The 115343-nt window shown below is 66.3% G+C and carries 80 protein-coding genes, 4 pseudogenes and 1 riboswitch (2 of these 85 only partly in view); of the genes and pseudogenes, 41 read left to right on the forward strand and 43 right to left on the reverse strand.

Going from position 1 to position 115343, the window contains the following annotated elements:
• On the forward strand, positions 1-37 hold the final stretch of the coding sequence (locus tag F6B93_RS00720; RefSeq protein WP_246540951.1) for a threonine/serine exporter family protein. It extends 1310 nt beyond the left edge of the window; 37 of the gene's 1347 nt are visible here — the last part of the coding sequence; its start codon lies off the left edge, out of view; the stop codon is at positions 35-37.
• Positions 38-39: 2 nt separating this feature from the next.
• On the opposite strand, the gene F6B93_RS00725 is transcribed toward F6B93_RS00720, so the two are convergent.
• Positions 40-1035, reverse strand: coding sequence for a GlxA family transcriptional regulator (locus tag F6B93_RS00725; RefSeq protein WP_211697197.1), 996 nt, complete (start codon positions 1033-1035; stop codon positions 40-42).
• A 178-nt stretch (positions 1036-1213) separates the two neighbouring features.
• Between F6B93_RS00725 and F6B93_RS00730 the strand changes: the two genes are divergently transcribed.
• On the forward strand, positions 1214-1636 hold the full coding sequence (locus F6B93_RS00730) for a hypothetical protein (RefSeq protein WP_211697198.1): 423 nt from the start codon (positions 1214-1216) through the stop codon (positions 1634-1636).
• 463 nt (positions 1637-2099) lie between these two features.
• Here F6B93_RS00730 and F6B93_RS00735 read toward each other — a convergent pair whose 3' ends face one another.
• The 9 genes and pseudogenes from F6B93_RS00735 to F6B93_RS00760 form a co-directional block, all read right to left on the reverse strand.
• Complete coding sequence (locus F6B93_RS00735; protein ID WP_211699192.1) at positions 2100-2405, reverse strand: HNH endonuclease; 306 nt, start codon at positions 2403-2405, stop codon at positions 2100-2102.
• Positions 2406-2529: 124 nt separating this feature from the next.
• A complete protein-coding gene (locus F6B93_RS00740; RefSeq protein WP_211697199.1) occupies positions 2530-3741 on the reverse strand; it encodes a thiolase family protein in 1212 nt (403 codons plus the stop codon).
• Between the two features lie 37 nt (positions 3742-3778).
• Positions 3779-4177: a Zn-ribbon domain-containing OB-fold protein gene (locus F6B93_RS00745; protein ID WP_211697200.1), complete on the reverse strand. Its 399-nt coding sequence runs from the start codon at positions 4175-4177 to the stop codon at positions 3779-3781.
• Positions 4178-5210: 1033 nt separating this feature from the next.
• Positions 5211-11180, reverse strand: a complete 5970-nt coding sequence (locus F6B93_RS23650; RefSeq protein WP_246541184.1) for a hypothetical protein — start codon at positions 11178-11180, stop codon at positions 5211-5213.
• Positions 11104-12361 (reverse strand): annotated as a pseudogene (locus F6B93_RS23655) (hypothetical protein); the annotation flags it as partial. The gene F6B93_RS23650 and the pseudogene F6B93_RS23655, both read right to left, overlap by 77 nt.
• Positions 12293-16203, reverse strand: a pseudogene (locus F6B93_RS23660) (hypothetical protein); the annotation flags it as partial. The pseudogenes F6B93_RS23660 and F6B93_RS23655, both read right to left, overlap by 69 nt.
• Before the next feature lie 180 nt (positions 16204-16383).
• Positions 16384-19428: pseudogene (locus tag F6B93_RS23665) on the reverse strand (PE family protein); the annotation flags it as partial.
• 1348 nt (positions 19429-20776) lie between these two features.
• Positions 20777-22069: a threonine/serine exporter family protein gene (locus F6B93_RS00755; RefSeq protein WP_211697202.1), complete on the reverse strand. Its 1293-nt coding sequence runs from the start codon at positions 22067-22069 to the stop codon at positions 20777-20779.
• A gap of 80 nt (positions 22070-22149) precedes the next feature.
• On the reverse strand, positions 22150-23529 hold the full coding sequence (locus F6B93_RS00760; RefSeq protein WP_246540952.1) for an adenylate/guanylate cyclase domain-containing protein: 1380 nt from the start codon (positions 23527-23529) through the stop codon (positions 22150-22152).
• A gap of 140 nt (positions 23530-23669) precedes the next feature.
• Here F6B93_RS00760 and F6B93_RS00765 point away from each other — a divergent pair, with 140 nt between their 5' ends.
• Positions 23670-25190 carry an FAD-binding oxidoreductase gene (locus F6B93_RS00765; protein WP_211697203.1) on the forward strand — a complete coding sequence of 507 codons (1521 nt, stop codon included), beginning with the start codon at positions 23670-23672 and terminating at the stop codon, positions 25188-25190.
• Between the two features lie 52 nt (positions 25191-25242).
• Positions 25243-25568 (forward strand): annotated as a pseudogene (locus tag F6B93_RS00770) (transposase); the annotation flags it as partial.
• 151 nt (positions 25569-25719) lie between these two features.
• On the opposite strand, the gene F6B93_RS00775 reads toward F6B93_RS00770, so the two are convergent.
• From F6B93_RS00775 to F6B93_RS00785, 3 genes are all read right to left on the reverse strand, one after another.
• Complete coding sequence (locus tag F6B93_RS00775; RefSeq protein ID WP_211697204.1) at positions 25720-26115, reverse strand: type II toxin-antitoxin system VapC family toxin; 396 nt, start codon at positions 26113-26115, stop codon at positions 25720-25722.
• Positions 26112-26345 carry a type II toxin-antitoxin system Phd/YefM family antitoxin gene (locus F6B93_RS00780; protein WP_211697205.1) on the reverse strand — a complete coding sequence of 78 codons (234 nt, stop codon included), beginning with the start codon at positions 26343-26345 and terminating at the stop codon, positions 26112-26114. The genes F6B93_RS00775 and F6B93_RS00780 overlap by 4 nt, the downstream gene beginning before the upstream one ends.
• Positions 26346-26592: 247 nt before the next feature.
• On the reverse strand, positions 26593-27210 hold the full coding sequence (locus F6B93_RS00785) for a TetR/AcrR family transcriptional regulator (protein WP_211697207.1): 618 nt from the start codon (positions 27208-27210) through the stop codon (positions 26593-26595).
• Positions 27211-27310: 100 nt separating this feature from the next.
• Here F6B93_RS00785 and F6B93_RS00790 point away from each other — a divergent pair, with 100 nt between their 5' ends.
• From F6B93_RS00790 to F6B93_RS00805, 4 genes are all read left to right on the forward strand, one after another.
• Positions 27311-28060 carry a class I SAM-dependent methyltransferase gene (locus F6B93_RS00790; RefSeq protein ID WP_211697208.1) on the forward strand — a complete coding sequence of 250 codons (750 nt, stop codon included), beginning with the start codon at positions 27311-27313 and terminating at the stop codon, positions 28058-28060.
• Between the two features lie 79 nt (positions 28061-28139).
• Positions 28140-28916 carry a peroxiredoxin family protein gene (locus F6B93_RS00795; RefSeq protein ID WP_211697210.1) on the forward strand — a complete coding sequence of 259 codons (777 nt, stop codon included), beginning with the start codon at positions 28140-28142 and terminating at the stop codon, positions 28914-28916.
• Positions 28917-29006: 90 nt separating this feature from the next.
• Positions 29007-29798, forward strand: a complete 792-nt coding sequence (locus tag F6B93_RS00800) for a peroxiredoxin family protein (RefSeq protein WP_211697211.1) — start codon at positions 29007-29009, stop codon at positions 29796-29798.
• Positions 29799-29941: 143 nt separating this feature from the next.
• The gene (locus F6B93_RS00805; protein ID WP_211697212.1) at positions 29942-31081 is read left to right on the forward strand and encodes a flavin-containing monooxygenase; all 1140 of its coding nucleotides are present in this window, start codon (positions 29942-29944) and stop codon (positions 31079-31081) included.
• 24 nt (positions 31082-31105) lie between these two features.
• On the opposite strand, the gene F6B93_RS00810 is transcribed toward F6B93_RS00805, so the two are convergent.
• Positions 31106-31444, reverse strand: coding sequence for a TfoX/Sxy family protein (locus F6B93_RS00810; protein ID WP_211697214.1), 339 nt, complete (start codon positions 31442-31444; stop codon positions 31106-31108).
• Between the two features lie 911 nt (positions 31445-32355).
• On the opposite strand from F6B93_RS00810, the gene F6B93_RS00815 reads away from it, so the two are divergent.
• Both F6B93_RS00815 and F6B93_RS00820 read left to right on the forward strand, forming a co-directional pair.
• Positions 32356-33009, forward strand: coding sequence for a PadR family transcriptional regulator (locus tag F6B93_RS00815; RefSeq protein ID WP_425518578.1), 654 nt, complete (start codon positions 32356-32358; stop codon positions 33007-33009).
• A 167-nt stretch (positions 33010-33176) separates the two neighbouring features.
• Positions 33177-33791, forward strand: coding sequence for a hypothetical protein (locus tag F6B93_RS00820; protein ID WP_211697215.1), 615 nt, complete (start codon positions 33177-33179; stop codon positions 33789-33791).
• Between the two features lie 66 nt (positions 33792-33857).
• On the opposite strand, the gene F6B93_RS00825 is transcribed toward F6B93_RS00820, so the two are convergent.
• Together F6B93_RS00825 and F6B93_RS00830 are read right to left on the reverse strand one after the other, a co-directional pair.
• A complete protein-coding gene (locus tag F6B93_RS00825) occupies positions 33858-35177 on the reverse strand; it encodes a hypothetical protein (RefSeq protein WP_211697217.1) in 1320 nt (439 codons plus the stop codon).
• 136 nt (positions 35178-35313) lie between these two features.
• Positions 35314-36357: a class I SAM-dependent methyltransferase gene (locus tag F6B93_RS00830; protein ID WP_211697219.1), complete on the reverse strand. Its 1044-nt coding sequence runs from the start codon at positions 36355-36357 to the stop codon at positions 35314-35316.
• A 73-nt stretch (positions 36358-36430) separates the two neighbouring features.
• Between F6B93_RS00830 and F6B93_RS00835 the strand changes: the two genes are divergently transcribed.
• Complete coding sequence (locus F6B93_RS00835) at positions 36431-37594, forward strand: AAA family ATPase (RefSeq protein WP_211697220.1); 1164 nt, start codon at positions 36431-36433, stop codon at positions 37592-37594.
• 4 nt (positions 37595-37598) lie between these two features.
• Here F6B93_RS00835 and F6B93_RS00840 read toward each other — a convergent pair whose 3' ends face one another.
• From F6B93_RS00840 to F6B93_RS00860, 5 genes are read right to left on the reverse strand one after another with little or no spacing between them, the layout of a single operon-like run.
• Positions 37599-38492 carry an SCO6745 family protein gene (locus F6B93_RS00840; RefSeq protein ID WP_211697222.1) on the reverse strand — a complete coding sequence of 298 codons (894 nt, stop codon included), beginning with the start codon at positions 38490-38492 and terminating at the stop codon, positions 37599-37601.
• A 54-nt stretch (positions 38493-38546) separates the two neighbouring features.
• Positions 38547-39515, reverse strand: coding sequence for an NAD(P)/FAD-dependent oxidoreductase (locus F6B93_RS00845; RefSeq protein ID WP_211697223.1), 969 nt, complete (start codon positions 39513-39515; stop codon positions 38547-38549).
• A gap of 34 nt (positions 39516-39549) precedes the next feature.
• The gene (locus tag F6B93_RS00850; protein ID WP_211697225.1) at positions 39550-40761 is read right to left on the reverse strand and encodes an acyl-CoA dehydrogenase family protein; all 1212 of its coding nucleotides are present in this window, start codon (positions 40759-40761) and stop codon (positions 39550-39552) included.
• A 35-nt stretch (positions 40762-40796) separates the two neighbouring features.
• On the reverse strand, positions 40797-41408 hold the full coding sequence (locus F6B93_RS00855) for a TetR/AcrR family transcriptional regulator (protein WP_211697227.1): 612 nt from the start codon (positions 41406-41408) through the stop codon (positions 40797-40799).
• A 59-nt stretch (positions 41409-41467) separates the two neighbouring features.
• A complete protein-coding gene (locus tag F6B93_RS00860) occupies positions 41468-42823 on the reverse strand; it encodes an 8-oxoguanine deaminase (protein WP_211697228.1) in 1356 nt (451 codons plus the stop codon).
• 463 nt (positions 42824-43286) lie between these two features.
• Here F6B93_RS00860 and F6B93_RS00865 point away from each other — a divergent pair, with 463 nt between their 5' ends.
• Positions 43287-46244 carry a UPF0182 family protein gene (locus F6B93_RS00865; protein ID WP_211697230.1) on the forward strand — a complete coding sequence of 986 codons (2958 nt, stop codon included), beginning with the start codon at positions 43287-43289 and terminating at the stop codon, positions 46242-46244.
• Here F6B93_RS00865 and F6B93_RS00870 read toward each other — a convergent pair.
• On the reverse strand, positions 46241-46801 hold the full coding sequence (locus tag F6B93_RS00870; protein ID WP_211697232.1) for a PadR family transcriptional regulator: 561 nt from the start codon (positions 46799-46801) through the stop codon (positions 46241-46243). The genes F6B93_RS00865 and F6B93_RS00870 overlap by 4 nt on opposite strands.
• Positions 46802-46916: 115 nt before the next feature.
• Here F6B93_RS00870 and F6B93_RS00875 point away from each other — a divergent pair, with 115 nt between their 5' ends.
• Positions 46917-47327, forward strand: a complete 411-nt coding sequence (locus F6B93_RS00875; protein WP_211697234.1) for a nuclear transport factor 2 family protein — start codon at positions 46917-46919, stop codon at positions 47325-47327.
• A gap of 48 nt (positions 47328-47375) precedes the next feature.
• Positions 47376-48416 carry an LLM class F420-dependent oxidoreductase gene (locus tag F6B93_RS00880; RefSeq protein WP_211697235.1) on the forward strand — a complete coding sequence of 347 codons (1041 nt, stop codon included), beginning with the start codon at positions 47376-47378 and terminating at the stop codon, positions 48414-48416.
• Between the two features lie 43 nt (positions 48417-48459).
• Here the strand turns inward: F6B93_RS00880 and F6B93_RS00885 are convergent, their stop codons facing one another.
• The 3 genes from F6B93_RS00885 to F6B93_RS00895 all read right to left on the reverse strand — a co-directional run bounded on the left by F6B93_RS00885 (position 48460) and on the right by F6B93_RS00895 (position 52892).
• On the reverse strand, positions 48460-49797 hold the full coding sequence (locus tag F6B93_RS00885) for a Rieske 2Fe-2S domain-containing protein (protein ID WP_211697237.1): 1338 nt from the start codon (positions 49795-49797) through the stop codon (positions 48460-48462).
• Positions 49798-49960: 163 nt separating this feature from the next.
• On the reverse strand, positions 49961-52198 hold the full coding sequence (locus tag F6B93_RS00890) for an NADP-dependent isocitrate dehydrogenase (RefSeq protein WP_211697239.1): 2238 nt from the start codon (positions 52196-52198) through the stop codon (positions 49961-49963).
• 127 nt (positions 52199-52325) lie between these two features.
• Positions 52326-52892, reverse strand: a complete 567-nt coding sequence (locus F6B93_RS00895; RefSeq protein ID WP_211697241.1) for a TetR/AcrR family transcriptional regulator — start codon at positions 52890-52892, stop codon at positions 52326-52328.
• A gap of 109 nt (positions 52893-53001) precedes the next feature.
• On the opposite strand from F6B93_RS00895, the gene F6B93_RS00900 reads away from it, so the two are divergent.
• Positions 53002-53913, forward strand: a complete 912-nt coding sequence (locus tag F6B93_RS00900) for an SDR family NAD(P)-dependent oxidoreductase (protein ID WP_211697243.1) — start codon at positions 53002-53004, stop codon at positions 53911-53913.
• Between the two features lie 31 nt (positions 53914-53944).
• Here the strand turns inward: F6B93_RS00900 and F6B93_RS00905 are convergent, their stop codons facing one another.
• The 6 genes from F6B93_RS00905 to F6B93_RS00930 all read right to left on the reverse strand — a co-directional run bounded on the left by F6B93_RS00905 (position 53945) and on the right by F6B93_RS00930 (position 62672).
• Positions 53945-55555, reverse strand: coding sequence for an FAD-binding protein (locus tag F6B93_RS00905; protein ID WP_211697245.1), 1611 nt, complete (start codon positions 55553-55555; stop codon positions 53945-53947).
• A 100-nt stretch (positions 55556-55655) separates the two neighbouring features.
• Entirely contained in the window at positions 55656-57041 is a 1386-nt protein-coding gene (locus F6B93_RS00910) for an L-serine ammonia-lyase (protein ID WP_211697246.1), read from the reverse strand.
• Positions 57038-58315, reverse strand: coding sequence for a serine hydroxymethyltransferase (glyA, locus tag F6B93_RS00915; RefSeq protein WP_211697247.1), 1278 nt, complete (start codon positions 58313-58315; stop codon positions 57038-57040). The genes F6B93_RS00910 and glyA overlap by 4 nt, the downstream gene beginning before the upstream one ends.
• A 363-nt stretch (positions 58316-58678) precedes the next feature.
• A riboswitch (glycine riboswitch) is annotated at positions 58679-58768 on the reverse strand.
• A 116-nt stretch (positions 58769-58884) separates the two neighbouring features.
• A complete protein-coding gene (locus F6B93_RS00920; RefSeq protein WP_211697249.1) occupies positions 58885-60228 on the reverse strand; it encodes an aromatic ring-hydroxylating oxygenase subunit alpha in 1344 nt (447 codons plus the stop codon).
• 10 nt (positions 60229-60238) lie between these two features.
• Complete coding sequence (locus tag F6B93_RS00925) at positions 60239-62011, reverse strand: N-acyl-D-amino-acid deacylase family protein (protein WP_211699195.1); 1773 nt, start codon at positions 62009-62011, stop codon at positions 60239-60241.
• 232 nt (positions 62012-62243) lie between these two features.
• Positions 62244-62672 carry a pyridoxamine 5'-phosphate oxidase family protein gene (locus F6B93_RS00930; protein WP_211697250.1) on the reverse strand — a complete coding sequence of 143 codons (429 nt, stop codon included), beginning with the start codon at positions 62670-62672 and terminating at the stop codon, positions 62244-62246.
• Positions 62673-62911: 239 nt separating this feature from the next.
• Between F6B93_RS00930 and F6B93_RS00935 the strand changes: the two genes are divergently transcribed.
• From F6B93_RS00935 to F6B93_RS00945, 3 genes are read left to right on the forward strand one after another with little or no spacing between them, the layout of a single operon-like run.
• The gene (locus F6B93_RS00935) at positions 62912-63961 is read left to right on the forward strand and encodes an ABC transporter permease (RefSeq protein WP_211697252.1); all 1050 of its coding nucleotides are present in this window, start codon (positions 62912-62914) and stop codon (positions 63959-63961) included.
• 3 nt (positions 63962-63964) lie between these two features.
• Positions 63965-64957, forward strand: a complete 993-nt coding sequence (locus F6B93_RS00940; protein WP_211697253.1) for an ATP-binding cassette domain-containing protein — start codon at positions 63965-63967, stop codon at positions 64955-64957.
• Between the two features lie 12 nt (positions 64958-64969).
• Positions 64970-66445: a cobyric acid synthase gene (locus tag F6B93_RS00945; protein ID WP_211697255.1), complete on the forward strand. Its 1476-nt coding sequence runs from the start codon at positions 64970-64972 to the stop codon at positions 66443-66445.
• A 46-nt stretch (positions 66446-66491) separates the two neighbouring features.
• Here the strand turns inward: F6B93_RS00945 and F6B93_RS00950 are convergent, their stop codons facing one another.
• Positions 66492-67436, reverse strand: a complete 945-nt coding sequence (locus F6B93_RS00950; RefSeq protein ID WP_211697257.1) for an antibiotic biosynthesis monooxygenase — start codon at positions 67434-67436, stop codon at positions 66492-66494.
• A 48-nt stretch (positions 67437-67484) separates the two neighbouring features.
• Positions 67485-67880: a RidA family protein gene (locus F6B93_RS00955; protein WP_211697259.1), complete on the reverse strand. Its 396-nt coding sequence runs from the start codon at positions 67878-67880 to the stop codon at positions 67485-67487.
• A 228-nt stretch (positions 67881-68108) separates the two neighbouring features.
• Here F6B93_RS00955 and F6B93_RS00960 point away from each other — a divergent pair, with 228 nt between their 5' ends.
• Together F6B93_RS00960 and F6B93_RS00965 are read left to right on the forward strand one after the other, a co-directional pair.
• Positions 68109-69347, forward strand: coding sequence for a Tm-1-like ATP-binding domain-containing protein (locus tag F6B93_RS00960; protein WP_211697260.1), 1239 nt, complete (start codon positions 68109-68111; stop codon positions 69345-69347).
• A complete protein-coding gene (locus tag F6B93_RS00965; RefSeq protein WP_211697262.1) occupies positions 69344-70174 on the forward strand; it encodes a phosphoenolpyruvate hydrolase family protein in 831 nt (276 codons plus the stop codon). Before F6B93_RS00960 ends, F6B93_RS00965 begins: the two co-directional genes overlap by 4 nt.
• Before the next feature lie 62 nt (positions 70175-70236).
• Here the strand turns inward: F6B93_RS00965 and F6B93_RS00970 are convergent, their stop codons facing one another.
• Together F6B93_RS00970 and F6B93_RS00975 are read right to left on the reverse strand one after the other, a co-directional pair.
• The gene (locus F6B93_RS00970) at positions 70237-70551 is read right to left on the reverse strand and encodes a hypothetical protein (protein ID WP_211699196.1); all 315 of its coding nucleotides are present in this window, start codon (positions 70549-70551) and stop codon (positions 70237-70239) included.
• A gap of 126 nt (positions 70552-70677) precedes the next feature.
• Positions 70678-71508 carry an alpha/beta fold hydrolase gene (locus F6B93_RS00975; RefSeq protein WP_211697264.1) on the reverse strand — a complete coding sequence of 277 codons (831 nt, stop codon included), beginning with the start codon at positions 71506-71508 and terminating at the stop codon, positions 70678-70680.
• Positions 71509-71569: 61 nt separating this feature from the next.
• On the opposite strand from F6B93_RS00975, the gene F6B93_RS00980 reads away from it, so the two are divergent.
• Positions 71570-72178 carry a TetR/AcrR family transcriptional regulator gene (locus F6B93_RS00980; RefSeq protein WP_211699197.1) on the forward strand — a complete coding sequence of 203 codons (609 nt, stop codon included), beginning with the start codon at positions 71570-71572 and terminating at the stop codon, positions 72176-72178.
• A gap of 430 nt (positions 72179-72608) precedes the next feature.
• On the forward strand, positions 72609-73217 hold the full coding sequence (locus F6B93_RS00985; RefSeq protein WP_211697266.1) for a TetR/AcrR family transcriptional regulator: 609 nt from the start codon (positions 72609-72611) through the stop codon (positions 73215-73217).
• A gap of 162 nt (positions 73218-73379) precedes the next feature.
• Here F6B93_RS00985 and F6B93_RS00990 read toward each other — a convergent pair whose 3' ends face one another.
• Positions 73380-74162: a PaaX family transcriptional regulator C-terminal domain-containing protein gene (locus tag F6B93_RS00990; RefSeq protein WP_246540954.1), complete on the reverse strand. Its 783-nt coding sequence runs from the start codon at positions 74160-74162 to the stop codon at positions 73380-73382.
• Between the two features lie 97 nt (positions 74163-74259).
• On the opposite strand from F6B93_RS00990, the gene F6B93_RS00995 reads away from it, so the two are divergent.
• Complete coding sequence (locus F6B93_RS00995; protein ID WP_211699199.1) at positions 74260-75450, forward strand: aromatic ring-hydroxylating oxygenase subunit alpha; 1191 nt, start codon at positions 74260-74262, stop codon at positions 75448-75450.
• 65 nt (positions 75451-75515) lie between these two features.
• Here the strand turns inward: F6B93_RS00995 and F6B93_RS01000 are convergent, their stop codons facing one another.
• On the reverse strand, positions 75516-78764 hold the full coding sequence (locus F6B93_RS01000; protein WP_246540955.1) for a helix-turn-helix transcriptional regulator: 3249 nt from the start codon (positions 78762-78764) through the stop codon (positions 75516-75518).
• A 390-nt stretch (positions 78765-79154) separates the two neighbouring features.
• On the opposite strand from F6B93_RS01000, the gene F6B93_RS01005 reads away from it, so the two are divergent.
• The gene (locus tag F6B93_RS01005) at positions 79155-81776 is read left to right on the forward strand and encodes a PE family protein (RefSeq protein WP_211697268.1); all 2622 of its coding nucleotides are present in this window, start codon (positions 79155-79157) and stop codon (positions 81774-81776) included.
• A gap of 671 nt (positions 81777-82447) precedes the next feature.
• Entirely contained in the window at positions 82448-82918 is a 471-nt protein-coding gene (locus tag F6B93_RS01010) for an SRPBCC family protein (protein ID WP_211697269.1), read from the forward strand.
• Here the strand turns inward: F6B93_RS01010 and F6B93_RS01015 are convergent.
• Positions 82915-83934, reverse strand: a complete 1020-nt coding sequence (locus F6B93_RS01015; protein ID WP_211697270.1) for an LLM class flavin-dependent oxidoreductase — start codon at positions 83932-83934, stop codon at positions 82915-82917. The genes F6B93_RS01010 and F6B93_RS01015 overlap by 4 nt on opposite strands.
• Before the next feature lie 374 nt (positions 83935-84308).
• Here F6B93_RS01015 and F6B93_RS01020 point away from each other — a divergent pair, with 374 nt between their 5' ends.
• From F6B93_RS01020 to F6B93_RS01030, 3 genes are all read left to right on the forward strand, one after another.
• On the forward strand, positions 84309-84941 hold the full coding sequence (locus tag F6B93_RS01020; protein ID WP_211697271.1) for a TetR/AcrR family transcriptional regulator: 633 nt from the start codon (positions 84309-84311) through the stop codon (positions 84939-84941).
• Between the two features lie 102 nt (positions 84942-85043).
• Positions 85044-86843 carry a flavin-containing monooxygenase gene (locus F6B93_RS01025; protein WP_211697272.1) on the forward strand — a complete coding sequence of 600 codons (1800 nt, stop codon included), beginning with the start codon at positions 85044-85046 and terminating at the stop codon, positions 86841-86843.
• Entirely contained in the window at positions 86840-88450 is a 1611-nt protein-coding gene (locus F6B93_RS01030) for a flavin-containing monooxygenase (RefSeq protein ID WP_211697274.1), read from the forward strand. Before F6B93_RS01025 ends, F6B93_RS01030 begins: the two co-directional genes overlap by 4 nt.
• Here the strand turns inward: F6B93_RS01030 and F6B93_RS01035 are convergent.
• Positions 88400-89557, reverse strand: a complete 1158-nt coding sequence (locus F6B93_RS01035) for a Zn-dependent alcohol dehydrogenase (RefSeq protein ID WP_211697276.1) — start codon at positions 89555-89557, stop codon at positions 88400-88402. The genes F6B93_RS01030 and F6B93_RS01035 overlap by 51 nt on opposite strands.
• Before the next feature lie 256 nt (positions 89558-89813).
• On the opposite strand from F6B93_RS01035, the gene F6B93_RS01040 reads away from it, so the two are divergent.
• Both F6B93_RS01040 and F6B93_RS01045 read left to right on the forward strand, forming a co-directional pair.
• The gene (locus F6B93_RS01040; RefSeq protein ID WP_211697278.1) at positions 89814-90677 is read left to right on the forward strand and encodes an SDR family oxidoreductase; all 864 of its coding nucleotides are present in this window, start codon (positions 89814-89816) and stop codon (positions 90675-90677) included.
• A 55-nt stretch (positions 90678-90732) separates the two neighbouring features.
• The gene (locus F6B93_RS01045; RefSeq protein WP_211697280.1) at positions 90733-91488 is read left to right on the forward strand and encodes a 5'-methylthioadenosine/adenosylhomocysteine nucleosidase; all 756 of its coding nucleotides are present in this window, start codon (positions 90733-90735) and stop codon (positions 91486-91488) included.
• Here F6B93_RS01045 and F6B93_RS01050 read toward each other — a convergent pair.
• On the reverse strand, positions 91447-92970 hold the full coding sequence (locus F6B93_RS01050; protein WP_211697282.1) for a PPE family protein: 1524 nt from the start codon (positions 92968-92970) through the stop codon (positions 91447-91449). The two genes, F6B93_RS01045 and F6B93_RS01050, sit on opposite strands and share 42 nt — an antisense overlap.
• A 291-nt stretch (positions 92971-93261) precedes the next feature.
• Between F6B93_RS01050 and F6B93_RS01055 the strand changes: the two genes are divergently transcribed.
• The 8 genes from F6B93_RS01055 to F6B93_RS01085 all read left to right on the forward strand — a co-directional run bounded on the left by F6B93_RS01055 (position 93262) and on the right by F6B93_RS01085 (position 107068).
• Positions 93262-94020, forward strand: coding sequence for a MerR family transcriptional regulator (locus F6B93_RS01055; protein ID WP_211697283.1), 759 nt, complete (start codon positions 93262-93264; stop codon positions 94018-94020).
• 133 nt (positions 94021-94153) lie between these two features.
• Entirely contained in the window at positions 94154-94288 is a 135-nt protein-coding gene (locus tag F6B93_RS23355; RefSeq protein WP_281426121.1) for a hypothetical protein, read from the forward strand.
• A gap of 184 nt (positions 94289-94472) precedes the next feature.
• Entirely contained in the window at positions 94473-95921 is a 1449-nt protein-coding gene (locus F6B93_RS01060) for a PPE family protein (RefSeq protein WP_211697285.1), read from the forward strand.
• A 200-nt stretch (positions 95922-96121) separates the two neighbouring features.
• Positions 96122-96991, forward strand: a complete 870-nt coding sequence (gene scoE / locus F6B93_RS01065; RefSeq protein ID WP_211697287.1) for a (3R)-3-[(carboxymethyl)amino]fatty acid oxygenase/decarboxylase — start codon at positions 96122-96124, stop codon at positions 96989-96991.
• Positions 96988-97542: an FcoT family thioesterase gene (locus tag F6B93_RS01070; RefSeq protein WP_211697289.1), complete on the forward strand. Its 555-nt coding sequence runs from the start codon at positions 96988-96990 to the stop codon at positions 97540-97542. Before scoE ends, F6B93_RS01070 begins: the two co-directional genes overlap by 4 nt.
• Positions 97543-97570: 28 nt before the next feature.
• The gene (gene fadD10 / locus F6B93_RS01075; RefSeq protein ID WP_211697291.1) at positions 97571-99166 is read left to right on the forward strand and encodes a fatty acid--CoA ligase FadD10; all 1596 of its coding nucleotides are present in this window, start codon (positions 97571-97573) and stop codon (positions 99164-99166) included.
• Positions 99159-99410, forward strand: coding sequence for an acyl carrier protein (locus F6B93_RS01080; RefSeq protein ID WP_211697293.1), 252 nt, complete (start codon positions 99159-99161; stop codon positions 99408-99410). Before fadD10 ends, F6B93_RS01080 begins: the two co-directional genes overlap by 8 nt.
• A complete protein-coding gene (locus F6B93_RS01085; RefSeq protein WP_211697295.1) occupies positions 99407-107068 on the forward strand; it encodes a non-ribosomal peptide synthetase in 7662 nt (2553 codons plus the stop codon). The genes F6B93_RS01080 and F6B93_RS01085 overlap by 4 nt, the downstream gene beginning before the upstream one ends.
• 17 nt (positions 107069-107085) lie before the next feature.
• On the opposite strand, the gene F6B93_RS01090 is transcribed toward F6B93_RS01085, so the two are convergent.
• Positions 107086-107712, reverse strand: a complete 627-nt coding sequence (locus tag F6B93_RS01090) for a DUF5134 domain-containing protein (RefSeq protein WP_211697297.1) — start codon at positions 107710-107712, stop codon at positions 107086-107088.
• Positions 107713-107864: 152 nt separating this feature from the next.
• On the opposite strand from F6B93_RS01090, the gene F6B93_RS01095 reads away from it, so the two are divergent.
• Positions 107865-109820, forward strand: coding sequence for a cytochrome c oxidase assembly protein (locus tag F6B93_RS01095; RefSeq protein ID WP_211697299.1), 1956 nt, complete (start codon positions 107865-107867; stop codon positions 109818-109820).
• 48 nt (positions 109821-109868) lie between these two features.
• On the opposite strand, the gene F6B93_RS01100 is transcribed toward F6B93_RS01095, so the two are convergent.
• Entirely contained in the window at positions 109869-112145 is a 2277-nt protein-coding gene (locus F6B93_RS01100; RefSeq protein WP_211697300.1) for a heavy metal translocating P-type ATPase, read from the reverse strand.
• A 209-nt stretch (positions 112146-112354) separates the two neighbouring features.
• Complete coding sequence (locus F6B93_RS01105; RefSeq protein ID WP_211697302.1) at positions 112355-112804, reverse strand: hypothetical protein; 450 nt, start codon at positions 112802-112804, stop codon at positions 112355-112357.
• 293 nt (positions 112805-113097) lie between these two features.
• Between F6B93_RS01105 and F6B93_RS01110 the strand changes: the two genes are divergently transcribed.
• Entirely contained in the window at positions 113098-113952 is an 855-nt protein-coding gene (locus F6B93_RS01110) for an SDR family NAD(P)-dependent oxidoreductase (RefSeq protein ID WP_211697304.1), read from the forward strand.
• On the forward strand, positions 113949-115343 hold the 5' portion of the coding sequence (locus tag F6B93_RS01115) for an AMP-binding protein (RefSeq protein WP_211697306.1). Its footprint extends 261 nt past the window's final position; the window shows 1395 of its 1656 coding nt (coding positions 1-1395); it begins with the start codon at positions 113949-113951; its stop codon lies beyond the right edge, outside the window. The genes F6B93_RS01110 and F6B93_RS01115 overlap by 4 nt, the downstream gene beginning before the upstream one ends.

Genomic DNA, 115343 nt, shown 5'->3' on the forward strand with positions numbered 1-115343 from the left:
GACCCAGGGTGCGGTCGCCCTCGGGAACGCCGTCTAGCACTATGACGTCGGCAGCTGGCCGGCCGCGTAGGTGTTGCGGTATTGGCGCGGCGATATTCCGGCGGCTTGCCGGAAGGCGCGTCGAAAGGCTGCAGGGTCCAGGTATCCGGTGGCGGCCCGGATGTGCTCGATCGGCTTGTCGGTGGTCTCCAGGAGTTTCTTCGCCAAGAGGATTCTGGCTTGCTGCACATAGCTGGTCACGCTGCTGTTTGTGGCGGCGTGGAACCGCCTGGCCAGGGTGCGTGGGCTGACGCCGAACATGCGGGCGAGCAGGTCGGATCGAATGGGTGACGCCAGGTGGGTGTCGATGTAGTGCTGCACCGCCAACACGAGTTCGTCGCCGTGCTCGCGCACTGGGGTGAACGCCAGATAGGGCAGTTGACTGACCCGCCCGCCGTCGATGAGCAGCACCTTGCGTGCCAGCGCGGCGCGCTCATGGCCTCCGAAACGTTCGACGAGATAGATCACCAGAGACAGGAAGGTGGTGGCACCACCGCAGGTGATCACATCGCCGGCGTCGACGATCAGTCGGTCGCTACTGACCTTGACTGCCGGATATCGCGATCGCAGCATGTCGGCGAACATCCAGTGTGTGGTGGCCGGTCGCCCGTCGAGTAGGCCAGCCTCCGCGAGCAGGAATGCGCCGATGCACGAGGACGCCACCCGGGCTCCGTCGGCGTGCCATTTCCTAAGCCAGGACGCCCAATCCTGGTTACTGGCAAGTGAATCCAGCAGATGCTCATCGTCGAAGGCGGGCACCACGACAAGTTGGGGTGAAGCGAGATCGCGCGCCGGGCAGTGGGGTTGCAGCACGATTCCGTCGCGGCAGCGCACCGGCGTGGAGTCCAACCCGACTAGGGTGATGTCGAATAGCGGCGTCCAATCTTGGCCCGCGGCCAGTCGCCAGGCGCGGTCGGCTTTGGCCAGCACGTCCATGAATCCGGCCGGCCCGATGGAGGCTCCGCCGGACAGCGCCAGGACAGCGACCGACAACACGCTGCGAGCGTATGCCAAAGCGAAGTGGCCGGTCGTGCGCTGGCCGAATCGGCACGGAAGTTGTCCGATCCGCCCCTCATGGTGTCTGGCTCGTCAAAGCTAGCTTTGCCTTTGCCCCCAAGGCCGCCCCGGCCCTCAGCCGTAAGGTGGCTCCGCGGCAACGAAGGAAGGAAGACTCATGGCATCGACGCAACAGGCTGAGACGGTGGAAGTCGGGCGCAACCCGTGGAGCGTGGTTGTGCATCATCCGCGGTGGCGGACGCTGGAGTTGCGTTGGCTGCCCGGTGGCATGACGGATGCCGACTTCAAGGAGACTCTTGAGTTGTTCGCAACACTCGGTGAACAGCACACGCCACAATTCATGATCATCGACGCCATCGAGTTCCGCCACGAATTCGGCCCGGGGGTGGCGGAATGGCGCGACGAGAAGATCATCCCCCGCTACAACACGGCCGGGGTCGAGAAGTTCGCCTTCCTGGTCGGCGAGGGCTTTCCCGGGACGGTTGAATCCGGAGGACAACCCGGTGTGGAGGGCCCGGCGAGCTTTCCGACCGGTTGGTTTGCCACCCGCGAACGCGCCTATCAATGGCTAGCCGGATAGCCACCGCGACATGCGCCACTAGCGCCCCGCGGTGCGGTCCCACGTTCAGCTAGGCCGCCCACACCGGCCAGGCTTACTTTGAAGTTCTCGACTTGCCGATCGCCGGCCTCGCCGCTGAGCTGGTACCAGACTTCCCAGATGGTGCTGGATTGCTCGATGACGATTGGGATTTCCGAATCGACCCGCGGCGAGAACGCCAGACGCCAGCTGGTCCCGCAGGGCAACATACCCACGACGATGTCGTGGTCGCTCGACGGCTACGGTGACGATCGCCAAGGATTCCGCGGCCTTCGCAGTTCGCGGCCGCGAGGTCGGTCTACGGTGTTAAGGCTGCGGTATGTCCGCGATCGCAGGAATGTATGAAATGTCAGGAACCGGCGGCACTGCGGGGACTTCGGGCAACGCTGGGGGCGTTGATTCCTTTGCGGCGCTTGGGTTCTAGTGTGTCCATACGGGGTCAGTTTCAGTCGTCGCCGACAGCGGTGACGGCAATTGCCGACTTGATGCGCATGTACCGTTTCAGGAAGGTGCTCTCGTCGAGTCCTTTGCGCCTCAGCCAGCCGGTGACTTCGTAATGGCATTTGCTGGCATTGCATGAACGGCACACAGGCACAACGTTTTCCAGCGTATAGCGCCCACCTCGGGAGACCGGCAGCACGCAGTCGCGCTGCAGTGGCTCGCCTGTCGAGCCGCAGTAGGCACAGCCACCCCACGCAGCTTTGAGTGCGGCCCAATGCTCACCGCTGAGGTCGTGTTCCACACGCTGCATCCGGCGTTTGCGTCTGCGCGCATGTCTGGCCCGACGACCGCTCTTGACCACGACCCCAGGTTATTGCACGCGGCCCAAAGCGGGGCGCTCCCGGGCGGTGAGTGGCGTGCGCCGTCCCGGCGAGCTAGGCAGCCGATTTTTCGAGGATGTGGACGCCGCACGCCGAGCCCAAACCGATGACATGGGCCAGACCGACTTTGGCGTTCTCGATCTGCCGATCGCCGGCTTCCCCGCGGAGGTGGTGGCAGATCTCCCAGACGTTGGCGATGCCGGTGGCCGCGATCGGGTGGCCCTTGGACTGCAGCCCGCCCGACACGTTGACGGGCGTCGAGCCGTCGCGCCACGGGGCGCCCGAGTTGAAGAAGTCGGCGGCGCCGCCCTCGTCGCACAGCATCAGATTGTCGTAGTGCACCAGCTCGGCGGTGGCGAAGCAGTCGTGCAGCTCGACCAGGTTCAGCTCGCTCGGCCCGACGCCAGCCTGTTCGTAGGCGGTCGCGGCGGCGTTGCGGGTCAACGTGTTGACATTCGGCAGCACCTGGCAGCCAGACTCGTACGGATCGGTTGTCAGCACCGACGCGGACACTTTCACCGCGCGTCGACGCTGTTCCAGCGAGAGCGTCTGCAACGTCGCGCCGTTGCAAACGATCGCGGCCGCCGCGCCGTCGCAGTTGGCCGAGCACATGGGCCTAGTGTTCGGGTAGGCGATCATCACGTCACTCATGATCTGCTCCAGCGTGAACTTCTTCTGGTAGGCCGCCAGCGGATTTAGCGTCGAGTGAGCGTGGTTTTTCTCGCTGATCTTGGCGAATAGCTCGAAGCTGGTGCCGCCGTACTTGTGGCCGTACTCGGCGCCGATCTGAGCGAACACACCGGGCATGGTTTCGGTGCCGATCCGTCCGTCGACCGGTGCGACTGCGCCGTAGCGGCCTGCAGGTTCCCAGACCTCGGCGTCTTTCTTCTTCCGCCCGCCGGCGCCCAGCAGCCCAGCGCCCGACAGTTTCTCAACGCCAACGGCCATGGCGTACTCGACCTCGCCCGCCTTGACGGCCAGGATGGCGGTCCGCAGCGCTGTGGCGCCGGTGGCGCAGGCGTTTGCGACGTTGTAGACGGGGATGCCGGTCTGGCCGATCTGCTTTTGAAGCTGTTGACCGAGACCGGCATTCGCGGCCATCAGGTTGCCGGCCGCCAACGCGCCGATGTCGGCCATGGTCAGGCCCGCGTCGGAGAGCGCTCCCATCGCAGCCTCGGCGGCCAGGTCAACGGTGTCGAGATCGGGGTGCTTGCCGAACTTGGTCATCCGGATGCCAAGGATCCAGATTTCGTCGCTGGCGCTCATCGTCGCTACTCCTTACAGGTGATCCGGTGGTGGTTGCTCAAGCCGCGGGCTCGAAGCCGAAGCCGATCGCCTCGGTGCCCTCGGAATCCGTGCCGATCGGGTAGGTCGTGAGCCGCACCTTCATGCCGTCGCGGATGTGCTCCGGATCGGGCTCAACGTTGACCAGGTTGGCGCGGACCGGGGTGCCATCGCAGTCGACCACGGATGCCACGAACGGGGTGGGGATCCCCGGTGCGGCGAAGCTGACGATCGTGAACGTGCGCACCGTGCCTTCGGTCGCGACCCGGACCGGCGTGAAGTCGGTCGAGAAGCAGCTGGCGCACGCGTTGCGCCGGTCGAAGAACCGGGCGCCGCAGTTGATGCACTCCCGCGCCATAAGGTGCGGTTCGCCGTCGTCAAGTATCAGATAGTCGACCAATGGGATCTGCCCCGCCATGGAAACCTCCGTCATTCGTCCTACTGACCGTAGCGAGCGCTGGCGGGCTACGACAGATGCACCGCTCGCTATGACTCACGCTACCGGCCAACTGCTCACCGCGTCCCACACTCGGGCTGGCCGAGGATCGCGGATGGGGCGAGACAGATGGAGCCCATGGCCTTGTCGCCCCGACAGTGGTGCTCGAAGCTGCCCGGGCGGGGGAGGGAACGACCGGTGCTTACGGCGATGGCTTGGAGGATCGGCGAGCCACCTGAGCGACGGTCCTGACGTCTGACCGCGCCGGTAGCCGTCGCTCGGACGTTCCGCCGCAGCGCCACATCGCAGACATCGTCACTAGGGGGTTTGGTAGCAGAAACGTACGCGGCTCAACATCGAGACTAAGTGGCCGGTTCGGTACTGCTAGACCCAACGGTAATGCCCATCGAATCACGCATTGCCATTCAGCTAATCGTGAGTCTTAGCTGGGGTTTGGTGATGGCCGGCGCACTCGTGCCGGAGTTGGGTTTCTTCCGTACTCGCTTGGGCGGAGCGTCATACGAGACGGATCGAACTATCGCATCGGAAAAAAATCCGCGCGCGATATACAGACCGCGCGACTACCCACAGCGTCTTTCGTCGAGGTTCCGGTACTGGTCGTTGTGTCGCGACTGCGCCCCGGCGCGGAATTATTGTTGAGCGAATTGACGCGGCTCACCGCCCAGACGTCGTCCTGACCGCATCCTCGATCTCCTCGCCGAGCAACCAGTCACATTGACGACCAGCCAGGGTCAGTCGCCCGGCTCAAGGCGACCAAACACCCCCTAGGCAGAGACCGATCGGATCATTCTCGAGCCTCCAGCGATGCCAATGTCACGCTCGATCGGCCGGCGGGCTCGCTGTTCTAGATCCGCTGCCGATTGGTCCGCCGTCCCGACAGAGGGACACCAATCCATGACGGTCATCGGACCAGTCGCGCCGATGGTGCAGCAACGGTTGGCAATCCGACTCGGCCCGCTATCGACACCATCGTGGCGCCGTATGCCTCCAATGATCAGGCGATGCCGCCCGTGCCGCCCGCGCCGGCGGTGCCGCCCGTGCCGCCACTGCCGCCGGTGCCGCCGACGGGAGGATCGCCGGGATCGCCCGGGCCTCCCGTACCGCCGGTCCCGCCGGGGTTGCTGCCGCCGATGCCGCCGTCGCCACCGTTGCCGCCGTCGCCGCCGGTTCCCCCGGTGCCGCCGCTGCCGGTACCGGAACCGCTGCCTCCGCTGCCACCTGAGGCGCCTACGGCACCGTTTCCGCCGTCGCCGCCGTCTCCGGGGTTTCCACTCTGCTGGGCGTCGCCACCGTCGCCGCCGGCGCCGCCGGTGCCGCCCTTGCCGCCGTCGCCGCCGTCCCCGTCGCCGCCAGCGCCGGCGTCGCCGCCTTTGCCGCCGACGCCGGCCGCACCGCCGGCGCCTCCGGTACCGCCGGCCTCGCCGGGGGTGGCGCCGGAGCCGCGACCGTCACCCGCGCCGCCCGTGCCGCCGGTGCCGCCGATTCCGCCGGTTCCGCCGTCGCCGCCGCCGCTCCCGCCGGTCCCGCCCTCGCCACCGGCGCCAGCCGCGCCGCCCATCCCGCCGGTGCCGCCGTTCTGGCCGCCCTCGCCGCCGGTGCCGCCGGTGCCGCCGATACCGCCGGTTCCGCCGGTGCCGCCGTCGGTGCCGCCGGTCCCGCCGATCCCACCGGCTCCGCCAGCACCGCCTTGGCCGCCGGGGCCTTCACTTGAGCCGGAGCCGCCGAAGGGCCCGTCGCCGCCGACACCGCCGATACCTCCGGCACCGCCGGTACCGCCAGTGCCCGCGCCGGCGCCGCCGGTACCGCCGGCGCCGCCAGTGCCGCCAATGCCGCCATTGCCAGACGGGACGCCGGGGAGTGAGCCGGAAGCGGGTCGGCTGCCGGCGCCGCCAGCGCCGGCAGCGCCGCCTTGGCCGCCGGTTCCCCCACCGATTCCGCCAATGCCGTCGCCGCCAGCGCCGCCGGCTCCGCCGTCGCCGCCCGCTCCACCGTCTGTTCCGGGTGTGCTCGTTCCGCTTACGGTGCCGCCGTTGGCGCCTTGGCCGCCGGCGCCGCCGATTCCGCCGGTCCCGCCGGTGCCATTGACGCTGCCGGCGCCAGCGGTGCCACCCGCACCGCCCGTACCGCCGTCGCCGGCGTCGCCGCCGTCTTGATTGGTGCCGCCGGTGCCGCCGTCGCCGCCTTGGCCGCCGATTCCGCCGGTTCCGCCGTCGCCGCCGGCGCCTTGGATGCCACCGGTACCGGCGCCCGCCAAACCGCCGTCGCCGCCAGTCCCGCCGGCGCCGCCGCTGGCGCCCTGGCCGCCGGTGCCGCCGCCGGCGGCACCGGCCGTACCGGCTGCGCCGGCGCCGCCGGTTCCGCCCTTGCCGCCTTGGCCGCCGTCACCGGAGCTGCCGTCGGCGCCCGCGGTCGATCCGGACCCGCCCGTACCGGCCGTGCCGCCGGCCCCGCCGGCCCCGCCGATGCCGCCCACTCCGCCGGCTACGTCCGGTGTGGTGCTGAAGCTGCCGGTGCCGCCGGTGCCGCCTTGGCCGCCGGTGCCGGCATCGCCGCCTGCACCGCCGCTGCCGGTACCGGTGCCGGTGCCGCCGGTGCCGCCGGTGCCGCCGGTGCCGCCTTGGCCGCCCGCGCCACCGGTGCCACTGCCAACGCCAGTCTCACCTTGCTCGGCGTCACCACCGTCGCCCCCGAGGCCGCCGGTGCCGCCGTCGCCGCCTTTGCCGCCGTCGCCGTTGCCGCCGGCGCCGGCGTCGCCGCCCTTGCCTCCGGCGCCGGCCGCCCCGCCGGCGCCTCCGGCGCCGCCGGGGTCGCCGGGTTGGGCGACGACGCCCATTCGATCGTCGCCTCGGCCGCCGGTTCCGCCGGTTCCGCCCGTTCCGCCGTCGCCACCGTCACCGCCGCCGCTTCCGCCGGTCCCGCCGTCGCCGCCGGTGCCGGCCGCACCGCCTATCCCGCCGTCTCCGCCGAACGTTCCGGCGATGCCGCCGGCGCCGCCGTCACCGCCGATGCCGCCAGTGCCGCCGGCGCCGCCGTCGGTGCCGCCGGTCCCGCCGGCGCCGCCGTCGCCGCCAGCACCGCCTTGGCCGCCGGGGCCGTCACCGTTGTCCAGGCCAGTAGGACCGTTACCGCCGATACCTCCAATACCGCCGGCACCGCCGTTACCGCCGGTACCGGCACCAGCGCCACCGGTACCGCCGGCGCCGCCGGTTCCGCCGCTGCCGCCAGTGCCGGCTAGGACGCCAGCGGACGAGCCGGGGGCGGGTTGGCCGCCGTTGCCGCCGTCACCGGCAGCGCCGCCTTGGCCGCCGGTTCCCCCACCGATGCCGCCGATGCCGTCGCCGCCGGCGCCGCCGGCTCCACCGGCGCCGCCGGCTCCACCGTCTGTTCCGGGTGTGCTCGTTCCTGTTGCGGCTCCGCCGTTGGCGCCTTGGCCGCCGGTGCCGCCGTCGCCGCCGTCGCCGCCGGTGCCGTTAACGCTGCCGGCGGCGGCGGCGCCACCCCCACCGCCGGTCCCTCCGGCGCCGCCGTCGCCACCGTCTTGATTGACGCCCCCGAGTCCGCCTTGGCCGCCGCCGCCGCCAGCACCGCCGGCGCCGCCATCGCCGCCGGCACCGCTAACGCTGCCGGTACCGGCGGTGCCACCCGCACCGCCGTCGCCGCCAGATCCGCCGATTCCGCCATTCTGGGCGGTGCTGCCGTTTCCGCCGGTTCCGCCGGTTCCGCCGGTCCCGCCGATTCCGCCGTCGCCTCCGATGCCGTTAACGCTGCCGGCACCGGCGTTACCGCCCGCACCGCCGTCGCCGCCGGTTCCGCCGCTACCGCCATTTTGGCCGGTGGTGCCGTTTCCGCCCGCACCGCCGGTTCCGCCGGTTCCGCCGGCGCCGCCGTCGCCGCCGGCGCCTTGGATGCCACCGATACCGGCGCCCGCCAGACCGCCGGCCCCGCCGTTTCCGCCGGTTCCGCCGGTGGCGCCTTGGCCGCCGGTACCCCCTGCGGTGCCGCTGCCGCCGGCACCGCCGGCGCCGCCGGTTCCGCCGGTTCCGCCGTCGCCGGAGGAGCCGTCAGCTCCGGTGGTGGATCCGGTTCCGCCGAGGCCGGCGTCGCCACCGGTGCCGCCGATGCCGCCCTGACCCCCGCTACCTCCTGCGGTATTCGCGTTGGCGCTGTTGTCGGTTCCCGCGCCGCCGTCACCACCTTGGCCGCCGGTGCCGCCGTCACCGCCTTGGCCGCCGGCGCCTTGGATGCCGCCGGTACCGGCGCCGGCCGCGCCGCCGGTGCCGCCGGCTCCGCCGCTGCCGCCGGTGGCACCCTGGCCGCCGGTGCCGCCGCCGACCGCTCCAACTGCACCTTCGCCGCCGTCGCCGCCGTGGCCGCCGGCTCCACCGGAGCCGCCGTCACCCGAGGAGCCGGCGGCTCCGGTGGTGGATCCGGTGCCGCCTATGCCGGCGTCACCACCCACGCCGCCGTTGCCGCCTATACCGCCAGCGCCGCCGTTGCCGCTGCCGCTGCTGCCGTCGCCGCCGGTGCCGCCTTGGCCGCCGGTTCCGCCATCGCCGCCTTGGCCGCCGGCGCCTTGGCTGCCGCCGGTGCCGGTACCGGACGCGCCGCCGGCGCCGCCGGCTCCGCCAGCGCCGCCAGCGCCGCCAGTATCGCCGGCTCCGCCAGCGCCGCCACCGGTCGTCCCGGCGGTGCCGATGCCGCCGGCCCCGCCGTCGCCGCCGATACCACCTTGACCACCGTCGCCGGCGGACCCGTCGGCGCCCGCGGTGGAGCCGGTGCCGCCTTGGCCGGCGTCGCCGCCGGTGCCGCCGACGCCGCCTTTACCACCGGCCCCGCCGTCGGTGCCCGGGGTGGCGCTGTTGTCGGTGCCCGCACCACCTTGGCCACCAGCACCGCCGGTGCCGCCGTCGCCGCCTTGACCGCCGGCGCCTTGGGTGCCGCCGGCACCGAGGCCTGTCGCGCCCCCGGCTCCGCCGGTGCCGCCGGCACCGCCGGTGGCGCCTTGGCCGCCGTCGCCGCCACCACTGGTGCCGGCCGTGCCCGCACCACCGGCACCGCCGGTGCCACCGGTGCCGCCGACGCCGCCATCGCCGGCGTTGCCGTCAGTGCCCGCGGTGGAGCCGGTGCCGCCTTGGCCGGCGTCGCCGCCGGTGCCGCCGACGCCGCCTTTACCGCCCACACCGCCGGCGGTGCCCGGGGTGGCGCTGTTGTCGGTGCCCGTTCCGCCGGTGCCACCTTGACCGCCGGTGCCGCCGTCGCCACCCGCACCGCCGGCGCCCTGGGTGCCGCCGGCACCGAGGCCGGTCGCCCCACCAGCACCGCCGGCCCCGCCAGCGCCGCCGGCCGCGCCCTGGCCGCCGTCGCCGCCATCGGCAGCCCCGACCGTGCCGGCTCCGCCCGCGCCGCCGGTGCCACCGGTGCCGCCGACGCCGCCATCACCCGCGGAGCCGTCAGTGCCCGCGGTGGAGCCGGTGCCGCCGAGGCCGGCGTCGCCGCCGGTGCCGCCGGTGCCGCCTTTACCGCCCACACCGCCGGCGGTGCCGTCGTTGGCGCTGTTATCGGTGCCGGCACCACCAGCACCACCGATCCCGCCGGTGCCGCCGTCGCCACCCGCACCGCCCGCACCCTGGGTGCCGCCGGCACCGAGGCCGGTCGCCCCACCAGCACCGCCGGCCCCGCCAGCGCCGCCGGCCGCGCCCTGGCCGCCGTCGCCGCCATCGGCAGCCCCGACCGTGCCGGCTCCGCCCGCGCCGCCGGTGCCACCGGTGCCGCCGACGCCGCCATCACCGGCGGTACCCGCCGCGCCCGCGACCGAGCCGGTGCCGCCTTGGCCGGCGTCGCCGCCGGTGCCGCCGGTGCCGCCTTTACCGCCCACACCGCCGGCGGTGCCGTCGTTGGCGCTGTTATCGGTGCCGGCACCACCAGCACCACCGATCCCGCCGGTGCCGCCGTCGCCACCCGCACCGCCGGCGCCCTGGGTGCCGCCGGCACCGAGGCCGGTCGCGCCCCCGGCTCCGCCGGTGCCGCCGGCCCCGCCGGTCGCGCCTTGGCCGCCGGTACCGCCGCCGGTCGTGCCGGTGGTGCCGATGCCGCCGGTGCCGCCGGTGCCGCCCTGGCCGCCGGTGCCGCCGTCGCCGGCGTTGCCGTCGGTGCCGGCGGTGGAGCCGGTGCCGCCTTGGCCGGCGTCGCCGCCGGTGCCGCCGACGCCGCCTTTGCCGCCGGCGCCGCCGTTGGTGCCCGGGGTGGCGCTGTTGTCGGTGCCGGCACCCCCGGTGCCACCTTGGCCGCCGGTGCCGCCGTCGCCACCCGCGCCGCCGGCGCCTTGGGTGCCGCCGGCACCGAGGCCGGTCGCCCCACCGGCACCGCCGGTGCCGCCGGCCCCGCCGGTCGCGCCTTGGCCGCCGGTACCGCCGCCGGTCGTGCCGGTGGTGCCGATGCCGCCGGTGCCGCCGGTGCCGCCCTGGCCGCCGGTGCCGCCGTCGCCGGCGTTGCCGTCGGTGCCGGCGGTGGAGCCGGTGCCGCCTTGGCCGGCGTCGCCGCCGGTGCCGCCGATGCCGCCTTTGCCGCCGGCGCCGCCGTTGGTGCCCGGGGTGGCGCTGTTGTCGGTCCCGGCACCACCAGCACCGCCGATGCCGCCGGTGCCGCCGTCGCCACCCGCGCCGCCGGCGCCCTGGGTGCCGCCGGCACCGAGGCCGGTCGCCCCACCGGCACCGCCGGTGCCCGCCGTCGCCGCCGGTCGCGCCTTGGCCGCCGGTACCGCCGCCGGTCGTGCCGGTGGTGCCGATGCCGCCGGTGCCGCCGGTGCCGCCCTGGCCGCCGGTGCCGCCGTCGCCGGCGTTGCCGTCAGTGCCGGCGGTGGAGCCGGTGCCGCCTTGGCCGGCGTCGCCGCCGGTGCCGCCGATGCCGCCTTTGCCGCCGGCGCCGCCGTTGGTGCCCGGGGTGGCGCTGTTGTCGGTGCCGGCACCACCGGCACCGCCGATGCCGCCGGTGCCGCCGTCGCCACCCGCACCGCCGGCGCCCTGGGTGCCGCCGGCACCGAGGCCGGTCGCCCCACCGGCACCCCCGGCCCGCCGTCGCCGCCGGCCGCGCCTTGGCCGCCGGTCCGCCATCGCGCGCCCACGGTGCCGGCACCGCCAGCCCGCCGGTGCCACCGTGCCGCCGACACCGCCATCACCCGCGGACCCGTCAGCACCCGCCGCGGAGCCGGCGCCACCGGTGCCGGCCGCCCCACCGGTGCCGCCGATGCCGCCGACACCGCCGGCCCCGCCCGCGGTCCCGTCGTTGGCGCTGTTATCGGTCCCGGCACCACCTTGGCCACCAGCACCGCCGGTGCCGCCGTCGCCACCCGCACCGCCGGCGCCCTGGGTGCCGCCGGCACCGGTACCGGTCGCGCCGCCGGCACCCCCGGCACCGCCGTCGCCGCCGGCCGCGCCTTGGCCGCCGGTACCGCCATCGGCCGCGCCCACGGTGCCGGCACCACCGCACCGCCGGTGCCACCGTACCGCCGACACCGCCATCACCCGCGGACCCGTCAGCACCCGCCGCGGAGCCGGCGCCACCGGTGCCGGCCGCCCCACCGGTGCCGCCGATGCCGCCGACACCGCCGGCCCCGCCCGCGGTCCCGTCGTTGGCGCTGTTATCGGTCCCGGCACCACCTTGGCCACCAGCACCGCCGGTGCCGCCGTCGCCACCCGCACCGCCGGCACCCTGGGTGCCGCCGGCACCGGTACCGGTCGCGCCGCCGGCACCCCCGGCACCGCCGTCGCCGCCGGCCGCGCCTTGGCCGCCGGTACCGCCATCGGCCGCGCCCATGGTGCCGGCACCACCGGCACCGCCGGTGCCACCGATACCGCCGACACCGCCATCACCCGCGGACCCGTCAGCACCCGCCGCGGAGCCGGCGCCACCGGTGCCGGCCGCCCCACCGGTGCCGCCGATGCCGCCGACACCGCCGGCCCCGCCCGCGGTCCCGTCGTTGGCGCTGTTATCGGTCCCGGCACCACCTTGGCCACCAGCACCGCCGGTGCCGCCGTCGCCACCCGCACCGCCGGCGCCCTGGGTGCCGCCGGCACCGGTACCGGTCGCGCCGCCGGCACCCCCGGCACCGCCGTCGCCGCCGGCCGCGCCTTGGCCGCCGGTACCGCCATCGGCCGCGCCCATGGTGCCGGCACCACCAGCACCGCCGGTGCCACCGATACCGCCGACACCGCCATCACCCGCGGACCCGTCAGCACCCGCCGCGGAGCCGGCGCCACCGGTGCCGGCCGCCCCACCGGTGCCGCCGATGCCGCCGGTGCCGCCGGCCCCGCCCGCGGTCCCGTCGTTGGCGCTGTTATCGGTGCCGGCACCCCCGGTGCCACCTTGGCCGCCGGTGCCGCCGTCGCCACCCGCACCGCCGGCGCCCTGGGTGCCGCCGGCACCGGTACCGGTCGCGCCGCCGGCACCCCCGGCACCGCCGTCGCCGCCGGCCGCGCCTTGGCCGCCGGTACCGCCATCGGCCGCGCCCACGGTGCCCGCACCACCGGCACCGCCGGTGCCACCGATACCGCCGACACCGCCATCACCCGCGGACCCGTCAGCACCCGCCGCGGAGCCGGCGCCACCGGTGCCGGCCGCCCCACCGGTGCCGCCGATGCCGCCGACACCGCCGGCCCCGCCCGCGGTCCCGTCGTTGGCGCTGTTATCGGTCCCGGCACCACCTTGGCCACCAGCACCGCCGGTGCCGCCGTCGCCACCCGCACCGCCGGCACCCTGGGTGCCGCCGGCACCGGTACCGGTCGCGCCGCCGGCACCCCCGGCACCGCCGTCGCCGCCGGCCGCGCCTTGGCCGCCGGTACCGCCATCGGCCGCGCCCACGGTGCCCGCACCACCAGCACCGCCGGTGCCACCGTACCGCCGACACCGCCATCACCCGCGGACCCGTCAGCACCCGCCGCGGAGCCGGCGCCACCGGTGCCGGCCGCCCCACCGGTGCCGCCGATGCCGCCGACACCGCCGGCCCCGCCCGCGGTCCCGTCGTTGGCGCTGTTATCGGTCCCGGCACCACCTTGGCCACCAGCACCGCCGGTGCCGCCGTCGCCACCCGCACCGCCGGCACCCTGGGTGCCGCCGGCACCGGTACCGGTCGCCCCACCGGCACCCCCGGCACCGCCGTCGCCGCCGGCCGCGCCTTGGCCGCCGGTACCGCCATCAGCCGCACCCACGGTGCCCGCACCACCAGCACCGCCGGTGCCACCGATACCGCCGACACCGCCATCACCCGCGGACCCGTCAGCACCCGCCGCGGAGCCGGCGCCACCGGTGCCGGCCGCCCCACCGGTGCCGCCGATGCCGCCGACACCGCCGGCCCCGCCCGCGGTCCCGTCGTTGGCGCTGTTATCGGTCCCGGCACCACCTTGGCCACCAGCACCGCCGGTGCCGCCGTCGCCACCCGCACCGCCGGCACCCTGGGTGCCGCCGGCACCGGTACCGGTCGCGCCGCCGGCACCCCCGGCACCGCCGTCGCCGCCGGCCGCGCCTTGGCCGCCGGTACCGCCATCGGCCGCGCCCACGGTGCCCGCACCACCAGCACCGCCGGTGCCACCGATACCGCCGACACCGCCATCACCCGCGGACCCGTCAGCACCCGCCGCGGAGCCGGCGCCACCGGTGCCGGCCGCCCCACCGGTGCCGCCGATGCCGCCGACACCGCCGGCCCCGCCCGCGGTCCCGTCGTTGGCGCTGTTATCGGTCCCGGCACCACCTTGGCCACCAGCACCGCCGGTGCCGCCGTCGCCACCCGCACCGCCGGCACCCTGGGTGCCGCCGGCACCGGTACCGGTCGCGCCGCCGGCACCCCCGGCACCGCCGTCGCCGCCGGCCGCGCCTTGGCCGCCGGTACCGCCATCGGCCGCGCCCACGGTGCCCGCACCACCAGCACCGCCGGTGCCACCGTCACCGCCGACACCGCCATCACCCGCGGACCCGTCAGCACCCGCCGCGGAGCCGGCGCCACCGGTGCCGGCCGCCCCACCGGTGCCGCCGATGCCGCCGACACCGCCGGCCCCGCCCGCGGTCCCGTCGTTGGCGCTGTTATCGGTCCCGGCACCACCTTGGCCACCAGCACCGCCGGTGCCGCCGTCGCCACCCGCACCGCCGGCACCCTGGGTGCCGCCGGCACCGGTACCGGTCGCGCCGCCGGCACCCCCGGCACCGCCGTCGCCGCCGGCCGCGCCTTGGCCGCCGGTACCGCCATCGGCCGCGCCCACGGTGCCCGCACCACCAGCACCGCCGGTGCCACCGTCACCGCCGACACCGCCATCACCCGCGGACCCGTCAGCACCCGCCGCGGAGCCGGCGCCACCGGTGCCGGCCGCCCCACCGGTGCCGCCGATGCCGCCGACACCGCCGGCCCCGCCCGCGGTCCCGTCGTTGGCGCTGTTATCGGTCCCGGCACCACCTTGGCCACCAGCACCGCCGGTGCCGCCGTCGCCACCCGCACCGCCGGCACCCTGGGTGCCGCCGGCACCGGTACCGGTCGCGCCGCCGGCACCCCCGGCACCGCCGTCGCCGCCGGCCGCGCCTTGGCCGCCGGTACCGCCATCGGCCGCGCCCACGGTGCCCGCACCACCAGCACCGCCGGTGCCACCGTCACCGCCGACACCGCCATCACCCGCGGACCCGTCAGCACCCGCCGCGGAGCCGGCGCCACCGGTGCCGGCCGCCCCACCGGTGCCGCCGATGCCGCCGACACCGCCGGCCCCGCCCGCGGTCCCGTCGTTGGCGCTGTTATCGGTCCCGGCACCACCTTGGCCACCAGCACCGCCGGTGCCGCCGTCGCCACCCGCACCGCCGGCACCCTGGGTGCCGCCGGCACCGGTACCGGTCGCGCCGCCGGCACCCCCGGCACCGCCGTCGCCGCCGGCCGCGCCTTGGCCGCCGGTACCGCCATCGGCCGCGCCCACGGTGCCCGCACCACCAGCACCGCCGGTGCCACCGATACCGCCGACACCGCCATCACCCGCGGACCCGTCAGCACCCGCCGCGGAGCCGGCGCCACCGGTGCCGGCCGCCCCACCGGTGCCGCCGATGCCGCCGACACCGCCGGCCCCGCCCGCGGTCCCGTCGTTGGCGCTGTTATCGGTCCCGGCACCACCTTGGCCACCAGCACCGCCGGTGCCGCCGTCGCCACCCGCACCGCCGGCACCCTGGGTGCCGCCGGCACCGGTACCGGTCGCGCCGCCGGCACCCCCGGCACCGCCGTCGCCGCCGGCCGCGCCTTGGCCGCCGGTACCGCCATCGGCCGCGCCCACGGTGCCCGCACCACCAGCACCGCCGGTGCCACCGATACCGCCGACACCGCCATCACCCGCGGACCCGTCAGCACCCGCCGCGGAGCCGGCGCCACCGGTGCCGGCCGCCCCACCGGTGCCGCCGATGCCGCCGACACCGCCGGCCCCGCCCGCGGTCCCGTCGTTGGCGCTGTTATCGGTCCCGGCACCACCTTGGCCACCAGCACCGCCGGTGCCGCCGTCGCCACCCGCACCGCCGGCACCCTGGGTGCCGCCGGCACCGGTACCGGTCGCGCCGCCGGCACCCCCGGCACCGCCGTCGCCGCCGGCCGCGCCTTGGCCGCCGGTACCGCCATCGGCCGCGCCCACGGTGCCCGCACCACCAGCACCGCCGGTGCCACCGATACCGCCGACACCGCCATCACCCGCGGACCCGTCAGCACCCGCCGCGGAGCCGGCGCCACCGGTGCCGGCCGCCCCACCGGTGCCGCCGATGCCGCCGACACCGCCGGCCCCGCCCGCGGTCCCGTCGTTGGCGCTGTTATCGGTCCCGGCACCACCTTGGCCACCAGCACCGCCGGTGCCGCCGTCGCCACCCGCACCGCCGGCACCCTGGGTGCCGCCGGCACCGGTACCGGTCGCGCCGCCGGCACCCCCGGCACCGCCGTCGCCGCCGGCCGCGCCTTGGCCGCCGGTACCGCCATCGGCCGCGCCCACGGTGCCCGCACCACCAGCACCGCCGGTGCCACCGATACCGCCGACACCGCCATCACCCGCGGACCCGTCAGCACCCGCCGCGGAGCCGGCGCCACCGGTGCCGGCCGCCCCACCGGTGCCGCCGATGCCGCCGACACCGCCGGCCCCGCCCGCGGTCCCGTCGTTGGCGCTGTTATCGGTCCCGGCACCACCTTGGCCACCAGCACCGCCGGTGCCGCCGTCGCCACCCGCACCGCCGGCACCCTGGGTGCCGCCGGCACCGGTACCGGTCGCGCCGCCGGCACCCCCGGCACCGCCGTCGCCGCCGGCCGCGCCTTGGCCGCCGGTACCGCCATCGGCCGCGCCCACGGTGCCCGCACCACCAGCACCGCCGGTGCCACCGATACCGCCGACACCGCCATCACCCGCGGACCCGTCAGCACCCGCCGCGGAGCCGGCGCCACCGGTGCCGGCCGCCCCACCGGTGCCGCCGATGCCGCCGACACCGCCGGCCCCGCCCGCGGTCCCGTCGTTGGCGCTGTTATCGGTCCCGGCACCACCTTGGCCACCAGCACCGCCGGTGCCGCCGTCGCCACCCGCACCGCCGGCACCCTGGGTGCCGCCGGCACCGGTACCGGTCGCGCCGCCGGCACCCCCGGCACCGCCGTCGCCGCCGGCCGCGCCTTGGCCGCCGGTACCGCCATCGGCCGCGCCCACGGTGCCCGCACCACCAGCACCGCCGGTGCCACCGTCACCGCCGACACCGCCATCACCCGCGGACCCGTCAGCACCCATCACCCAGCCGGTGCCGCCTTGGCCGGCGTCGCCGCCGGTGCCGCCGACGCCGCCTTTACCACCGGCCCCACCGGTGGTGCCCGGGGTGGCGCTGTTATCGGTGCCCGCACCACCAGCACCGCCGATGCCGCCGGTGCCGCCATCCCCACCGGCGCCACCGGCACCCTGGAAGGCACCGGTGCCGCCGCCGGTGCCGCCGTCACCACCGGACCCACCAGCGAACCCGGTATCGCCGGTGGCGCCGGGAGCGGCGGCGTCGGCGCCGCCGGCGCCGGTACCGCCATGGCCACCGGCACCGCCATCACCACCAAAACCAGCAGTACCCGCATCGCCGGGTTGGCTGAAGATATGGCGGGCGCCGCTGGCACCGGCCTGGCCGGCCGCCCCACCGAGACCACCGTCACCGCCGTCACCACCGACACCGGTGATGCCCTCAGCCCCGGCGCCCCCGGCCCCACCGGTGCCGCCGATCCCGCCGGCTCCACCGGCTCCACCGGGTCCGAACAGCAGCGCGGCGCGGCCCCCGGCCCCGCCATCACCGCCGAGCCCGCCGGCGCCACCGTCACCACCGGCGGCGCCGTCGCCGACGCCGTCGGCACCGGCCTTGCCCGCACCCCCGGCCCCGCCGGCCCCGCCGTCACCACCACGCATGAATAACCCGCCGCGCGCGCCGGCGCCTCCGGAACCGCCGTCACCGCCGACGCTGCCGGTCGTGGCTGCCATGCCTCCGGCACCCCCGGCGCCACCGGCACCACCGACGCCGAACAGCCACCCCGGATTGCCGCCGTGACCACCATCGCCGCCGGCGATACCGGCATCGCCGATCCCGCCGGCCCCACCGGTGCCGCCAGAACCGAACAGCTGCGCGGCCTGGCCCCCGCTACCGCCAGTCCCGCCGCCAATACCACCGGCGCCGCCGTGACCGCCAGCACCGATGAACAGACCGCTGTTGCCGCCCGCACCGCCAGACCCACCACCGATACCGCCAAATCCGCCGGCACCGCCATCACCGATCAACAGACCGCCGGTGCCGCCCGCCCCACCGGCCCCACCATCAGTGCCGCCGAATCCGCCCACGCCACCATCACCGAACAACCACCCGCTATTACCCCCGTCGCCGCCGCCGGAGCCACCGGACCCGCCGGCGCCACCGGCACCACCATTGCCGAACAACAAGCCACCGCTACCACCGTCACCACCGCCGACACCGCCGATGCCGCCATCGCCGAACACCAGGCCCCCACGCCCACCAGCGCCACCGGCGAACCCACCACTGTCACCACCGGCGCCGCCGTCACCGCCACGGCCCCACAACCCCGCGTTGCCACCGGCCCCACCGGCCTGCCCGGAGCCGCCGGCCCCGCCAGCGCCACCGCTGCCGAAGATCAATCCACTATCACCGCCGACGCCGCCGGCCCCCCGACCGCTACCGCCCGCACCGCCATCGCCGAACAGCCACCCGCCGTTACCGCCGTCACCGCCACCAAAACCACCGCCGAAGCCACCGGCGCCGCCATCGCCGAACACCCAGCCGCCGTTACCGCCGTCACCGCCGCCGAAGCCACCGGCGCCGCCATCGCCGAACACCACGCCTCCGCGGCCGCCGGCGCCGCCGACGAACCGGCCGCCGTCGCCACCGGCGCCGCCGTCCCCGCCACGGCCCCACAACCCCGCGTTCCCGCCGGCCCCACCGGTCTGACCAGAGCCGCCGGCCCCGCCAGCACCACCACTGCCGAAGAACACGCCACTGTGCCCGCCCGCACCACCGGTGCCACCGCCGGCACCCCCGGTGCCCCCGGCGCCACCGATACCGCCGTTACCGATTAGCCAGGCACGTCCGCCCGCACCACCGGTGCCGCCACCGATCCCGCCGGACCCGCCGTTACCGCCACTGCCATACAGCCACCCACCAGAGCCACCGGCGCCACCGTTAGCGCCGATACCGCCCGCACCGCCGTTGCCGCCGTTGCCCAACAACCCGGCCGACCCGCCGGCCCCGCCGGCCTGCCCCGGTGCCCCGGCGGCGCCGCTGCCGCCGCTACCTAACAGCAGCCCACCATCACCACCGGCGCCACCTGGAGTGGTCGCATTCGCGCCATCGCCGATCAGGGGGCGGCCCAACAAGGCCAGGGTGGGGCCGTTGATCAGGTTGAGCAGGGTCTGCTCGACGTTGGTGGCCTCCGCGGCCGCATACGACGCCGCGCCGCCCTGCAGCGTCTGCAGGAACTGTTCGTGATAGGCGGCGACTTGGGCGCTGATCGCCTGGTACTCCTGGCCGTACATGCCGAACATGGCCGCGATACGCGCCGAGACCTCATCGGCACCGGCGGCCAATACCTCGGTGGTGGCCGCGGCCGCCGCGGAGTTCGCGGCTTCCAGGGTCGAGCCAATACTCGCCAAATCCCCGATCGAGGCGGCGAGCAGGTCGGGGGTTATCGATACAAACGACACGGGGCGGCTCCTGAGTAGTTTGCAGCAGCAGTGAACGACCGTCGTACTCACACGATTGATGCGATTGTCATTTCGAAACGTATTGCGTCGCCGTTGGCTGGTTAGGTGGTTCGGCTTCTGCCCGTGGCTGGCCCCGGTGGTATTGGCCCAAGATTTGTGGGAGTCATTCAGCCCTCTTGTGGGCGGGAGGTGGCATGACGCGAGCAGTCGTCCTCGCCGTGCTGAGAGTTGACCGGCTGCTGGTCAAAAAGGCGAAGACACCGCGTTGGCGTGCGGCGAGTCGCGTAATCGCACGATGACTCGTCACCGAGCATGTCGGGTATTTGCCGGCACGAAGACCGGGAACGCCACACGACCCAGAAATCGCCTCAGACTGGACCACACCTCGGGGTGCTCGTATTGGTCATGCATCAAACACTGTTGAGCAACGGAAATCGGCATCTCAAGACCGCTGTGCACCGGACTGCGATGAACCAGGCACGCAAACCAGTCAGTACCTGCCTTTGCTCACACAAGAGCTAGAGTCACCGCGACTTGTCTGCCACTGCGCCGCTTTAGAATTGACGACATGGCGGCGATAGGCGGTTTGGACGTCGCCGATGATCTCGGCCCGGCGCGGTGGCTGGCCGAAAGCGTGCAGGGGCGCCTGCCGCGGGTCGCGTCCGATCTCTCCCCAGAGGTGTAGCATGCGGCCGACTCAGCGACCCGTGAGGCCACGCCGCAACACCTTGCCGCGCGGGTCCTAAGCAGTTAATTCTCTTGCACACCAACGGTTTCAGTGATCGGCCGGCGTCGCCGCCGCCATCATGCCGCCGGGTCGGCCCGAAGCTGCCCGGTCCGGCCAACCGTGAGGCCGGCCTCGTCGGGCACAACTGGCGCCGAGGCGCTCACACCCAACTGACAGCCGACGGCCAGCGCCACGTCAAAATCGCTTGATATCACTGATTGGACCGGCCCTGTACACCTACGGCGGCTGTGGAACGTGACCATCGTGGGGGAACCGTGACCGCACCGACCAAACCACGCAGTGCGCCGCAAGCCGATCGAGAGATTGATCTCGACGCTATCGCGTGGCAATTCCTGTGCTCCGACTACGCCACCCCGTCGTATGTGCAATGGCCGCTGGACCGCCGACTCCAGGCCTACCTCGACCGCGATGGGTTGACCGAGATCGCTAATAACGGGAGGGCTTACGCGACGGTCTTCGACCGTGTCATGAGATCGATCGGTCTCGCTATAAACCGCGGGGTGCTACCGTCGCCACACCCAAGGCCAGCGCCGCTGACGGTACCGACCGCGTGATCGACTGACCCGGCCAGTCACCAATGTTCGGCGAGACGGTTCGCCGCTAACGGTGTCTTCGATGCCCGTTGCCCCTGAACGTGTGGAAAACACTGAAGCCGACCAGCGTTCCGAGTGCGATGGACAGGACCGCATGGACGCTTAGTCCCAGTGTCTCGACGTTCGGCGCGTGACCGGTGGCGGCCCCACCGAGCGACATGAAGCTCAACGCCCCGGGAACCAATGACCAGAAGCCAGCAAGAATTATCACGATCGCCGACGGCGATGTGCGGATACGTGACGCCAGCTCGGCGAAGGGCACAACGAGCATTGCGCCGACGGCACCGGCATAGGGCGCCGCTACGGCTAGTGCGCCGAGTTGCTGGCCGATGAGCGCGACGCCGACCGCCGCAACCAGCCAGGGCAGTGAGCTGCGGGGTGCGGACAAATAGATGTAGAGCCCGACGGCGATCACCACAATGGCCGCGTAGAGCGCCCACGGGCCCATCGCCGGCGACGGCGGTTGGGGTGGCAACCTACCCGCGATGTGGATGCCCAGCGCCACTCCGAACGCCAGAAGTGCCAGTTGGGTAAGCCCGTACACCAGCCGACTGGCGCCCGCGAGGATCTCCGAACTCGCCAGCTCCATGGCACCGATTGTCAATGCCATCCCAGGCAGCACGGCCACGAGCGCGGGGGTGATCACGCGTAACAAGCCATCGTTGGCGACTTCGGCAACGAACCACGTCGCCAAGATGGTGACAACGAATGCCGACAGCGTCGGCAGCACCGGGTTCAGCGACGGGAATGGTCGACCGAGCATGGTGATCGCGCCGACCACCAAGCCGAGGAAAAGGTAGCCGGGCAACGCCGCCCAGGTCGGGTTGATCACCATGCCGAAGCCGACGGTTGTAAGGCCGTAGCCCACGACTGTCGTCACCACACCGAAACGAGGACGCATCTTCCGGGCCACGGCGATTGCCTCGACAGCGTCGGCGGGGGTAATCGCACCGAACTCGGCGAGATCAGTGATGTCATCGATGCGTCCTGCGAGGTCGAGCTGCAGCGTGTAGGCGCTGGATACCTCCACCTCGTAGCCGATATTGCCGACCTGCACCACCAGCCCGGTCGGTAACGTCATCACCCGCACGGGCTCGTCGGTGTAGTTCGCGGCGATCCGCACCAGCCGCGCGGCGACGACCTGGGTGGGTTGTTCCACCTCGAGCAGCGCGATACCGATTTCCCGAAGCATTGCCGCGACGTCGGCGTCGCCGCGACTGCCGCCGCCCGGCAGCGCCTCGGGAACCTGTTTGCGCAGCGACCACGACCACCGCAGTACCGCATCCCAGAAATCGGACATGGCGCCATTGTTTTACGACCACCGACACTGCGCACCCTCATGCGCCCGACCAGGTATAAGTGGTCGACCGCGCCGCTCCGCTACCGCGGGAGTGGAGCCGTACGCGAGGCCGGCTCGGCCACAACCGTGTGAAGGCGCCAGCGACCGGGCACACCTTTGAGCTCGTGCTCGCCGGCCTCGGCGAACGTACGCTGCGATCCGCTAACGATCTCGCGGACCGTCGAGGACACCAACACCTCACTCGGTTTTGCCAGCGCCGCCACGCGCGCGCAGATGTGCACCGCCATGCCGGCGACATCGGCTCCGCGCATCTCGACCTCGCCGGCGTGGATGCCCACGCGCACCTCGATGCCAAGGGGGCGGACCGCGTCGAGGATGGCGTTCGCACAGTCAATCGCGACGCTGGGGCTGGTGAAGGTGGCAACGAACCCGTCGCCGGCGGTGTTGACTTCGCGACCGCGGAACCGTTCCAGTTCGTGGCGGACGATGCTGTCGTGGTTGTCGAGAAGGTCGCGCCACCGGTGATCGCCGAGCGCCGCAGCGCGCTCGGTGGAGCCGACGATATCGGTGAACGCGATCGTAGTCAGCACCCGCTCGGCCTCGAACCCGCCACGTACCCCGGTAATGAACTCCTCGATCTCGTTGAGCAACGTAGCGGTGTCGCCCGCCCAGTACAGCGTGTCTGCCCCCGGCAGCTCGAGGTAGCGCGATCCCGCGATGTGCTCAGCGAGGTAACGACCATGTCCGACCGGCAGGAAAGTCGAGCTGTCGCGATGCAGGACCAACGTCGGCGCGATGACGCTGGCGAGCCGGTCGCGCACATCGGCCCGTCCCACGATCGTGTTGACCGCCCGGGCTACGCTCGGCGACATCGCGCGGTTGCCCGCGAGATCCCACCAGGTACGAAATGCGTCGTCGGCGGCGACGCTTGGGGCAATGATCTTGAGTGTGTCGAATCCCCGTTCGAGTGCATCCGGCTCGATCGCCTCCGTGGTGAACGGACTGGTCGAGCTGATCTCGGCGCCCGCCGGATAGTCGGGTGCCCACAGCATCCGTGCCATGCCGTTGACAATCACCAGGCTGCGCACCCGGGCTGGGTAGTCGGCGGCCAGGACCAGGCCCGTCATCGCGGTGAAAACCGGCGCGAAGATCGTGGCCTGCTCGCATCCCACCGCATCCATCACCGCGATCACGTCTTCGGCCCAGAATGTCGGCCCAAGCACGTCGGTGGAAGGGGCGCGTGACGACATGCCGATTCCGCGGTGATCGAGCCGGATTACCCGGCTGAAAGACGCGAGCCGTCGATGGAAGTGGTACATCGACGGCTCGGCGTCGACTGAATCGATCGGGATCGATGGGCCCGCCAGCACCAGCAGATCGATTGGGCCATCACCAAACACCTGGTAAGCGATGTCCATGCCGCCGCACTGGGTGTAATGCGTCCGTGGAACCTGCGCCACGGTGTCAGGCTAGCTCAGGCCACCGACGAACTCGCCGAGCGCCCGACCGGCTTGTTCTCTGATGGGTTGGCATGTCAGTTCTCACGCGACACGTCATGCGTCACCGCGTTTTTTGTCGTCGCGTGGTTGACAATGCCGACATGACGCTTTCGCGCGATGGTGCCGGCCCGCAGCGCCCGGCTGCGCCGGGCGCGCGACCGGTGGGGGGCGGGAACCCGAGGACGGCGCCTGATATCTCACGTCAGACACTTCTGCGCGGTGCCGCCGGAGCTCTGGCCGCCGGAACGGTTTTCGGCTCGGTCCGGGCCGCGGCGGATCCGAATACTCCTGGCTGGGAAGGTCTTTCGGCCGCTATCGGTGGGCAAGTGTTACGACCCGACGACGGTCCCCAATTCGCAACGGCCAAACAGGTTTTCAACACCAACTACAACGGCTCGACGCCGGCGGTGATCGTTACCGCGACGTCCCAGGCGGACGTACAAAGAGCAATGGCGTTCGCGGCCGCGCACAACCTGAAAGTCGCTCCACGCAGCGGTGGGCACTCCTATGTGGGTGCGTCCACGGCGAACGGAACCATGGTGCTTGACCTGCGTCAGCTGGCCGGCGGAATTCGGTATGACGAGGCCAGCAACCGGGTCACGGTAACACCGGCGACGGGTTTGTATGCGCTGCACGAGGCACTGGCCGCGGCCGGCCGGGGTATCCCGACGGGTACCTGCCCGACGGTCGGGACTGCGGGCCACGCTCTGGGGGGTGGTCTGGGCGCCAATTCCCGGCATGCCGGCTTGCTCTGCGACGCGTTGACCTCGGCGTCGGTCGTGCTGCCGAGTGGTAAGGCGGTTACCGCGTCCGCGGGCAGTCACCCCGATCTGCTGTGGGCGTTACGCGGCGGCGGTGGCGGCAACTTCGGCGTGACAACGGCGCTGACGTTTGCCACGTTCCCGATCACCGACCTCGACGTCGTGAACCTCAATTTCCCGCCCCAGTCCTTCGCGCAGGTCCTTGTTGGTTGGCAGAAGTGGCTGCGTACCGCCGACCGAAACAGCTGGGCACTGGCCGACAGCACCGTTGATCCAATGGGTACCCATTGTCGGATCCTGGCGACCTGCCCGGCTGGATCGGGTAGCAGCGTTGCCGGTGCGATCAGTTCCGCAGTGGGAGTGCAACCGATCGGGACTGAGAACCGCACATTCAACTACATGGACCTGGTGCGGTATCTGGCCGCCGGGAACCTCAACCCAGCACCGCTGGGATATGTCGGGGGATCCGATGTGTTGCCCACCATCGACGAGGCCACCGCCGCGGGAATCGCCTCGGCCGTCGATGCCTTTCCTCGCGGCGCGGGTCGCGCGTTGGTAATCATGCATGCACTCGACGGCGCACTCGCGAGTGTGGCACCGGGGGCCTCGGCGTTTCCGTGGCGCCGGCAGTCTGCGCTGGTTCAGTGGTATGTCGAAACATCCGGTTCGCCGTCAACGGCGACCGGCTGGCTCACCACGGCGCACCGCGCGGTGGGAGCGCATTCGGTGGGCGGCTATGTCAACTATCTCGAGGTGAACCAGCCGCCGTCGCGGTACTTCGGCCCGAATCTATCCCAGCTCAGTGCCGTGCGACGCAAGTATGATCCGGGCCAGGTCATGTTCTCGGGGCTGACGATCTAGGTGACTACTAAGCCATCGCCGCTCACGTGGGCCCGCTGTAGTGGTCCAGTCTTTGTGCGACTCGAACAAGCGCTGGCGGCACACGCCGGATCAGATCATCCGCAAGCTCGCCGAAGGCAACAAGCTCCTCGCATCCGGCCAAGAGCTCAATGAGGTGTGCCGGCACCTGGAGATCGCCGAGTCGACGTGGCATCGCTGGGTGGCCCAGTAAGGCGGCATGAAGGCCAACGACGCCAAGCGGCCCAAAGAACTCGAGGCCGCAGCCGCCCGGCTCAAGAAGCTGGTCGCCAACCAGGCCCTCGACATTGACATGCTCAAGGACATCTCGGCGGGAAACTTCTGACCCCGAATCGCAAGCGCCGCTCGCAGCACTTTCTGGACTGGTCACTGGATGCGGCCGCCTTTCTCTGCGGCTGTTGCGTGCGCGATCGACCACACGAGCGGGTGGGCAAGGGGGCGCCGAGGCCTGGGAGTCGCCGGAATCGGGGGCGACTCACGTCCTTCTCTTCCGCGCTTCTCTTCCGCGCGCTTATCGGATCTTGATTACTGCGGTGAGAGCGCCGGTGGTGACGCGGTCGTCACTGGTCGCGATGGTTAAACCGCGGCGGGCCGCTTGAGCGACGATCATGCGGTCGAATGGGTCTTTGTGGTTCCAGTTGAGCTGACCGGCCAGCAGCGCATCGGCTGAGTCGATCCCCAGATCTGCGGCGTTCATGCTCGCCAGCGTTTCATCCCAGGCAGACAGGAGCGGCGCGCCGTCGAGGCGTCCGATCCGCGTCTTGATTGCCACCTCCCAGGCTGAAGCTGCGGACACGGCTAGTTCGTTGGTTTGGTCGGCAAGAGTGTCGAGTGCGGAGGTGGCGATTTTGTCCGGTGTTGAGACCAGCCACAAGAGCACATTTGTGTCCAGCAAGATTGCGGTCATGAGGCCGGTTCCCAAGCGGCCAGCTCGTCGGCGGGTAGCGGATCGTCAAATGTGTTTGGCACAACCAGGTTGGGGAACTGCCCAAAGCTGCGTGGCGCGGCCCGGGCCGGTGACAGCACCGCAACTGGCCGGCCGTGGTTGGTGATCGTGAGCGACGCGCCTGTTCGTTCCACTTCGGCCAACAAAGCATTCAGGCGCGTCTTCGCTTCCGTGCTGGAAATTGACCTCACGGTGCAATCATACACCAATAGCACTAGTCGGAATAGTCCGATCAAATTGGCTCGGGGGAGAGGATCTTGTCCAGTTGGTTGGCGGCGCCAACGGGAAGGAAGTCCGCGAGAACGGTCTTGTGGGTGTGACAATGCGTGGATCGGTGCGCGCCACATGCACTGCCCCGCAGCCGGATTGCGCTGATGCGAGTTTGGACAACGCGGGTCGCAAGCGGGCCAGTCCGACCACGCCCACCCCCTCACCGCGTTAGCTACCTCTGTGGCGCGATTGGGTGAGACTGGGCATCAGGACGTCATCAACGAGGGCTTGGACGGTGGCATCGGTCGGGGGCCGACCAGGAATCAGGGCGCGACACACGATGTAATTGGGCAGCAGGTCCCAAAGTTCGTCGCTGATCGCTTCCGCCTCGATCTCGCCCCGCTCGACTCCTTTCTGAAGGACGCGGTGGATCAGCGCTTTACGTTGGTCCACGAACGCTTGCTGAAGGGCGTCGCCAATAGCGGGATTGCGCGCAATCTCGGTCAGAACGGCCGCCATGGTGCTGGCGTGTCGGCGCGCCTGTTGACAAATCGCGAACCCCAGACGCAGGAGATCTTCGCGCAGCGAGCCGGTGTCAGGGGCGATCGCTACTTGGCGGATGCCGTCGGTCACCGCCGCGAGCACCAACTCGGCTTTCGAAGGCCAGCGCCGATACACCGTCGCCTTGCTCGCCCGTGCGGTGGCGGCGACCGCATCTACCGTCAATCGGTCATATCCGTGTTCTTGCAGCAGACGCAACGTCACTGCAAGTAGCTCGGCCTCGCGCTCCGACCGCGGCGACGATGCCGTGGGCTCGGCAGGACGATCCGAGGCGGTCTGGGTCACAACCTCTACCTTAGAACACTTGCGATAGTACGGTACCGTACCGTACTATCTCGTTATTGCCAGATGTCCCACAGGTGGACGGAGACGAGGAGTGTGAACGATGTCCAGTGCGGTACAACCAGACTTTGATGCCATCTACCGGGGCGGGTCCGAGCCCGGAATAGCAACATTGGCGCCATGGGACATTGGCGGTCCGCAGCCGGTGGTGCAGGAGCTGGTTGCCCACGGCGCGGTGCGCGGCGAAGTGCTCGACCCGGGGACTGGGCCGGGCCACCACGCGATCTACTACGCGTCAAAGGGCTACTCGGCCACGGGTATCGACGCCTCGCCGGCTGCGATCGAGCGGGCCCGGCGCACCGCCGAGACTGCCGGGGTTAGCGTGGACTTCCAGGTAGCCGACGCAACTACGTTGGACGGGCTGGAGAATCGATTCGACACCGTGGTCGACTGCGGCTTCTACCACGTCTTTCAAGAGGACGAAGACACCCAGAAACGATATGCGCAGGCGCTCCATCGAGCCACCAAACCCGGTGCGCGGCTTTATCTCTTCGAGTTCGGCTGCCAAAATGTTAACGGCCTCCAGTGGTCGGGACTGCCGGGCCTGGCGGCGGAAAACTTCGAGCGGGTCCTGCCCGCATCTGGCTGGCGTATCGCGTATCTGGGGACCACCACGTATCAAGCCCGTTTAAGCCCCGAGATGTTCGCCGCGATGGCCGAGTTGAGCAGTGACACGAAGTTCATGGCGGGAATGAAACCCGTGCAGGATCAACTCCAAGTTCTGGCACCGCTGCTGCAAGACCATGTGGTTCATTTGCCATTTTGGAGCGTGCACGCAGCCCGCATCGACTGATCGAGAAACTGGCTGCGGCATCTGTAAGTTACCCCGGTCTTGGGCATTCGGATCTTGAAACACAGCGTGAGGAGCGGTAGTGACCACATCTGATTCAGGGGCGCCGGGCATGTTCGCGCGCGGCGGCACGGATTCCCCGGCCCGGGACGTGGCACTGGCCTACAACTATGCGCGCTTCCGCCCGAGTGAGCAGCAGCGGGAGCAGATTCTGGTTCACGGCTTGGGTGGGCCCAAAATTGGTGATCTGGCAACTGATTTCCGTGCCACCGACCTCGATGGAACTGAGGTGGCGTTGTCCGACTTCCGCGGCAAGGTCGTCGTGCTGGAAACTGGTAGCGCGAGCTGCCCGATGTTCGAGCAACACATCACCAGGATGAACGCGCTGGCCTACCGGTTTCCCGACGTAGTGTTCCTGGTTCTCTACACCCGGGAGGCCCACCCCGGCAGTAACCTTCGGCCGCACCGCAGCCCGGCTGACAAGATCGCCGCCGCGACCTTGCTGCGCCGGCAAGACCAGGAAGGCCGCCGGATCCTCATCGACTCCCTCGACGGCGAGGTACATCGTGCCTATGGCAGCATGCCCAACACCGTTCACCTGATCGATGCGGATGGCACCGTGGTGTTTCGCAGCATGTGGAACGACCCCACGACAGTAGGGGAGGCTCTCACCAAGATGGTGGCCGGTGCCGATCCCAGTGAGCTGGAACCACGGTTTCGGCCCGCGCCTCCCGCGGTGATGTGGCGCATCCTGCGTCGTGCCGGACGGCAAGCGTTGTGGGACATGGCGTTGGCCAGCCGCAAACTGTGGCGGCCCCTGGGCGCGGCGGCCCGCGGTGGCCGGTTCCCGCTTCGGTGAGCATCCCACCGCACGCGACAGCCACCGTGCCACGGCCCAGACCGCGGTGGTCCAAGTCCCTTGAGCCAAAGCAAGTTCAGAGGAGCGCTGATGACAACATCTGGTTCGGCATCAACGGGCCCGCAACCTAACGGCCAACCGGGGCAGGTGACGCTGGCATACAACTATGCACGTTTCCGTCCGAGCGAACACCCGCTCAACCAGGAGTTCAGTGGCCCCAAGATCGGTGACCGCGCACCAGATTTTCGAGTCGCCGACATTGACGGCGCCGAGGTGGCGTTGTCTGACTTGCGCGGTCGCTTCGTAGTGCTAGAAACTGGGTGCGCCACTTGCCCGATGTTCGGCAAGGGCATAGTGACAATGAACGCGCTGGCCTACCGTTTCCCCGATGTCGCATTCTTGGTCTTATACATCCGCGAGGCTCACCCCGGCGAGAACCTGGGACCACATCGCAGCCAGGCTGACAAGACCGCAGCGGCGAACGTGTTACGCCAGGAGGATCGAGAAGGGCGGCGCATCCTCATCGACACCCTTGACGGCCAAGTTCACCGCGCCTACGGCAGCATGCCGAACGCCGTTTATGTGATCGACCCGAACGGGATCGTGGTGTTTCGCAGCGTATGGAACGACCCCGCTGCCGTTGAGAAAGCTTTGCAGCAAGCGATGGCGGGGGGCGATCCCAGTCAACTGCAACCGGGGCCCCGCTTTGCCCCGCCTGCGGTGATTTGGCGCATCCTGCGCCGCGCCGGCGGGCAAGCCCTGCGGGACGTCGTCGTGATGATTCCGCTTGCTGTTCGGAACTTCCCCAAGCTAGCCCGGGACGACGTCAATTCGGCCCGCGATGGCCGCTTCCCGCGATTGCGGAAATCGCCACGGCGCTGACAGAGTGCCGACAATTACCACTGCCCGGGGTGAGTGTGATCGCCGCGTGCCCGACAGCACGTTCCCCGTGACGGATGGCCAGGGTCGACGGCGTATCGGCTGCGGGGCGCGATCGAGCGCTGGGAGTAGTAGCGTCAGTCGCCATGGCCGAGGCAATCGTTTGCGGCGCAGGAGCTGCCGGGCTCGCCGCGGCGGCCACATTAGGGGCCGCCGGCGTGCAGGCGGTGGTGCTTGAGCGCAGCGATCGCGTGGGGGCCAGCTGGCGCTCGCGCTACGACGGGTTGCGGCTCAACACCCCGGCGTGGATGTCAACCTTGCCGGGTTATCGGGCGAGGCATCGCAAATACGGGGAATACCCGAGCCGCGACAATTGGGTGCGCTACCTCGAGGACTACACGCAGTACCACCGGCTGGATGTGCGGTTCGGGGTCGACGTGCAGAAGCTGTCCGCAACTCGGCGCGGCTGGCAGGTAGAAACCGACGGCGAGGCGTTTGAGGCGGCACATGTGATCGTGGCGACTGGTCACGAGCGCAACCCGTACATCCCCGACTGGCCTGGGCGCGAAAGCTACGACGGGAAGCTGATCCATTCCAGCGCCTATCGAAACCCAGGTCCGTACCGTGGTCGCGACGTTCTCGTGGTGGGTCCGAACGTCACCGGCTCCGAGTTAGCCAACCAGTTGGCCAAAGGCGGTGCCGAGCGGGTCCGAGTTGCCTGCCGGACGCCGCCGAACGTAGTAGCCCGCAAGTTCTTGGGCGTGAACGTCAATCTTCCGGGACTCGTGTTGAACCGGCTGCCTTCGCGGGTCGGCGACGAAGTCGGGTGGTTGATGCAAAGAATCCTGTTCGGTCGCCTTGACCAGTACGGGATTCCGCGGTCGCCCATGGGCGTCGCAACGACGATGGTCCGCAGGCGCCAATCACCCGCCTATGACGACGGCTTTATCGACGAACTCCGTGCCGGGCGTATCGAGATCGTCGCAGCTGTTACCGGGTTTGACCGAAGCGAGGTCATCTTGGCCGGCGGCGGACGTATCCGCCCCGATGTGGTGATTGCGGCGACCGGGTATCGACGTGGATTGCAGGACTTGGTCGGTCACCTGGGTGTTCTGGATGCCGACGGCTGTCCGATGGTGAGCGGGGGGCGCGACCATCCCCGGTCGCCTGGCTTGTTCTTCATCGGCTATCGGATCGACCTGAGCGGGCAACTGCGACTGATGCGCATCGACGCAAAGGCGATTGCGGCGACCATCAGCCGCGGTGGAGGTTCCGGCAACAGCTGACGGCAGCGATGCTTCCCCGCAGCGCTACTGGCGCGCGCGCCTCGCGGCGGACACAGCCCTGCGTGCCCATTGAATCAGGGCGGCCTCGTCGGCGCGGACCTGCGAGGGGATTGACCAGTAGGGCATCCGGCCGTGGCGGGTGGCGCCCGCGGCTTCATACTCCGGCTGGGTAGTCTCGTCGACTTTAAGATGCGGTCTGCCTGTCGAGTCAACGAGTCCGAACATGGTGTCGTCGGCGAAGATGCCATAGCCGCCGAACATCTTGCGGTGGTGCAGCGGCTCGTTGAGCGGTGCCAGGTCGGCCAGGAGCGCATCGGCTTCCTGTGTTGCCGCAGGTGTGAGTTTGGCTCCCTTGTCACCCATGCCGCAGCGTCCTTTCGCCACCAACGCTTGTGCCCGCCGCAGTCGACAAGTCTAAACATCGACACATGGGCCAGGCCCGCTGAGAAGTCGCGGCGACCGGTCTTCCGCATCGACGTTGCTTCGACCAACGCGGTCTGAGCGCACCGGGCGATGGCAGTCAACGTGTTGACGCGGCGTGGGTGTGATCACCGCAGGACGGCGATGCTACGCAATGCCAGAAACCGGTGGATTCCCCAAATCGCGGCCAAATCGCAGCTAGATCGCGGCCAGATCGCGCCAGTCCGGTCAACCGGCGTGGCGAGGAAGACAAGAAATCTGCGCCCACCCCTTGCGCTAACGATAATGACCGATATATCTTTCGGTATCGTACAAGGGTGCACCGCCCATCCAGGTGAAAGCGAGAGACGATCGTGAATGAATCACAAGTAGCGAGCCGCCCGCATGGGCAAGCGGACAAGGACGACCCAGTGGAGCCGATCATCGACCGACCTGCCGGTGGTGAGCTCGTCAACGGCAGCGACGATCTCGTTGAGCTTGACGTAGCCCCTGGTCAGCACGGTGACGACCGCGACGACTATGAGCAGGATGACGACTATGAGGACGATGACGACTATGCGGACGATGACCGCTATGAGGACGATCGTCCCGTCGAGCTCTACGACGACGAATCCGAGCTGGAATCCGATTACGATGATGAGGACGAATTCGGACCCGATGAAGGCCTCGGTGACGGCCCCGAACCCAGGCTTGCCCCTGGGCCCAGACACCAGCCGCGACCGCCCCACGGGGATGGCCCCGGCCCGAAGAAAGCCCCTGCTAAGAAAGCCCCCGGCAAGAAGGCCCCGGGCAAGAAAGTGCCCGGCAAAAAGGCCCCTGGCAAGAAGGCAGCCGGGAAGAAGGCGCCGGGCCACCTGCCGCCGCCGCACAAGCGCGGGCCTGGACACCCGCCACCACCTCACGAACACGGTCCCGGACACGGGCCAGGGAGGCTGGTCGCGGAATCGGATTTTGACTTCGGGCCGGGCACTGGTTTCGGTTTCGGGCCCAGCCCCGATTTCGGTTTCGATTTCGGCCTCGGCCGCGGCGGCGCCCGTGGTCGCCGGCGTGGGCCTGGCCGCGGCCGCCGTGTCCGCCCCGGTGATGTCCGCGCCGCCATCCTGGCCCTGCTCGCCGAGGGCCCTATGCATGGCTATGAAATGATCCAGGAGATCGCCCAACGCACCCAGGACTTGTGGCGACCAAGCCCTGGCTCGGTGTATCCGACGCTGCAGCTACTGGATGACGAGGGATTAATTGACAGCTCCGAAAGTGAAGGAAGTACAAAACTTTTCGAGCTGACTAGCGACGGCCGCGCCGCAGCTGAGAAGATCAAGACGCCTCCTTGGGAGCAGTTCGCCGAGGATGTCGACTCGGGTCAGTCCGACTTGCGCACGGTGTTGGCCCAATTGTTCGGTGCGGTAGCGCAATCCGCATACGTGACCACCACTGACGTACAGCAACGCATCATCGCTATCCTCAAGAACGCCCGCCGCGAGATCTACACCTTGCTTGCCGAATCCGATTAGCTTCGCGCGGGAGGCGATGGCTGTGGCCGTGTCGGCGGGTCCTCGGCCGTCGGTCTATCCGACGGCCGGGCCGCCGGCACGGCCGCGGTGCTCACCAGAGGGAAGGTTGACATCGTTGCCAAACAACAGGATTCGTACTAGCCAGATCACACCAAGGGATGGTGACGATGACTGACGAGTTGACCATTCTGCGCCTGCTCACCTTCAAAGGCCGAGTCTCCCGCGAGGCGATTGCGAGCAGTCTCGACATCGATAGTCCGACGGTTCAGGCGGCGCTGGACGGCTTTGTCGCGGCACGGCTCGTTGCGTCGACCCCGATGGGTTATCGAATCACCCCGCACGGACGTGAGCGGTGCACGGAACTCGTTGCTGCTGAGCGGCAAAGCATTGACGCCTCGATAGTGAAAGAGATCTATGGGACCTTTACCGAGCACAACGGTGAGTTGAAGGCGATTATCACCGACTGGCAGCTTCGCGGCTCTGCCGAGCCCAACGATCACAGCGACGGAGAGTACGACCGCGCCGTGTTCGAACGTCTGCTCACTTTGCACCAGCAAGTGCTTCCGCTCCTCGACCGGATCGGCACAGTGGCGCCACGTTTGGGGCACTACAAGTCACGGCTGGCGAATGCCGCCGACGCCGTCGCCGCGGGTGACCATAGCTTCGTCTCCCGCCCGATCGTCGATAGCTACCACACCTTATGGTTCGAACTGCACGAAGACCTTATCGGTCTCGCGGGCCTGACCCGCGCCGCGGAGGCTGCGGCGGGACGCGGCGCTTGAGCGCCATTCAGATCACGAAGTGTGCTCCCGGCACTACCTGACCCGCATAGCCCTAGCCCGCGACGCCTACACAGGACATCCGAAGATTCCTCGAGCTGCCAAGAGATCCAAAGCGCAAACCTTGATACGTGGGTAGTAGTCGCCCATGATTGCTGCCGACTGTTCCGGTGTGGAATTCGGCGGAACATTGTGGATCGCCGGACCGAAGTCATCGTCGCGTAAAAGGTTTCGGAATAGCAGGAAGTGGTCGCCGGGGTGGTCGGCCGACAGCGGGACGAAGGTGGCGTCGGGCACGGCGTCGACTTGGTGGTGTTGTGACTCAGTACCGACGACGTAGGTGTAGTAGCCGGCAGCGTCGAGTTTGGTTTCTTGGTCGGTCCGGCACCCATAGTCAACGGTGCCGTCGGGCAGTGAGTTTTGGGTTAGTGGCGCGGGGAAGATCGAGGGGTAGGTACACAGCGAGAAGTAGCGCACATCAATTCCCGGTTGAGGCCACGGCGTCGGGTTGTCGTCGGCAGGATGGGTCGGGGCTTTGCCGCGCACCACGAGAACGTGATCAGGCGGCGGCGGGTTAAGGAAGTACTTGAGGTAGGCGTTGTCCACGTTGGCGAATGCCGATATGCCGCCGGCGTTGATCCGAGCGAAGCCGGTGACAGGTTCACGACTCGGTAGCGGCTGGCCGGCGCGGGGGCTGCGCCGCAGGGCTGCTCCGAAATTCGGGTCTTGCTTGGTGCAGGCCGCGAATGTTTGGGTTTCACTTGCCGATGCGAGGCTGACCTTGGGTAGTTCGACGGTGGCTGGGTCGCCGCCAGGACGATAAACGCGAAAGATGAGGAACCCATCACGCTCGTCTTCGGTCTCGGGTGGCGCCAGGGGAAGTGTATTGACCTCGCTCGGGTTCGGGTTGGGACGAATCTTGACGGTGTAGGACCCCCCTGCTGCGGCGGGCTGCCGCCACGGGTTTGCGGCCCCCGGGTCCGGCGCGATCTGGTAGTCGGCGATCGACGAGGCGACGTCATTGGCAGTGAAGCTACGGAAACGCCAGTCGTAGGTGTTGAACGAGATGTATCGAGCGTCGGGGAAATTGCCTTCGACGGTGATGTTCAGCGAGGGCTTCACCCGGTAGCGCAGCACCCAGTAGGCCGCAGCCGTATCGGGCGCGGCGACGTTGATGTCATCGAGCGTGTGTTCTGACAGTTCGAGGTTCCATCCGCACTCCGAAGGAGATGGCGGCGCCTGGGCGGTGGGCGCGGCGCCAGACGCGCAGCCTACGACGGCGCCCGCGACCAGCGGGGTAACTACCAGAGCCACCTTGAGTGCCCCGATTACCGACTGGCCGGCTTTGCGATGATGACCACCGCCTCGATTGTCACAGATGGTTGACATTCTACGGACGGACCAGAAGACTTGCCAGTCCAGCGATCAGACGCAGCCGATGCCGGACGCGGTCCTGAGTAAGCAGCCTCCCGTGATCGTTCATGTCGTTCTGCTGGACGCGCGCCCGACGGGCGTCGATCGAGCATCAGCTGCGCACGGCGGTCGCGGCGAAAGTGGTAGCAGAACTGTCGTATTCGGCACCCGCCAGGTCGCCGAAGAATCTGATCTCGTCGAAAGGCACGCTCTGAAGCTCCTTGAGCACATCGTCGCGGGTCAGGCAGTGAGTCCAGTTCCAGTACTGCCTGGTCAGCCCCGCATCTGTGCGAATCGTGTAGCGTTCCAATGCCAACCGAAGCTCTGGATAGGTCCAGGTCTCGCAGGTTCCGATATACGGCCGATCGGACCAGAAACCACCCATCAAGTTCCGTTCCGTCACCGACCCATCGCGAAAAGCGTCGAATCGCCGGGCCGCGGTGACGTCAAAGAGCACCGCCCCTCCCTGGTTCAGGGCCTTTCTCACCCTCACCATGAGGCCGGTCCGCTGCGACGGGCTCAGTGCGCAGTAGTCTTCATAGATCAAGCAGGCTAAGTCGTAGCCACCGCCGAGTTCGTCCACCAAGTAATTGCCTTCGCGGAATTCCGCCGGCAGTGCGTCGCGCTGAGCGGTCAGCCGAGCATGGCGAACTGACCGGGCCGAGACATCGATCCCAACTACCTGCGTTCCCCTACTGGCCAATTGGTTGGCATACAAACCAGGGCCACACCCCAGATCCAGCACACGTGAGGCTCGACCAAGACCGAATTCAGCAGCGATCCAGCTCGTTGATGCTTCGATGAATCGATGAGGACGCGAGGCCGCAGTTTCATCTGCGGCCAAGTGAAGTGCCAGCATCTGCGACGAGATGTGTGGGTCATTCCACAACTTGGGAGTGGTGTAGGCACTAAACGGTGCCGGACGACCATGACCGGTTCCCGCATTCGCTGCCGGCTCCATGCCTACGACGCCGCCGGCTGCAGCGCCCTGCGGGGAGCGTAGTGAGCCGCATCGGACTCGTGTGGTGGGGCGGCGCGCAACAGCCTCGGTGGGCCGAGTATCCCGGCGTTGCTCATGGTCGGTCCTCGCGTTGTCGAAGGTAGTCGCCGGTACTCGGCGGTACTGGAAGGTATGCGAGCGGGTGCTCACGGTCATCGCGGGACGTGACCGTGGAGTGACTCGCTCCCGGCAAACGTAACTTGTGTCGCGCATTGGCTAGCGTGGGCAGGTGCTGTCGACCGTCGCGGTGGAGAATTACCGGTCGCTGCGTCAGCTGGTCGTTCCGTTGCGCCAGCTCAACGTCATCACGGGCCACAACGGCAGTGGAAAATCCAATCTCTATCGGGCGCTGCGGCTGCTGACGGACTCGGCCCGCAACGGTGCGGTCGCCGCGTTGGCTCGCGAGGGCGGGTTGAGCTCAACGATGTGGGCGGGTCCGGCTGTGATCGGCAAGGGTGTGCGCCGCGGGCGTCATCAGGTACAGGGGACCGTGCGCACCGACCCGGTCAGCCTGAGACTGGGTTTTGCCGGGGCCGATTTCGGATATGCGATGGACCTCGGGTTACCCAGTGCGACCAACACCGCGTTCGGGCTTGATCCGGAGGTCAAGGTGGAGGCGCTGTGGGGTGGACCCGTATGGCGCACCGCGACAGCGATAGCGCAGCGGGAGGGGCCCACCGCGCGGGTCCGCGACCACGATGGAAAGTGGCATGTGATGACTGATGTGCTGCGGCCCTTCGATTCCATGCTGAGTGAACTCGCAGACCCGGTGCGCGCACCGGAACTGATCCACATGCGCGAGGGTATGCGGAACTGGCGCTTCTACGATCAGTTGCGCACCGACAGCGGTGCGCCAGCCCGGCAAACCCGGATCGGCACGCGCACAACGGTACTCGGCCACGATGGTGCAGACTTAGCCGCGGCATTGCAAACGATTCGCGAAATCGGCGATGATGCCGCGCTCGATGATGCCGTGAATCGCGCTTTTGAGGGCAGCCACGTCGAAATCCGCAGCGACAATGGTCGGTTCGAACTGTTGTTGCGCCAGCCCGGCATGCTGCGGCCCTTGGGCGCTGGCGAGCTTTCTGACGGCACGCTGCGGTATCTGCTCTGGACCGCGGCCCTATTGACGCCCCGCCCACCACAATTGCTGGTGCTCAACGAGCCCGAGACCAGCTTGCATCCGGAGTTGTTGCCCGCCTTGGCGGCGCTGATTGCCACTGGTGCCCAACACAGCCAGGTCATCGCGGTGACCCATTCCGAACCGCTTGTCGCAGCTCTGCAAGCGACCGCCGACGTGCACACGGTACTCCTGACCAAAGACCTCGGTGAGACCCGGATTGCGGGCCAGCGCCAGCTGGACCAGCCGCCGTGGCACTGGCCGCCACGCTAGCTGCTTAGCTAGCGCCCAAATGCGCACTGTCGTCGTCTAATTCGTCGCGCCGCAAGCCCATCGGAGTGGCAGTGGGGACGTCTCCACCGGCGACCACCGCGCGCGTGATCGGCGTGATCGCCTGGAACAGCGTTTCCACCTCGTCGTCGTTGAGGGCGTCGAGCGCCGACAGGGCAAGGGCGTCGGTTCGCGATTCGATGTGCTCTTTGAGATCCCGGCCGGCATCGGTCAGCGACCCGTCCTCGGTGAGCAGTCCTCGCTTGGTCAGCTGGTGTTCGTGGTGACGCCACGTCGCGTCGTCGTAATCGCGCCTGCTAGCGATCAACTCGCGCGGGGCGCGGCCTGCCGCGACGTGGAACACGTTGGATTCCCTCCCCGAGACACCTGCGGCGGCCAGCACCGCGACGTGCGCGTCGCCGCGCTGCTCGCGCAGCAGCGTCGCCGCATGCCACAGCGCAGCCAGCGGATCGGCCGGCCAGGGCAGGGCCAGGTTGGCAGCGAAGAGTGGTCGACCATCAAGGGGTGCGTGGCGCGCCGCCTTGCCCGCCAATGCCGCCGCGACCTTGACATTGTCATCCGCGGTGAGGCCGTAGCGGCGCAGCGCCACAACGGCGGCGGCTTGTCGTGCGCGCAACGCGGCCTCGGGCCCCTCGATCTGCCACGCCGCTGGGAGCGCCTTCGCGACTTGGCCGGGGGAGAAGTTGTAGAAGATCGCGGTCACCACCTCGGGTGGCACCATTCCAAGCGGTGCCGACCGAGCGGCGAAGTAGCCCATCCAGAAACCCCGGTAGCCCAACTCGCTCAGTGCTGCTCGCGCCTCGGGCGCGAAGTAGGTGATGGCATGCACCGGCTCGAATCGATAGAAGAAGCGTCGCGCTAACTCCGGTTCTCTGCGCACGTTCGCAGTTAACCATTGACTGCTACCGTTCCAAGTGTCGGGGCCTAGTGCCGGTTAGCTCTCTCGTGTGCGCACTGAAGGGGCAGTCAGGTCGGTTGGCAGCGTATCGCCGAGAACGGCCTGCGCGAGCAATTCACCGAGTAGGGGCCCAAACTTCATGAGGTTGCTGCCGACGAAGGCGACCACACGGCCGCGACGTGCCACCGACCAGCCGTCGCCGCCGGAGTCGAGCCACGGGGCGCGGATCGTGACGCAGTCCACCTGGCCCACGGGAGACAGCGACGGGAACAGCGCCCGCACGACGGCGGGTTCCGCCTGCTGCTGCCCGAAGGCCCAGCGGCCGGTGGTGCCGAGCGGCAGCCCGTAACCCTCGGGCGCGGACAGGCACGCCGCGTTGGTGGCGTCTGCGCCCTCGTAGGTAAAGCGAGTATGCGGGGCGAAGTCGAGGCCGAGCGGGCCGAACAGCGCCGGCGTCTCGATACCGGCGCAGATCAGGGCGCCGTCGCCGCGTATCACGGTACCGTCCTCGAGGGTGGCCGAGCCGTCGTCGGCAACCGACACGACCGAACCGCGCCGGATGTCCACCCGCCGCGCCAGGGCACCCAGCGCGCGCCGGATGCGCAGGCTGCCGCCGAGCGGATCGAACACCGCAGACTCCCACGGGGCGGCAAGAAATGGGATCCGCGCCGCGATCTCGGAATGATCGAGCCAGGAGAAGTCGGCGCCAGCGGCCGTCATTGCCGCAGCGGTGTCCGCGGGGGCGCCGGCGGCGATAAAGCCCTCGGTGCCAAGCAGTCGCCCGGCATTCAACTCGGTCTCCCAGCGTTGCCAGCCTGCTCGGGCTCGCAGAGCCAGGCTGCATAGTGCCGCCCGCCGGTGCGCGATGCGAAAGATCCGGGCCAATCCGGCGGACTGCTCGGCGAACGGCTCACCGCGCTCGATGACCACCGCGCGCTGCCCGCGTCGCGACAGCTCATAGGCGGCCGCGAGGCCGCACACCCCCGCGCCGACAATGACGATCACTTCGGCCCACTCTCGCCCCGCGACATCCGGAGACCTACCGGATAGACAACCCCGTCAGTGCCCGTGAAATGACCAGGCGTTGGATCTCACTGGTGCCCTCGAAAATAGTGAAGATCTTCGCGTCTCGGTGCATCCTTTCCACCGGGTAATCGCGGGTGTACCCGTTGCCGCCGAGGATCTGGATGGCTTCGTCGGTGACATAGACCGCGGCTTCGCTCGCCACCAGCTTGGCCATCGAACCCTCTGCGGAGTCGAAGCTCTGGTTGTTGCTCGCCATCCAGCCGGACCGCCATACCAACAGACGAGCCGCATCGATACGGCACTTCATGTCTGCCAACTTGAACGCCACCGCCTGGAATTCACCGATCTTGCGGCCGAACTGCTCGCGTTGGCAGGCGTAGTCGAGTGCATACTCGTAGGCGGCTCGGGCCACGCCGACGGCCATGGCACCGACGATGGGCCGGGTGCGCTCAAAAGTCTTCATCGCCGCCTGCCCACCCGCCGACGCACCGGACTTGGCCCGAGCGATGCGCGCCTCGAACTTGTCCCGTCCGCCGAGAATCATGTCCTCGGACAGACGGACGTCGTCGAGCACCACCTCGGCGGTATGGGACGCGCGGATCCCGTGCTTTTTGAACTTTTGCCCTTGCGCCAGGCCTTTGGCGCCCGGCGGGATCACGAAACTGGCCTGGCCGCGGGAGCCAAGTTCGGGATAGACCGATGCGACCACGATGTGCACGTCGGCGATACCGCCGTTAGTCGCCCACGTTTTGGTGCCGTTGAGAACCCATTCGCTGGTCGCCTCGTCGTAGCGCGCCCGGGTACGGATGGCGCCGACGTCAGAACCCGCATCGGGCTCGGAGGAGCAGAACGCACCGAGCTTGGGGTCATCGGCCGTACCGAACATCTCCGGTAGCCAGCGGACTAGCTGCTCGGGAGTTCCATTGCCTGCCAACGCTGCCGCGGCCAGCCCGCTACCCATGAGGGACAGCGCGATACCGGCGTCGCCCCAAAACAGCTCCTCGAACGAGGTGAGCATGCCCAGCCCGGTTGGCTCGGCCGCCTGCTGCCCGAAGAAGTCAGGGGAGTACAGGCCAACCTTCGCGGCCTCCCTGATGACGGGCCACGGAGTTTCCTCCCGCTCGTCCCATTCGGCCGCGGCGGGGCGGATGACTTCGGCAGCGAACTTGTGTACCCAATTGCGTACCTCGATCACGTCGTCGCTCAGTTGCAGTGAGAAAGTCATAGCTGTACTCCTGAAATAGGTTTGGTGTTCGGGGCTCAGGGCTCTTGAGTGGTCGTGTATTGCGCGAGGACGCTCACCGTTTGGTTGACCCACGCTTCAAAGTAGCGATCGTCATCGATGTTGCCGGGCGACCGGCCCGTCAGCGCCTGCAGCGTGGCGGCGTAGGACAGGGACCCGATTGCTACGGCCGCCGCCGCTTCGGGATCGGGGATGCGAGTGCGTCCGGAGCGGTTGGCGGCCGCGAGCTCGTCGGCGAACCGCTGATAGCCGTTGTCGGTGATGACCTGCCAGGTCTTCTCGTCGAGATCGCCGAGCTCGTCTGGCTCGCGCAGCATGACCTTGAGCAAGTCCTCGCTCTGTTTCAGGTTGCTCCAGATCAGCTGGCCCGCCGTGCGCACTGCCTGTTCGACAGTGCCGAGCTCAACGGCGTCGTAGTGCTCCCGTGCGGCGACGATGCTGTCGAGCCGGTGAGCGACCGCGGTCTCCAACAGCTCGCGCTTGGAAGCGAAATGCTTGTACAGTGCGCCGGAGCCCGGTGCCAAGCCCGACGCGCGCTGAATGTCGGCCACCGACGTCGCCGCGTACCCCTTGGCGGCAAAGAGCCCCAGCGCTGTCGCCAGCAGCCTCTCACGACCCGTCGCCAGCATGGTGAGAGAGTACTCACTCACCATGCTGGGTGGCAACTCTCCAGGGGCGTGCGTTGCTGTCAGTCGGTGCCGCGGTCCCGTAGCGTCGCGGCCGCTCTGCGTGCGTCTTGCGCCAGTGTCGCGATGTCAGCGGTGCGTAGCTCGCCGTCGGCGACGACGGTCTTCCCGCCGACGAGGAGTAGCCGCAACGGCGCCGGCGGACCGTACACCAGCGCCCAGACCGGGTCTTCGACATCGGAGTGGCCGAGCCCGTCCAGTTGCCAGAGCGCTATATCAGCCAGCTTGCCCGCCTCGAGTGATCCCAGTTCGGGGTCGCGGCCCAGGCACCGGGCGCCGCCGATCGTGGCCATCCGCAACGCCTCGCGCGCGCTGAGCGCCCCGGGGCCCCTCCGGAACCGGGCTGCCAGCGTGGCTTCCCGCAGTTCGTAGGACATCGAACCGTGCTCAGTGCAGCCGCCATCGACACCCAGGCCCACCGGGACGTCCGCGGCCAGCAGCTCGGGAATCCGTGCGATGCCGGAGCCCAGGCGGCCGTTGGAGGTCGGGCAGTGCGCGACCCCAGTACCGGTGGCGGCGAATTTGGCGACATCACCCTCGGACAGGTGGACACAATGCGCCATCCAGACATCGCTACCCAGCCAGCCCAGCGACTCCACGTAGTCCACCGGGCGTAGGCCGAACTGCGCGGTGCAGAACTCCTCCTCGTCTGCCGTCTCCGCGAGGTGAGTGTGGAGGCGCACGCCGAGGTCGCGGGCCAGCAAGGCCGATTGTCGCATCAGCTCAGCGGTGACCGAAAACGGCGAACACGGCGCCAACGCGACCCGAACCATCGAGTCGAAAGCGGCGTCATGGTGCGTGCTGACGGCGTCCTGGCACGCTGCCAGGATCGTGTCGAGGTCTTCGACGGTGTGATCCGGTGGCAGCCCGCCGCTGGACACGCCGAGATCCATTGAACCGCGAGTGGGATGGAAGCGGACGCCAATGCGTTGCGCTGCGTGGACTTCTGCGCCCAGCACGTCACCACCATCGTGCGGAAACACGTAGTGGTGATCCATGGTGGTCGTGCAGCCGGTCAGCGCCAGCCTGGCGAGTGCGGCGCTGGCGGCGGCGAATTCCAGGTCGGCGTCCAGCCGGCCCCACACCGGATACAACGTGGTCAACCAACTGAACAGCACGTCGTCCTGGGCATAGCCGCGGGTGATCCATTGGTAGAGATGGTCGTGGGTGTTGACAAACCCGGGAGTGGCCAGGCAATCACGGCCGTCGACGATGGTCGCGTCGGGCACTTCGGGCGCAGATCCCTCGCCGACCGCGACAATCACACCCTCGTCGACAATGATGTGTCCGCAGGAGTATTCGGTATGCGCTGCGTCAACTGCTGCGATAGCGGTGTTGTCGATGACCAGTTTGGGCACGGTTCATCTTGGCATTTTTTCGGCGCAAGTCGGTGATGCTGGATTCCCCGCGACCTGCTCTTGGCGCCGCCTATCACGATCGCGACATCGATCAAGTGGCAGGCAATTTGGGGCCGGATGTGGTCATCGACGCCACCGGGTGGCTTGCAAACATGTTTGCGGGGCGAGTGCCCTTGGGGAACGCAGCGCGCGCGTTCGACGCAAACCGAGGCACCAACCAGAACGATGTGAAGGTGGTCATCGACGTGGACGGGCAGCGCCGATCGCGTCGGCTCCTGTCGACTGGATGCGAGTGTCGGCAATCTGCGGACGGCAACGCTTCGGACCCGTGGCCGAGATTGGCTGGCGAAAGTTCTGGCGGCTGGATCTGGCGAAGCGGAGAATTTCCCCTAGCGGACATCCCCGATGCCCCGCCGCTGCCAATAGCCGGTTGCAACACGGCTCGGAATGTTAGGAAGCGTGGATGGAGACACATTCGCCCAGCAAGCGACCGATGCTATCCACGCGGTCTCGATTGCTGCTGATCGCAGGCGCGGGCTTCTTTCTGCTACTGCTGGTCGTACCGCGGTTTGTGGACATCTACGTTGATTGGTTGTGGTTCGGCGCTGTCGGTTTCCGCAGTGTCTGGGTCACGGTGCTGCTGACCCGGCTTGCGATGTTCCTGATCGTGGCGCTTGTTGTGGGCGGGGCCGTGTTCGCCGCCGTGCTGGTCGGCTACCGCTCGCGTCCGTTTTTCATTCCGTCCGAGCCGCAGCAGGACCCGATCGCGCCGGTCCGCACCGAGGTGATGCGCCGACCGCGCCTGTTCGGGTGGGGCATCCCGGCAGCTCTCGGTGTCCTGTGCGGGGTGATCGCTCAGTTCGACTGGATGCGAGTCCAGCTGTTTCTGCATGGCAGTGATTTCGGCGTCGTTGATCCCGAATTCGGCCACGATATCGGGTTTTTCGTCTTCGACCTGCCGTTCTACCGTTCGGTGTTGAACTGGCTGTTCGTGGCGGTGGTCCTCGCGTTCTTGGCAAGCCTGCTGACGCACTACGTGTTCGGCGGCATTCGCACAAAGGAGGGCAAGGGCATCCTCACCCAAGCTGCCCGGGTTCAACTCGCGGTCCTCGCCGGCACGCTCGTGATGCTCAAAGCGGTTGCCTACTGGTTCGACCGGTACCAACTGTTATCGGGTGGCCGTAAAGAGCCGACTTTCACCGGCGCCGGCTACACCGATATCCACGCCGAGCTGCCGGCCAAGCTGGTGCTGCTTGCGATCGCAGTGTTGTGTGCGCTGTCCTTCTTCGCGGCAATTTTCCTGCGCGACTTGCGGATTCCCGCGATGGCTACGGCACTGCTGGTGCTGTCGGCGATGCTGGTCGGCGGTTTGTGGCCGCTGCTCATGGAGCAGTTCTCCGTGCGTCCGAACGCTGCCGATGTCGAACGCCCGTATATCCAACGCAACATCGAAGCGACCCGACAGGCCTATCGGCTCGATGGTGATTGGGTGGAGTACCAGGACTATCCCGGAATCGGGACCAAGCGTCCCCGTGACGTGCCGGCGGACGTCACCACGATTGCCAATGTGCGGCTGCTGGACCCGCATATCCTTTCGCGAACCTTCACCCAGCAACAGCAGCTCAAGAACTTCTATAGCTTCGCCGACGTATTGGATATCGATCGCTACCGCATCGACGGTGAGCTGCAGGACTATATCGTCGGAGTCCGGGAGCTTTCGCCATCCAGCCTCACTGGAAATCAGACCGACTGGATCAACAAACACACCGTGTACACCCATGGAAATGGCTTTGTCGCGGCCCCGGCCAATCGGGTGAACGAGGCCGCCCGCGATGCCGAGAACATCTCCGACAGCGACAGCGGATATCCGATCTACACCGTCAGCGACATTGCGTCGCTGGGCTCTGATCGACAGGTCATCCCGGTCGAGCAACCCCGGGTCTACTTCGGTGAGGTGATCGCCCAGTCCGATCCCGACTATGCGATCGTCGGCGGTGCTCCCGGTTCCGCTCCCCGCGAGTATGACACCGACACGTCCAAGTACACCTACACCGGCGCGGGTGGCGTGTCGATCGGAAACTGGTTCACCCGATCGGTATACGCGGCCAAGTTCGCCGAGCACAAGTTCCTGTTCTCCCGGGAGATCGGCTCGCAGTCGAAGGTGCTCGCCCACCGTGACCCCAAGGACCGCGTGCAGCGCGTGGCGCCCTGGCTGACCCCCGACGACGACCCCTATCCCGTTGTGGTCAACGGGAGGATCGTCTGGATCGTCGATGCCTACACCACGCTCGACACCTATCCTTACGCTCAACGCACCTCACTCGAGGGACCGGTGACCAGCCCCACCGGCGTGGTGCGGGAAGGCAAGCAGGTGTCGTACGTGCGGAACTCCGTCAAGGCCACCGTCGACGCGTACGACGGAACCGTGACGCTGTATGAGTTCGATCGAGAAGATCCGGTGCTCAGGGCGTGGATGCGCGCCTTCCCCGGCACCGTCAAGCCCGAGGACGACATTCCGGACGAGTTGCGCGCCCACTTCCGGTATCCGGAGGACCTCTTCGAGGTGCAACGTGGCCTGCTCGCGAAATATCATGTCGATGAGCCCCGAGAGTTCTTTACCACCAACGCTTTCTGGTCGGTACCGAGCGACCCCACCAATGACAACAGCTCCGCTCAACCGCCGTTCTACGTCCTCGTTGGCGATCAGGAGACCACCAGGCCGTCGTTCCGACTTGCGTCGGCAATGGTTGGCTACAACCGCGAATTCCTCTCGGCGTACATCTCTGCGCACTCGGATCCGGAGAACTACGGCAAGCTGACTGTGCTGCAGTTGCCCACCGATACTTTGACCCAGGGCCCGCAACAGATCCAGAACTCGATGATCTCCGACACCCGGGTTGCCTCGGAGCGGACCTTGCTCGAACGCTCCAACCGGATCCACTACGGCAACCTCTTGTCGCTGCCGATCGCCGATGGCGGTGTGCTCTATGTGGAACCGCTCTATACCGAGCGGATTTCGACGAACCCGAACAGTTCCACCTTCCCGCAACTTTCTCGGGTGCTCGTCAGCGTGCGCGAACCCCGCACTGAAGGTGGGGTCCGGGTCGGCTATGCACCGACCTTGGCGGAAGCCCTCGATCAGGTATTCGGACCCGGAACTGGTCGGGTCGCCACTGCTCCTGGTGGCGATGCCGCCGCCGCGCCACCACCGGAGGCCGGTGGGCAATCGCCGACGACTCCGGGGCCGCCGGTGGCGCTACCACCGGGCACGGTACCCGCCGAACCTCCGGCAGCCGGACCGCAGCGGCCCGGCATCCCGGCCGGGACGGTCGCCGAATTGCGGGAAAAGCTCGCCGAACTACGTGCGGTGCTCGACCAGCTGGAGCGGGCCGTCGACGCGGCCGAAAAGCCTGCTGGTTAGGTCGCTGGCAGGCGGCGTTCGATGATCGTGAGCACACGTTCGGCCCATCGGATGTTCTGTTCTTCGAACGCGATTCCGCGCAGCAACGTCAGGTAAGGACCCACCCGGTCGGTCTCGGCCAGGTAGTCCTCTTCGGTATCGCCGTCGAGCAGGTGAGTGCGTGCTTGCTCGTAGCGGTGCAGTTTTGCCTTGGCCCATTGCAGTCGCTCGACGATAAACTCTCGGACGGCCGGCATGTTACCTGCGTCAGCAGCCTGGACTTTGACCAGAAGCTCATCGCGGATCACCGGGGGCTTCGGCGGCTGGGACGTGAACTGGTGGATGGCTTCGTGGCCGGCCTCGGTCAGTGAGTACATGCGCTTGTTCGGTCGGCGCTCCTGATAGACGATGCGGGGCGCAATCAGGCCTTGACCGGCTAGCCGCTCGAGTTCGCGGTAGAGCTGCTGCGGGGTGGTCATCCAGAAGTTCGACAGCGAGGCATCAAACTCTTTGGCAAGGTCGTATCCGGACGACTCGCCCTCGAGGAGGGCGGCTAGCACTGCATCACCGAGTGACATTGACCCTATTATACAGCGAAGCTATTAATCGTCTAAAATGAATATTCGTTCATGCAGTCAGGACCGCTATCTCATTCGAATCTCGATTAATCGCTCATTGGCATCTAGGAGCACGATGCACCCCTTCCGCAAGGCAGTCGAGGAACGCGACGAGGCCGCCGTCCAGGCCATGCTGGCCGACGACGTCGTGTTCACCAGCCCGGTGTCGTACCAGCCGTACGTCGGCAAGCCGATCACCGCAGCGATATTGCGGGGTGTGTTGCGGGTCTTCGAAGACTTCCACTACATCCGTGAAATCGCTGACCCCAACGGCTGCGACCATGCGTTCGTGTTCGAGGCACGAGTATCCGGGGCAGCGGGCAAGAAGGTCACCGGTTGCGACTTCCTGCATTTCAACGCCGACGGTCTGATCGACGATTTCATGGTGATGGTCCGGCCACTGTCGGGTGCGACTGCGCTGGCCGAGGCGATGGGAGCCCAGTTTGATCGCATCCGGCAGGAGGCTAGCGAACTGGCCTCGAACTAGTCAGCGTGTTCGTCAACCAATAGAGGCCAACAACGAGGGGGTTCGACTATGCGGATCGGCCTGTCCATCAACTACGCCGGTGGGTTCAAAGAAGTTGCGGCCGAAGTGGCCGACCTCGAGCGTGCCGGGCTGGATATTGTCTTTGTCCCCGAGGCGTATTCGTTTGACGCCGTAAGCGCACTCGGTTACCTGGCGGCCAGCACCCAGCGGGTTCAGCTGGCCTCGGGCATCCTGCAGCTCTACACCCGAACGCCGACGCTGACTGCGATGACCGCAGCCGGGCTCGATTACGTCTCCGACGGTCGGTTCACGCTGGGCTTGGGTGCCTCGGGCCCGCAGGTCATCGAGGGCTTCCACGGGGTGCCCTACGACGCCCCGATCGCGCGCACCCGCGAAATCATCGAGATCTGCCGGCAAGTGTGGCGGCGTGAGCGCGTGACGCATTCGGGCCAGCATTACACGATCCCGTTGCCCGCCGATCAGGGCACCGGGCTTGGTAAGGCGCTCAAGCTCATCAATGAGCCTGTTCGCCAACGTATTCCGATACTCGTGGCCGCGCTGGGCCCGAAGAATGTCGAGCTGGCCGCCGAGGTCGCCGAGGGCTGGCAGCCGATCTTCTATCTGCCCGAGAAGGCACCCGACGTGTGGGGCAAGGCACTGGCTGCTGGCCGGGCCAAGCGGGATCCTGAGCTCGGGGACCTCGACGTGTACGCCGGTCCCACGCTCGCCATCGGCGAAAACGTCGAATCACTGCGGGAATTGGTCAAACCGCACTTGGCGCTCTACATCGGTGGCATGGGCGCCAAGGGGAAGAACTTCTACCACTCGCTGGCTACCAACTACGGCTACGGCGCTCAAGCCGACCGGATCCAAGAGCTTTACCTGGCTGGCGACAAAGAGGGCGCCGCCGCGGTGGTGCCCGATGAACTGGTACGAGACATCAACTTGATCGGCACGCCCGGGTTCGTCAAGGAACGCTTGGCGGCGTTCCGGGAGGCGGGGGTGACGACCTTGAACGTGGCCCCCATCGCAGCCACATCCGCCGACAGGGTCAAGCTGATCGAAACGCTTCGCGAACTGCTTGACTAAATCATCGGCAGCTCAAAGTTATGCTGCAGCACGAAGATAGGCTCTAGAGCCAGACCTCGATTCGTCCGTCGCGCACCCGATGGGATACCGAGGTGAGGTTTAGCGATGTGATGAAGCTGTGCTCGTTGGCGATGTTGGGACCGATACAGCGTCCCTCGGAGTCGAAGTAGAACCCGTGAAACGGGCAGCGCAGGCAGTCGCGGTCGATGACCCCGCCGAACCCGAGGTGCGCACCTTGATGCGGGCAGAACGCGTCATAGACCCTCACGGTGCCGCCGGCATCGCGGCGCGCGATGAGCTCGGCGTCGTCGATGGTGTAGCGGTGCACCTGTCCCGGCGCCACGTTGTCGAGAGTGTCCAGAGGCCGCCATTGGCGTGCCTCAGCCGGCCTCTCGGGTGTGGCCGGGGCGTGGAAGCCTTTCGGATAGAAGGTCTTTCCCCACTCGATCACATCGCGAAGGTGCCTTTCCGACGGCAGCAGAGCCGAAGCGCCCAGGTACTTCTTGTTTTTCCAGATGATCGCGTCGACGTCGAACTCGTTCTTGATGTAGTTCGCCATGATCCGCGCGAGCAGGTCACACAGTCGACGGCCTCTCGTGATCGCGCCGTAGACGCGCTCCACGGCTGCGGGGAAGGTCGCTGGGTCGATGGCCATCGTGACGTAGACGCGGGTTCGATTCGCACCCTCGGGTGTCAGGCTCACCAGAGCGTGCATCCGGGGTATTCGCGAGCCGGTGGCGCCGACAACCGCCAGACCTGGTCCGTGGTAGACGTAATCCTGGGTGAGTTCCAGCTTGGGAAGCACCTTGGACAACCACCGGATGGAGCGCCGGGTCGAACATGAGCCATAGCGGAACCGGGTGTCCTGCTTGAGGGTGATGGTCTCCGCGGTGACCACGTGGTCGTAAATCTTCGAGTATTCCCAGAGGTGCACCGCGCGGAAGTGCAGGTTGTCCGAACCGTTCTCGACGAAGTCCATGACGTGGGTGTCCTCGAACAGCGTCGCGGTGCTGGTCACGTAGGCGGAGTCGTACGGTTCGGCGAACAGGGTGGGGAATGGGCGGTCGGGCTTCTGCAGATCGTCGCCGTACCAGACGAACAGGACACCAATCTCGACGACCGCCGTCATCGGGAGCTTGCCCTCAAAGAACACCGCGTACGGTGTTTCGCCGTCGGCACCGATCGGCTCGACGGTGACGAATGTGTCGAGGAAAGGGATCCGCGAGGGCCGTTTTTTCTCGTACTCGGCCACCGGGATCAGGGTGAACCAGGTGTTGAGCCGCTGGGGCCGGGGGTTGACCCGTTTGCACCCGGGTTTGGCGGCGGCTGAATTCGAATCGTGCGCGGTCGTGCGAGGGTCGTCGAAGACGGCTGGCTCCATGAGCAGCTCTCTTTCGAGTAATCGGCCCGGCCTCGTCACCGGGTTCGATGTCGTCAGCGTATGCCGCAGAATCTAAGCAAGCAATTGATTATATTAGCGGACCGCGACATTGTGCCTCTGACAGCGTCGACATCGTTGCTCTGGCGATCGCCGCGGTCCAGCGTCAGCCGTGCGCGGCCGCCAGCGCGGCGTTGAACGTCTTGCTCGGCCGCATCACCACCGCGGTCTTCTGGCTGTCGGGCGCGTAGTAGCCGCCGATGTCTACCTCCTCGCCCTGAACTGCGTTGAGCTCGGCGACGATAGCGTCTTCGTTCTCGGTCAACGACTTGGCGAGTGGGGCAAAGTGTCCGGCCAGCTCCGCGTCGTCGGTCTGCGTCGCAAGTTCTTGTGCCCAGTAGAGGGCGAGGTAGAACTGGCTGCCCCGGTTGTCGAGTTCACCGGTCTTGCGCGACGGGCTCTTGTTCTTGTCCAGGAGTTTGCCGGTCGCGGCATCCAACGTGGTGGCCAGTATCTTGGCCCGCGCGTTGCCGGTCTTGATGCCCAGGTCTTCCAGGCTGACGGCCAGCGCGAGGAACTCGCCGAGCGAATCCCAGCGCAGGTGGTTCTCCTCGACGAGTTGCTTGACGTGCTTGGGTGCCGACCCGCCGGCCCCGGTTTCGTACATTCCGCCGCCTGCCATCAGCGGCACAATGGACAACATCTTGGCGCTGGTGCCGAGCTCGAGGATCGGGAACAGGTCGGTGAGATAGTCGCGCAGAATGTTGCCGGTCGCGGCGATGGTGTCCAATCCCCGAACAAGGCGCTCGAGCGTATAGCGCATGGAACGTACCTGCGACATGATCTGGATGTCCAGACCCTCGGTGTCGTGGTCGGCCAAGTAGGTGTTGACCTTCTTGATCAGTTCGTTCTCGTGCGGGCGATACGGGTCCAGCCAGAACAACACCGGCATCCCGGAGTTGCGCGCACGGGTGACGGCCAGCTTGACCCAGTCGCGGATCGGTGCGTCTTTGACGACGCACATGCGCCAGATGTCGCCGGCTTCCACGTCCTGTGTCAGGAGCACCTCGCCGGTGTCGAGGTCCACGATCTTGGCGACGCCGTCCCTAGGGATCTCGAATGTCTTGTCGTGCGAACCGTACTCTTCGGCTCGCTGCGCCATCAGGCCGACATTGGGGACGGTTCCCATGGTTGTTGGATCGAACTGGCCGTTGGTCTTACAGAAGTTGATGATCTCTTGATAGATGCGAGAGAAGGTCGACTCCGGATTGACGGCCTTGGTGTCTTTGAGCTTTCCGTCGGCCCCGTACATCTTGCCGCCCGCGCGGATCATCGCGGGCATTGACGCATCCACGATCACGTCGCTGGGCGAATGGAAGTTGGAGATTCCCCTGGCGGAGTCCACCATGGCGAGCTCCGGACGGTGCTCGTGGCAACGGTGTAGGTCTTCGATGATTTCGTCGCGCTGGGTTCCGGGCAACGACTCGATCTTGCCGTAGAGATCGGACAATCCGTTGTTGACGTTGACACCCAATTCGTCGAACAGTTCCTCGTGCTTGGCGAAGGCCTCCTTGTAGAAGGTCTTGACGGCATGTCCGAAAACGATGGGATGTGAGACCTTCATCATTGTGGCCTTGACGTGCAGTGAGAACATCACGCCTGTCTGGTACGCGTCCTCCATCTGCTCTTCGTAGAACCGGCACAAGGCCGTCTTGCTCATGAACATGCTGTCGATGACGTCGCCCTCATCGAGTGCGACCGCGGGCTTGAGCAGAATCGTCTCGTTGCCCTTGGTCGCCAGTTCCATCTTCACGTTGCGTGCGCGGTCCAGCGTCATCGACTTCTCGCCGGCGTAGAAGTCACCGTCACGCATGTGCGCAACGTGGGTGCGCGAAGCCATCGACCACTCGCCCATGCTGTGCGGGTGCTGGCGTGCGTACTCTTTGACCGCCTTGGGGGCGCGGCGGTCTGAATTCCCTTGGCGCAAAACCGGGTTGACCGCACTGCCGAGGCAGTTGGCGTAGCGCTCCTGGATCGCCTTCTCTGCGTCGGTCTTCGGGTCGGCTGGGTAGTCCGGCAGCTTGTAGCCCTTGTCCTGGAGCTCCTTGAGCGCGGCCTTGAGCTGCGGTACCGAGGCGCTGATGTTCGGCAGTTTGATGATGTTGGTCTCCGGCAGCTGCGTCAGCTTGCCCAGCTCAGCGAGATTGTCCGGCACCCGCTGCTCTTCAGTGAGGTAATCGGGGAACTCGGCCAGGATGCGCGCCGCCACCGAGATGTCGCTGGTCTTGACCGCGATGCCCGCCGGTTCGGCAAAGGCGCGCACTATGGGCAGAAACGCATAGGTCGCCAGCAGTGGCGCCTCATCGGTCAGCGTGTAGATGATGGTCGGCTGCTCGGCGCTCATGTGTTCTCCCGGCGTCAATGTCGGTCAGGTGTCGAGGGGCTTTGCACTGTAGTGGCGGCTACCAGTATCACGGATCGCCAACTGCGTCAGACAACCCACCGTGGGGATTCCTGCGGCGGGCCGTCACCTACGCTCTTCGGCGAAGGCCGTCGAGAGCGATCTCGGTCACCTTCCCGGCCAGGTCGGGGTTGTAGCTCTGCATCGCCTGGCACCCGACCAAGAGTGCCTTGACCTCAGCGACATCCACGTCCTTGCGGACGGTGCCCGCGTGTTGGGCGGCGCGCAGCAGGTCGGCGAGGAGGCTTAGGAAGTTCGCCTCTGCGTCGGGAACGGCGCTGTCGATCTCGACCCCGATGCCGGCCAGTGCCTCGACGAGGCCCCGGTCGCCGGCTCCCCATTGCAAGACCATCGAACGCAGAAAGCTGAACAACGCTTCGCCGGGCTGCTCGGTCTCCAGCAAGCCATGGCCGTCGTCGATGAGGCGGTGCATGCGGTCAGCGATCACCGCCCGAAACAGTGCCTCTTTCGTCGGGAAATGCCGGTACACCGTGCCCGCACCGACGCCCGCGCGTCGGGCGATCTCATCAATCGGCACCGACAGTCCCTCGGCCGCAAAGGTCTGGTAGGCGACGTCCAAGACACGCGCCCGGTTGCGGGCCGCGTCGGCGCGCACGGGTCGGACGTTGGGAGCCACATCACACCTCCATCGGGTCGCCGCTGTTGCGAAACGGGGCGCACGCTCCGTATAGTCTACTCAAACGGAGCGTTCGCCCCGTTTGATCAGTCTTAACGAGGAGCCCCTCATGAGCAAATGGACCGCCGCCGATATCCCGGACCAGACGGGGCGCACCGCCGTCATCACTGGCGCCAACACCGGCCTCGGCTTCGAGACCGCCGCCGCGCTTGCTGCCCGAGGTGCGCACGTTGTGCTGGCCGTGCGCAATCTCGACAAAGGTAAGCAGGCTGGGGCACGCATCACCGCGGCCATCCCGGGCGCTGAGGTGGAGATCCAGGAGCTCGACTTGAGCTCCCTCGAGTCCGTGCGTTCCGCTGCCGCGCAGCTGCGGTCGGATCACGAGCGCATCGACCTGCTGATCAACAACGCCGGCGTGATGTACACGCCGAAGTCGAACACCGCGGATGGCTTCGAGATGCAGTTCGGTACCAATCACGTGGGTCACTTTGCGTTGACCGGGCTGCTGCTGGATCGGTTGCTGCCAGTCGCTGGATCCCGAGTGGTCACGGTCAGCAGCATCGGACACCGCATTCGTGCAGCCATTCACTTCGACGATCTTCACTGGGAGCGCAGTTACAGCCGGGTCGGCGCCTACGGCCAGTCCAAGCTCGCCAATCTGCTGTTCACCTACGAGCTGCAGCGCCGGCTGGCCGCGGGCGGCACCACAATCGCGGTTGCCGCGCACCCGGGCGGTTCCAACACCGAACTGGCCCGCAATCTGCCCAGGATGCTCGCCGCGGCTGCCCCGGTGCTAGGGCGATTGATGCAAAGCGCCGAGTTGGGCGCCTTACCCACCTTGCGCGCCGCCACCGACCCGGCCGTGAGTGGCGGACAGTACTTTGGACCCGACGGCTTCGGCGAGGTTCGGGGCCATCCGAAAGTCGTGGCATCCAGCGCCCAGTCGCACGACACCGACCTGCAGCGACGACTGTGGGCGGTCTCTGAGGAACTTACCGGGGTGAGCTATCCGGTCGGTTGACGCCGGTTGGATCACAAGCGAGCCGGTTGGATCACAACGAGTCGGTGGCGGCATGTGCCCCGGCGCGGCGACCGGCGAACACGCAATCGGCGATCGAGAGTCCGCTGACGTAGGAGTTGGAGCAGATTCCGATTGCGGTGCGTCCAGCACTGAACAAGCCTGGAATCCGAGCGCCGGATTCGTTGACGACCGCGCCGGTGCCTTCATCGACTTGTACGCCACCGAGGGTAAGCATCGGTGTGGGGTTGAGCAGGCTGGGCCGAACCGAAATGTTCAGCAAGGTGTACGGGGGCTGGGTTATCCGACGGACAAATTCGGCGGGTTTTCCGGCAGGGTCCGCTGCCCCAGCATCGACGGCGTTGTTGTGCGCCTCGACCGTGGCCACCAGGCCATCAGGATCGATACCAGCCGCCTGCGCAACCCCGGGTATCGTCTGGGCTTTGACCGAGTCGGCCAGCATCAGCGCCGCGGATTGGGCGCGCTGAAACCACAACGGCTGCTTGATCATCTGCCGCCGAGCTTCTCGCATCAACGCGGCATCGGCGAGCAGCCATCCGGTGCCGTCGTGGTCTTTGACCAATGCTTGCCCCACGGCCGCGCCGTATCGACTCTCGTCGATGACTCGGTTGCCGTCCCCATCGACGATGATGGCGCTGATGAATGCGCTCGGCGGGGTGATGAAGCGCCATGCCGAAACGTTGTCCATGCGGTCGGTGACGGCTCCTACGCTTTGTGCCAGCGCGATGCCGCTTCCATCGTCGCCAGTGGTACCCAATTGAAGTCCGGTCCGGTACCTCGGGGCGTAGCGTTCGATCCACTCGGTGTTGCCGATGAAACCGCCAGCGCAGATGATCACTGCCCGCCGCGCGGAGATCCGGACCGGTTGGGCGTAGCGTCGCTCGAGCATCCTGAGGCGGCGCTCTAGCTGGCGGCGCAGCGGGGGGTAGTAGATGCCGGGCTTGGTTGACACCGCTGCCAGCGCCGCATAGATGCGCTGTATGCGCTGTGGCGCGTAGTGCATCGTCATCGCCTCCACTCCGGTGACTCGACCGGAGGGGTCCTGGACCAGCTTGGTTGCGGTGGTCTGAGGGTAGAGCTGAACGCCGAGGCCGAGCGCAGAGTTGGCCAGCGGCTGGTACAGCTTCTTACCGGAGGTGCCTTTTCCCTTGACCCGATGTCCACGTTGGACGGGCGGGGTGTGGGAGCGGAACGCGCCGGCGTTCTCGCTGCCCGAGTGATACAGGTAGTAGTGATTGTTCGGAAATGATGTCTTGTACGGACACAGGCTGGGGTCGAACGGCACGCCGTAGCTGGACAGCCAGTCGATCATTTCGGGGCTGCCGCCGACGAACGATTCCAGAGTCTGTTGGCTGACTGCGTCGCCCACCTCCAGGCGCAGGTAGGTCAGCATTTGCTCGAAGCTGTCCTCCACACCGGCCTGTCGTTGAACTGCCGTGCCGCCACCCGCGTAGATGATCCCGCCGGATATCGCTGTCGCACCACCACCATTCGCCCGATCGAGCGCGACGACCTCGGCTCCGCGTTCGCGTGCGGCAAGGGCCGCGCATGCGCCCGCAGCGCCAAAACCGATCACCACTACGTCGGCGGATTCGGCGAAGTGCGCCGACCTGTCGTGAGTCATGCCAACACCCCAATCCGGGTTGGTCTCCTGCGGGCGTGACTGTAACAGGTGTCCACGTGTCGAACGTGGCTGCGCCGGCCGGACGACATCCGATAGCCGGTCAGCACTCGATGATGTTGACCGCGACGTTGATCGCGAGACCTCCAGTGGCGGTTTCTTTGTACTTGGTATGCATGTCGGCGCCGGTGGTGCGCATGGTGTCGATGACCTGATCGAGGGTGACGCGGTGGATACCATCCCCGCGCATTGCCATTCGCGCCGCGTTGATGGCTTTGCCCGCGGAAATCGCGTTGCGTTCGATGCACGGGATCTGCACCAGCCCCGCGATGGGGTCGCACGTCAGCCCCAGGCTGTGTTCCATGGCAATTTCGGCGGCGTTCTCGACCTGCTGTGGTGTGCCGCCGAGGATCTCAGCTAATCCGGCAGCGGCCATGGCGGCCGCGGAGCCGACTTCGCCCTGACAGCCGACCTCGGCGCCCGAGATCGATGCTCGCTCCTTGAACAGGGATCCGATGGCACCTGCGGTGAGCAGGAATCGGACCGCCACGTCGTCGGGGTCTGCGGCGCCGGCCGGCGTGTAGTGCGTGGCATAGTGCAGCACGGCCGGCACGATGCCGGCGGCGCCGTTGGTGGGCGCGGTGACGATGCGGCCACCGGAGGCATTCTCCTCATTGACCGCCAGCGCCACCAGATTGACCCAATCCTCCGCGAATTCCGGTTTGCGGTGCGGGTCTTCGGTGTTCAACCGCTCATACCAGACCTTTGCCCGGCGCCGCACGGCGAGGCTGCCCGGAAGCAACCCGTCGCGGGTGATGCTGCGTTGTTCGCACTCGACCATCACGTCGCGCAGGTGCAGCAGCCCGCTCCGGACCTCGTATTCGGCGCGGCCGCTTGCTTCGTTGCGCAGTGCCACCTCGCTAATCGAGACGTCGAGCCGATCACAGATGTCGAGCAGCTCCTGAGCGGACCGATAGGGGAGGTCAAAGGAGCACGATCGCTCGTCGCCGGTCTGGCTGGACTGTTCGGTGACGACGAAACCTCCGCCGACAGAGAAGTACGTCTCGATAGCCAACGTGTCGCCGCTGGAGGTACTGGCAGAAAGCGTCATCCCGTTGGGATGCGTGGGCAGCACGACGTCCGGGTGCAACTCGATATCGCCCTCGGTCAACTCCACCGGAATAATGCCGTCGATCAGGGTCATGCCGGAGCTGGCGATCTCGGCGAGACGGCGCTCCTTGTGCTCGGTGGTAATCGTTTCCGGCCGGCAGCCTTCTAACCCCAGCAAGACCGCCGACATGGTCCCGTGGCCGGCGCCGGTGGCAGCCAGCGAGCCGAACAGTTCCACCCGCACCGCGCAGACCTGTTCTGTTTGTCCGCGATCACGCAAGCCGGCGACGAACTGATTTGCCGCGCGCATCGGCCCCACGGTGTGGGAACTGGATGGTCCGATGCCGACTGTAAAGAGGTCAAAAACACTGATGGTCATGTCCGGCTCAGCTCCGGGTAGAGCGGGTACTGGGCGGCCAGCTGTTGGACCTGCGCGCGCAGCGAACCCAGCTGGTCGTCGTCGGTGGCCGTCAGCGCCGTCGCGATGAGATCGGCCACGGTGCGGAAGTCGCTGTCGGAGAAGCCGCGTGACGCGAGCGCGGCGGTGCCGATTCGCAGCCCCGAGGTCACCATCGGGGGCCGGGGGTCGAACGGCACCGCGTTGCGGTTGACGGTGATATCGACCGCGGCCAACCGGTCTTCGGCCTGCTGGCCGTCGAGTTCGGCGTTGCGCAGGTCGACCAGGACCAGATGCACATCCGTGCCCCCCGTCAGCACCGTGATGCCCCGCGCGGCGACGTCGGGCTGGTTCAGCCGGTCGGCGACGATGCGCGCGCCGTCGAGGCAACGTTGTTGTCGTTGCGCGAATTCCGGTTCTGCGGCCATCTTGAATGCGGTGGCTTTGGCGGCGATGACATGCTCGAGTGGCCCACCCTGCTGCCCGGGGAACACCGCGGAGTTGATTTTCTTGGCGATGGCGGCGTCGTTGGACAAGATGATGCCGCCGCGCGGCCCGCCCAGTGTCTTGTGCGTGGTCGAGGTGACGACGTGGGCGTGCGGCACAGGGCTGGGGTGCAACCCAGTGGCGACCAGGCCGGCGAAGTGTGCCATGTCGACCATCAGCACGGCGTCCACTTCGTCGGCGATGGCGCGGAACCGGGCGAAGTCCAGGTGGCGAGGGTAGGCCGACCAGCCGGCGATGATCATCGCGGGCCGGTGTTGACGGGCGGCTTCGGCAACAGCGTCCATGTCGATGAGGTAGTCCGATTGCGACACCTCGTAGGCAGCGACCTTGTACAGCTTGCCGGAGAAGTTGATGCGCATCCCGTGGGTGAGATGACCGCCGTGGGCCAACGACAATCCCAGAATGGTGTCGCCGGGCGTTATCAGGGCGTGCATGGTGGCGGCGTTTGCGGTGGCGCCCGAATGTGGTTGGACGTTGGCGTATTCGGCGCCGAAGAGGGCTTTGACGCGGTCGATGGCCAGCTGTTCGACACCATCGACGTATTCGCAGCCGCCGTAGTAGCGCCGGCCCGGGTAGCCCTCGGCGTACTTGTTGGTCAAGACGGATCCCTGGGCCTGCATCACCGACAGCGGTGCATAGTTCTCCGAAGCGATCATCTCCAGACCGGTTTCCTGGCGGCGCAGCTCGCTATCGATCAGGGCCGCGATGTCGGGATCGAAGGTGGCTAGGGCTTGATTCAGGGTGTTCATCGGTTCATTCCGTTCTGGCGGGCGTGCACGTCGGCGATCACCGGTCGGCGGGTGTGGCGCAGCCGCGCCGGGGTGGTCTGCGGGCAGGCCGGTGATCGGCTGGATTGGACTGCGGGCGGCTTGGTCGATCGTTCGATCGCGCGGTGACGCCCCGCCCGACCAAATCGGGCGAGAGTGTCGATCAGGGGGTAGAAGGTCAGCAACAAGGGGCAACTCCGTTCCATTAGCCCGGCGGCGCCGGGCTGGTTGCTCCCTCCCCGCTCTGTCCTGAAACCTGAGAGTCTGTGGCGTCGCACTACGGCGACGTCGTACACCTTCGGTCGGGGATGGTCGAACGTGACCGTCCCTTGTCTCCAGAGTTGCCTCGGCGGTGCGGTACTGGGGCCTGAGAGATTCCCGGGGAGGAGTTTGCTCCTACGGCGCCTCGAATCGAGGTTCTCCCGCATCGCGTCAGTGGCTGGTCGTGCTATTCGATTGTGATCGGCTGTGAATTTACCCACAGACCGGCCACCTTGTCACGCCCGTTCTTTGTCGTAGTGACGTCGATCACGGGAGGATGGCGCCGCCGGTCATCCGCGCGGAGTCGGGTAGGTCTCGGGCAGGTCGAGGTAGCGCTCGAGGTTTCGGTGCATGTTGATCACGCGCCGCTCCTCGGCGGAGAGCACAAGATGGGAGAAGCCCGGCTGACGCAGGCCGCGCTGCACCCCCGGGAGTACCCGGATGTCCTGAGACAGCACTACGCCGGGTTCGGCGGCCGCGGCGTCCACGCGGACATCAGTTGGCTTGTTGTGCGGCGCGCCCGGCGGCAGCCGCGTCATCAGGAACAACACCAGCTCGCCGTGATCGGGGTCCGGTCCGGGACGGGAGCACATGATCGTCAGGTGGTCCGCGTTGGCAAGCAGGGTCATGTTGGGGAAGACGTTGTATTGGTGCAACCGGGTAATCCGATCGGTATCGGCCCAGCCAAGATCGACGCCGCGACCCGCGGCAAATTCCCGGGTGCGTGCCGCGATCATGTCAGCAACCGTCTGGCCGGCCTGCCGTTCGTCGGCGGGGAACGGAGCACCCTTGTTCGCGCCCATGAGCGCGCCTTGGGTGTCGACGTAAGCGTTCCACACCTCTTCATCGGTCAGGGTGCCGTTGAATCGTGGGCTCGGCACTCCGTAGGGCTGATCGGACTTACCGGTGTGTCCCCAAATCTGTTGTGGTGCATGAATATCGTCGACGCAGCGCAGCAGCTCGGGATGCAACGTAGCGATATGGTAGGTCTCGCTGTAGCCGTCGGCGATCGTCTTCCAGTTGGCGTCGACAGCAACGGTGAGTGTGGCATAGCAACGGAATTCGTCCAGATTGCACCAAGCGATGTCGTCGGGCACTGCCTCCAGGTACTCGATCAACGGCATCGCGTTGACGTCGAGATTGACGAATACCAGCCCCGCCCAGGTCTCGACTCTGACTGGGAACAGCGGGAAGTCGGACAACCGCAGCGAACCGAAGCCCTTGCGGTTCGGCACCCGCTTGAGTGTGCCGGCCAAGTCCCAGGTCCACCCGTGATAGCCGCACTTGAGCTCGTGCAGTCCCGAACCCGAGCCCACGCACAGTGAGTTGCCGCGATGGCGGCACACATTCTGGAATGCCCGCAGCCCGCCGTCTGGAGAATCGGGGTCATCGCGCACGATCACCACCCCGTAGGGGCCGCACCGGTACTCGAAGTAGTCACCCGATGCAGCGACGTGGTCGACCGTGCAGGCGATCTGCCACACCTTCGGCCACATCCGTTCGATCTCGAGCGCGGCGAACTGCGGACAGTAGTAGCGGTCGGCCGGTATCAGGGTGGGGCACGGCGGCGGGGTGCCGATGGCGTCCTCGTCGTGGGTGGGTAGCCGATGGCCAGGGCTGGGAGAATCGCTCATCGGCGGGTTCCTAGCGCGCTCCGCGCACCAGACGCCCGGGACGTGCCCGGGTGTCGACGTCGTCGCGGCGAGTGAGGGTTCCGCCGACGATTGTCGCCGCATATCCGCTTGCGCGCTGCAGGATCCGGTGGCCGCCAGCCGGTAGGTCGTAGGCCATGGTCGCGGGGTGCAGCGTCAGCGCGTCCAGGTCGATGACGTTGATGTCGGCCTTCTTACCCGTTTCGATGGTGCCGCGGTCGGTGAGACCGAACAGCTCAGCCGTATCGCGGGACTGCTTGCGGATCACATATTCCAGCGACAGTCTTTCTCCGCGGCTGCGGTCGCGTGCCCAGTGCGTCAACAGGAAGGTGGGATAGGACGCATCACAGATCATTCCGCAGTGGGCGCCGCCATCGGAGAGACCCAGTACGCCGGCCGGATGCAGCATCATCTCCCGAATGGCATCGCAATTGCCGTCGGCGTAGTTGAACAGCGGCAGCATCAGCATGGCGGACGCGTCGGACTCGAGCATGAGGTCATAGAGGGTCGCCAGCGGGTCCTCGCCGCGCTCTTTGGCGATGGCGGCCACGGTGAGCTCGGGCGTCGGCTCGTAGTTTGGCGGATCGCCGAGGGCGTAGAGCCGTCCCAGCGAGTATTGGACGAACGCGGACATCCCGTCGAACAGCACCGTGGGGTCGATCGGTAGGTCGTCCTCGGACAGGATCGCCGCCTTCACCGCGGGGTCAGCGAGGCGCTGCGCCAAATCCGTGCGGCTGGACTCGGCCTGCAGCCTGCGGTAGGTCGGCCGATGGCCAAAGGCATGATGGCCTTGGAATCCGATCATCATGCCGAACGGCCGCGCGGCAATCTGCGGGTACAAGCGGCTGCCGGCTGCGTGTGCGGCCGCGGAGAGGTCGAGCTGCTCGCGCCACAAGTCCGGGTCGGCATCGACCTGAATGAGAGCAAACGACAGGGGTCGGTCGATTTCGCCGCTCAGCCGACGCATCCAGTCCAGTTCCTTCTTGGGGCCCACGATGTCCTCGCCGGCCGCTCCTTGCGGCGCAAGCTCGAACACCGCTCGACCGCCGGCCGCCATGGCCCGACCGAGGCCGAACAGTTCCTCCTCGGCGGCGAAGGTTCCGGGTACTGGTTCGCCGTCCATCGCACGATGGGCCAGCGTGCGCGATGTGGAAAACCCGAGCGCGCCAGCTTCGACGGCTTCGGTGACCAGTCGGCCCATCGCTGCGATGTCCTCAGGTGTGGCCGGCTCATTGCGAGCGCCCCGGTCGCCCATTGCATACGCCCGGACGGCACCATGGGCGACCTGGCTGCCCACGTCGATCGCGAACTTCCGCTCGCTGATCGCATCCAGGTACTCCGGGTAGCTCTCCCAGCCCCAGGTAATGCCCTCGGTGAGCGCCGTACCGGGGATGTCCTCGACACCCTCCATCAACGTGATCAGCCAGTCCTCGCTACCGGGCCGCACCGGGGCGAATCCAACGCCACAGTTGCCAGTGACGACCGTGGTGACACCATGGCCGCTCGACGGCTCGAGCAAGCTGTCCCAGCTCATCTGACCGTCGTAGTGCGTGTGGATGTCGACGAACCCGGGGGCCACCACATGATCCGTGGCATCAATGGTTTCGGCGGCATGCGCGGTCTGCAAGCCGTCCGTCTCCGAGTCGTCCGTACCCCTGCGGACTACGTCGATGATTACGCCGTCCGCGATGCCGATATCGGCGCGATAGCGCTGGGCTCCCGTGCCGTCGACGACAGTGCCGCCGATGATTTTCAGATCCAACACCAGAGTTCTCCCTTTCGTCGCCGTCAGCCGCGGATGGGGCGGCGCCGCGCGACTCGCGGCTCGGCGAAACTGCCAGGGCGCGGCCATCGCGGTCATTACGCTACGTTGAGTAGCGTAACTCGCGACGGTGTTCGTTGGCGACAGATCGGGTCGACCAAACTTCGCCGCCACTGGTGGTTGACGTCGATAAATTCCGCGGCGTGGTGAGTGGCGCGGGAACCGGTAGAGATGGCTAACCTGGCTCCTGGCCCGGCTCTGGGCCGAACCGAAAGCGACGACCAGTGATCGCCGTCGGCTTGACGCGAACATAATGCGGCTTATCCGTTGCCACCCACGGCAGTAGGTGGGCGCGGTCGGCCTCCTCGCGCTCTTCGTCGGTGCGAAGCGAGCGGGTTGTGCCCTCGACAATGACGCTCCAGCCGCCGGCGGCGTCGTGGTCGTCGGCCTCGAACAGCACTTGGTTGTTCATTGCGGTGCTGACCAGCTTCGTGCCCTCCGCAGTGCGGAACAGCACCGTGCGGTTCTGGACGGCAAAGTTCACCGGAAAGATCTTGGGTCGACCGTCGACGCTGGTGACTAGTCGGCCCAAAGACACGCTGGCCAGCAGCTCCCAACTCTCGCTTGCCGACAGGACGGTCACCGCGTCGTCATTGACAGACATCAGCGACCCACCCCCTTCGTCGGGGCGAGGCTATCGACGGATACCGGCGCAACGGTCACCATCGCAGTTTATTAGAAGCCCGCCGTGGCACCGGACGTGCCTGACGCCAGCGCGGCAATGGCGGCGCATTCTGTTAGCTGTATAAAGCGCAAGTAATTGTTTTCCATAGATTGCAGTTAGCCGAAGGCAAACGTAGGGGAGACCTGGCCGCAAAACACGGACGTTGGTAGCGTCTGGGAATGCTCTTTGCTGCCCTGCGTGATATGCAATGGCGGAAGCGGCGGCTGGTTATCGCCATCGCCAGCACCGGACTGATCTTCGGGATGACGCTGGTGCTTACGGGCCTCGCGAACGGTTTTCGCGTCGAGGCCCGCCACACCGTGGATTCCATGGGTGTTGACGAATTTGTCGTCAAATCGGGTGCGGCCGGGCCGTTCCTGGGTGCCATCCTGTTCCCCGACGTTGACCTGGCGCGGGTGGCCGCCGAGCCTGGCGTCATGGCCGCGGCCCCATTGGGCTGCGTGGGGACCATGATGAAGGACGGCGGCTCGACGCGGAACGTGACGGCATTTGGCGCGCCCGAGAATGGGCCTGGCATGCCGGACGTTTCGGAGGGTCGGGTTCCGTCGAAGCCGGACGAGGTCGCCGCATCGAGCACCCTGGGCCGACATATCGGTGACACCATCGAGGTCGGTACGCACAAGTTGCGAATTGTCGGGATTGTGCCCAATTCCACCGCAATGGCCAAGATTCCGAACATCTTCTTGACAACCAAGGGACTGCAGCAACTGGCGTACAACGGGCAGCCGATGATCACGTCGATCGGAATCGACGGCGCACCCGAGCGTCTGCCGGATGGCTACCGAAGCTTCGACCGAGCGAGCGCCGTCAACGAGCTGGTGCGCCCGCTGAAGGTCGCCGTGAATTCGATCTCGATCGTGGCCGTCTTGTTGTGGATCGTGGCGGTGCTGATCGTCGGATCGGTGGTGTATCTCTCCGCACTGGAGCGAATGCGCGACTTTGCGGTGTTCAAAGCGATTGGCACATCGACGCGCTCGATACTGGCGGGACTTGCCCTGCAGGCGCTCGTCGTTGCGCTGGTCGCGGCGTTGGTCGGCGTGGGCCTTGCGCAGCTGCTGGCTCCGCTGTTCCCGATGATTGTCGCGGTCCCCGTTGGTGCCTATCTGGCGTTGCCGGTCGTTGCCGTTGTTATCGGTCTGTTGGCCAGCCTCGTCGGACTGAAGCGTGTGGTGGCCGTCGATCCCGCGCTTGCGTTTGGAGGTCCTTAAACGGTGGGCGATCTCAGCATTCAAAACCTGGTCGTCGAGTATTACAGCGGCGGGTACGCTCTGCGGCCGATCAACGGATTGAACCTGGACGTGGCGACCGGGTCGTTGGTGATTTTGCTTGGGCCGAGTGGCTGCGGGAAGACGACCCTGCTGTCGTGCCTCGGCGGCATCCTGCGGCCGAAGTCCGGGGCAATCAAGTTCGACGACGTCGACATCACGACGCTCGAGGGTGCGGAGCTGGCCAAGTACCGACGGGACAAGGTAGGCATCGTCTTCCAGGCGTTCAACCTGGTCCCGAGCCTCACCGCCTTGGAGAACGTGATGGTTCCGCTGCGCTCGGCCGGGATGTCGCGCGCGGCCGCGCGTCAGCGTGCCGAGGAACTGCTGACCCGCGTCAATCTTGCGGAGCGAATGAAGTATCGCCCGGGCGATCTCAGCGGCGGGCAGCAGCAGCGGGTCGCGGTCGCTCGCGCGATCGCGTTGGATCCACCGTTGGTGCTCGCCGATGAACCGACCGCACACCTCGACTTCATCCAGGTTGAGGAGGTCCTGCGGTTGATCCGCGAACTCGCCGACGGCGATCGTGTGGTGGTTGTCGCGACGCATGACAGCCGGATGTTGCCGCTGGCCGATCGCGTCGTCGAGCTGACGCCTGATTTCGCCGAGGCCGATCGGCCGCCCGAGGTCTTGCAGCTGGAGACCGGCGACGTGGTGTTCGAGCAGAGCACGATGGGCGAACTGATCTACGTCGTGACCGAAGGTGAGTTCGAGATTGTGCACGAATTAGCCGATGGCGGTGAGGAACTGGTGAAGGTGGCCGGGCCTGGCGACTACTTCGGCGAGATGGGCGTGCTGTTTCACATGCCGCGGTCGGCCACGGTGCGCGCGCGCACCGACGCGACCGTTGTCGGCTACACGGCACCGGCGTTTCGGGAGCGCCTCGGTTCCGGCGGACTGCGTGACCTGATCGAGCACCGTGCGCTGGAGAGCGATTGATCGGCTGCGCTGATGGCGGGCCTGTTGATGGCCGGTACCACGAGTGATGCCGGCAAGAGCACCGTAGCCGCCGGGCTGTGCCGCGCGTTGGCCCGACGCGGGGTGCGAGTCGCCCCCTACAAAGCGCAGAACATGTCCAACAACTCGATGGTCTGCGAAGGCGTCGATGGGGCCGGTGCGGAGATCGGTCGGGCACAGTGGGTGCAGGCACTTGCGGCCCAGGCGATTCCCGAAGTGTCCATGAATCCGGTCCTGCTCAAGCCCGGCAGCGACCACCGCAGCCATGTGGTGTTGATGGGTAGGGCTTGGGGCGAGTTGGCGGCGTCGGACTGGCTCGAGGCAAGGCGGACGCTTGCCGAGACCGCACACCGGGCATTCGATGACCTCGCCGCGCGCTACGACGTCGTTGTCGCGGAGGGGGCCGGTAGCCCGGCCGAGATCAACCTTCGCGCGGGTGACTACGTCAACATGGGGCTTGCCCGCCACGCGCGACTGCCGACCATCGTCGTCGGCGACATCGACCGCGGCGGGGTGTTCGCTGCGTTCCTGGGCACCGTCGCCTTACTGTCCCCCGAGGACCAGGCGTTGGTCGCGGGATTCGTGGTCAATAAGTTCCGGGGTGACCTCGGTTTGCTGACGCCAGGTCTGCGCGATTTACAACGGGTCACCGGGCGAGACGTGTATGGCACCCTGCCTTGGCACCCCGACCTGTGGCTGGATTCAGAGGACGCTCTCGATCTCGCGGGGCGGCGCGCGGTTGGTGCTGGTGTCCGTCGTGTTGTGGTCGTGCGACTTCCCCGGATCAGCAACTTCACCGACGTCGATGCGTTGGGTCTGGAACCCGACGTGGATATCGTCTTTGCCTCCGATCCCCGTGCGCTCAGCGATGCCGATCTGATTGTGCTCCCGGGCACTCGGGCAACGATCGCGGATTTGGCTTGGTTGCGGGCTCGCCGTCTAGACGGTGCGCTAATGGCGCATGTCGCGGCGGGCAAGCCGCTGCTGGGCATTTGCGGTGGCTGTCAGATGCTGGGCCGGGTCATCCGCGACCCGGATCGCGTTGAAGGACCAGCGGCTGAGGTCGATGGCCTGGGTCTGCTCGACCTGGACACGACGTTCCGGCCTGAAAAGGTGTTGCGGCTACCGCGAGGCGAGGAACTCGGAGTGCCCGTGTCGGGGTACGAGATTCACCACGGCGCCACTACTCGTGGTGACGGAGCGGAGCAGTTTCTCGGCGGTGTGCGCGACGGACAGGTATTCGGCACGATGTGGCACGGCGCGTTGGAAGGTGACGCTTTCCGCGAGGCCTTCCTGCAAGAGACGCTCGGGATCGTGCCGTCAGGCAGCCGTTTCCTGGCCGCACGTGAGGGCCGCCTCGACCTGCTCGGAGACCTCGTCGAACAACACCTCGACGTCGACGCCGTGCTCAGCCTGGCCCGGCGCGGATGCCCGCCGGGCTTGCCGTTTCTGGCCCCCGGAGCGCCGTGATGGCAGGGCGCATTGGAGGTTCTGCGCGCGACGTCAGCGCCGCGGTTCAGAGCGTAACGATCCCCCAGAATCCCAACAGCACTGCGTAGAGAACAACCACCAGAACCGCGCCGCGAACGGTGGTCTTGGTGGGGACGCCGGGTCTGAGCCAGAAACTCAACGCCCGGGTTGCGAGCGGCATCAAGACGAAACCGAGGGCGATGGTGCTGAGGACGTTGGAGGTAAACGTCCGCAGAAAAAGGGGAACACCGACACCGTTCAGATAGCCAGTGAGGTAGTTGATGCACATGATCGTGGGGAAGAGCATCAGGAGAACGGTCATCGACTGCTTCCAGTTCGGCGTGTTCGCCCCATCCAGCTCGTCGAAGCTGAACCAACTACCAAAAGCGCTGGGCACCTTGCGTATAACGTTGTGTTCTACCTGCTTGTGGAGTTCCTCAAGAAGCTGGGCACGGGTCTTCGACCGCAGCCAGCTATCCGCGTGCCGTGAATCCTCGAAGCGATACAGACTGGTCCACGCGCCTGCGACATCTTGGGCCGGTTCGAGCAACTCGTAGCCAGTGAACCCGGCGAAGGACCGCGCCGCCGTTGCTAGCGCGTTCTCCGCGGCACGAAACTCCGCTTCGCGCCCCGGCCGGGGCGTCGCACTCACCACGACGGTGACCGAGCTGGAGGCTGGCTGACCGCCGACCATCGTGTGCTCGTCGGCTGGAGCCGCGAGCAGTTGTTCGCCGCGCTCGATCAGCTCGCGGCGCTGCTCGGACTCCATCCACAGAGTCAGATGCTCCTTGGAATCGAACCGAAAGATGATGACCCAGTCGTCGTGCACGCCGGGCACCGGGGGAATTGTTTCGGTACCGATGAAACCCGGGCTCTTACTGGTCGCGGCGTCGATCTCGGCCTGCCAGGCCTTGTAGGCCTCGACCCGGTCGGGATGTACCTTGCGCGCCACCACGGCAGTCGCGACGACGTCTTGGCCAGAAGGGCTCATTTCACGCCTGAACCGGTGCGGAGAGCGAACTCAACCCTGACTGCCTCGCTAGGGCCGGCGAGCGACGAAGTCGACCTCGACCAAGGCGTCAAGCGCGAGTGCGGTCACACCAATACACGTGCGAGCGGGCAACTTTCCCGGTTCGAAGTAGGATTCGTATACGGCGTTGAACTTCTCGTAGTCGCGCTCGAATTCGGTGAGGAAGCCGCGTGCTTGAACCACGTTGCCAAGCCCGACCCCCAGCTGCGCAAGCACGATCTTGAGGTTGTCCATCACGTTGCGCGTTTGGGCCTCGATGCCCTCGGGCAGAGGCCGTGAGTGGTCGTCTGCATAGTTAGGCATCTGCCCGGTGATCCATAGCCAGCCGTCGATCTCGACAGCATGGCTATAGGGTGCGCATGCTTTCGGGGCTGCGTCGAACATCATGAATGCGGGAGTGGTCACGTTATCCTTGCCTCCTCTACACCGAAGAAAGGCGGGAATTCTCGCCGTTTCTTACCGTAACACCGCCCCGAAACCGCAGCTTGGCGCCGATCCTGTGATGGAGGATTCGCGGGAGTCGACAAAAGGACCACGCAGATGTCGCGACCGACCGATGGCCTTACCGGCATGGGCAAGAGGAGAAAGAACGTGCAGGACCAAGTACCCGGGGCCGGAACCCACGACAGGTTCGTGGCGGTTGTCGGAACCTGCGACACCAAGTTTGAAAGCTTGACCTACGTCCGGGATCTCATCCATGCCGCGGGCGTAACCACGAAGCTGATCGATGTCAGTCCGAGAGGTTCGACTGCCAAGGTAACAGAGGCGGTGACTGAGGCGGTGACTGAGAAGGTAGATGTCTCGGCCGCCCAACTAACGGCGGAGGCCGCTGGCTCTCGCGAGGGAATCGCTCGCAGCTCGGATCGAGGAACCGCAATTGCGGCGATGTCCGATGTTCTTTCGTCGTGGGTTGAAAAACATCGAGACGACATCGCCGGCATGATCGGACTCGGTGGCTCTGGGAATACCGCGCTCATCACACCGGCCATGAGAACGCTTCCCGTTGGAATACCAAAGATCATGGTCTCGACAGTCGCCTCGGGAAATGTCGCGCCCTACGTGGGACCCAGCGACATTGCCATGGTGTATTCCGTCGTGGACGTCGCGGGCATCAACGGGATTTCGAGAATGGTTCTGGGAAACGCCGCCCACATGATGGCCGGCGCGGCAAGCCGGGCGGTTCCGGCAGCGGACCAGTCAGAACGACCAGCAGTCGGTCTGACCATGTTCGGCGTCACGACGCCCTGCGTCGACCATGTCGTCGCGAGATTGACGGACCAGTTCGAGTGCCTTGTTTTCCACGCCACGGGAACTGGTGGGCAAACGATGGAGAAGCTTGCCGACGAAGGGTTTCTCATCGGCATGATCGACAGTACGACCACCGAGATTGCCGATTTGCTGATCGGAGGGGTGATGAGCGCCGGCGAAGACCGGATGGGCGCCGCGATTCGTACACGTCTGCCCTATGTGGGTTCGTGCGGCGCACTTGACATGGTGAATTTCGGGGCGATGGAAACTGTCCCGGAGAAGTTCCGGGATCGCCGGCTGCTGGCCCACAATCCGCAAGTCACGCTCATGCGCACGACGGCTGACGAAAACCGCCGCATTGGCGCGTGGATAGCTGCGAAGCTGAACCAGATGGACGGCGACGTGCGATTTTTGATTCCGGAGCAAGGCTTATCAATCATCGACGTGGACGGCGGCCCCTTCCATGACCCACACGCCGACGAAGCATTGTTTGCCACCTTGGCGGCCGCGGTCAAAGCGACGGCGAAACGTAGACTCATTCGAGTGCCGCATGCGATTAACGACCCCAAGTTCGCCGACGCGCTGGCCGATAGTTTTCTCGAAATCGTGAAGGCTCACTCATGACATCTTTCTCCCGCGACGCTCTTCTCCGACGTTTCCACAAGATGAAAGCCGACGGTATTCCGATCATCGGGGGCGGCGCGGGTACCGGTCTGTCTGCCAAGTGTGAAGAAGCCGGCGGAATTGATTTGATCGTGGTCTATAATTCGGGGAGGTACCGCATGGCCGGGCGGGGATCCTTGTCCGGTCTGCTGGCCTACGGAAATGCCAACGATATCGTTATGGAAATGGCAAGGGAAATCTTGCCGGTCGTCCAGAGTACTCCTGTTATAGCAGGGGTCAATGGGACGGATCCCTTCTGCATTTTCGACGTGTATCTGGACGAGTTGAAGCGGCTTGGTTTTTCGGGAATACAAAACTTCCCGACGGTCGGTCTCATTGACGGTGTATTTCGACAAAATCTCGAGGAAACGGGAATATCCTATGCTCAAGAAGTCGACGTCATCCGACAGGCCAACCGCAAGGGCATGTTGACGACGCCATACGTATTCAATAGCGAAGATGCGATCGCAATGGCAAGAGCTGGCGCCGATATCATTGTGTGCCATATGGGTCTCACCACCGGCGGTACTATTGGCGCAGGTACGGCCCGCAAACTCGATGATTGCGCGGCGCTCGTGGATGAATGGGGGGCCGCGGCGCTTGCTGAAAAAGAAGACGTGATCGTGCTAGTCCACGGCGGCCCAGTCGCCATGCCGGACGATGTCGAAGCCGTCCTGAATAAAACAGCGAACTGTCATGGCTTTTACGGCGCGAGTTCACTCGAGCGGCTGCCGACCGAAACAGCGCTCACCGAACAATGCAAGAAATTCAAATCTATCAGACATTGAATCTTGTATACGTCCGGCCTCACCACGTTGTGGAAATCCAGGCAACGCCGAGCCACTCAAATTTACGGGACTTGTTGCGCCAAATTTAAGAGCAGATAGGCGATGCAGACAAGGAAATTCAGCACGACGAGAACCAAGCCCACAAATATCAGTGAACGTATGCCGTTGTGTCGCAGGCGCTTGAACCTCGCGACCCGCTTTTCATGGTTGATCTGTGTTGCGATGAAGGCGAAATTGAGGTCAAAAAATTCGGGTTCGGGGGCGGGGGCGCCCGCGAGTACCTCTCGAATGCGTTGGGGTGGCAGTTGAACGCCGACGTGGGCGAAGCTACGGCTCAGTCGACGCGCCCGCGTACGGCCGGGAAGCTTGCCTCGCATCTCCACGTGAGGCGGGAGCTTCCTCCGCCCGTTGCCCCAGGGGTTTGACGGGGTCCCCACAAGTGGGCATTTTAACGGGCACGGCGCCAATAGCGTCACCCGAGCGGCCGGGCGCGGGGAAACCGACTACGTGCGGACCGCGACCGTAGCCAGGAGGTCGGCGAGTCGATCAGGCCGGTCCACCATCGAGAATGTGCGCGCTCCCGGGACTACCTCGAAACGGGCGTTCGGGATGGTCGCCGCTAGTCGTTGGCCGTCGCTGAGCGGAAAGAACAAGTCTTCTTCCGACCATGCGATCAGCGTGGGCTTGTGGAACTCGGGCAACCGAGTCGCGACGCCCGTGGTGACCTCCGGGCGCAACGATAGGGACAACTGCCGTAGGTCCTCGGCGATTGCCGGATCGGACAGTGCCGGCCGCACCCAGATCCGGGTGAGGTCATCGATGTCGGCGTGTGCGAGGCCCTGATACGCGCGCCGACGTGCAGCGGACGCCCGCATAGTCTGCATCGCCGCTCGGAACAGCGCTCTCGACTTCGCCGCGACGATGACCGGCTTGAGGATCGGCGGTGGAAAGTGTTCGAACGCATCGCAACTGGTCAACACGAGTGCGCCAAGCCGATCGGGATGATACGCGGCGACCAGTTGGGTGACCACCCCACCGGTGTCGTTGCCGACCAGCACCACCTCCTCGAGGTCAAGGGCAGCAAGGACGTCGGCGACGATGCCGGCGACCCCGGTGATGGAGCGGTCGGCGCTGGGGTGCAGTGCCTGCGGATGTGCGCCCAGCGGCCAGGTGGGGGCGATGCACCGCAATCCGCGGCTGGCGAGGCGGTCGCTGACCTGCTGCCACAGCTGGCCACCCATCAGGTAGCCGTGCACGAGTACGACGGGCCTACCGTTGTCGGGTCCAGTTGCTTCGTAATGGATGGTTCCAGAGTTAGTGTCGATCGTCGGCATGCAAGACCCCACCTCGATGTATAGTTACAAACAACCTGCCGGTAACTTACCAACAGACTGTATGGAAATCAAACGACGCACACAGGAAGAACGCTCCGCGGCTACCCGCGAGGCACTGATTTTGGCCGCCCGGAAGTTGTGGGGCCAGCGAGGGTATGCGGAGGTAGGGACACCGGAGATCGCCAAGGATGCCGGGGTCACCCGGGGCGCGATGTATCACCAGTTTGCCGATAAGGCGGCGCTATTCCGCGACGTCGTCGAGGCGGTCGAGCAAGACGTGATGGCGCGCCTGGCCACGCTGGTGGCCGCTGCGGGAGCAACGACACCTGCAGAAGCGATTCGCGCGGCGGTCGACGCGTGGCTCGAGGTCTCTGGAGAGCCGGAGGTGCGTCAGCTGATCCTGCTCGACGCACCCGCCGTGATCGGTTGGGCAGGTTTCCGCGACGTTGCCCAGCGGTACAGCCTCGGCATGACCGAACAGCTGATCACCGAGGCGATTCGCGCCGGACAGTTGGCTGATCAACCCGTGCGGCCGCTCGCCCACGTGCTGATCGGCGCGCTGGACGAGGCCGCCATGTTCATCGCGACTGCCGATGATCCGCACCATGCTCGCCAGGAGACCGCGCATGTGTTGCGCCGGCTCATCGACTCGATGCTCGATGACACGTGATTGACCACGTTGGGCTGCAACAGTTCTCGGATTCACAGCAGTAGAGCACCGTGACTACATAAACTGTTGCAACGAATTTGAGTGGCTAACTCGGCGACCTACAACCGGGGGATATGTGGGTTGTTTCTGAAACAATCGCCGCTACAGCATTTTTAGTGCGTCGGCTGAAGCCGCACACCGCGGTGTTTGGTGGGCAGGTGCACCGTCGAGAAACACCGCGGGGCGCCGGGCCGCCCCCTGGCGGATCGTGGTGCATTGCGCATTCTGCGGAGTTTCCGATTCGCCCCCGCATTGAACTGCGAGAACGTGCCAATCCGTGCTATTGATTTGCTCGGCGCGGTCGACGCGCGGGTACGTGGTCGGGGATGGCTACGCCATGACGGTATGCTGCGGGGATGCTGTCCACCCAGGATCGAGGAGGAGCGAGTCTGTGGCGCGAAGACGCGGATGGAAAGGGGATCCGCCCGACAACGATGATGAGGCGTCGAAGCGCATAATTGACGCGGCCGTGAAGCTAATCGCGGAGACCGGCCCGGATTTCAGCATCGCCAAGGTGGCAGCTTCGTTGGGCGTCATCAGGCAGACGGTTTATCGCTACTTTCCCACTACTGAGGCGCTGGTACGCGCTGCTGCCATTGCGTCGGTGGATGATTTTCTTGATCGGCTCACCGAGGCTGTCCATGGCATACACGATCCGGCGGAAGCGATGACCGAAGGCATGTTGTTCACGTTGGAGGATGTCGTGCGGACACCCCACCTCGGCATCCTGGTTTCGGAACCGTACGCACACACCCGCCCGGGAAACCTTGCGTCCGAAGAGGCGCAAGTATTCGGTATGAGGATGCTCGCCCGTTTCGACGTCGACTGGTCCAAATATGGATATGCCGACGAATCGGACAAACATGACCTCGTGGAGTTCACCCTGCGCACGATGCTGTCGTTTTTTGTCGCGCCCAATGAACCTGCCCGCAGCCGAAAAGAGCTGAAGCGCTTCATCAAACGGTGGCTTGGTGGCGCTATTCTCGCCCAGCAACACTGACTCTGGGGAATCAACCCGCACTCTCCGGCGACTCCGTACCAGACGCTTATGCGATTGATCGCATGGCAATTCTTCGGTTGCGGCAACGGGTTTCAGTGGGTTTCAGTGAGTTTCAGCGGCGATTCTGAGCGTGGGCACGGCTTGATTGCCGGGGCAATGGTGTCATCGGAAAGCGCGGTTCATTCGTGCGGTGAATGCGTCATAGAAAGTGCGGCAGGTGCTGCGCAATGTGTGCCCCGGCCAATGATGCGGGATGAGCTCGATGGGTAGTTGGGGGTCGAGCTGAAGATGGCGGACCGCAGCGATGGACAAAGCGAACTGGTACGCGGCGTGTTGGGTCGAATCGTCGCTTTCGCTGGCGCCGAGCGCGATGTCCATCGCCGCAATGAGCGCTCTCGCGTCCGCTGCCCACTCATCGAGCGCGAAGAGCGATCGAAGTTTGTCGACGCTGATATCGGTGGCGGCGTCGCGAAAGTGGGTGCACTGCCGGTCCAGGACCGACCGTGATGATGGAAGCCGTTGCGGATCAAGGTTGTCCGGTCGTAGCCACACGCCCTCGCGCAGCTCGGCGAAGTGCAGTGCCATCGCCGCTCTTCTGAGTTCGAGGCGATCGGCTGCCGAACGACGCTCCACCGAGACAACCGCCAGTTCCCAGGTTCCGTCCCATTCGGCTGCGGCTTCGTCCTCGATCCGTGAGGCCTCGTCGACACGTTGACGGCGCTCCAACAAACGCCCGGCGAGCGCATAGCTACCGCCGTCACCGGAGAGTTCGCCGTTGGAGACCATTCGCCACAGGCAGGTGCGGGCGGCGCCGTCGCTAATGCCAAAGAGCGAGGCGACCGCGACTAGCTCCGCGACCGAAAGTTGGGCGGCGTCGGCCCCCAGGAGAGCCGACGCGAGCACGGAGCGCGCGCTCAGCGGCCGGTTGCCGATCAGCTCGCTCACACGAGAGGAGGTTGCCGTGGCTGTGCGGTTATCTTCGCCGATCACCGGTATCACTAACTCGTTGACGCGTGATGCTCATAGTGTGATACTGGCACGCATGAGCTTGCCGACCAAATCGGTAGTTGCTGACGATATCGAGATCGCTCGGCGCATTCTTGCCCATATCGACGCGGGCACCACCGATGAAGGTGAACCCTGGCGCGAGCCCGTCGACAACTATTTGAATCCGCGCCTTTTTGCCGATGAACTCCGGTTGCTGCGCAACGCGCCGAGCGTCTTCGTGCCCACCGCTACTATCCCGAACCCTGGTGACCACATCGAGCGCGTGGCCTATGGAGTCCCCTTGTTCGCCGTGCGGGGTCGCGATCATCGGGTGCGGGTGTTCCGCAACGCATGTAGGCATCGCGGCTTCGCCCTCGTGGAGGGCACCGGATGTTCCCATGCGCTGGTGTGTCGCTACCACGGTTGGACCTACCGCCTCGACGGGTCGCTCTCGCATGTGCCGCACGCAGAGGCCTTTCCGGATCTGGATATGTCGACGCGAGGTCTGGTCGAGGTCGAAAGCCGCGAGGTGGACGGCCTCGTTGTCATCGGGGCGCTGGATTGCACGGGCCCGTCGGCCGATGACGACGAGGCGATGGCTTGGCTGACCGATGGGACTCCGTGGCGGGACAAGCTGGTGCCGGCCCAGCAAGTCTTGTCCGTGGAATCGACGGTGCGGGCGATGAATTGGAAGGTACTCGTCGAGCAGTTTCTTGAGGGCTATCACATCCGCTCGACGCACAAGACTACTTTCTACCCACTTCAGTACGACGACCTCAACGTGGTCGAGGCGTTTGGCCCCAATAGCCGTATCACGTTCCCCTACCGCAACATTGAACGGCTCCGCGACCGCCCGGAGGACAGCTGGACGACGGACGCACGAGTGACATACCTCTATCACCTGTTTCCCAACGTGATGTTGGCGACGTTCCCCGACCTGATGATCGTGGTTGCGCTCGATCCGGTGGACGTCGAACACACCACGGCCACCACCTACACGATGGCCAGACCCAATGTCGTCCAAAAGGGCTCGCCGGAAGAACGCCCGTCGAAAGACCCGCTGGCCGCGGGCGACTTCGTCGCGCGCGGTGCGCGGGAAGACAATGAGATGTCCCAGGGAGTGCAGCGCGGATTACGCGCTGGTGCGAATGCATTTCTCGAGTTCGGGCGGCACGAAGCCGCCATCGGACACTTCCACCGCACGCTGCAGGGGCGGCTGGCCGCTGCCGATCGAACTTCTCGCTAGCGTTATTGCCTACACTGCAACGACACTCGCGGTCATTCAACCGCGCCGTGCCTGGCCACCGATATTCACACCTGACGTGCTGCCTCTCGAGCGAGCTGTATGCGCGAGTTCAGGTCGAGCTTGGCGTATATGTTCGTGAGGTGCGTCTGGACGGTTCGGGACGAAATCTCAAGCCGGGTAGCGATGTTCTTGTTGGCCAGCCCTTCACTGACGAGTCGCACAACCTGCAGTTCGGTCGGAGTTAGTGAGGCCCAACCCTTCTTCGGACGGTTACGCTCACTCCGGCGGCGACGCTGGGAGTGGGCAATCGCTTGCTCGGTCGACATGGCCAGACCCTCTGCCCACGCCTCGTCAAAGTCGTTGTCCCCTAAGGCCGCACGCAGTGCCGCGAGCGTCGCCGCATAGCTTTCGTCAAGTACCTTGAACCGCACAGCGCCCGTACCCCGCCGCGCGGCATCGGCCGCGCCGCACAGCCTTGCCGCATCGCGGTGGTCGCCAGAGTCGCACGCGAGATCTGCAAGACACTCGAGAATCTCCGGAAGTACGAGGAAGGTCTGCATATCGGAGACAATCGCAAGCGCATCCTGCGCGTCGCGGTCGGCTTGTCGCAGGTCGCGCTGGCCGATTGCGACCCGCGAACGGGTCGACAGCGCTAGCGCCAGAACCGCGCCGTTCGTAGCGGTTACGACGTCGTCGGCCCAGCGACGGGCCGCAGCAAGGTCGCCACAACCCAGCGGCCCCAACGCCGCCCACACGAATAGTGCCGCGGTCGCTGGCTCGAGGTTGGTGCGCCGCCGAGCTTCCTCGGCGGTCCGCCACGCCGCAACCGCATCGCCGGTGGTGAGGCAGGCAACCGCAACGCCAGCGTACGCCGCGCCGTTGTGGAACCCAGGAAGTTCGGCGCTGTCTTCCAGGGCCATGTTTGAAGACGCCTGGGCACCGACAGCGTCGCCGTGAAGCGCCCGCACGTAGCCCTCTATGACCAAGCCATAGACCCGAAACTTCGCGTCCCGCGCCGTGGTCGCTTCGTCAATGAGGGTTTCGAACAGAACTAACGCCGCCGCCAAATCACCCCGAAGGAACAATCTGATTCCCTCGAACATGCGTAAGTGACGGGCGGCGAACTGATCACCGGTGGCTTCGGCAGTGTCGAGCGCTTTCGTCGCCGGGTCGACCGTTGCGGCGAAGTCGCCGGCGATGATCGCCGGCATAGTCTGCCGGAAGAGAGCTTGACTCAGCAGCCACGAATCGCCAATTTCCCGGGCAAGCTGGACCGCCTCGGCAAAATACGGCCCCGCCGCCTGGGCGTCGTAGCGGGAGGCGCAGCCGCGGCCGATCAGCGCGCGCACCAATAAGACTCGGTCGTCGAGGGTTCGAGCGACGGTCAGGGCCTGTTCGGTTTCGTCAATGTTTGCCGCGATGCCGACCATGTTGAGCAGCGTTGCGCGGCTGGCGATTGCTTGCACATGGACTTCGGGTGACAAGTTTGGCGCATCGATTTCGGCGAGCCCAGTCTCAAGCCAGGCCAGTCCTTCCTGGATCCGGCCGTGCGACTGCCAGATCGGCTCTAGCGAGGACGCGAGCTCCAACGCGCGCCCGATGGCACCCGTTTCGATGCTCCGCCTGAATGCGTGTCGGAAGTTGTCCATCTCGTCGCATGCCTGCCCCAGGCGTTGTTCATAGTCACGGCGTTCGGGGTCGAGCAGGAACACCGCCAGTAACGCGTAGTAATCACGGTGGCGGTCGGCGACGTCGTCGGTCTCACCGGCCTCGCCCAATTTCTCCAACGCGTAGTGACGCACCGTCTCCAGCAGACGATAGCGTGTTCGGTCGCCGGTGTTATCGGCAAGAATCAGCGACCTATCGACGAGCAAGACGAGCTGGTCGCGGACTTGATGGTCCTCGACGATGGTGCCGGCGGCGACGGCTCGGGCCCCGTCGAGGTCGAACCCGCCCATGAATACCGCCAGGCGGCGCAACACGACGCGTTCGTTCTCGCTCAGCAAGGCATGCGACCAATCGACACAGGCGCGCAGAGTTTGGTGGCGGGGCAACGCGGTCGACCCACCTCCGGTCAGAAGCCGAAGCCGGTCATCGAGACTGCCGGCAATCTCCTCCAGCGACAACGCCCGCACCCGCGCCGCGGCCAGTTCGATCGCCAGCGGCATGCCGTCAAGGCGCCGACAGATCTCCACTACCGCGCCCTCATTATCTTCGGTCACCGCGAAATCGGGCCGAACCCGACGTGCCCGATCGGCGAACAACTCCACGGCCTCATCGGCCAGCGGTAGCGAAGGCACCACCAACGTCACTTCACCGAACACACCGAGAGGCTCACGGCTCGTTGCCAGTAGCCGCAACCCAGTATTGGCGCTCAACAGGGCCACCGCCAAGGATGCGGTAGCGCCAAGCAGATGTTCGCAGTTGTCCAGCACCATCAACATCTGGCGCTCGCCCACGAACTGGACCAATGCGTCCATCGTCGTCATACCGGGCAGATCCGGAAGGCCCAGAGCACGTGCCGCCGCAATCGCAACACCAGCAGGATCGGTGATCGTCGCGAGGTCGACATACCAGGCACCGTCACGCTGCTCGGGCGCAAGTCGCACCGCCAGCTCAGCACCCAGACGCGTCTTGCCGATACCACCGGCACCGGTCAGCGTCACCAGCCGGTTGTCGACCAACAGCGTATGCAGCTGGGTCAGTTGCGCGCCGCGGCCCACGAAACTCGTCAGGCGCACCGGAACATTGTGTGTTTCACCAGTATTGGCGGTTCGCAACGGCGGGAATTTGTTGCCCACCCTGGGATGGCACAGCTGCACCAACCGCTCGGGCCGACTCAGATCATCCAATCGATGGGTGCCCAGATCGATCAACCATGCGTCTGCCGGTAGCCAGTCGACCACAAGCTGCTCGGTGGCACCCGACAGTAATGTCTGGCCACCATGGGCCAGATCCCGCAGCACCCGGGTCCGATTGATCGTTGAGCCAGCGTAGGTGGCGTCGTCACGCAAGCGCACTTGGCCGGTATGCACGGCGATGCGCAATCGGATCGGCGTCAAAGGCGCCTGCTGCAACCCCAGCGCACACGCAACCGCATCACTCGCAAGGGAGAACGCGGCCAGGAAGCTGTCGTCCTCACCCTGTTGAACCAACCGCACTCCCCGATGGTTAGCAACGAGGTCGGTCACAGCTTGATCCAGGCGACCGCTAGCGGCAGCCATCCTGTCGGGTTTGTCGTGCCACATGCGAATTGAGTAGTCGACATCGCCGAGAAGAAATGTCACCGTTCCGGTGGGCAAGGATTGAGTCACGCGCCATAGCTCCAGTTCACCAGCGACAATTCTCAGCAGGCATGCTAGCTGGTCGGACCCGATTTCGCGGCCGGCCCCATCCCGCGCGGCGCGAATCGACCACTACGTCGCAGAAATAGGCAAATTTACGTATAGATTTTGTACGACTTAGGAGCTGAATGCGTCCTAGAGATGAAATTCGCGGCGTGCACGTCTACGACCCCGCAACCATGCCTACGATGGTTCACGTATAGCTTTCGCACGACTCAGGGCCATACCGTGCCTTTAAGGCTGAAGGCCCTGGACGCGACACCACTCTCCTTCGATTGCCCGATAGCTCGTCGCCGACCGTACGCTTCCGGGGCCATCGCAGCCTATTCGTTTGCTCATTACCTATTGGGAAGGTAGCCAATGGCTTTTTTTATCGCGGCGCCGGAGGCGCTGTGGGCAGCTTCGGCCGAGTTGGCCGGTATCGGGTCGGCTTTGAGTGTCGCGAACGCTGCGGCGGCGCCGGCAACCACGCAATTGATGGCTGCCGGTGCCGATGAAGTGTCGGCGGCGATCGCCGCGCTCTTTTCCAGCCAGGGCCGCGCCTATCAGACATTCAGCGCCCAGGCGGCAGGATTTCACCGACAGTTTGTGCAGGTGTTGACTGCCGGCGCCGAGGCGTATGGAAGCGCCGAGACGGTCAGCGCTGCGGCTATGGCCAACCCTGCGCAAGCCGTGGCGCAGGATGTGCTGGGCGCGATCAATGCGCCCGTTCTCGCGCTAACGGGACGTCCGTTGATCGGCAACGGCGCTAACGGTGCCCCCGGTACCGGGGCCAACGGGGCACCGGGTGGGTGGTTGCTTGGTGATGGAGGGGCCGGCGGCTCGGGTGCGGCCGGGCTGCCCGGCGGTGCCGGCGGAGCGGCCGGGCTGATCGGCACCGGCGGAGCCGGTGGGGCCGGCGGACGCTCGGCTGATCTCGGCGGCGCCGGCGGGGCCGGCGGCGCCGGTGGGTGGCTGCTCGGGACCGGTGGGGCCGGTGGGGCCGGCGGGATCGCGACGGGTGTCGCCGTACCCACCGCGGTCGGTGGGGCCGGCGGGATCGGTGGGGCCGGCGGGCTGTTCGGTGCCGGTGGAACCGGAGGGGTCGGTGCGTCCGCCAGTGGCAGCAGCGGGATGGGCGGTGCGGGCGGAGCCGGCGGGACTGGAGGCCTGCTTGCCGGGCTAGTCGGTGCCGGCGGCGGTGTCGGCGGAACCGGCGGATTTGGCAGCATCAGCGGCGGTGTCGGTGGGGCCGGCGGCGATGCCGGTGCGCTGTTCGGCGCCGGAGGGGCCGGAGGAGCCGGCGGATTCAGCACTAGTGACGGTGGGGACGGCGGGACCGGCGGCAACGCTGGACTGCTGCTTGGTACCGGCGGAGCCGGTGGGGACGGCGGATTTGCCAATACCGGCGTCGGCGGGACCGGTGGCGCCGGGGGCAATGCCGGGCTGCTGTCCGGCAGCGGTGGGCCGGGCGGCACCGGCGGCGTCAGCGCGGCCGGGGCCAACGGTGGGCCCGGTGGGGCCGGCGGCGACGGCGGCTGGTTCGGCAACGGTGGAGTAGGTGGGGACGGCGGGTTCGGCGACGCCGGCGATGGGGGCGTCGGTGGGGCCGGCGGAGCCGGTGGGCTGCTCGTCGGCAACGGCGGGGCCGGCGGGCTCGGCGGAGAAGGGGCCGCAACCGGCGGGGCGGGGGGTACCGGCGGCAGCGGGGTGTTCATCGGCAACGGCGGCAACGGCGGCGCCGGCGGCACGGGCCTGACCACCGGCGCCACCGGTACCGGCGGGATCGGCGGGCTGCTTCTGGGACTAGACGGATTCAACGCCCAGGCAAGCACCTCAGTTCTGCATAACCTGCAGCAACAGGCGCTGGGCGCGATCAACACCCCCGTCCAGGCCTTGACCGGGCGACCGCTGATCGGTAACGGAACACCGGGAGCGCCGGGCAGCGGTGCCAACGGTACGGCCGGCGGATGGCTGCTTGGCGATGGCGGGGCCGGCGGGTCCGGCCAAGCGGACATGGGTCTGCCCGGCGGGGCCGGTGGGGCCGCCGGGCTGTGGGGCACCGGCGGGACCGGCGGAATTGGCGGCAGCTCATCGACCGGTGATGGTGGAGCCGGCGGAATCGGTGGGGCCGGCGGACTGCTGGGTGCCGGCGGCGTCGGCGGCGCGGGCGGGGTCAGCAGCTTCGGCGGCGCAGTCAGTGGGACCGGTGGGGCCGGTGGGGCCGGCGGGCTATGGGGCGCCGGGGGGGTCGGCGGCGCGGGCGGGGCTGCGATAGGGGCGACCGGCGGGGCTGGCGGGGCCGGCGGGGCCGGCGGGTTGCTGGCGGGCCTGGTCGGTGACGGCGGCGGGGTCGGCGGGGCCGGCGGGGACAGCCCACTCGGCGGCGGCAGCGGCGGCGCCGGAGGGGTCGGAGGTAGCGCCGGCTTGCTGTTCGGGGCCGGCGGGGCCGGCGGGGTCGGAGGAAGCTCTGTCGCCGCCGGTGGTGCCGGGGGTGCCGGCGGTAGCGCTGGCTTTCTGTTCGGCAACGGCGGGGCCGGCGGGTTCGGCGGACTCGGAGCTAGTGACGGGGGGGCCGGAGGGGCCGGCGGCAACGCGGGCCTGCTGTTCGGCAGCGGTGGGGCCGGCGGGTTCGGCGGAGTCGACTCCTTCGGGGCCGGCACCGGCGGGGCTGGCGGCATCGGCGGCAACGCCGGCTGGGTCGGCACCGGCGGGTCCGGCGGGTCCGGCGGGTCCGGCCTAGCCAGTGACGGAGGTGCTGGTGGACGCGGTGGTGCCGGCGGCCAGCTGTGGGGTAGCGGCGGACCGGGCGGCAGCGGCGGTGCGGGCGGCCTCGCACCCGGCCGCGAAGGCGGGGCCGGCGGTGCCGGCGGCAACGCCGGGCTGATCGGCAACGGCGGCAACGGCGGCAACGGCGGCACCGGCGACACTGCTGGCGGCCCCGGCACGGGCGGCGCCGGCGGGCTACTAGTCGGCCAAAACGGACTCAACGGGTTGTCGTAGGCGGGAGGGCATCGCGTTGCCCACGCTGTTGGCCTGCGCAGAGTGTGCCGATGGGCCAGAGCTGGCTGGTCATCTATTCCTGCATCGAAAGGCGAGGCCGTTCTGCCCTTTGGTGGCGGTATTCGTAGTGACATCGAATCAACCAGTGAAAACGGTGAAAGAAGTTATTGCTCCGCCGAACAATGGATCTCCAGCAGAACAATGGATCTGGCGATCTGACTTGCGATGTGTGCGGCGCCAGCGATTGGCCCCGTGTGTATTCGAGGCGCAACGCGGCCGGTCGGGTGGCAGCGCACCCGACGTCGCGAGACAACGAATTTATCAAATTTGCGGTCACGTCTCGCCAAAGATGTCCCAGCTTGTTCGTGGTTGACGAGGGTTTGCTGTAGGGGGAGGTGGGCGGATGTCGTCTATGTTTGCTGTCCCGGAAACGGTGACAGGCCCGCAGATGACCTCGGTGTAGTCCGCCTAACGCATGGGTTTGAGATCACCGAACACCACGCTGCTGTTTTCCCATTGACTCATTGCCGCTGCTGCCACGAGGCGCCGCCGCAGGAGCCCATGGCTAGCCTGTGGGGGCGGCGCCGCCGGCCGGTAGAGCCCCGATAAGGTCGACGTATCACAGCAACGCCGCGCCATACCTATCGATCAGACACTCGAAGGGGAGGATGATGACCGTCACCGTTGTCGACGCCGGCCCTTGCCGGGTTAGCCGTTCTGTCGAGGTGGCCGCGCCGGCGGCCGAGCTGTTCGGGATCGTTGCCGATCCGCGGCGTCATCGGGAACTGGACGGATCGGGCACGGTCGGTGAGAACATCAAGGCGCCGGCGACATTGGTTGCCGGCATGAAGTTTTCGACCAAGATGCGGTTGTACGGCGTGCCCTACCGCATTACCAGCACGGTGACCGCGCTCAAACCGAACGAGCTGGTCGAATGGCGTCACCCGTTCGGCCACCGCTGGCGATGGGAATTCGAATCGCTCTCACCTACGCTGACCCGCGTCACTGAGACGTTCGACTACCACGAGGCCGGCGCGATCAAGCGCAAGCTGAAGTATTACGAGCGGACGGGTTTCGCGAGGGCCAACGCGACGGGTATCGAAGCGACGTTGGCCAGGCTGCGTGATCGCTACGCCGGCTAGCGTTCAGCCCGGTCGGGATCGGCCGGTGAGATCCGGGGCAGGACTTCATCGGCCAAAAGCTGCAAGCTGGCCCATCCCTCGTCGATGGGAAGTCCCCCGATCAGCGGGTTTATCACGACTTCTTTTCTCCCGCAGCGGGTCTGGTCGACCAACTGCTCGGGTGTCAGGATCTCGACGTTGTTGAGATGTCGCAGCTCCTCGATCGATGACGCGGCGGTCTCGTTGGGTCGCGGGACGCCGGACCGCTTCCACGCGCTGTACTCGGCGGCCTCGTTCATAATGAAGGTGCCGTAGCGTGCCCAGGCCTCGTCGGGATCGTTGTGCAAGAACGTGACGGTGCTGCCGTTTTCGGGATGGTAGACAAAGCCCGTCTGGGAGCCCGGTTTGCCATGTTTGCGCAACTCTTGGTGGTACAGGGCTGCTAGCTCGGGCATGGCCATTGGCGGCGAGAACGGGAGCCCGAAGCGCGCCGCTCGCCGCGCCGCCGCGGCCGTCATCCCGCCGACGAAGACCATCGGATGCGGCCGCGTGTGTGGCTTCGGGGTGACGTCAATGAGCCGACCATGGTAGTGGAAGGGCTGGTCGCTCCAGGCCTGCAGCATCACGGAGAGGCAGTCGTCCATCAGGATGCCGCGTTTCGACCAATCCTTGCCCGCTGCGTGATACTCCTCGGGTCGGTAGCCCATACCGGCCACAAAGCTGAATCGGCCCAAAGCGAGGTTGTCCAGCACGGCGATGTCTTCGGCGAGGCGGACGGGATCGTAGAGCGGGATGATCAATGCGTTGATGCTGATTCGCACCGTGCGAGTTCGTCCGGCGATCGCCGCAGCCAGAATTAGTGGCGACGGTAGCCACCCCGTTGCAGACAAGTGGTGCTCTTCGCCGCTGACGGCAGTGAATCCGCACCGATCGGCATACTCGGCCATGTCGAGTGCGGCCTGGTAGCGCTCGGCGTGGTCGGCCGCCGGATCGGCGATATTGGTCATGTTCAGCCGCAACGCGGTAAGCAAGCTCATCGTTGACCCCTGCCGGCTGATTTCCGGGCGGGGGAACCAGGATATTTTCGGTTTTCCGGGTCAGCATCCTCGGCGCCGGTTTCGCGCAGGAACCTCTTCGGCCGTCGTGTTGCGTAGCGCGGACTTGTGTTGGCGCCAATCTGCAGCGCGGACCCGGATGGCGAGGACGATGGAGAGGACGTAGCGGTCATGCCGTGCGGCGCCTGCCGTCGGTCTGTCGGTCACTCACCGCGCACTCCCTGGCACGCCTGGACTCCTGGATCATTCGAATATATTCGACCGAATATGTTCGACTATGTCGGTAGTGTGCCCGAGGTTAGTGGGTGGGCAAGACACGCAAGTGAGGACACGACCACAGTGACAAAGCGAGCCGAATGACCCGGGCGCAACTGGGCCGCCCGGTCGGCGCCAGCGGCGTGGAGACCCGCCAGCGGATTATCGCCGCCGCGATGCGCTGTGTCAGTCAGGTGGGTTACTCACGGGCAACGATCCGCGAAATTGCCCGGACGGCGAACGTGACGAGCGCCAGTCTCTACAACTACTTTCCGAACAAGTCGGAGTTGATCAAGGCAACGATCGCGGCCAGAGCGGATATCGCGATGCCGCGGTTGCGCAAGGCTGCCGAGGGTAGCGGCGGCATCGTCGAACGGATCGAAGCGGTGCTCGACGAGTGTGGCGAATTGATCCGCGAGTACCCAGACCTGGCCTCGTTCGAGTTTGCGATCCGCGCAGAAAACGTCGTCGACCTAGACGGGCCGGAGTCAAGCCGAGAACCGGCTGCATACGGGTTTAGGGCGTTCCGCGAGATCATCGTGGGCATGGTCGACGACGCCCAGCGGCGCGGGGAGCTCACTGAACAGGCAAACCCGCAAGGTGCGATCGAGGCGATCTATGCGCTTATCTACGGCCTCACCGAGCTGGCCGCCACCGTGCCGCCGGCGGACTTCCACGCCGCGCTGCGCTGCGCCAAGGGCCTGGTCAACGGCACGCTGTTCCAGCGGTCGTAGGTCCGAGCGACCCGGTCGCCAGAGGCGGGTAACCACGACAACGGTTGATATAATCAATCGATTACTTATAAAGTCGGCCTCACGGAGACGGGAGTCGATACCTTGACCGAGACTGTTGGGTGCGCGCTCGATGTCGAAGCGTTGCGCCGGAAGTACGCCGAAGAGCGGGCAAGGCGCTTGCGGGCCGACGGCATCGCGCAGTACGTGGAGGTGGCCGGCGAGTTCGCCCGGTTCGACAAAGACCCTTGGGTGGATGGGGAGTTCACCCGCGCGCCCCGCACCGACGAGGTTGATGTGGCCATCGTCGGCGCCGGCTTCGGGGGGCTGTTGACCGGTGCGCGGCTACGGCAGCTCGGTGTCGACCGGGTGCGGTTGATCGACAGGGCGGCTGACGTGGGCGGTACCTGGTACTGGAACCGATATCCGGGAATCGCCTGCGATGTTGAGTCCTATGTCTACATGCCGCTGCTCGAGGAGCTCGGCTACGTCCCCACGGAGAAGTACGCCAAAGGCGCCGAGATCTTCGCGCACTGCAAGCGCATCGCCGAGCATTTTGACCTGTACCGCGACGCGTGCCTGCAGACCGACGTCCATGAGATCCGTTGGGACGCAGCGACGTCCCGGTGGATCATCCGGACCAACCACGGTGACCAGATGCGGGCCAAGTTTGTCTCCATGGCCAATGGATATCAGGCCAAGCCGAAGCTGCCCGGCATCCCGGGGATTGCCACCTTCCGCGGCACGACCTTTCACACCAGCCGGTGGGACTACGACTACACCGGACAGCGCCTGGAGAACCTGGCCGGCAAACGTGTGGGCATCATCGGAACGGGCGCGACGGCTGTCCAGTGTGTGCCGCACCTGGCCGCGGCCGCGCAACAGCTGTATGTTTTCCAACGCACCCCGTCGTCGGTGGATGTCAGAGCCAATGAGCCCACCGACCAGCGGTGGGCCGACGCATTACAGCCCGGCTGGCAACGCGAGCGGATACAGAACTTCCAGATCCTCACCGCCGGCGGCCAGGCGCCTGAAGACCTGGTTGCCGATGCGTGGACCAGCATTACCCGCAAGCTTCCGGTCATGCGCCATGACAGTGACGGGTCGTCGGACCCCGAGCAACGCACGCGCGAAATCGAGCTCGCGGACTTTTCCAAGATGGAAGAAATCCGAGCGCGCGTCGACCAGCTCGTCACCGATCGTGGCACCGCCGAAGCGCTCAAACCCTGGTACGGCTACTTCTGCAAGCGGCCGTGTTTTCATGACGAATATCTGCAGACGTTCAATCGGGACAACGTCACCTTGGTCGATACCGAGGGGCGTGGGGTCGAGCGCATCACGGAGTCCGGCGTGGTCGTCGACGGAGTCGCTTACCCGCTTGACTGCCTCATCTTCGCGACGGGCTTCGAGGTGGGCACCGATTACTGCCGCCGGACAGGTTTCGATCTGATCGGCCGCGACGGCGTGACGTTGACTGACTACTGGCGCCACGGCGTGCGTACTTTCCAAGGCCTGTGCGCTCACCGTTTCCCGAACTGTTTCATCGAGAGCATCGCCCAGGCTGGGCTCACGGTGAATTTCCCGTACCTGCTCGACGTGCAGGCCAGCCACGTCGCATGGGTCATCGCGTGGGCGCTCGAGCATGGGGCGACCGAGGTGGAAGCATCGTCGGATGCGGAAGCCGCCTGGGTCGACACGGTTTTGGCTCGTTCGACGGCCACCGTAGGTCGAGCCAAGACATGCACGCCGGGGTACTACAACCGGGAGGGAAAGGCGGACGTCAAGACACGCCAGGGCAGCTTCTTCTTCGGTGCGCCCACTGAGTATGCCGACATCCTGCAGGCGTGGCGGACCCAAGGGAACCTGGAAGGCTTCACGGTGCGCGGTGCCGGGGTCGATCGATGACGAGCAGGCAGGCCCGACTGCGGTATCTCGGCGGCCGGCTCAAAGCGGCGACCCGGCGCGGACGTTCACCGAAGGTCGCGATCATTGGCGCCGGTTTCGGCGGCATCGCGGCGGCGGTGGCGCTGCGCCGGGTTGGCATTGATGACGTGGTGGTCATCGACGGCGACGATGGCGTCGGCGGTACGTGGCGGCGCAACACATATCCGGGTGCTGCCTGCGATGTCCAGAGTCATTTGTACTCATTCTCGTTCGCGCCCAATAAGTCATGGAGCCGCACCTATGCGCGCCAACCGGAGATCCTGGCCTATTTGGAAAAGGTGGTCGATGACTTCGACCTACGCCGCCACCTCATGCTGGGTGCGCAGGTGCGCACCGCTCGGTGGAACCCAGACACCTGGCAGTGGGAGTGCCAGGTAGAGCATGCGGGACGCGCGGTCACCGTCACCGCCGACGTAGTGGTTTGCGCTGCGGGCTTGTTCGGCGCGGTCAAGTTTCCCGACATTGCCGGTCTGACCGAGTTCGATGGCTCACTCATGCACACCGCGCAGTGGGATCACAGCGTCGACTTAACAGGCAAGAAGGTGGCGGTGATTGGCACCGGAGCCAGCGCGGTGCAGGTCGTCCCCGAACTGGCGAAGGTTGCCCAAGAGCTGACGGTGTTCCAGCGCACACCGCCATGGATGGTCCCGAAGGACGACCGCTGCTACAGCGCAAAAGAGTTGACGCAGTTCCGGCGCAACCCGCTGGCGGTACGGCGCGCGCGATGGCAGATCTGGAAGTTCCTGCATGACAACACCGCGACCTTTGCCGATGACCCGGTGGTGGCTTCGCGCTCGCAGATCGCAACATCGTTCCTCGAGGACACCGTGGCCGACGAGCGGCTGCGCCGCGCGCTGACACCGGACTATCCGTTCCGTTGCAAGCGAGTGTTGTTGGGCGACGAGTACTACCGGGCACTACAGCACGATCACGTGGAACTCGTCGCCGACCCCATCGACACCATCACCAAGACCTCGGTCGTCACCGAGGCCGGTCGAGTCGTCGATGTCGACGCGATCGTGCTGGCCACCGGATTCGAGACGTCGCGCTACCTGTCAGGCATCGATGTCATCGGGATCGGGGGGCAGCAGCTGCACGCGCGCTGGGGTGATGACCCCAGCGCCTACTTGGGGGTGGCGGTCGGCGGTTTCCCGAATTTCTTCATGCTTTACGGTCCCAACACCAATCAGGGCGGTAACTCGATCGTGTACATCCTCGAGGCGGGTGCGCGGTTAGCGGCCAGCGCGGTGTGCCGGCTGGCGCGCCGTGGGGGTTATCTCGACGTCCGCCCGGAGGCCGAAAAGCGTTACAACGACCAGCTTTCTGCTGACCTGGAACGCACGGTCTGGACTCAGTGCGCCAGCTACTTTCGTTCGCCCACCGGCCGCATCGTTACCCAATGGCCCTATACGGCACTGGAATACGCGCGCCGCACGTGGCGGTTGCGTCCTCGGGATTGGTTGCACCGCACTGGAATAGCCCCGTCAGCAAGACTGGAGCAAGGCGGCCTGGCCCGGCTAGCGCAGACTGAAGTCGATGACGCCGCGGATCAGCTTGCCCGCAACTAGGTCGGCATAGGCATCGTTGATGTCGTCGAGCGCGTAACGTTTGGTGATCATCTCGTCCAGAAGCAGCTGACCGGACTCATACAGCGTGGCCAGTACGGGAATGTCGCTCTTGGGATTGCACGAGCCGAAGACCGTGCCGCACAACGTCTTATTCATCAGGATGAACTCTTGCAGGCCGAACGCGATAGCGCCGGCCGCAGACGCGGGCAGGCCGGTGAGCACACAGGTCCCGGCCTTGCGGGTGAGAGCCAGCCCTTCGGCGACATCGGCCGCACCGATCGTGGCCGGGGAGACGATCACCGCGTCTGCCATCACGCCGCGCGTGAGCTCACGCACCATCTCGGTGGCCTCGGCCGCGGTGGTCGCGGTGTGCGTGGCACCGAAGGTCATCGCGGATTTGCGTTTGAACTCCATCGGGTCGACAGCGACGATTCGGGCCGCACCGGCGATGCGGGCGCCTTGAATGGCAGCGCTACCGATGCCTCCTGCGCCGATAACCACCGCGGTGTCGCCGCCACGCACGTTGGCGCGCCGGGTTGCAGAACCATAGCCGGTCGGTATTGCACATGCCAACAGCGCCGCAGGTACCAGCGGGAACCGTTGGTCGACCTTGACCAGCGAGTCGGCCGCGACGACGGTGTGTTCGGCGAACGCCCCAATCTTGGAGATGTGTGCGAGGTTTCGTCCGTCGAGAGTGTGGTGGCGAAAGGTGCCGTCGGTCGGCATGCCGGGCGCCAGGGTGCCAGACCCCTTGTCGCAGAGGTATTGCATTCCCGACGCGCACCAACGGCACTGACCGCACACGGCGACGAAGGATGTCACCACGTGATCGCCGGGCGAGAAGCGGGTCACTCCCTCGCCCACCTCGACCACCACGCCGGAACCTTCGTGGCCGCCAATGGTCGGCGTCATGGCCGGCGCTCCGGCGGCCCCCGCGGTCTCGGGTTGCGGCGCGAGCATTCCTTGCCGGATGTGTTCGTCGGAGTGGCACAACCCGCAGGCGGTGAGCGCCACCAGCACCTCGCCGGCGCGCGGCGGATCGAGCTCGAATTCTTCGACCGTCCAGGGCTGGCCGTAGCCGTAGAGGATAGCCGCGCGGCTTCTCATCGACGTGGTCCTCTCTGTCGTGCCTGTCGCGTCGCTAGGTGGACTTCGGCGGCGGCCCTCGACAGACCGCAGCATTTACTATCAATCGATTGATTATATGATCTGACTATAACCCGCGTCAGGGCATCGCCGGCATATCTGGTGGCATATCTGGAGGCAGGCCTGGGCGGGACGGTATCGCGTCTGGTGCGTCGAACGGGTCTCGCCGGCCGAAGACTCGTACTGGGCATTGCCTGGAAGGAAAACGGAGAATCCTATGGGTACTTATGCGGTCACTGGATCGGCATCCGGCATGGGTCGAGAAACCGCGCAGCGCCTCAGGGCCGACGGTCACACGGTGATAGGGGTCGATATCCGCGACGCTGACATCGCCGCGGACCTATCGACACCACAAGGACGCACTGCCGCCACTGATGCGGTGCTGGCGGCCTCCGCGGGCATGCTCGACGGTGCGGTACTCGCCGCGGGACTCGGCCCCACGCCCGGACCGGATCGAGTCCGCCAGATTGCCCAGGTCAACTTCCTTGGAGTCGTCGAGCTGCTCAGCTCCTGGCGGCCCGCACTCGCGGCCGCCGAGCGCGCCAAGGTCGTCGTCGTGTCGAGCAATTCGACAACCACTGTCCCGGCGGTACCGCGGCGAACGGTGCGTGCGTTGCTGGCGCACGACGCAGACAAGGCGGCGCGTTCGGTGAAGCTCTTTGGAAAAGGGGCGCCCGCCATGATGTATGCGGCATCGAAGATCGCCGTCAGCCGCTGGGTCCGTCAGCAAGCGGTGCAGCCGCAATGGGCCAAGGCTGGTGTGCGGCTCAATGCCATCGCTCCGGGGGCCATCATGACGCCGCTGCTCCAGGAACAGCTAGAAACGCCCTCGGAGGCCAAAGCGGTGCGACGGTTCCCGATTCCTGTCGGTGAGTTCGGTGATGCTGCTCAGCTGGCTGAGTGGATCTGCTTCATGCTGTCCGATTCTGCTGACTTCCTTTGTGGTAGTGTGATTTTCGTCGATGGTGGATCAGACGCGTATTTTCGTGGCGATGACTGGCCCCGACCCGTTCCGCTGCGCCGGTTAGCGGCGTATCTCCGGCGGTTCAGAAGCGGTCCCCGGGTTGAGAATGCCAGCTGACTACGTGGTGCCAAGGGACACGATGGGAGATTGAGTTGCGGCCGAACGGAGCACGGTGACGATCGGTGTCATCTGCGCGATTCCACAAGAGTTGGCCTACCTGCGCAGCGCGCTGGTCGACGCAGAGCGTCAAGAAATTGGTCTGATCACTTTCGACTGCGGCCGACTCGAGAACCACCGGGTTGTGCTGGCAGAAGCGGGCATGGGCAAAGTCAACACCGGCCAGGTAGCCACCCTGCTCGCCGACAGATTCCATTGCCGCACTGTGGTTTTCACCGGTGTAGCCGGCGGCCTGGATCCGCGTCTGCACATCGGCGACATCGTCATCGCGGACCGGGTCGTGCAGCACGACTTTGGTTTGCTTACCGACGAGCGGTTGCAGACATATCAACCCGGACACATTCCCTTCATCAAACCGACCGACCGGCTTGGTTATCCGGTTGATTCGGAGCTCATGGATCGCGTCAAACACAGGCTCGCGGGCTTTGCCCTTCCGGAGCTATCGGCTGCCGCGGGAGCCGGCGTTCGCCGACCACGGATCAACTATGGCGCCGTTCTGACCGGCGACCAGTATGTGCACTGCGCACGCACCCGCGATCGGCTGCACGGCGACTTTGGTGGGCTCGCCATTGAAATGGAGGGTGGTGCGCTTGCTCAAGTGTGCGAATCTTTCTCCATCCCTTGGCTCGTCATCCGCGCGCTGTCCGATCTGGCCGGCGCCGACTCCGGGCTGGACTTCAATCGATTTGTCACCGAGGTCGCGGCCAGCTCAGCGCGGATCTTGATGCACCTGCTTGCGGTGCTGGACTGAACTGCCTGCCTTCTCGTCCCCGTCGGAAGCATCGATTCGCCAGGTGTCGGGCACGGCCGGGATCGTAGGTCCGTTTCCGAACGAGTCGCTCGCAAGCGTGAGCAGTCCCATCGTAGCGCCGGCATCGGGTCGCGTTGCGGTGCCGGTGAATCCGAAAGACTCGGCACCCGTGGTCGATGCGGTGACATCCGGCTGCGGTTGTGCGCTGGGCAGGTTTTCGGTGTCGTCCAGGGAAAGGAACTCGTCCCGATACCCGCGGCTCCGGGACTTCGCGCGGCGGCGTCGACGCGCTGTGTCTGTGCTGCCGCGGGAGGATGTGGCCGTCGTTGCGAGCTGCGGTGCCGGCGCGGTAGCGGTTGCCTTATTGCGGAGAACGGGGTCGGATCCCGGAGCGGGTCCCGGGCCGCCGACAAGGTAGCCGAAACCTTGTGCGCCCGCGGCCACCGGAGTCGACGTCGCGGTGAGGGGAGCGACCGTAGCTTGTGGCGGCGCAGGTGGCCCCGGTGGGGCCCCTGCGGTCGTTGCCGCGGGTGTGATGCTGGCCACGAGAACCGGTTGATCGGCAAGCGCCGCGGGCGACTCCGCCACCAAGCCAATGGGAACCTGGGCGAGGTGGGACAGTGCTGACAGCCCTAACGCGAGCGGGATCGCGCCCAGGCCAGCGTTCGGCGCCGCGATGGCGTTGTAGATCGGCGTCCCCATGAGCGCGAACGTCGCCGCGTAAGCAAACACATAGAACAACGGCAGCCATGTGGTCACCGCCGCCGACGGGTTCGTGGCGAAGTCGAATACGAGCTGCGCGACGGTCCCCACCGGATTGAACAGCAGCCCCTTGAGCGCGGCATACATCTCGCTGAAATGCTCGGACCCGGACAATAGGTCGGCGATGGGATCGTTGAAGGTCAACGCCGCCGCCGTGGCCTCACCGGCTTCCCCGACACCTGGTGTGAGAATGAGCGGCGACGGATTCGACGGCGGTACCGACGCCAGGGCGGAAGTCGAGATTACCTGGTAGATGCTCATGGTGGTGGCGGCCTGAATCCACATCCGGACGTAGTCCGCTTCGTTCACGGCGATCGGTATCGTGTTGATGCCGAAGAAGTTTGTCGCGAGCAACGCGGTGTGGATGGCATGGTTGGCCGCAAGTTCGGCAAGCGTCGGCATGGCGGCGAGCGCAGCTGAGTAGGCGGCCGCGGCCGTCTCGTGCTGTGCGGCGGCGATAGCGCCATCGGCGCTTTTCTCTGTCAGCCAGGCCAGGAAAGGTGCATGAGCGGCGGCGTACTGCGCGCCGCTGTGTCCTTCCCACACCCCGGTCTTCACCAGGACCAACAGTGTGGACATTTCCGTCGCTGTCGAGGCATATTCGGCGCTGAGCGAAGCCCAGGCCGAGGCGGCCGCCAGCAGCGACCCAGGCCCCGGACCGCTGTTCAGAAGTGTTGAGTGCACCTCGGGGGGTGCTGCCATCCACACCGGACTGATCATCGCCGCACATCCCTCACATATCTGGCACAGATGGCGCGGAAGCCACAACACCGTTGGTCATCATCAGCTGCGCGGTGAGGTAACGGCGCCCGGCTGCCTTGGAACTTTGGTTACCCTAACCTTAGTAACAGGCCATGGTCGGATGCGCAACGAACCAGTCTCAACGGTCGGTAGCGGCGGTCGAGATTCTGAGCGGATCTGGGCGTCGCTGCTTGACCTTGCCGTAGCGGCAACTTCTACCGTCGATGGTGAGGCCGGGGGGCCCGGCCTCACTGAAAGGATGGAAGCGCCATGGGGTGGTCGATCGCGGATGTCGCGCGGATGTCGGGAGTCACCGGCCGCACTCTGCGCCATTACGACGCTATCGGGCTGCTCAAGCCCGCCTATGTGGGTACCAACGGCTATCGCTACTACGAGGATGAGGATCTGCTGCGCTTGCAACAGATCCTCATCCTGCGCGAGCTCGGCTTGAGCCTGGCCGAGATCGACGACGCGGTCGAGTCCGAGCCAGAGACGTTGGCCGCCCTCAAGCGCCAGCACGTCCGCCTGCTCAGGGAGCGCAGTCGCTTGGCGCGCGTGGCCGACACCGTGGCGCGCACCATCGTCGAATTGGAAGGAAAGACGCAGGGGCCGGTCAAGATCAACCGCCCCGAGAACCTGTTCGGGGGCTTCGACCATGCACAGTTCGAGCAGGAGGCCCGCGACCGCTGGCCAGAAGAGTTCGAGCAGGCGCCAGCCTACCCCGCGACAGTGACCGACGAAGACGTCGAGCGCATTCAGCGTGAGGCGACCGCGGCCATGATCCGCATGGCCGAGTTCATGGCCGCCGGCATGCCGGTCGACGCCCCGGCGGTCCAAGCCGAGATCGACGGGCATTACCAGGGCGTGTGCCGCTTCTGGACCCCGAGTCGCAGTGCATACAAGAGTCTGGGCCAGATGTACGTCGACGACGAGCGATTCACGGCGAACTACGAGAAGATCACCGGGGGCCTGGCCGAGTATCAGCGACGCGCGATGGTCGCCTACGCCGACCGGCGCCTCGTGGAGTAATCCTCGGCCCGGAGTGTCCCGGATTGTTGATGGTGTTGATCGACGATGTCAGGCGACCTCGGATCCCGCGGTTTCCGGTTCGGCGGGCGAAGTTTCGGCAGTGATGTCGATGGTTCAGTAGGTTGCGTGGCTGTTGATAGCCATTGCGCACCACCAGCCGCCGACCTCCTTCGTCGAGCTGATCGGCGAACTATACCGTGAGCAGGGGCGTGCCTTCCCGGCCAGCGCGCTAACGCCGGTGTTGATCGACTACCTGATTCCGCAATGATCATCCTCGGGAAGGTGCGCCCAGTTGCTCGCTGAAATCGCGCCCGGTCTCCCAAGACAGGACGGGAACTTTCTGACTGCTTCGGCCGACTAACACGAGGTGAGGCGGAGCAGCGCGGGTCCGTAGGTATCGCGCAGTCAACGTCCATGCAAGGAGAGGTTGAGTCCTGACAGCCCCCATATGGATGGCGATGCCTCCCGAGGTGCACTCGGCTCTGTTGAGCGCCGGGCCGGGCCCGGGATCGTTGCTCGCTGCCGCAACGCAATGGCAACAGCTCAGCGATCACTACGGCGCGGCCGCCGCCGAGTTGACCGGTTTGCTGGCCGAGGTCCAGGCCGACAGCTGGCTGGGGTCGACTGCCACCCAGTACGTGGCCGCTCATGGCCCGTACCTGGCCTGGCTCGAGCAAACTTCGATCGACAGCGCGGTCGCCGCCACGCAGCACCTCACGACCGCTGCGGCCTACAGCTGCGCCGTCGCCGCCATGCCTACTCTCGCCGAGCTGGCCGCCAACCACGCCGTTCACGGAGTCCTGACCGCCACCAACTTCTTCGGTATCAACACCATCCCTATCGCCCTCAACGAAGCGGATTACGTCCGCATGTGGGTTCAAGCCGCCGACGTCATGGCCGGCTACCAGGCCGTGGCCGATGGCGCGATGTCAGCAATACCCCCCACTCAACCGGCGCCGCCCATCCTTGCGCCGGCTAGCGAAGCTTCCAGTAGCCTGCCGAACGTCGTGGGTTCCATCGCTCAACTCATCGGGGATGTGATGGAATTCATCGCCGACCCGTACAGGCATTTTTTGGAGTTCTTCCAGCAATTCGGATTCGGCCCCGCCGTTACGGTCGGCCTCGCCCTTATCGCTTTGCAGGTGTACGACTTCTTCTGGTACCCCTATTACGCCTCGTATGGCCTGCTGCTGCTCCCCCTTTTCACCCCCGCGTTGAGTGCGCTGAGCGCCCTTGGCTCGCTGGCCTACTTGCCGAAAGAGCCGCCGGCCGCGCCGCTCGCTGTTCCCGGCGCGTCCAACCCCGGAGGGCACGTGGGCTCAAACCTGGCTGTTGCGGCAACGCCCGCGACGCCGGGAGCCCTCGGTGGCGGCACACCAACCAGCAACGCCGCGCCGAACACTGCGACCCACGCCGTGGCTGGCGGCGCGACCACCGCATCCGCCATCAGTTACCTGGTACCCCCCTTGGTGCCGCCCTGCGTGAGCGCTGGCCCCAAGGCGGACGCCACATTGCCAGGCAGGGCCAGCGACCCCATCGCTGCCGCCGTAGCAGCACAACCGACCACGGCCTCAGTCCGCCGACGAAGACGCCGCAAGAACAGCGTCGGGACCCGCGGCTACCGGGACGAATTCCTTGACCTCGCCCCAACTATGGACGCCCCAACCATGGACGCCTCTACTATGGACGCGACCGACGATGCCGCCGTCGGTTCCGAGCCCGTCCCAGATCCAGCACATTGCCACGGCTCGGGCTCGCTCGGGTTCGCCGGCGTCGCGCCGAGGGCGACGGGCTCGGCCGCCGGAATCGTCCACATGCCCGCCGAGGGCACAACCACCACGGTCCCGCTGCTCCCGACCACCTGGCCAACCGACGCCGATGCGACACCTGCGCGCGAATAGGGGAACTTTTCGTCGCGGTGTCCGACTGCTCCTGTAGTCGCTCCGTCGTGGAGCCGAGACACCCGAAGTACGACCGAGGAGGTATCACTAGAGGGCCATCGCCGGGAGCGGCTGATGCCGCGTCCCACCCCGAGCGACCGGCATCGATCAGCCGAGAACTTGACGTAGGTAGCAGAGACTGAACGAGGAGAAGAGAGCCGATGACGCTCAACGTGAAAGGCGAGGGGCTCGGTGCACAGGTCACAGGGGTCGATCCCAAGAACCTGGATGGAATCACCACGACCGAGATCCGCGAAATCATCTACACCAACAAGCTTGTGGTACTCAAAGACGTCCACCCATCTCCGCAAGAATTTATCCAGCTCGGAAAGATAGTCGGCCAGATCGTCCCCTACTACGAATCCATGTACCACCATGAGAACCATCCGGAGATCTTCGTTTCCTCCACCGAGGAAGGTCAGGGGGTTCCGAAGACCGGCGCGTTCTGGCATATCGACTACATGTTCATGCCGGAGCCGTTTGCGTTTTCGATGGTTCTGCCCCTCGCGGTACCCGGGCATGACCGCGGGACGTACTTCATCGATCTCGCGAGAGTTTGGGAGTCGCTTCCCGCCGCCAAGCAGGATCCGGCGCGCGGGACCTTCAGCACCCATGATCCTCGACGCCACATCAAGATCCGACCGCGCGACGTGTACCGGCCCATCGGAGAGGTTTGGGACGAAATCAGCCGGACCACGCCCCCGATAAAGTGGCCAACGATCATCAAACACCCGAAGACCGGGCAAGAGATCCTCTACATCTGCGCGACGGGCACCACCAAGATCGAGGACAAGGAAGGCAATCTGGTCGATCCTGCGGTGCTGCAGGAACTCATGGGTGCCACCGGTCAGCTCGATCCCGAATACAAATCCCCGTTTATCCACACGCAGCACTACGAAGTTGGTGACATCATTTTGTGGGACAACCGGGTCCTAATGCACCGAGCGAAGCATGGCACCGCGGCGGGCACTCTGACGACCCACCGTTTGACCATGCTGGATGGCCTCCAGACACCGGGATATGCGGTATGAGCCAGACCGATGTGACCCCCTCGGCGCTGTGTGCGGCCGAAGCCCCCGACACGGTTCCGATCGCGGAGGACCTCCTCAGTCGAGTGCTTGAGCCCTACTCCTACAAGGGATGTCGCTACCTCACCGACGCAACGTACCGGGCCGCCGCTGATTCCGTGCTGGCATATGGAAACTTCAGCATCACGGAGTCCGTCTATATTCGAAGCACCGGGCACTTCAATGCGGTCGAGTTGATCCTGTGTTTCAACCAACTCGCATACAGCGCTTTCGCTCCAGCCATCCTCAACGGGGAGGTTGCTGCACTCCGGGGCTGGTCGATCGAGGACTATTACCAGCACCAGCTGTCGAGCATGTTCATCAAGTCGGCGTCATCGCGCTTTAGAAGGCCGCTGAATCCTCAGGGGTTCTCCGCCCGCTTGCTGTGTCATGATCTGCAGGTCGTCGAGAGAACATGGCGCTATCTCAAGGTCCCGTGCGTCATCGAGTTCTGGGACGACAACGGCGGCGCAGCGTCCGGTGAGGTCGAGCTCGCAGCCCTTAACATCCCGTAAACCGCCAGAAGGAAACCTTTCCACAGTTATGTCACACCTACCGCCTACCGTGCTCGACCGGGTTCTCGAGCAGGCGCGCCAGCGGCCTGCGGCAATCGCGCTGCGTCGCTGCGACGGCACCGGCGCCGTGCGCTATGGCGACCTCGTCACCGAAGTGGATCGGCTCGCCGCGACGCTTCGCGCACAGTCGGTTTCCCGTGGCGCGCGGGTACTCGTCATTTCGGACAACGGACCCGAAACGTATCTGTCAGTGCTGGTCTGCGCGCGGCTCGGGTCGATCGCTGTCATGGCGGACGGCAACCTTCCGTCCGCTACGATTGAGCGTTTCGTTCAGATCACCGATCCGGCAGCGATTCTCATCGCACCCCGAAGTGGGGTCAAACCCTCTTCACTGCCGGTGTCGATGAGCTCTATCCCGGCCGTCGTTGTTGACCTGGATTCTCCTACCAGGGATTCCGTAGATTCGGTCGACATCGACCCGGCATCGAACGCGAACCGGGGCGCGGATGATCCACTGGCGATGATCTTCACCAGCGGAACCACGGGGGAACCGAAGGCCGTACTGCTGGCCAATCGCACCTTCCTCGCCGTCCCAGATATCTTGCGGGACCAGGGGTTGAACTGGGTCACGTGGGTCGATGGAGAAACCACCTATTCCCCGCTACCGGCCACGCATATCGGCGGATTGTGGTGGATCCTCACCTGTTTGATGCGCGGTGGGCAGTGCATTACCGGCGGCGAGAACACGCCTTCCCTCACCGAGATTCTCCATACCAACGAGGTCGCGACGACGTGCCTCGTTCCCACTCTTCTTTCAAAACTGGTTTCCGAGCTAAAGTCATCAAACCAGACCATTGGGTCGCTGCGACTGGTTGGGTACGGCGGATCGCGGGCCATTGCCGCCGATGTGCGATTCATCGAAGCGACCGGCGCTCGCACCGCGCAGGTTTACGGTTTGAGCGAGACCGGTTGCACCGCTTTGTGTTTACCGACCGATGATGGCTCGATCGCCAAGATCGAGGCGGGTGCTGTTGGACGTCCCTACCCCGGCGTGGAGGTCTATCTCGAGGACACGGACGGCGGCGGACCCACCCAACCAGATGCCGGCGCTTCCGCCTCCTTCGGGACACTGTGGATCAAGTCACCGGCAAACATGTTGGGCTATTGGAACAATCCAGCGCGCACCCAAGAGGTTCTGATCGACGGGTGGGTGAACACCGGGGACCTACTAGAGCGTCACGAAGACGGCTTCTTCTACATCAAAGGAAGGTCCTCGGAGATGATCATCTCCGGTGGCGTGAACATAGCGCCCGACGAGGTCGATCGCATTGCCGAAGACGTCCCGGGCGTGCGTGAGGCCGCGTGCTACGAAATTCCCGATGCCGACTTCGGAGCGTTGGTGGGTCTGGCCGTTGTCTCGTCGGCAGACCTCGACGACTCAGAGGCCCGCGAGCTCAAGCGCACGATTGCGGCTCGTTTTCGGCGTGAGTCGGAGTCGGTGGCGCGACCATCGACCATCATGTTGGTCGCTGACATTCCACGAACGCAATCCGGCAAAGTTATGCGGACATCATTGGCAGCAGCGCTCATTAGCGGCAAAACCGGAGCGGTCGTCAGTGACTGAGTCGGCACGCGAACGGATCTTCGCTGCCGTCTGTGATGTCCTGTACATCGAAGACGCGGATCTCGTTGACGGCGACGACACCGATCTCAGAGACCTTGGACTGGATTCTGTTCGGTTCGTTCTCGTGATGAAGCACCTCGGTGTCGACCGAGAATCCGAACTGCCATCCCGACTGGCCGAGAACCTCTCGATCGCTGGCTGGGTGCGTGAGTTAGAAGAATCCGCGGTGGAAAGATCCGCGTGACCGCACCGGATTACTCTGCTGTAGAACGAGTTCCGCTAAGCAGATCGCAGCAGAACCTCTACAACGGAGTCCTTCAGGACGACCACCCCGCGTTGTACCTGATCGGCAAGAGCTACCGGTTCCACCCGGTCGAGCTGACCGAATTCCTGACCGCCGTGGAAGCGACAATTCTCAACAACCCCGTGCAATTGTGCGTTCTGGTGGCATCTTCGGCCGGAGGGGACTATCCGGACCTGGTACCGCGGCTGCAGGTCGGCGATATCGTGCGGGTAAGGACAGCCGACGAGTTTCCGACGGACCAGACCCGCCGCGGCGGCGGCGAGCTCCAACGCACGTGGTCGGCCGGCATCCTTGCCAAGCCACTGATCCGCTACACCGTGCGGACCGACGCCAGCCGGCAGGTGGTGGGCCTTGACGTCCATACCCACCACATCCTGCTTGATGGCGGTGCGACAGGGATGATCGAAGCCGATCTGGCACGGTATCTCGCAGCCGACAGCCCAGCCGAGAGCCCCAGCGTCAGTGCGGGTCTGTTCACGCTGGCGCAAGCACACCGCCGCGAACTGGCCAAGGTAGCTGAATCCCTTGAGCGCCTCACCGACGTTGTGCAGCGTGAACTCGCCCACGAGGAGTCCGAGGCTCGTCACGGCACCCATGGTCAGTTCGCCGAAACTCCCGGGAACGCGGCCAGGGGAGTTCTGTGCGAATCAATCGCGATCTCCGGCGAGGTCTATGACTGGATCCAAGACCTTGCGGAAACACGGCAGGTCCCGCTCAACGTGCTGGTGGCAGTGGCCGCAGTTGCGGTGGACGCGAGCATCCGGCAAAGCACCGAGAGCATGCTCGTGCACGCCGTCGACAACCGATTCGGAGACCCGGAGCTCAACGTCGCTACGTGTCTGGTGAATTCAGTTGCGCACTCGGTCCGATTTCCCCCCTTCGCCTCGGTGCGCGACGTCGTCCGGATGCTCGACCGCGCCTATGTCAAAGCCGTAAGGCGTCGCTGGATTCGCGAAGAACACTACCGCCGAATGTATTTCGCGATCAATCGAACATCTCACGTGGAGGCGTTGACGCTCAACTACATCCGCGAGCCATGTGCGCCGGGACTCCGCCCTTTCTTGTCGCACGCACCGGTTGCGACGGACGTCGGCCCGGTTGAGGGTATGACCGTGGCCACCGTGCTGGATGAGGACCAGCGCACCCTGAACCTAGCCATCTGGAACCGCGCGGATGCGCCGGACACGAGGACACGGCCGAGGGTAGCGGAACGGATTGCTGCGGCTTTGGAAAACATGACGGCGATGTGGGATCAGCCACTCGCGATGATCGTCGACGAATGGTTCGGCATCGACTCGGACGGAGCGCGGTGTCTCGGAGAGGAAGCGGCCCATACAAACCCGCTAGCGCCCGCGTGGTTTCTGGACTCCGGCGGCGGCGTCCAGAAGTTTCTGGCACGACGGCACAACGTCTATCGGTGGGTCGCGTGGTTGGCGGAGTACGGCGCCGCACCCGGTGACGTCCTGGTGTTCACCGACGACAACACTGATCGGACCGTCGACCTTCTGATCGCGTGCCACCTCGCGGGCTGCGGCTACAGTGTCTGCGACGCTGCCGAGGAAGTTGCGTTGCGAATCAACGCAATTGAGACAGCGGGTGACAGCGGGCGAGCGCACGCGGTCGACGTCGCCACAGCCCAGCTCGCCATGGCGCCCGATGACGAGATCAGCAAGCAGGTCGATCGGCGGCTCGCAGAGGTAGCACACGACGGCCGACTCGCGACGAAGACCGCGTACATCATGCCGACCTCGGGGACGACCGGCCGGCCCAAGCTGGTCCGAATTACCCATGGGTCGCTCGCCGTTTTCTGTGAGGCGATCCCGCACGCCTATGGCTGGGGAACAGCCGACACGGTCCTCCAATGCGCACCACTGACGTCGGACATCAGTGTCGAGGAGATCTTTGGTGCGGCGATCTGCGGATCCGAGCTGGTCCGATCACCGGCTCTCAAGACAGGCGATCTGGATAAGCTCGTACAAGACTTCCGCACGCAGCAGTCCACGATTGCCGACCTACCGACCGCCGTGTGGCATCTGTTGTGCGAGGACGGCGAGGCACGTGACCTGATCAGCCGTTCGCGCCTGCGCCAGATCGTGATCGGCGGGGAGGCCATCCGCTCCGGCGCCGTGGACAAGTGGACCGATTCAGCTCCTTTGCAAAGGATCTCGCTTGTCTCCACCTATGGTCCGACCGAGGCGACAGTTGTCGCCACCCAGGTCCCGATTGTCGGCGACCGGGAGATCGTTGCGCGCGGTGCTCGGCTCAGACTCGGTCGGCCGATGGTGCCGAATACGGTGTTCATCGCCTTCGGCGAGGTCGTCATCGTCGGGGATTTGGTTGCCGCCGGCTACCTCGGGATCGACGGCGATGGTTTCGGCGCCATCATCATGCCTGACGGTTCCCACCGACGCGCGTTTGCCACTGCGGATCGGGTGACGGTTGACGCCGAAGGCTTTCCGGTCTTCTCCGGACGCAAGGACGCCATCGTCAAAGTGTCGGGCAAGCGGGTCGATATCGCCGACCTGACCACGCGAATCTGTGAGGACCCAGCGATATCCGACGTCCACGTCGAGCTGTACGAGTTTGGTCTCGGACGAAGTCTAGGCGTGTGGTTCGAGACGCAACGTGCCCGCGCCGACACCGCGGATGCGGCAGTGGAAGCCCGCGTGCGGAGCGTTCTCGCGGGCCAAGGGGTGTCCTCGTTCTTTGTTGTCGGAGTGCCGCTCATTCCACGCAAGCCCAGCGGGAAGGTCGACAGCGACAAGCTGCGGACGATGCCACAGTATGAGCAGGCCGCGCGAAACCAGGGCGAGCCCGGCGAGGCAGCGACCGGATTGGCGGCGCTGTGGAGTCGGCTCCTCAGCAGGCCGGTGCACGCGGACTCATCGCTGCTGGATGAGGGGATCGGGTCGTTGGATCTCATCAGAATCCTGCCGGAAACGCGCAAGTATCTGGGGTGGCGCGCGTCGCTTCTGGATCTCATCAGCGCCGATACCGCTGCAGCTCTGACCGATTGCGCACCGGCACCCGATGCGCCGATGGTTGCCCACGGACTGAGGCCCTTGGTAGCCGGTGAACGACCGGCGGTGATCCCGTTGTCGTTTGCGCAGAGTCGGTTGTGGTTGCTTGACCAAATGCAGGGGCCCTCTGCGGTCTACAACATGGCGGTGGCGTTGCAGTTGCGTGGGCGCCTTGATACCAAGGCCCTGGTTGCCGCGCTCGCCGACGTGGTGGACCGGCATGAAAGCTTGCGGACGGTGTTCTCGACAGTAGCGGGGACACCGCAGCAAGTGGTTATCCCAGCACAGCACGCACAGCTTGACACGGAAACCATCGATGCGACCCAATGGCCGGCCGGCCGGTTGGCCAAGGCCGTCGCCGACGCAGCACGGTACCAATTCAACCTGGAATCTGAGATACCCTTGCGGACTTGGATTTTCAGGGTCTCCTCGGGCGAACACGTACTCGTGGCGGTGGCACACCACATAGCTGCCGACGGTTGGTCGGTGGCTCCGCTCACAGCTGACCTCAGTACCGCCTATGTCGGCCGGTGCGCGGGGCGCGCACCGGAATGGCCGCGATTGCCGGTGCAATACCCCGATTACACGCTATGGCAACGAGAAAACCTCGGTGATCTCGACGACAGCCGCAGCCCGATCGCCTTGCAGCTGGCCTATTGGGAAGACGCATTGGCCGGCATGCCGGAACGGTTGCAGCTGCCTACCGACCGGCCCTATCCACCGTATGCCGATCACCGCGGCGCCACCGTGGCGGTCGACTGGCCAGCATCGCTGCAGCATCGGGTGCGTCGCGTGGCCCGCGAGCACAATGCGACCAGCTTCATGGTGGTCCAGGCCGCCCTTGCGGTGTTGCTGTCGAAGGTCAGCGGCAACCCCGATGTGGCGGTCGGATTCCCGATCGCTGGTCGCACCGATCCGGCGCTGGACAAGCTGGTCGGCTTTTTCGTCAATACGCTAGTCCTGCGGGTCGAGGTGGCCGGCAATCCCAGTTTCGCTGAGCTGTTGGCTCAGGTGCGAGCACGCAGCTTGGCCGCCTACGAAAATCAAGACGTGCCCTTCGAAGTGCTTGTTGATCGGCTCAGACCCAATAGATCCCTGACCCATCACCCGCTGATCCAAGTGATGTTGGCCTGGCAGAACACCGCTGCGGCCGAGCTGGATTTGGGTGATCTGACAGCCACGCCGGTACCTATTGACACCGGAACCGCCCGAATGGATGTCGTGGTGTCGTTGGCGGAGCGCTTCACCGACGTTGGCGAGCCCGCCGGGATTGGCGGGGCGGTGGAATTCCGCACCGATGTGTTCGACGCGGCCACGATCGAGCAACTGGTCGTGCGATTGCACCGAGTGCTTGCGGCGGCAGCGGCTGACCCCCGACGATCGGTGTCGTCGATCGATGTGCTGGATTCCGGTGAGCATGCTCGGTTGGATGAATGGGGCCATCGAGCGGTTGTGAGTTCGCCTGCGGCAGCATCGATGTCGAGGCCGGCGTCGATCCCGATGGCCTTCGCTGCTCAGGTGGCGCGTGCCCCCGAGGCGGTGGCGCTGTGCTATGCGGACGCGTCGCTGACGTATCGGGAGCTCGATGAGGCGTCGAACCGATTGGCTCATCGGTTGACCGGTTACGGGGCGGGGCCGGGTGGGTGCGTGGCCCTGCTGTCGGAGCGGTGCGCGGAGGCGGTCGTGGCGATGCTGGCGGTGCTCAAGACCGGGGCAGCGTATTTGCCGATCGATCCGGCGCAGCCCGCGTCGCGGGTGGGGTTCATGCTTGATGACGCAGCGCCGGTGGCCGTTGTCACCACTGCCGGGCTGCGCTCGCGGCTCGAAGGACACGAGGTGGCGATCGTCGACGTCGAGGATCCCGCCCTGTCGGCGCATCCGGTTACGGCTTTACCCATGCCGGTTGCCGAGCTTATTGCCTACATCATCTACACATCGGGTACCACCGGCGAGCCCAAAGGCGTCGCGATCGCCCACCACAATGTCACCGCGCTGTTCGCCGGCCTGGATACTCGCTTGGCGGCGGCGCAGGTGTGGTCGCAATGTCATTCCTATGCCTTCGATGCGTCGGTGTGGGAGATCTGGGGTGCGCTGTTGGGTGGCGGGCGACTGGTTATCGTGCCGGAGGCGGTGACGACTTCGCCGAACGATCTGCATTCCCTGCTTCGCGCTGAAGAGGTCAGCGTGCTGACCCAGACCCCGGCCGCGGTGGCGATGTTGCCGACACACGGTTTGGAGGCAGTGGCGCTGGTGGTGGCCGGTGAAGAGTGTCCGGCCTCCGTTGTGGATCAGTGGGCACCCGGCCGGGAGATGCGGAATGCGTACGGCCCCACCGAAACCACGATCTGTGCCGCGATGAGCACCTCGCTGACGCCGGGTTCGGGGGCGCCGCCCATCGGTCTACCTGTATCGGGGGCGGCGCTGTTTGTGCTGGATAGGTGGTTGCATCCGGTACCGGCCGGGGTCGTTGGGGAGTTGTATGTAGCGGGTGCCGGAGTCGGTGTCGGGTATTGGCGTCGAGCGGACTTGACGGCGTCGCGGTTCGTCGCATGCCCGTTCGCCGGCGCAGTGCCAGGGACGCGTATGTATCGCACCGGGGACCTGGTGTTTTGGGGTGCGGATGGGCAACTGCGGTATGTGGGGCGGGTTGATGAGCAAGTCAAGATCCGCGGCTACCGCATCGAGCTGAGCGAGGTCCAGACCGCATTGACAGGCTTGGCGGGGGTCGCGCAAGCGGTAGTGATTGCTCGGGAGGATCACCGAGCTGACAGGCGGTTGGTTGGCTACATCACCGAGTCGGCCCCCGGGTCGGCGGACGCCGCCGCTCTGCGGGCGGAGTTGGCCGAACGACTACCCGCGTACATGGTGCCGGCCGCGGTGGTCGTGATCGCGGCGTTTCCCTTGACGGTCAACGGCAAACTCGATGCCGATGCGCTGCCGGCACCGGACTACGGCGACCCATCTGGCTATCGCGCTCCAGCTGGACCAATCGAAGAAATCGTGGCCGGCATCTATGCGGAGGTACTCGGGCTCGAGCGTGTCGGAGTCGACGACTCGTTCTTCCAGCTCGGCGGAGATTCGCTGGCCGCGATGCGACTGATCGCCGCGATCAACGCCACGCTGAACACTGCGCTGCCTGTGCGCGCGTTGGCGCAGGCACCATCGACGAGAAGCTTGAGTCTGCTGTTGGGGCCCGATGCCCCCATGACGTGCGACCCGGCGGCCATGGTGTCCGTACATGGCAGCGACCCCGCCGAGGTGCACGCCAACGACCTCACCTTGGACAAATTCATCGACGCCGCAACACTGGCCAGTGCCCCCGCACTGCCGTGCCCGAGCGCCGAGCCACGGACTATCCTGCTGACCGGGGCGACCGGCTTTCTTGGGCGGCATCTGGTCCTTGAACTGCTAGAGCAGCTAGAACGGGTCGGCGGCAGGCTGATCTGCGTGGTGCGAGCCGAGTCCGACGAGCACGCGCGGCGCCGGCTGGAACTGACTTTCGATACCGGCGACCCGGAACTGCTGCGACACTTCGACGAACTGGCCGCCGAACGGCTCACGGTCATGGCCGGTGACAAGGGCGAACCCAATTTGGGCCTGGGCCAGCCGAACTGGCAGCTGCTCGCCGATACCGTCGATCTGATCATCGATGCTGCGGCAGCGATCAACGCGTCGTCCTACAGCGAGTTGTTCGTGCCCAACGTTGTGGGCACCGCCGAGCTGATCCGGCTCGCACTGACCACCCGGCTCAAACCGGTCAGCTACGTGTCGAGCGCCGATGTCGGCGCTCCGATCGCGCCGGCGGCGTTTACCGAAGACGCCGACATCCGGGTCATCAGTCCCAGCCGCAGAATCGAGCAGGGCTGGGCCGACGGCTACGGCAACACGAAGTGGGCCAGCGAAGTGCTGTTGCGCGAGGCCAACGACCTGTGCGAGTTGCCGGTCGCGGTGTTTCGCTGCGGGATGATCTTGGCCGACACCACCTATGCCGGACAGCTCAACATGTCGGATTGGGTCACCCGGATGGTGTTGAGCCTGGTGGCTACCGGAATCGCGCCCGGCTCGTTCTACCAACCCCCGGATGATCCTGCCGATGGACCCCGGCAACGCGCGCACTTCGACGGGCTCCCGGTCACCTTCGTCGCCGATGCGATCACGGCGCTCGGTACGCAGGTGGTCGATTCATCGACGGCGGGGTTTGCGACCTATCACGTGATGAACCCACATGACGACGGTATCGGGCTCGACGAGTACGTCGACTGGCTGATCGAGGCCGGTCACCCCATTCGGCGCGTCGACGACTTTGGGGAGTGGCTGCGGCGCTTCGAGGCCGGCCTACGCTGCCTGCCCGAGAGAGTGCGCCGGCACTCGGTGCTGCCGATGTTGCTGGCCCGCAATTCTGCGCCTCTGCAACCGCTGACACCGACCCGGGGTCCCTCGGCGCCCAACGACCGATTCCGCGCCGCGGTGCACGCGGCGAAAATCGGTCCCGACAAAGACAATCCAGACATCCCGCACGTGTCGGCGCCGATGATCACCAAGTACGTCACCGACCTTCAACTGCGCGGATATTTGTAGTTCCGAGGGGACCCCTGCTAGATGTGAAACAACCTGCCGCCAAACATAATAGCCATTCCTGCGGCCATCAGTGCCTGGGCGGCGGCGCCAGCCCAACTATGCCAATAGGGGGGCACCCCGCGGCGACGCTCGATCACTGACCGGAAGGTCCACAAGGCCGCTGCGGCCGCGAAACCCAAGAACCAGAACCAATCGCCTGCGCTGATCCAACCCAGCGACCCGGCGCCGGTGGCGGCCATGTCCATGCCGGGCATCGAATCTCCCGACCCCACGCGCTGCTCGGTGCCTGACCCACCGGGTAGTAGATGACCGTCCATGACGGCATACATCCACGCCATTGCCAGCATCATCAGCCCGTGATAGCTGCATAGCGCTCGCTGTATGCCGGACCCGGCCGCTGCGATCGTCATGGTCAGATACCACAGCGACGCGAGCAGAAAAAACACTGCCGCCCCTGCTGTGGGCCACCCTGCGCCCCATGGCCACGCCATCGCCACCATGCCAACCGCCATCGCAAGGTGCAGCCCGAGACTCAGGGCCGAGGTCCAACGGTGGCGTCCAGTCACGAGCGCGCCGGCGAACTGGGCGCCGCTCAGCACAAACAGTGCGGTGACCACCCAACGAAAGAGCAGGTCATCAATCATGCGGTCGCTTTCGGGTTCGGCATCGGCGACCTGGCGAACACTACGCGGTCCTCGACTCGTCGGTCGGCGTCGCTGAACGGCAGTTCGTGGTCGATTGGCATACTCTACGACGCCCAGTCGTAAGCTCGAGGAATGGAGACTGACGGGCGAGCATGAACGTGCCGTCGGGTGCGAAGCCCACCAAGCCTGGCCTCATCACGCTGGTACCACTAGCAGCTGGTCTGCTGGTTGTCTCCGCCGCCGTCGCTATGTACGGGTTGGTCGGGGGAGCGCATCGATATGCGGCGGCCGGTAACCCCTATCCCGGGGCCTTCGCCAGCGTTGCCGAGCCCCTGGGATACTTCGCCGCGGTGCTGTCGGGTGCGGTATGTCTTGGCGCATTGGTCCACGTGATCATGATGTCGCGGCCGGAACCAGATGGCCTGATCGATCCCGCGTCATTCCGGATCCACCTCCTGGCAGAACGTGTTTCGATTGTGTGGCTGGGGCTGACGGCCGTGATGGTGGTGATGCAGGCCGCACACGACTCCGGGGTGGGACCGGCCAGGCTACTGGGCAGTGGCGCGCTGATCGACGCAATCGCCACCTCCGAGGTATCCCGGGGATGGATCGTCGCGGCGATCTGTGCGCTCGTGGTGGTGGTGACGTTGCGCCTCAACACCCGGTGGCTCGGACACTTCGTGCTGCTTGTCCCGACCATGGTCGGTGTCGTTGCGACGGCCGTCACCGGCAACGCGGGCCAGGGGCCCGATCACGACTTGGCAACCAGTGCTGCGATCGTCTTCGCTGTTGCGTTCGCCACGTTGACCGGCCTCAAGACCGTGGCCGCAGTGACGGGAACGACGCCCAGCCGCATGGTGCTGGTGATGCAGGCGGTCTGTGGCGCGGTCACACTGGTGTACGGAGCGGGTTTGCTCTATTTGCTGATTCCCGGCTGGGAGCTCGGATCGGACTTCGCTCGCCTCGGTCTCTTCGCCGGAGCGCTCCTTGCGCTGGTGTGGCTGTCTGACTGTGGGGCGCTATTTGTCCGGCCACCGCGACGCAGCGGTGGTCACGGCGTTGCGGCACTGGCCATGCTTGCCGCCACCGCGGCAGTGGCCGCGATGGCCGTGGGGACCGCGCCGCGATTTCTCGCGCATACCTTCACGGCCTGGGACGTCTTCCTCGGGTACGAACTGCCGCACCCACCGACCATCGTCAGGTTGCTCACGTTGTGGCGCTTCGACTCGTTTATCTCGGCCGCCGCGATGGTGCTCGCGGTCGGCTATCTGGTGGGGTTTGTCATCCTGCGCCGCAGAGGTAACACCTGGCCGGTTGGAAGGCTAGCGGCGTGGTTGACCGGATGTGTCGCCCTGGTGTTCACGACCAGCTCGGGTTTACGCGCGTATGGGTCGGCGATGTTCAGTGTGCATATGGCCGAACACATGACGCTGAATATGTTCATCCCCGTGCTCCTGGTCCTCGGCGCGCCGGTCACCTTGGCGCTCCGAGTGTTGCCGGCAGCCGGCGAGGGACAACCGCCGGGCCCGCGCGAATGGCTGACGTGGCTCATGCACTCCAGGGTGACCGCCTTTCTCTCGCACCCGATTACCGCGTTCATCCTCTTCGTGGCGTCGCCGTACGTCGTGTATTTCACCCCGCTTTTCGATACGCTGGTCCGCTATCACTGGGGCCACGAATTCATGGCGATCCATTTCTTGCTGGTCGGATACCTTTTCTACTGGGCTATCATCGGTATCGATCCCGGGCCGCGCCGCCTGCCCTATCCCGGGCGTATCGGACTGCTGTTCGCGGTAATGCCGTTCCACGCGTTCTTCGGGATCGCGCTGATGACGATGACCAACGCAGTCGGCGCCGTGTTCTACCGGTCTGTCAATCTGCCGTGGCTGGCCAGCATCGAAGCCGATCAGCGTCTTGGCGGCGGAATAGCTTGGGGAGCAACGGAATTACCCGTAATCATCGTCATCGTGGCGCTCGTGGCACAGTGGGCCCGGCAGGACCGCAAAGTCGCTATCCGTCAGGACCGGCATGCCGACAGCGCGTACGGCGATGACGAGCTGGACGCCTACAACGCGATGCTGCGTGAGTTGGCGCGCATGCGGCGCTGAATCGCTGCTGTCTCTAACGGTCCACCCGGCGCCTGCGCCCCTGGCGGCTCAACCTTCCAAGTGCGACAACGTCTTAGACTGAGGCTGGGGGCCGAAATTGCGTAACCGCAAGCTGTTTGACACGACAAAGAATGATGAAAACGCCATCGCGGCCCCCGCGACGAGCGGGTTGAGTAGACCCGCCGCCGCCACCGGGATGGCGGCCACGTTGTAGCCAAACGCCCAAACCAGGTTCGTCTTGATCGTTCGCAAGGTTGCTCGCGCTAGATCCAGGGCTTGCGGAACAATGTCCAGGCTGTCGCGAACCAGGATGATGTCGGCGGCGCCGATGGCGACGTCGGTGCCCCGCCCGATCGCCAAACCCAGGTCGGCACAGGCCAATGCGGGTCCATCATTGATACCGTCGCCGACCATCGCGACTGTTTGTCCGCGATCACGCAGCCCTTGGATCGCATCGACTTTGGCATCGGGCAGCACATCGGCGACAACGGTATCGATGCCTACCTGCGCGGCGACGGCCTCGGCCGCCGCTTGATTGTCACCGGTGAGCAAAATAGTCCGCAGACCGCGCCGGCGGAGCGCGGCGATCGCATCGGCCGCTGAATCCTTGACCTTGTCGGCAATGGTGATCGCTCCACTGGCAACGCCGTCGATCGACACGAAAACTACTGTCTCGCCCCTGGACTCGCCTTCGAGTCGGGCCGATTCGAGGACGGGGTCGGTCCAAGAGTCTCCGACAATCCAGGATGGTTTGCCGACGGCGATCCGGCGGTCGGCCACAACCCCGGACACGCCGCAGCCGGCGACCGCGACAAAGTCACTGACTGGAACCGGATTTGGCGAAGCGGCTACGATCGCGGTCGCCACCGCATGCTCGGAAGCAACTTCGACAGCCGAGGCGAGCTCAAGAATCTCGTCGCAATCGTGACCGCTGGCCGCCGTCACGGTATTTACGGTCAACTGCCCGAGCGTCAACGTGCCCGTCTTGTCGAACACCACCGTATCGACGCTGCGGATGGTTTCCAACGCCCGGTAACCCTTGATGAAGATCCCCAACTGCGCTCCGCGCCCAGAAGCGACCATCATCGCCATCGGGGTCGCGAGCCCAAGTGCGCATGGGCACGCGATCACCAAAACACCAAGCACTACCGAGAACGCGCGATCCGGACCGGCTCCGCTGATCAGCCAGGCGGTCCCGGCTACCGCAGCGATGGCGAACACCGCCGGTACGAACACGGCCGCGATCCGGTCGGCAAGGCGCTGCGCGCGGGCTTTCTGTGCTTGGGCTTCCTCGACCAGGCGAACCATCGCCGCAAACTGGGTGTCAGCGCCGACGGCGGTGGCCTCGACGGTGAGGCGACCGTCCAGCACGACGGTGCCCCCCACCACCGTGGCGTCCGGGTGCGCACGCACGGGCTTGGCCTCGCCGGTCATCGCGCTCGTGTCGATTGCCGCGGTGCCGTCGACAACGACTCCGTCGGCGGCAATCGTTTCCCCGGGCCGCACCACAAAGCGCTGTTGCTTCTTGAGCTCTCCGGCCGGCATCACCAGCTCGGCTCCGTCGGGGAGCAGTACCGTGACGTTCTTGGCGCCGAGCGCTGCAAGAGCGCGTAGCGCGCTGCCGGCTTTGGATTTCGCGCGGGCTTCGAAGAACCGGCCGGCAAGCACGAAGACCGTGACGCCGGCGGCCACTTCGAGGTAGATAGCGTCGCTGTTGAGGATGGCCTGCCACACTCCGTGCGTCGCGCGCGGCTCCTGATGGACCAGAACGGTCGACAGCGACCAGGTCGTAGCAGCCAGGATGCCCACCGAGATCAGCGTTTCCATGGATGCCGTGTGCTGGCGTGCGTTGCGGAGCGCCACGGAGTAGAACGGCCAGGCCGCCCATGTCACGATCGGCGCGGCCAGCGCGGTCAGCAGATACCCCCAGCCAGGAAACCGGGCGCTGGGCACGATCGCGAACACGGTCGACAAATCGGCCAGGGGTACGAACAGCACGGCGGCGACGATCAGTCGCCGCAAAAGGCTGCGGGCGTGGTCAGCGTCGGGGTCTCGGTCGACTCCTTCGTCGCCAGCCGCGTCTGTATGCGGAGCCGCCTGGTATCCCGCCTGCTCAACCACCTGGCACAGTTCGTCGGTGGCCATGCCGGCGGAGTCGATGGTGGCAACCCGCGTGGCGAAGTTGACCGATGCGCGCACGCCGGGGAGCTTGTTGAGCTTCTTTTCGACGCGGCGTGCGCAGGCTGCGCATGACATGCCGGTCACGTCTAGTTGGATGCGCCGTTCAGAGGCGAGGCCGGCGTCTTCCACGAGCGGAGCCGTCACGGCCCTCCTCAGGTTGGGATGCTTGACACTTTTAGCGTACAAGTGCGCTCGCGGCCGCCACGCCGATCCACCCCGCTCTATGGTTGCGGGGGTGGAGCGGAGCACTGGGGCCAGTTCATACGGTCGCTCGGCTGTTCGCCGAGTCAGGTAGGTTGACGAAAATCAAGGACGCTAGAAAGCTCGCAAGGAGGCTGGCCGATGGATGGTCATCACCGGACGACGTGGTGTCGCCCACTCAACGCTGGGAGGCCTGGGAGGTCTCGTCGTAAGGAACGCATTTTCACCGCACTACCAGCGGTAATGGCGACGTTGGAGGTGGCAGCATGACCGGGGATTCCGCCAACGGCGACGTGGCCGGTGAAGCTGGCGCTGGCGGTGCCGGCGGCAGGGGCGGCGCCGGAGGTGCCGGCGGCAGGGGCGGCGCCGGAGGTGCCGGGGGCAGAGGCGGTGCCGGCGGTCGAGGCGGCGCTGGCGGTGATGGTGGCCGAGGGGGCGATGGCGGTCGAGGTGGCGCGGGCGGTCCAGGTGGTGCGCCCGGCCAGGGCGGCCCAGGCGGCGCCGGGGGAGCGCCTGGCCGTGGCGGTGAGCCCGGCCAGCCGGGTCAGCCCGGTCAGCCCGGGGAACCGGGTCAGCCGGGCCAGCCCGGCGAACCGGGTCAACCGGGCCAGCCCGGGGCACCGGGTGGATCAGCCTGAGATCAGCTTCCGGCTAGCGGCATCCCAACGCAGATAGCTACGAAGTGGGTTGGAGGGGAGGTTTTCCAATTGCTGGCCGACAGCCCCGAGACACGGCGTCCAGCAGGGTGCACAGCACCGTACCGGGGCGTGCTGGCGGCTGATCGTCCCGCGCGACGGCCGGAGAACGTTTCGACCCATCAGCCCCAGACGGGCATGCAACGCGACAAGACAGTCCCGTGAATATCGCTGACACGGCCATCAGAAAAGCTACAGCCATGGTGGCCAATCCGGCGCGGATCTCGGACCCCGAACGGTTGTGCAACGCAGTTTTCGGCAAGACCGTGCTGGTCACCGGTGCCTCCTACGGAATTGGCGAGGCAACCGCGCGAAAACTCGCCGCGGCAGGAGCGACCGTGCTGATCGTCGCGCGATCCACCGAGCGACTCGAAGACATTGAGGCCTCCATTAATGCCGGCGGCGGACAATCGATCGCCTATTCGGTCGATCTCACCGACGAGGCTGCCGTCGCCGTGCTGACCAAGCAGATCACCGAGGATCACGGCCCGCTCGATATCGTAGTGAGCAATGCGGGCACGTCACTGCGCCGTTCGCTGCATCAGCAATATGACCGGCCGCATGATTTTCAACGCACGATCGACATCAACTACCTCGGGCCGATCTGGCTGCTGCTCGGACTGTTGCCGGCGATGCGCGAGAATGGCCGCGGGCATATTGTGAACATCTCGAGCGTCGGAGTGCGTGTCGCTCCGGGTCCACAGTGGGGTGCCTACCAGGCGTCCAAAGGGGCTTTTGATCGCTGGCTGCGGAGCGTCGCACCGGAGGTGCACGGCGATGGCGTGGACGTCACGACGGTCTACTTCGCCTTGGTTCGCACCCGAATGATCGAGCCCACACCCGTCTTAGGCCGGCTTCCGGGTTTGAGCCCCGACGAGGCTGCCGACGCCATCGCGAAAGCGCTGATCGATCGGCCCCGCACCAACGAGCCGCCCTGGCTGCGGCCCGCCGAGCTGGCGTCGGTGCTGCTTGCCGGCCCGGCCGAGCGTGCTGCCAGGTGGTGGCACCGGCTGTTGTTCACCGAATCTGCGAGCAGCGGAACCGATCGACGATGACGCCGGGCAGCGTGATCGGCACGGCGGCGCGGGTGTTGGTGCGTTCCGGCCTGTTGAATCCGCCAGCCCCGCTGGCGGCGCTGCGGATACTACGCGAGGTCTATCGAGGCCGCGCGAATCTCTACACCCCGCTCGCAATCGCGGCGGCGCGATGGCCGGATCGAACCGCGATGGTCGACGACGACGGGATGCTGCGCTACCGCGAGCTGCGCTCCATGGTCGAATCGCTCGCTAATGAGCTTCTTCGCGAAGGGGTTTCAGCGGGGCAGCCGGTGGGAATCATGTGCCGCAATGGCCGCAATTTCGTCGTGGGGGTCTTCGCCGCAGGCCTGGTCGGCGCCGACGTGGTGCTCGTGAACACGGAATTTCGCACCAACGCGCTTGCGAGCGCGCTGGGCACCCACACGATCCGGACGATGGTCGCCGACGTGGAATTTGCCGACCAGATACGTGAAACCGAGGAGCAGGTAAGGATCATCGATCCAGCGACAGTTGTGGCGCGCGAAGGTGATTCACGGCCGAAGGTCGCGGCGTCCGGCCGAATCGTGCTGCTGACGTCAGGAACCACCGGGGTGCCCAAGGGCGTGCCGCGCAGCCCCCAGGTGAGCTCTGGAGCTGGCGTCGGGTTCACGATCTTGGAGCGCACCCGGCTGCGCGCCGGATCGCGAGTCGCCTTGGCGGTACCGATGTTTCACGGGCTGGGCTTCGGCATCCTGACGCTGACCATTGGCCTCGGCGGCACCGTACTGACCCATCGGCGATTCGACGCCGAAGCAACGCTCGCGCAGGCATCGCTGCATCGCGCTGACGCGTTGAGTGTGGTCCCGATTATGCTGGCACGCATTCTGGGCCTCCCGCAGCGGGTGCGGGCTCGCAACCCCGTGTCGTGCCTACGCGTCGTCATATCTAGTGGCGATCGGCTGGATCCCAGCTTGGCGCGGCGATTCATGGACGCCTACGGCGACGTCCTCTATAACCTCTACGGCTCCACCGAGGTGGGTATCGGCGCCCTGGCGACGCCGACGGAGCTACGCCGTGCCCCGGATACGGTAGGTAGGCCCGTGGCGGGGTGCCCGGTTCGGATCTTCGACAAGAACGACAGGCCCGTCGGACCCCGGGTCGTCGGTCGTATCTTCGTCGGCGGTGAGCTGGGATTCGAGGGGTACACCGGCACCGACGGCCCAGTTCGCCAGCGGGCAGTCATCGACCGGATGACGAGCACCGGCGACATGGGCTATGTCGACGAGTCAGGGCGGTTGTACATCGTCGGCCGGGAGGACGACATGATCGTCTCCGGAGGCGAAAACGTTTATCCTCGGGCGTTGGAGAACGCTCTGGCCGCACACCCCGATATCGTCGAGAACGTCGTCGTCGGTGTGCCGGACGACCAG

The sequence above is a fragment of the Mycobacterium spongiae genome (assembly GCF_018278905.1).
Lineage (GTDB): Bacteria > Actinomycetota > Actinomycetes > Mycobacteriales > Mycobacteriaceae > Mycobacterium > Mycobacterium spongiae.

Bases quoted from the DNA above. Each gene is read 5' to 3' on its own strand.
- F6B93_RS00730 (WP_211697198.1), top strand. From the start codon at position 1,214: ATGGCATCGACGCAACAGGCTGAGACGGTGGAAGTCGGGCGCAACCCG.
- F6B93_RS00735 (WP_211699192.1), bottom strand. From the start codon at position 2,405: ATGCAGCGTGTGGAACACGACCTCAGCGGTGAGCATTGGGCCGCACTC.
- F6B93_RS00740 (WP_211697199.1), bottom strand. From the start codon at position 3,741: ATGAGCGCCAGCGACGAAATCTGGATCCTTGGCATCCGGATGACCAAG.
- F6B93_RS00745 (WP_211697200.1), bottom strand. From the start codon at position 4,177: ATGGCGGGGCAGATCCCATTGGTCGACTATCTGATACTTGACGACGGC.
- F6B93_RS00755 (WP_211697202.1), bottom strand. From the start codon at position 22,069: ATGTCCGATTTCTGGGATGCGGTACTGCGGTGGTCGTGGTCGCTGCGC.
- F6B93_RS00765 (WP_211697203.1), top strand. From the start codon at position 23,670: ATGACGCTTTCGCGCGATGGTGCCGGCCCGCAGCGCCCGGCTGCGCCG.
- F6B93_RS00775 (WP_211697204.1), bottom strand. From the start codon at position 26,115: ATGACCGCAATCTTGCTGGACACAAATGTGCTCTTGTGGCTGGTCTCA.
- F6B93_RS00790 (WP_211697208.1), top strand. From the start codon at position 27,311: ATGTCCAGTGCGGTACAACCAGACTTTGATGCCATCTACCGGGGCGGG.
- F6B93_RS00800 (WP_211697211.1), top strand. From the start codon at position 29,007: ATGACAACATCTGGTTCGGCATCAACGGGCCCGCAACCTAACGGCCAA.
- F6B93_RS00805 (WP_211697212.1), top strand. From the start codon at position 29,942: ATGGCCGAGGCAATCGTTTGCGGCGCAGGAGCTGCCGGGCTCGCCGCG.
- F6B93_RS00810 (WP_211697214.1), bottom strand. From the start codon at position 31,444: ATGGGTGACAAGGGAGCCAAACTCACACCTGCGGCAACACAGGAAGCC.
- F6B93_RS00820 (WP_211697215.1), top strand. From the start codon at position 33,177: ATGACTGACGAGTTGACCATTCTGCGCCTGCTCACCTTCAAAGGCCGA.
- F6B93_RS00825 (WP_211697217.1), bottom strand. From the start codon at position 35,177: ATGTCAACCATCTGTGACAATCGAGGCGGTGGTCATCATCGCAAAGCC.
- F6B93_RS00830 (WP_211697219.1), bottom strand. From the start codon at position 36,357: ATGACCGTGAGCACCCGCTCGCATACCTTCCAGTACCGCCGAGTACCG.
- F6B93_RS00850 (WP_211697225.1), bottom strand. From the start codon at position 40,761: ATGACTTTCTCACTGCAACTGAGCGACGACGTGATCGAGGTACGCAAT.
- F6B93_RS00855 (WP_211697227.1), bottom strand. From the start codon at position 41,408: ATGCTGGCGACGGGTCGTGAGAGGCTGCTGGCGACAGCGCTGGGGCTC.
- F6B93_RS00865 (WP_211697230.1), top strand. From the start codon at position 43,287: ATGGAGACACATTCGCCCAGCAAGCGACCGATGCTATCCACGCGGTCT.
- F6B93_RS00870 (WP_211697232.1), bottom strand. From the start codon at position 46,801: ATGTCACTCGGTGATGCAGTGCTAGCCGCCCTCCTCGAGGGCGAGTCG.
- F6B93_RS00875 (WP_211697234.1), top strand. From the start codon at position 46,917: ATGCACCCCTTCCGCAAGGCAGTCGAGGAACGCGACGAGGCCGCCGTC.
- F6B93_RS00880 (WP_211697235.1), top strand. From the start codon at position 47,376: ATGCGGATCGGCCTGTCCATCAACTACGCCGGTGGGTTCAAAGAAGTT.
- F6B93_RS00885 (WP_211697237.1), bottom strand. From the start codon at position 49,797: ATGGAGCCAGCCGTCTTCGACGACCCTCGCACGACCGCGCACGATTCG.
- F6B93_RS00890 (WP_211697239.1), bottom strand. From the start codon at position 52,198: ATGAGCGCCGAGCAGCCGACCATCATCTACACGCTGACCGATGAGGCG.
- F6B93_RS00900 (WP_211697243.1), top strand. From the start codon at position 53,002: ATGAGCAAATGGACCGCCGCCGATATCCCGGACCAGACGGGGCGCACC.
- F6B93_RS00905 (WP_211697245.1), bottom strand. From the start codon at position 55,555: ATGACTCACGACAGGTCGGCGCACTTCGCCGAATCCGCCGACGTAGTG.
- F6B93_RS00910 (WP_211697246.1), bottom strand. From the start codon at position 57,041: ATGACCATCAGTGTTTTTGACCTCTTTACAGTCGGCATCGGACCATCC.
- glyA (WP_211697247.1), bottom strand. From the start codon at position 58,315: ATGAACACCCTGAATCAAGCCCTAGCCACCTTCGATCCCGACATCGCG.
- F6B93_RS00920 (WP_211697249.1), bottom strand. From the start codon at position 60,228: ATGAGCGATTCTCCCAGCCCTGGCCATCGGCTACCCACCCACGACGAG.
- F6B93_RS00930 (WP_211697250.1), bottom strand. From the start codon at position 62,672: ATGTCTGTCAATGACGACGCGGTGACCGTCCTGTCGGCAAGCGAGAGT.
- F6B93_RS00935 (WP_211697252.1), top strand. From the start codon at position 62,912: ATGCTCTTTGCTGCCCTGCGTGATATGCAATGGCGGAAGCGGCGGCTG.
- F6B93_RS00945 (WP_211697255.1), top strand. From the start codon at position 64,970: ATGGCGGGCCTGTTGATGGCCGGTACCACGAGTGATGCCGGCAAGAGC.
- F6B93_RS00950 (WP_211697257.1), bottom strand. From the start codon at position 67,436: ATGAGCCCTTCTGGCCAAGACGTCGTCGCGACTGCCGTGGTGGCGCGC.
- F6B93_RS00965 (WP_211697262.1), top strand. From the start codon at position 69,344: ATGACATCTTTCTCCCGCGACGCTCTTCTCCGACGTTTCCACAAGATG.
- F6B93_RS00970 (WP_211699196.1), bottom strand. From the start codon at position 70,551: ATGCGAGGCAAGCTTCCCGGCCGTACGCGGGCGCGTCGACTGAGCCGT.
- F6B93_RS00975 (WP_211697264.1), bottom strand. From the start codon at position 71,508: ATGCCGACGATCGACACTAACTCTGGAACCATCCATTACGAAGCAACT.
- F6B93_RS00980 (WP_211699197.1), top strand. From the start codon at position 71,570: ATGGAAATCAAACGACGCACACAGGAAGAACGCTCCGCGGCTACCCGC.
- F6B93_RS00995 (WP_211699199.1), top strand. From the start codon at position 74,260: ATGAGCTTGCCGACCAAATCGGTAGTTGCTGACGATATCGAGATCGCT.
- F6B93_RS01005 (WP_211697268.1), top strand. From the start codon at position 79,155: ATGGCTTTTTTTATCGCGGCGCCGGAGGCGCTGTGGGCAGCTTCGGCC.
- F6B93_RS01010 (WP_211697269.1), top strand. From the start codon at position 82,448: ATGACCGTCACCGTTGTCGACGCCGGCCCTTGCCGGGTTAGCCGTTCT.
- F6B93_RS01015 (WP_211697270.1), bottom strand. From the start codon at position 83,934: ATGAGCTTGCTTACCGCGTTGCGGCTGAACATGACCAATATCGCCGAT.
- F6B93_RS01020 (WP_211697271.1), top strand. From the start codon at position 84,309: ATGACCCGGGCGCAACTGGGCCGCCCGGTCGGCGCCAGCGGCGTGGAG.
- F6B93_RS01030 (WP_211697274.1), top strand. From the start codon at position 86,840: ATGACGAGCAGGCAGGCCCGACTGCGGTATCTCGGCGGCCGGCTCAAA.
- F6B93_RS01035 (WP_211697276.1), bottom strand. From the start codon at position 89,557: ATGAGAAGCCGCGCGGCTATCCTCTACGGCTACGGCCAGCCCTGGACG.
- F6B93_RS01040 (WP_211697278.1), top strand. From the start codon at position 89,814: ATGGGTACTTATGCGGTCACTGGATCGGCATCCGGCATGGGTCGAGAA.
- F6B93_RS01050 (WP_211697282.1), bottom strand. From the start codon at position 92,970: ATGATCAGTCCGGTGTGGATGGCAGCACCCCCCGAGGTGCACTCAACA.
- F6B93_RS01055 (WP_211697283.1), top strand. From the start codon at position 93,262: ATGGGGTGGTCGATCGCGGATGTCGCGCGGATGTCGGGAGTCACCGGC.
- F6B93_RS01060 (WP_211697285.1), top strand. From the start codon at position 94,473: ATGGCGATGCCTCCCGAGGTGCACTCGGCTCTGTTGAGCGCCGGGCCG.
- scoE (WP_211697287.1), top strand. From the start codon at position 96,122: ATGACGCTCAACGTGAAAGGCGAGGGGCTCGGTGCACAGGTCACAGGG.
- F6B93_RS01070 (WP_211697289.1), top strand. From the start codon at position 96,988: ATGAGCCAGACCGATGTGACCCCCTCGGCGCTGTGTGCGGCCGAAGCC.
- fadD10 (WP_211697291.1), top strand. From the start codon at position 97,571: ATGTCACACCTACCGCCTACCGTGCTCGACCGGGTTCTCGAGCAGGCG.
- F6B93_RS01090 (WP_211697297.1), bottom strand. From the start codon at position 107,712: ATGATTGATGACCTGCTCTTTCGTTGGGTGGTCACCGCACTGTTTGTG.
- F6B93_RS01095 (WP_211697299.1), top strand. From the start codon at position 107,865: ATGAACGTGCCGTCGGGTGCGAAGCCCACCAAGCCTGGCCTCATCACG.
- F6B93_RS01110 (WP_211697304.1), top strand. From the start codon at position 113,098: ATGGTGGCCAATCCGGCGCGGATCTCGGACCCCGAACGGTTGTGCAAC.